General features: G+C 67.7%; 111 protein-coding genes and 1 pseudogene (2 of these 112 only partly in view). 58 read left to right on the plus strand and 54 right to left on the minus strand.

What is annotated here, in order from left to right; all coding sequences use genetic code 11:
- The 10 genes in view from nuoH to BLS74_RS01770 are tightly spaced (at most 39 nt apart) and all read left to right on the plus strand, a layout consistent with a single transcriptional unit that may run on beyond the window.
- Window positions 1–902 carry the 3' portion of an NADH-quinone oxidoreductase subunit NuoH gene (gene nuoH, locus BLS74_RS01725; RefSeq protein WP_093102432.1) on the plus strand. Its footprint begins 175 nt before the window's first position, so 902 of the gene's 1,077 nt are visible here — the last part of the coding sequence; the start codon falls outside the window, past its left edge; its stop codon occupies window positions 900–902.
- A gap of 11 nt (window positions 903–913) precedes the next feature.
- Complete coding sequence (nuoI, locus tag BLS74_RS01730) at window positions 914–1,432, plus strand: NADH-quinone oxidoreductase subunit NuoI (protein WP_093102433.1); 519 nt, start codon at window positions 914–916, stop codon at window positions 1,430–1,432.
- A 39-nt stretch (window positions 1,433–1,471) separates the two neighbouring features.
- Window positions 1,472–2,119, plus strand: a complete 648-nt coding sequence (locus tag BLS74_RS01735) for an NADH-quinone oxidoreductase subunit J (RefSeq protein ID WP_093102435.1) — start codon at window positions 1,472–1,474, stop codon at window positions 2,117–2,119.
- Window positions 2,116–2,424 (plus strand): NADH-quinone oxidoreductase subunit NuoK, encoded by a 309-nt coding sequence (gene nuoK, locus BLS74_RS01740; RefSeq protein WP_086922746.1) that lies wholly within the window; start codon window positions 2,116–2,118, stop codon window positions 2,422–2,424. The genes BLS74_RS01735 and nuoK overlap by 4 nt, the downstream gene beginning before the upstream one ends.
- A 9-nt stretch (window positions 2,425–2,433) precedes the next feature.
- Window positions 2,434–4,470, plus strand: a complete 2,037-nt coding sequence (nuoL, locus tag BLS74_RS01745; RefSeq protein ID WP_093102437.1) for an NADH-quinone oxidoreductase subunit L — start codon at window positions 2,434–2,436, stop codon at window positions 4,468–4,470.
- Between the two features lie 27 nt (window positions 4,471–4,497).
- A complete protein-coding gene (locus BLS74_RS01750) occupies window positions 4,498–5,973 on the plus strand; it encodes an NADH-quinone oxidoreductase subunit M (protein ID WP_093102438.1) in 1,476 nt (491 codons plus the stop codon).
- Between the two features lie 24 nt (window positions 5,974–5,997).
- Entirely contained in the window at window positions 5,998–7,485 is a 1,488-nt protein-coding gene (gene nuoN, locus BLS74_RS01755; RefSeq protein ID WP_093102440.1) for an NADH-quinone oxidoreductase subunit NuoN, read from the plus strand.
- Between the two features lie 15 nt (window positions 7,486–7,500).
- The gene (locus BLS74_RS01760; RefSeq protein WP_093102441.1) at window positions 7,501–7,806 is read left to right on the plus strand and encodes a DUF2818 family protein; all 306 of its coding nucleotides are present in this window, start codon (window positions 7,501–7,503) and stop codon (window positions 7,804–7,806) included.
- Window position 7,807: 1 nt separating this feature from the next.
- The gene (locus BLS74_RS01765) at window positions 7,808–8,398 is read left to right on the plus strand and encodes an NUDIX domain-containing protein (protein ID WP_093102443.1); all 591 of its coding nucleotides are present in this window, start codon (window positions 7,808–7,810) and stop codon (window positions 8,396–8,398) included.
- Between the two features lie 10 nt (window positions 8,399–8,408).
- Window positions 8,409–8,846 carry a DUF1178 family protein gene (locus BLS74_RS01770; protein ID WP_093102444.1) on the plus strand — a complete coding sequence of 146 codons (438 nt, stop codon included), beginning with the start codon at window positions 8,409–8,411 and terminating at the stop codon, window positions 8,844–8,846.
- A 132-nt stretch (window positions 8,847–8,978) separates the two neighbouring features.
- On the opposite strand, the gene BLS74_RS01775 is transcribed toward BLS74_RS01770, so the two are convergent.
- Entirely contained in the window at window positions 8,979–10,763 is a 1,785-nt protein-coding gene (locus tag BLS74_RS01775) for an ABC transporter transmembrane domain-containing protein (RefSeq protein ID WP_093102446.1), read from the minus strand.
- Window positions 10,764–10,839: 76 nt separating this feature from the next.
- Between BLS74_RS01775 and BLS74_RS01780 the strand changes: the two genes are divergently transcribed.
- The 10 genes from BLS74_RS01780 to BLS74_RS01825 all read left to right on the plus strand — a co-directional run bounded on the left by BLS74_RS01780 (window position 10,840) and on the right by BLS74_RS01825 (window position 21,464).
- Window positions 10,840–11,367 carry a MarR family winged helix-turn-helix transcriptional regulator gene (locus BLS74_RS01780; RefSeq protein ID WP_093102447.1) on the plus strand — a complete coding sequence of 176 codons (528 nt, stop codon included), beginning with the start codon at window positions 10,840–10,842 and terminating at the stop codon, window positions 11,365–11,367.
- The gene (locus tag BLS74_RS01785; RefSeq protein ID WP_093102449.1) at window positions 11,348–12,820 is read left to right on the plus strand and encodes an efflux transporter outer membrane subunit; all 1,473 of its coding nucleotides are present in this window, start codon (window positions 11,348–11,350) and stop codon (window positions 12,818–12,820) included. Before BLS74_RS01780 ends, BLS74_RS01785 begins: the two co-directional genes overlap by 20 nt.
- A 28-nt stretch (window positions 12,821–12,848) precedes the next feature.
- Window positions 12,849–14,168 (plus strand): HlyD/EmrA/EmrK family protein, encoded by a 1,320-nt coding sequence (locus tag BLS74_RS01790; protein WP_093102451.1) that lies wholly within the window; start codon window positions 12,849–12,851, stop codon window positions 14,166–14,168.
- Window positions 14,169–14,186: 18 nt separating this feature from the next.
- Window positions 14,187–15,749, plus strand: a complete 1,563-nt coding sequence (locus BLS74_RS01795; protein WP_093102453.1) for a DHA2 family efflux MFS transporter permease subunit — start codon at window positions 14,187–14,189, stop codon at window positions 15,747–15,749.
- Between the two features lie 167 nt (window positions 15,750–15,916).
- Complete coding sequence (locus BLS74_RS01800) at window positions 15,917–16,687, plus strand: ABC transporter ATP-binding protein (RefSeq protein ID WP_093102454.1); 771 nt, start codon at window positions 15,917–15,919, stop codon at window positions 16,685–16,687.
- Window positions 16,688–17,398 carry an ABC transporter ATP-binding protein gene (locus BLS74_RS01805; protein ID WP_093102456.1) on the plus strand — a complete coding sequence of 237 codons (711 nt, stop codon included), beginning with the start codon at window positions 16,688–16,690 and terminating at the stop codon, window positions 17,396–17,398. It begins immediately after the preceding gene.
- 22 nt (window positions 17,399–17,420) lie between these two features.
- Window positions 17,421–18,614 (plus strand): ABC transporter substrate-binding protein, encoded by a 1,194-nt coding sequence (locus BLS74_RS01810; protein ID WP_093102457.1) that lies wholly within the window; start codon window positions 17,421–17,423, stop codon window positions 18,612–18,614.
- A gap of 34 nt (window positions 18,615–18,648) precedes the next feature.
- Window positions 18,649–19,524 (plus strand): branched-chain amino acid ABC transporter permease, encoded by an 876-nt coding sequence (locus tag BLS74_RS01815; protein WP_093102459.1) that lies wholly within the window; start codon window positions 18,649–18,651, stop codon window positions 19,522–19,524.
- Window positions 19,525–19,536: 12 nt separating this feature from the next.
- Window positions 19,537–20,523, plus strand: coding sequence for a branched-chain amino acid ABC transporter permease (locus BLS74_RS01820; protein WP_093102461.1), 987 nt, complete (start codon window positions 19,537–19,539; stop codon window positions 20,521–20,523).
- 2 nt (window positions 20,524–20,525) lie between these two features.
- Entirely contained in the window at window positions 20,526–21,464 is a 939-nt protein-coding gene (locus BLS74_RS01825; RefSeq protein WP_093102462.1) for an SMP-30/gluconolactonase/LRE family protein, read from the plus strand.
- Window positions 21,465–21,479: 15 nt separating this feature from the next.
- Here the strand turns inward: BLS74_RS01825 and BLS74_RS01830 are convergent, their stop codons facing one another.
- Genes BLS74_RS01830 through BLS74_RS01850 form a run of 5 tightly spaced genes read right to left on the minus strand, consistent with a single transcriptional unit; the run spans window position 21,480 to window position 27,196 of the window.
- On the minus strand, window positions 21,480–22,523 hold the full coding sequence (locus BLS74_RS01830) for a lipocalin-like domain-containing protein (protein ID WP_093102464.1): 1,044 nt from the start codon (window positions 22,521–22,523) through the stop codon (window positions 21,480–21,482).
- Between the two features lie 2 nt (window positions 22,524–22,525).
- On the minus strand, window positions 22,526–23,596 hold the full coding sequence (locus BLS74_RS01835) for a PLP-dependent cysteine synthase family protein (protein WP_093102466.1): 1,071 nt from the start codon (window positions 23,594–23,596) through the stop codon (window positions 22,526–22,528).
- 27 nt (window positions 23,597–23,623) lie between these two features.
- Window positions 23,624–25,411 carry a cytochrome c biogenesis protein DipZ gene (locus BLS74_RS01840; RefSeq protein ID WP_093102467.1) on the minus strand — a complete coding sequence of 596 codons (1,788 nt, stop codon included), beginning with the start codon at window positions 25,409–25,411 and terminating at the stop codon, window positions 23,624–23,626.
- A gap of 25 nt (window positions 25,412–25,436) precedes the next feature.
- Window positions 25,437–26,753, minus strand: coding sequence for an ATP-binding protein (locus BLS74_RS01845; RefSeq protein WP_093102469.1), 1,317 nt, complete (start codon window positions 26,751–26,753; stop codon window positions 25,437–25,439).
- A 23-nt stretch (window positions 26,754–26,776) separates the two neighbouring features.
- Window positions 26,777–27,196 carry an organic hydroperoxide resistance protein gene (locus BLS74_RS01850; protein WP_093102470.1) on the minus strand — a complete coding sequence of 140 codons (420 nt, stop codon included), beginning with the start codon at window positions 27,194–27,196 and terminating at the stop codon, window positions 26,777–26,779.
- Window positions 27,197–27,384: 188 nt separating this feature from the next.
- Here BLS74_RS01850 and BLS74_RS01855 point away from each other — a divergent pair, with 188 nt between their 5' ends.
- Window positions 27,385–28,125: a response regulator gene (locus BLS74_RS01855; RefSeq protein WP_093102472.1), complete on the plus strand. Its 741-nt coding sequence runs from the start codon at window positions 27,385–27,387 to the stop codon at window positions 28,123–28,125.
- Between the two features lie 132 nt (window positions 28,126–28,257).
- Here the strand turns inward: BLS74_RS01855 and BLS74_RS01860 are convergent, their stop codons facing one another.
- Together BLS74_RS01860 and BLS74_RS01865 are read right to left on the minus strand one after the other, a co-directional pair.
- Window positions 28,258–28,818 carry a thioredoxin family protein gene (locus BLS74_RS01860; RefSeq protein WP_093102474.1) on the minus strand — a complete coding sequence of 187 codons (561 nt, stop codon included), beginning with the start codon at window positions 28,816–28,818 and terminating at the stop codon, window positions 28,258–28,260.
- A 23-nt stretch (window positions 28,819–28,841) separates the two neighbouring features.
- On the minus strand, window positions 28,842–29,219 hold the full coding sequence (locus BLS74_RS01865; RefSeq protein ID WP_093102476.1) for a hypothetical protein: 378 nt from the start codon (window positions 29,217–29,219) through the stop codon (window positions 28,842–28,844).
- 302 nt (window positions 29,220–29,521) lie between these two features.
- Here BLS74_RS01865 and BLS74_RS01870 point away from each other — a divergent pair, with 302 nt between their 5' ends.
- The gene (locus tag BLS74_RS01870; RefSeq protein WP_093102478.1) at window positions 29,522–30,535 is read left to right on the plus strand and encodes an alpha/beta fold hydrolase; all 1,014 of its coding nucleotides are present in this window, start codon (window positions 29,522–29,524) and stop codon (window positions 30,533–30,535) included.
- Window positions 30,536–30,554: 19 nt separating this feature from the next.
- On the opposite strand, the pseudogene BLS74_RS01875 reads toward BLS74_RS01870, so the two are convergent.
- Both BLS74_RS01875 and BLS74_RS01880 read right to left on the minus strand, forming a co-directional pair.
- A pseudogene (locus BLS74_RS01875) lies at window positions 30,555–30,887 on the minus strand (DUF2182 domain-containing protein); the annotation flags it as partial.
- 33 nt (window positions 30,888–30,920) lie between these two features.
- Entirely contained in the window at window positions 30,921–31,841 is a 921-nt protein-coding gene (locus tag BLS74_RS01880) for a LysR family transcriptional regulator (RefSeq protein ID WP_093102480.1), read from the minus strand.
- A gap of 134 nt (window positions 31,842–31,975) precedes the next feature.
- On the opposite strand from BLS74_RS01880, the gene BLS74_RS01885 reads away from it, so the two are divergent.
- On the plus strand, window positions 31,976–32,716 hold the full coding sequence (locus tag BLS74_RS01885) for an SDR family NAD(P)-dependent oxidoreductase (RefSeq protein ID WP_093102482.1): 741 nt from the start codon (window positions 31,976–31,978) through the stop codon (window positions 32,714–32,716).
- A 13-nt stretch (window positions 32,717–32,729) separates the two neighbouring features.
- Window positions 32,730–32,942, plus strand: coding sequence for a tautomerase family protein (locus tag BLS74_RS01890; RefSeq protein ID WP_093102484.1), 213 nt, complete (start codon window positions 32,730–32,732; stop codon window positions 32,940–32,942).
- Window positions 32,943–32,968: 26 nt separating this feature from the next.
- On the opposite strand, the gene BLS74_RS01895 is transcribed toward BLS74_RS01890, so the two are convergent.
- The 9 genes from BLS74_RS01895 to BLS74_RS01935 form a co-directional block, all read right to left on the minus strand.
- Entirely contained in the window at window positions 32,969–34,009 is a 1,041-nt protein-coding gene (locus BLS74_RS01895; RefSeq protein WP_093102486.1) for a MerR family transcriptional regulator, read from the minus strand.
- A gap of 102 nt (window positions 34,010–34,111) precedes the next feature.
- Window positions 34,112–34,888, minus strand: a complete 777-nt coding sequence (locus BLS74_RS01900) for a CPBP family intramembrane glutamic endopeptidase (RefSeq protein WP_244503707.1) — start codon at window positions 34,886–34,888, stop codon at window positions 34,112–34,114.
- Between the two features lie 272 nt (window positions 34,889–35,160).
- Window positions 35,161–35,910 carry an AAA family ATPase gene (locus BLS74_RS01905; RefSeq protein WP_093102684.1) on the minus strand — a complete coding sequence of 250 codons (750 nt, stop codon included), beginning with the start codon at window positions 35,908–35,910 and terminating at the stop codon, window positions 35,161–35,163.
- A 54-nt stretch (window positions 35,911–35,964) separates the two neighbouring features.
- Window positions 35,965–36,429, minus strand: coding sequence for a GNAT family N-acetyltransferase (locus BLS74_RS01910; RefSeq protein ID WP_093102686.1), 465 nt, complete (start codon window positions 36,427–36,429; stop codon window positions 35,965–35,967).
- A gap of 36 nt (window positions 36,430–36,465) precedes the next feature.
- Window positions 36,466–36,714, minus strand: a complete 249-nt coding sequence (locus BLS74_RS01915) for a DUF3297 family protein (RefSeq protein WP_093102490.1) — start codon at window positions 36,712–36,714, stop codon at window positions 36,466–36,468.
- Between the two features lie 114 nt (window positions 36,715–36,828).
- Window positions 36,829–39,363 (minus strand): ABC transporter permease, encoded by a 2,535-nt coding sequence (locus tag BLS74_RS01920; RefSeq protein WP_093102492.1) that lies wholly within the window; start codon window positions 39,361–39,363, stop codon window positions 36,829–36,831.
- Between the two features lie 25 nt (window positions 39,364–39,388).
- Window positions 39,389–40,633 carry an RNA polymerase sigma factor gene (locus BLS74_RS01925; RefSeq protein ID WP_244503708.1) on the minus strand — a complete coding sequence of 415 codons (1,245 nt, stop codon included), beginning with the start codon at window positions 40,631–40,633 and terminating at the stop codon, window positions 39,389–39,391.
- Window positions 40,630–40,986, minus strand: coding sequence for a YciI family protein (locus BLS74_RS01930; RefSeq protein ID WP_093102494.1), 357 nt, complete (start codon window positions 40,984–40,986; stop codon window positions 40,630–40,632). Before BLS74_RS01930 ends, BLS74_RS01925 begins: the two co-directional genes overlap by 4 nt.
- A 34-nt stretch (window positions 40,987–41,020) precedes the next feature.
- The gene (locus BLS74_RS01935; protein ID WP_093102496.1) at window positions 41,021–42,271 is read right to left on the minus strand and encodes an MFS transporter; all 1,251 of its coding nucleotides are present in this window, start codon (window positions 42,269–42,271) and stop codon (window positions 41,021–41,023) included.
- A 170-nt stretch (window positions 42,272–42,441) separates the two neighbouring features.
- On the opposite strand from BLS74_RS01935, the gene BLS74_RS01940 reads away from it, so the two are divergent.
- Entirely contained in the window at window positions 42,442–44,376 is a 1,935-nt protein-coding gene (locus BLS74_RS01940) for a PhoX family protein (protein WP_093102498.1), read from the plus strand.
- A gap of 1 nt (window position 44,377) precedes the next feature.
- Here the strand turns inward: BLS74_RS01940 and BLS74_RS01945 are convergent, their stop codons facing one another.
- The 9 genes from BLS74_RS01945 to mutL all read right to left on the minus strand — a co-directional run bounded on the left by BLS74_RS01945 (window position 44,378) and on the right by mutL (window position 54,688).
- Complete coding sequence (locus BLS74_RS01945; protein ID WP_093102500.1) at window positions 44,378–45,658, minus strand: amidase; 1,281 nt, start codon at window positions 45,656–45,658, stop codon at window positions 44,378–44,380.
- Complete coding sequence (locus tag BLS74_RS01950) at window positions 45,658–47,016, minus strand: NAD(P)H-dependent oxidoreductase (RefSeq protein WP_093102502.1); 1,359 nt, start codon at window positions 47,014–47,016, stop codon at window positions 45,658–45,660. The genes BLS74_RS01945 and BLS74_RS01950 overlap by 1 nt, the downstream gene beginning before the upstream one ends.
- Before the next feature lie 117 nt (window positions 47,017–47,133).
- Window positions 47,134–48,039 (minus strand): phytanoyl-CoA dioxygenase family protein, encoded by a 906-nt coding sequence (locus BLS74_RS01955; protein ID WP_093102504.1) that lies wholly within the window; start codon window positions 48,037–48,039, stop codon window positions 47,134–47,136.
- Window positions 48,036–48,731: a GntR family transcriptional regulator gene (locus tag BLS74_RS35490; RefSeq protein ID WP_093102505.1), complete on the minus strand. Its 696-nt coding sequence runs from the start codon at window positions 48,729–48,731 to the stop codon at window positions 48,036–48,038. The genes BLS74_RS01955 and BLS74_RS35490 overlap by 4 nt, the downstream gene beginning before the upstream one ends.
- 81 nt (window positions 48,732–48,812) lie before the next feature.
- Window positions 48,813–49,460 carry an ABC transporter ATP-binding protein gene (locus tag BLS74_RS01965; RefSeq protein ID WP_093102507.1) on the minus strand — a complete coding sequence of 216 codons (648 nt, stop codon included), beginning with the start codon at window positions 49,458–49,460 and terminating at the stop codon, window positions 48,813–48,815.
- Entirely contained in the window at window positions 49,457–50,425 is a 969-nt protein-coding gene (miaA, locus tag BLS74_RS01970; RefSeq protein WP_244503709.1) for a tRNA (adenosine(37)-N6)-dimethylallyltransferase MiaA, read from the minus strand. Before miaA ends, BLS74_RS01965 begins: the two co-directional genes overlap by 4 nt.
- 28 nt (window positions 50,426–50,453) lie before the next feature.
- Complete coding sequence (locus BLS74_RS01975; protein WP_212733606.1) at window positions 50,454–51,701, minus strand: multidrug effflux MFS transporter; 1,248 nt, start codon at window positions 51,699–51,701, stop codon at window positions 50,454–50,456.
- 43 nt (window positions 51,702–51,744) lie between these two features.
- On the minus strand, window positions 51,745–52,698 hold the full coding sequence (locus tag BLS74_RS01980) for an alpha/beta hydrolase (protein ID WP_093102511.1): 954 nt from the start codon (window positions 52,696–52,698) through the stop codon (window positions 51,745–51,747).
- Window positions 52,699–52,858: 160 nt separating this feature from the next.
- Complete coding sequence (mutL, locus tag BLS74_RS01985; RefSeq protein WP_093102513.1) at window positions 52,859–54,688, minus strand: DNA mismatch repair endonuclease MutL; 1,830 nt, start codon at window positions 54,686–54,688, stop codon at window positions 52,859–52,861.
- A gap of 50 nt (window positions 54,689–54,738) precedes the next feature.
- Here mutL and BLS74_RS01990 point away from each other — a divergent pair, with 50 nt between their 5' ends.
- Entirely contained in the window at window positions 54,739–55,389 is a 651-nt protein-coding gene (locus tag BLS74_RS01990) for a DedA family protein (protein ID WP_093102514.1), read from the plus strand.
- Window positions 55,390–55,444: 55 nt separating this feature from the next.
- Here the strand turns inward: BLS74_RS01990 and BLS74_RS01995 are convergent, their stop codons facing one another.
- A complete protein-coding gene (locus BLS74_RS01995; RefSeq protein ID WP_093102516.1) occupies window positions 55,445–55,723 on the minus strand; it encodes a glycine zipper domain-containing protein in 279 nt (92 codons plus the stop codon).
- A gap of 211 nt (window positions 55,724–55,934) precedes the next feature.
- Here BLS74_RS01995 and BLS74_RS02000 point away from each other — a divergent pair, with 211 nt between their 5' ends.
- Window positions 55,935–57,395 (plus strand): NCS1 family nucleobase:cation symporter-1, encoded by a 1,461-nt coding sequence (locus BLS74_RS02000; protein ID WP_093102517.1) that lies wholly within the window; start codon window positions 55,935–55,937, stop codon window positions 57,393–57,395.
- 15 nt (window positions 57,396–57,410) lie between these two features.
- On the opposite strand, the gene BLS74_RS02005 is transcribed toward BLS74_RS02000, so the two are convergent.
- Both BLS74_RS02005 and tsaE read right to left on the minus strand, forming a co-directional pair.
- The gene (locus tag BLS74_RS02005; RefSeq protein WP_093102519.1) at window positions 57,411–58,859 is read right to left on the minus strand and encodes an N-acetylmuramoyl-L-alanine amidase; all 1,449 of its coding nucleotides are present in this window, start codon (window positions 58,857–58,859) and stop codon (window positions 57,411–57,413) included.
- Window positions 58,856–59,356: a tRNA (adenosine(37)-N6)-threonylcarbamoyltransferase complex ATPase subunit type 1 TsaE gene (gene tsaE / locus BLS74_RS02010; RefSeq protein WP_093102521.1), complete on the minus strand. Its 501-nt coding sequence runs from the start codon at window positions 59,354–59,356 to the stop codon at window positions 58,856–58,858. Before tsaE ends, BLS74_RS02005 begins: the two co-directional genes overlap by 4 nt.
- Here tsaE and queG point away from each other — a divergent pair.
- The gene (queG, locus tag BLS74_RS02015) at window positions 59,342–60,412 is read left to right on the plus strand and encodes a tRNA epoxyqueuosine(34) reductase QueG (RefSeq protein WP_093102523.1); all 1,071 of its coding nucleotides are present in this window, start codon (window positions 59,342–59,344) and stop codon (window positions 60,410–60,412) included. The two genes, tsaE and queG, sit on opposite strands and share 15 nt — an antisense overlap.
- Here the strand turns inward: queG and BLS74_RS02020 are convergent.
- Window positions 60,399–60,827, minus strand: a complete 429-nt coding sequence (locus BLS74_RS02020; protein WP_139191612.1) for a hypothetical protein — start codon at window positions 60,825–60,827, stop codon at window positions 60,399–60,401. The two genes, queG and BLS74_RS02020, sit on opposite strands and share 14 nt — an antisense overlap.
- A gap of 30 nt (window positions 60,828–60,857) precedes the next feature.
- Window positions 60,858–61,763 (minus strand): AEC family transporter, encoded by a 906-nt coding sequence (locus BLS74_RS02025; RefSeq protein WP_093102526.1) that lies wholly within the window; start codon window positions 61,761–61,763, stop codon window positions 60,858–60,860.
- Between the two features lie 105 nt (window positions 61,764–61,868).
- On the opposite strand from BLS74_RS02025, the gene BLS74_RS02030 reads away from it, so the two are divergent.
- The 3 genes from BLS74_RS02030 to BLS74_RS02040 all read left to right on the plus strand — a co-directional run bounded on the left by BLS74_RS02030 (window position 61,869) and on the right by BLS74_RS02040 (window position 64,869).
- Window positions 61,869–62,843: a tripartite tricarboxylate transporter substrate binding protein BugE gene (locus tag BLS74_RS02030; RefSeq protein ID WP_093102528.1), complete on the plus strand. Its 975-nt coding sequence runs from the start codon at window positions 61,869–61,871 to the stop codon at window positions 62,841–62,843.
- 68 nt (window positions 62,844–62,911) lie between these two features.
- Window positions 62,912–63,814: a site-specific tyrosine recombinase XerD gene (gene xerD, locus BLS74_RS02035; RefSeq protein ID WP_093102530.1), complete on the plus strand. Its 903-nt coding sequence runs from the start codon at window positions 62,912–62,914 to the stop codon at window positions 63,812–63,814.
- 119 nt (window positions 63,815–63,933) lie between these two features.
- Complete coding sequence (locus tag BLS74_RS02040; RefSeq protein WP_244503710.1) at window positions 63,934–64,869, plus strand: Bug family tripartite tricarboxylate transporter substrate binding protein; 936 nt, start codon at window positions 63,934–63,936, stop codon at window positions 64,867–64,869.
- A gap of 42 nt (window positions 64,870–64,911) precedes the next feature.
- Here BLS74_RS02040 and BLS74_RS02045 read toward each other — a convergent pair whose 3' ends face one another.
- The 4 genes from BLS74_RS02045 to BLS74_RS02055 are packed head-to-tail and all read right to left on the minus strand — an operon-like array spanning window position 64,912 to window position 68,532.
- Entirely contained in the window at window positions 64,912–65,889 is a 978-nt protein-coding gene (locus BLS74_RS02045) for a Bug family tripartite tricarboxylate transporter substrate binding protein (protein ID WP_093102533.1), read from the minus strand.
- A 47-nt stretch (window positions 65,890–65,936) separates the two neighbouring features.
- Window positions 65,937–66,542 carry a peroxidase-related enzyme gene (locus BLS74_RS34920; protein WP_244503711.1) on the minus strand — a complete coding sequence of 202 codons (606 nt, stop codon included), beginning with the start codon at window positions 66,540–66,542 and terminating at the stop codon, window positions 65,937–65,939.
- Window positions 66,539–67,075: a CMD domain-containing protein gene (locus tag BLS74_RS34925; protein WP_244503712.1), complete on the minus strand. Its 537-nt coding sequence runs from the start codon at window positions 67,073–67,075 to the stop codon at window positions 66,539–66,541. Before BLS74_RS34925 ends, BLS74_RS34920 begins: the two co-directional genes overlap by 4 nt.
- Window positions 67,072–68,532, minus strand: coding sequence for a flavin-containing monooxygenase (locus BLS74_RS02055; protein ID WP_093102534.1), 1,461 nt, complete (start codon window positions 68,530–68,532; stop codon window positions 67,072–67,074). Before BLS74_RS02055 ends, BLS74_RS34925 begins: the two co-directional genes overlap by 4 nt.
- 80 nt (window positions 68,533–68,612) lie before the next feature.
- On the opposite strand from BLS74_RS02055, the gene BLS74_RS02060 reads away from it, so the two are divergent.
- The 3 genes from BLS74_RS02060 to BLS74_RS02070 all read left to right on the plus strand — a co-directional run bounded on the left by BLS74_RS02060 (window position 68,613) and on the right by BLS74_RS02070 (window position 70,907).
- A complete protein-coding gene (locus BLS74_RS02060) occupies window positions 68,613–69,191 on the plus strand; it encodes a TetR/AcrR family transcriptional regulator (protein ID WP_093102536.1) in 579 nt (192 codons plus the stop codon).
- 86 nt (window positions 69,192–69,277) lie between these two features.
- A complete protein-coding gene (locus tag BLS74_RS02065) occupies window positions 69,278–70,411 on the plus strand; it encodes a thiolase family protein (protein WP_093102538.1) in 1,134 nt (377 codons plus the stop codon).
- A gap of 43 nt (window positions 70,412–70,454) precedes the next feature.
- Entirely contained in the window at window positions 70,455–70,907 is a 453-nt protein-coding gene (locus BLS74_RS02070) for a MaoC family dehydratase (protein ID WP_244503713.1), read from the plus strand.
- Here the strand turns inward: BLS74_RS02070 and BLS74_RS02075 are convergent.
- Window positions 70,904–71,707, minus strand: coding sequence for a ferritin-like domain-containing protein (locus BLS74_RS02075; protein WP_093102541.1), 804 nt, complete (start codon window positions 71,705–71,707; stop codon window positions 70,904–70,906). The two genes, BLS74_RS02070 and BLS74_RS02075, sit on opposite strands and share 4 nt — an antisense overlap.
- Before the next feature lie 39 nt (window positions 71,708–71,746).
- Here BLS74_RS02075 and BLS74_RS02080 point away from each other — a divergent pair, with 39 nt between their 5' ends.
- Window positions 71,747–72,271: a gamma carbonic anhydrase family protein gene (locus tag BLS74_RS02080; RefSeq protein ID WP_093102543.1), complete on the plus strand. Its 525-nt coding sequence runs from the start codon at window positions 71,747–71,749 to the stop codon at window positions 72,269–72,271.
- A gap of 23 nt (window positions 72,272–72,294) precedes the next feature.
- Window positions 72,295–73,293, plus strand: coding sequence for an Hsp33 family molecular chaperone HslO (locus BLS74_RS02085; protein ID WP_093102545.1), 999 nt, complete (start codon window positions 72,295–72,297; stop codon window positions 73,291–73,293).
- On the opposite strand, the gene BLS74_RS02090 is transcribed toward BLS74_RS02085, so the two are convergent.
- The 7 genes from BLS74_RS02090 to BLS74_RS02120 are packed head-to-tail and all read right to left on the minus strand — an operon-like array spanning window position 73,247 to window position 79,137.
- A complete protein-coding gene (locus BLS74_RS02090) occupies window positions 73,247–74,242 on the minus strand; it encodes a hypothetical protein (protein WP_093102547.1) in 996 nt (331 codons plus the stop codon). The genes BLS74_RS02085 and BLS74_RS02090 overlap by 47 nt on opposite strands.
- Before the next feature lie 13 nt (window positions 74,243–74,255).
- Window positions 74,256–74,720, minus strand: a complete 465-nt coding sequence (locus BLS74_RS02095; RefSeq protein ID WP_093102549.1) for a beta/alpha barrel domain-containing protein — start codon at window positions 74,718–74,720, stop codon at window positions 74,256–74,258.
- Between the two features lie 5 nt (window positions 74,721–74,725).
- Window positions 74,726–75,001 carry a cell division protein FtsB gene (gene ftsB, locus BLS74_RS02100; protein WP_093102551.1) on the minus strand — a complete coding sequence of 92 codons (276 nt, stop codon included), beginning with the start codon at window positions 74,999–75,001 and terminating at the stop codon, window positions 74,726–74,728.
- Between the two features lie 18 nt (window positions 75,002–75,019).
- A complete protein-coding gene (gene eno / locus BLS74_RS02105; protein WP_093102552.1) occupies window positions 75,020–76,303 on the minus strand; it encodes a phosphopyruvate hydratase in 1,284 nt (427 codons plus the stop codon).
- 25 nt (window positions 76,304–76,328) lie between these two features.
- Complete coding sequence (locus BLS74_RS02110; RefSeq protein WP_093102554.1) at window positions 76,329–76,616, minus strand: DUF1330 domain-containing protein; 288 nt, start codon at window positions 76,614–76,616, stop codon at window positions 76,329–76,331.
- On the minus strand, window positions 76,613–77,470 hold the full coding sequence (kdsA, locus tag BLS74_RS02115; RefSeq protein WP_093102556.1) for a 3-deoxy-8-phosphooctulonate synthase: 858 nt from the start codon (window positions 77,468–77,470) through the stop codon (window positions 76,613–76,615). The genes BLS74_RS02110 and kdsA overlap by 4 nt, the downstream gene beginning before the upstream one ends.
- Window positions 77,467–79,137 (minus strand): CTP synthase, encoded by a 1,671-nt coding sequence (locus BLS74_RS02120; protein WP_093102558.1) that lies wholly within the window; start codon window positions 79,135–79,137, stop codon window positions 77,467–77,469. Before BLS74_RS02120 ends, kdsA begins: the two co-directional genes overlap by 4 nt.
- Window positions 79,138–79,238: 101 nt before the next feature.
- Between BLS74_RS02120 and coaBC the strand changes: the two genes are divergently transcribed.
- The 4 genes from coaBC to BLS74_RS02140 all read left to right on the plus strand — a co-directional run bounded on the left by coaBC (window position 79,239) and on the right by BLS74_RS02140 (window position 82,035).
- Window positions 79,239–80,459 carry a bifunctional phosphopantothenoylcysteine decarboxylase/phosphopantothenate--cysteine ligase CoaBC gene (gene coaBC, locus BLS74_RS02125; protein WP_093102560.1) on the plus strand — a complete coding sequence of 407 codons (1,221 nt, stop codon included), beginning with the start codon at window positions 79,239–79,241 and terminating at the stop codon, window positions 80,457–80,459.
- 2 nt (window positions 80,460–80,461) lie between these two features.
- Window positions 80,462–80,929, plus strand: coding sequence for a hypothetical protein (locus BLS74_RS02130; protein ID WP_093102562.1), 468 nt, complete (start codon window positions 80,462–80,464; stop codon window positions 80,927–80,929).
- Entirely contained in the window at window positions 80,930–81,376 is a 447-nt protein-coding gene (gene dut / locus BLS74_RS02135) for a dUTP diphosphatase (RefSeq protein ID WP_093102564.1), read from the plus strand.
- 167 nt (window positions 81,377–81,543) lie between these two features.
- Window positions 81,544–82,035: an outer membrane lipoprotein gene (locus tag BLS74_RS02140; protein ID WP_093102566.1), complete on the plus strand. Its 492-nt coding sequence runs from the start codon at window positions 81,544–81,546 to the stop codon at window positions 82,033–82,035.
- A gap of 65 nt (window positions 82,036–82,100) precedes the next feature.
- Here the strand turns inward: BLS74_RS02140 and BLS74_RS02145 are convergent, their stop codons facing one another.
- Window positions 82,101–82,625: an FKBP-type peptidyl-prolyl cis-trans isomerase gene (locus BLS74_RS02145; RefSeq protein WP_093102567.1), complete on the minus strand. Its 525-nt coding sequence runs from the start codon at window positions 82,623–82,625 to the stop codon at window positions 82,101–82,103.
- A gap of 14 nt (window positions 82,626–82,639) precedes the next feature.
- Between BLS74_RS02145 and BLS74_RS02150 the strand changes: the two genes are divergently transcribed.
- The 3 genes from BLS74_RS02150 (at window position 82,640) to BLS74_RS02160 (ending at window position 84,641) form a co-directional block, all read left to right on the plus strand.
- Window positions 82,640–83,779, plus strand: a complete 1,140-nt coding sequence (locus BLS74_RS02150; protein WP_093102569.1) for a cupin domain-containing protein — start codon at window positions 82,640–82,642, stop codon at window positions 83,777–83,779.
- Window positions 83,769–84,275, plus strand: a complete 507-nt coding sequence (locus BLS74_RS02155) for a hypothetical protein (protein WP_093102571.1) — start codon at window positions 83,769–83,771, stop codon at window positions 84,273–84,275. Before BLS74_RS02150 ends, BLS74_RS02155 begins: the two co-directional genes overlap by 11 nt.
- A 93-nt stretch (window positions 84,276–84,368) precedes the next feature.
- Complete coding sequence (locus BLS74_RS02160; protein WP_093102573.1) at window positions 84,369–84,641, plus strand: hypothetical protein; 273 nt, start codon at window positions 84,369–84,371, stop codon at window positions 84,639–84,641.
- A 51-nt stretch (window positions 84,642–84,692) separates the two neighbouring features.
- On the opposite strand, the gene BLS74_RS02165 is transcribed toward BLS74_RS02160, so the two are convergent.
- The 6 genes from BLS74_RS02165 to BLS74_RS02185 all read right to left on the minus strand — a co-directional run bounded on the left by BLS74_RS02165 (window position 84,693) and on the right by BLS74_RS02185 (window position 89,532).
- Window positions 84,693–85,469, minus strand: coding sequence for an MBL fold metallo-hydrolase (locus BLS74_RS02165; RefSeq protein ID WP_093102575.1), 777 nt, complete (start codon window positions 85,467–85,469; stop codon window positions 84,693–84,695).
- A 10-nt stretch (window positions 85,470–85,479) separates the two neighbouring features.
- Window positions 85,480–86,559: an outer membrane protein assembly factor BamC gene (gene bamC / locus BLS74_RS02170; protein WP_093102577.1), complete on the minus strand. Its 1,080-nt coding sequence runs from the start codon at window positions 86,557–86,559 to the stop codon at window positions 85,480–85,482.
- Window positions 86,560–86,674: 115 nt separating this feature from the next.
- The gene (gene dapA, locus BLS74_RS02175) at window positions 86,675–87,565 is read right to left on the minus strand and encodes a 4-hydroxy-tetrahydrodipicolinate synthase (protein WP_280142596.1); all 891 of its coding nucleotides are present in this window, start codon (window positions 87,563–87,565) and stop codon (window positions 86,675–86,677) included.
- A 40-nt stretch (window positions 87,566–87,605) separates the two neighbouring features.
- The gene (locus tag BLS74_RS02180; protein WP_244503714.1) at window positions 87,606–88,133 is read right to left on the minus strand and encodes a class I SAM-dependent methyltransferase; all 528 of its coding nucleotides are present in this window, start codon (window positions 88,131–88,133) and stop codon (window positions 87,606–87,608) included.
- Between the two features lie 29 nt (window positions 88,134–88,162).
- Window positions 88,163–88,303 carry a hypothetical protein gene (locus BLS74_RS34250; protein WP_170855468.1) on the minus strand — a complete coding sequence of 47 codons (141 nt, stop codon included), beginning with the start codon at window positions 88,301–88,303 and terminating at the stop codon, window positions 88,163–88,165.
- Between the two features lie 11 nt (window positions 88,304–88,314).
- Window positions 88,315–89,532, minus strand: coding sequence for an MFS transporter (locus BLS74_RS02185; protein ID WP_093102582.1), 1,218 nt, complete (start codon window positions 89,530–89,532; stop codon window positions 88,315–88,317).
- A gap of 154 nt (window positions 89,533–89,686) precedes the next feature.
- Between BLS74_RS02185 and BLS74_RS02190 the strand changes: the two genes are divergently transcribed.
- Genes BLS74_RS02190 through BLS74_RS02210 form a run of 5 tightly spaced genes read left to right on the plus strand, consistent with a single transcriptional unit; the run spans window position 89,687 to window position 96,333 of the window.
- Window positions 89,687–91,663, plus strand: coding sequence for a DNA topoisomerase IV subunit B (locus tag BLS74_RS02190; protein ID WP_093102584.1), 1,977 nt, complete (start codon window positions 89,687–89,689; stop codon window positions 91,661–91,663).
- A 48-nt stretch (window positions 91,664–91,711) separates the two neighbouring features.
- Complete coding sequence (locus tag BLS74_RS02195) at window positions 91,712–92,590, plus strand: lytic transglycosylase domain-containing protein (protein ID WP_093102586.1); 879 nt, start codon at window positions 91,712–91,714, stop codon at window positions 92,588–92,590.
- Window positions 92,591–92,596: 6 nt separating this feature from the next.
- Window positions 92,597–93,703 (plus strand): Kelch repeat-containing protein, encoded by a 1,107-nt coding sequence (locus BLS74_RS02200; RefSeq protein ID WP_093102588.1) that lies wholly within the window; start codon window positions 92,597–92,599, stop codon window positions 93,701–93,703.
- 51 nt (window positions 93,704–93,754) lie between these two features.
- Window positions 93,755–96,145: a DNA topoisomerase IV subunit A gene (parC, locus tag BLS74_RS02205; protein WP_093102589.1), complete on the plus strand. Its 2,391-nt coding sequence runs from the start codon at window positions 93,755–93,757 to the stop codon at window positions 96,143–96,145.
- Between the two features lie 2 nt (window positions 96,146–96,147).
- Complete coding sequence (locus BLS74_RS02210) at window positions 96,148–96,333, plus strand: hypothetical protein (RefSeq protein WP_093102591.1); 186 nt, start codon at window positions 96,148–96,150, stop codon at window positions 96,331–96,333.
- An 84-nt stretch (window positions 96,334–96,417) separates the two neighbouring features.
- On the opposite strand, the gene BLS74_RS02215 is transcribed toward BLS74_RS02210, so the two are convergent.
- The gene (locus tag BLS74_RS02215; RefSeq protein ID WP_093102593.1) at window positions 96,418–97,512 is read right to left on the minus strand and encodes an MBL fold metallo-hydrolase; all 1,095 of its coding nucleotides are present in this window, start codon (window positions 97,510–97,512) and stop codon (window positions 96,418–96,420) included.
- A 105-nt stretch (window positions 97,513–97,617) separates the two neighbouring features.
- Here BLS74_RS02215 and BLS74_RS02220 point away from each other — a divergent pair, with 105 nt between their 5' ends.
- The gene (locus BLS74_RS02220; protein ID WP_093102595.1) at window positions 97,618–101,172 is read left to right on the plus strand and encodes a patatin-like phospholipase family protein; all 3,555 of its coding nucleotides are present in this window, start codon (window positions 97,618–97,620) and stop codon (window positions 101,170–101,172) included.
- A 56-nt stretch (window positions 101,173–101,228) separates the two neighbouring features.
- On the opposite strand, the gene BLS74_RS02225 is transcribed toward BLS74_RS02220, so the two are convergent.
- A complete protein-coding gene (locus BLS74_RS02225; RefSeq protein WP_093102597.1) occupies window positions 101,229–102,932 on the minus strand; it encodes a hypothetical protein in 1,704 nt (567 codons plus the stop codon).
- 134 nt (window positions 102,933–103,066) lie between these two features.
- Here BLS74_RS02225 and BLS74_RS02230 point away from each other — a divergent pair, with 134 nt between their 5' ends.
- The 9 genes from BLS74_RS02230 to BLS74_RS02270 form a co-directional block, all read left to right on the plus strand.
- Window positions 103,067–103,738, plus strand: coding sequence for an amino acid ABC transporter permease (locus BLS74_RS02230; protein ID WP_093102689.1), 672 nt, complete (start codon window positions 103,067–103,069; stop codon window positions 103,736–103,738).
- Window positions 103,739–103,743: 5 nt separating this feature from the next.
- Window positions 103,744–104,397: an amino acid ABC transporter permease gene (locus BLS74_RS02235; protein WP_093102599.1), complete on the plus strand. Its 654-nt coding sequence runs from the start codon at window positions 103,744–103,746 to the stop codon at window positions 104,395–104,397.
- A 46-nt stretch (window positions 104,398–104,443) separates the two neighbouring features.
- Window positions 104,444–105,241, plus strand: coding sequence for a transporter substrate-binding domain-containing protein (locus BLS74_RS02240; RefSeq protein WP_093102600.1), 798 nt, complete (start codon window positions 104,444–104,446; stop codon window positions 105,239–105,241).
- A 5-nt stretch (window positions 105,242–105,246) separates the two neighbouring features.
- Window positions 105,247–106,026: an amino acid ABC transporter ATP-binding protein gene (locus BLS74_RS02245; protein ID WP_093102602.1), complete on the plus strand. Its 780-nt coding sequence runs from the start codon at window positions 105,247–105,249 to the stop codon at window positions 106,024–106,026.
- 3 nt (window positions 106,027–106,029) lie between these two features.
- Window positions 106,030–106,770 carry a sugar phosphate isomerase/epimerase family protein gene (locus BLS74_RS02250; RefSeq protein ID WP_093102603.1) on the plus strand — a complete coding sequence of 247 codons (741 nt, stop codon included), beginning with the start codon at window positions 106,030–106,032 and terminating at the stop codon, window positions 106,768–106,770.
- Entirely contained in the window at window positions 106,767–107,717 is a 951-nt protein-coding gene (locus BLS74_RS02255) for a sugar kinase (protein ID WP_093102605.1), read from the plus strand. The genes BLS74_RS02250 and BLS74_RS02255 overlap by 4 nt, the downstream gene beginning before the upstream one ends.
- Window positions 107,717–108,700, plus strand: coding sequence for a 2-hydroxyacid dehydrogenase (locus BLS74_RS02260; protein ID WP_093102606.1), 984 nt, complete (start codon window positions 107,717–107,719; stop codon window positions 108,698–108,700). The genes BLS74_RS02255 and BLS74_RS02260 overlap by 1 nt, the downstream gene beginning before the upstream one ends.
- Before the next feature lie 14 nt (window positions 108,701–108,714).
- Window positions 108,715–109,740 (plus strand): LacI family DNA-binding transcriptional regulator, encoded by a 1,026-nt coding sequence (locus BLS74_RS02265; RefSeq protein WP_093102608.1) that lies wholly within the window; start codon window positions 108,715–108,717, stop codon window positions 109,738–109,740.
- 143 nt (window positions 109,741–109,883) lie between these two features.
- Window positions 109,884–110,752 carry the 5' portion of an MFS transporter gene (locus BLS74_RS02270; RefSeq protein WP_093102609.1) on the plus strand. The gene runs 361 nt beyond the window's last position, so the window shows 869 of its 1,230 coding nt (coding positions 1–869); it begins with the start codon at window positions 109,884–109,886; the stop codon falls past the right edge of the window.

The raw sequence follows: 110,752 nt of genomic DNA on the forward strand, positions 1-110,752 counted from the left end.
TTCGCCTGGGCCCCAACCGCATCGGTCCGCTGGGCCTGCTGCAGCCCATTGCCGACGCGCTCAAGCTCCTGACCAAGGAAATCATCCTTCCCACGGTCGCGAACAAGGGCCTGTTCCTGCTCGGCCCGATCATGACCATCATGCCGGCGCTGGCCGCCTGGGTCGTGATTCCGTTCGGTCCCGACGTCGCGCTGGCCAACATCAATGCCGGCCTGCTGTTCGTCATGGCCATCACCTCGCTCGAGGTCTATGGCGTGATCATCGCGGGCTGGGCCTCGAACTCGAAGTACGCGTTTCTCGGTGCGCTGCGCGCCTCAGCGCAGATGGTCAGCTACGAAATCGCGATGGGCTTCTGCTTCGTCGTCGTGCTCATGGTCTCGGCCAGCCTCAACATGACCGACATCGTGATGGGGCAGGGCAAGGGGCATTTCGCCTCGATGGGCATCGGCTTCCTGTCGTGGAACTGGCTGTCGCTGCTGCCGATCTTCCTCGTCTACTTCATCTCGGGCCTGGCCGAAACCAACCGCCATCCCTTCGACGTGGTGGAAGGCGAATCGGAAATCGTCGCCGGCCACATGATCGAGTACTCGGGCATGAGCTTCGCGATGTTCTTCCTGGCCGAGTACGCCAACATGTGGCTGGTCTCGATCCTGTGCGCGGTCCTGTTCCTCGGCGGCTGGCTGCCTCCCTTCGACTTCCTCGGCTTCATCCCGGGCTGGATCTGGCTGGGCATCAAGACCTTCGTCGTGGTCACCATGTTCCTGTGGGTCCGCTCGACCTTCCCGCGCTTCCGCTACGACCAGATCATGCGGCTCGGCTGGAAGATCTTCATTCCGGTCACGCTGGTGTGGCTGGTGGTGGTCGGCGCCTGGATGCAGACCCCGTACAACATCTGGAAATAACTGGAATCGCCATGTCTGCGCACACCGCAACCTCGCCGGCGCCGTTTTCGCTCAAGGACTTCCTGTCCAGCTTCATGCTGGTCGAGTTGTTCAAGGGGCTCGCGCTGACCGGCAAGTACGCCTTCAGCCGCAAGATCACCGTGCAGTTTCCCGAAGAGAAGACGCCGCTGTCGCCGCGCTTCCGCGGCCTGCATGCACTGCGCCGCTACGAGAACGGCGAAGAGCGCTGCATCGCCTGCAAGCTCTGCGAGGCCGTCTGCCCGGCGCTCGCGATCACCATCGAATCGGATGTGCGCGACGACGGCTCGCGCCGCACCACGCGCTACGACATCGACCTGACCAAGTGCATCTTCTGCGGCTTCTGCGAAGAGAGCTGCCCGGTCGACTCCATCGTCGAAACCCACATCTTCGAATACCACGGCGAAAAGCGCGGCGACCTGTACTTCACCAAGGACATGCTGCTGGCCGTGGGCGACCGCTACGAAAAAGAAATCGCCGCCAACAAGGCGGCGGACGCCAAGTACCGCTGAAGCGGGACTGGCCCGAACTTCAAAAAACCAACCCGATCCATGGACGTCAAGACCGGCCTGTTCTACCTGTTTGCCGCGGTGCTGCTTTTCGCGGCCTTCCGCGTCATCACCGCGCGCAACCCCGTGTATGCCGCGCTCTATCTGGTGCTTGCGTTCTTCCAGGCATCGGCCATCTGGCTGCTGCTGCGCGCCGAGTTCCTGGCCATCTCGCTGGTGCTCGTCTACGTCGGCGCGGTGATGGTGCTGTTCCTGTTCGTCGTGATGATGCTCGACATCAACGTCGACGCGCTGCGCGAGGGCTTCTGGAAGCACTTCCCGCTCGCGGCCGGCGTCGGCGCGCTGATCGCGCTCGAAATGGCCGCGGTGCTGATGGGCGGCTTCCGCCTCGCCGAGCCGAAGACCGCCATGGCCTCCGGGCCGGGCACTTCCAATACGCTCGAACTCGGCAAGCTGCTCTACACGGAGTACCTCTACCCGCTGGAGATCGCTGCCGTCATCCTGCTGGTCGCCATCGTCGCGGCCATCGCGCTCACGCTGCGCACCCGCAAGGACAGCAAGTACGTGAATCCGTCCGACCAGGTGCGCGTGAAGGCGCGCGACCGCGTGCGCATCGTGCAGATGCCCGTCACGCGCGCGGCGCAGCCTGCCGCCGCAGAAACACCGGCAGCCGGGGAGACCAAGGCATGACGCTCACGCTCGGACACTTTCTCTCGCTGGGTGCGATGCTTTTCGCGCTGTCGGTGATCGGCATCTTCCTGAACCGCAAGAACCTGATCGTGCTCTTGATGTGCATCGAGCTGATGCTTCTTGCAGTCAACGTGAACTTCGTCGCCTTCTCGTACTTCCTCGGCGATATGCACGGCCAGATCTTCGTGTTCTTCATCCTGACCGTGGCCGCGGCCGAGTCGGCCATCGGGCTGGCGCTGCTGGTCCTCTTGTTCCGCAACAAGTCGAACATCAACGTCGACGAACTCAACGCGCTCAAGGGCTAGGACTGACATATGAGCGCAACTCTCTCCGCATCCGCACTGCTGGCCGTGCCGCTGGCGCCCCTGGTCGGCTCCGTGCTGGCCGGCCTGTTCGGCACCAAGTTCGGCGGCAACCACATCGGCCGCCGCATCACGCATTCGCTGACCATCCTCGGCGTCTTCATCGCTTTCGTGATCTCGGCCATGACGCTCAAGAGCGTGGTCGCCGACGGCGCCCGCTTCAACGCCACCATCTACGAATGGATGGTGGTCGGCGGCCTCAAGATGGAAGTCGGCTTCCTGGTCGACGGCCTCACCGCGATGATGATGTGCGTCGTGACCTTCGTGTCGCTGATGGTGCACATCTACACCATCGGCTACATGGAAGAAGACGAGGGCTACAACCGATTCTTCGCCTACATCTCGCTCTTCACCTTCTCGATGCTGATGCTCGTGATGAGCAACAACATGCTGCAGCTGTTCTTCGGCTGGGAGGCGGTGGGCCTGGTGTCCTATCTGCTGATCGGCTTCTGGTACAACAGGCCGAGCGCGATCTTCGCCAACCTCAAGGCCTTCCTGGTCAACCGCGTGGGCGACTTCGGCTTCATCCTCGGCATCGGGCTGATCGCCGCCTACGCCGGCACGCTGAACTACGCCGAGGCCTTCGCCAAGGCCGACGCGCTTGCCAAGCTGAGCTTCCCCGGCACCGAGTGGATGCTGATCACCGTGATCTGCATCTGCCTGTTCATCGGCGCGATGGGCAAGAGCGCGCAGTTCCCGCTGCACGTGTGGCTGCCCGATTCGATGGAAGGCCCGACCCCGATCTCGGCGCTGATCCACGCCGCGACCATGGTGACGGCCGGCATCTTCATGGTGGCGCGCATGTCGCCGCTGTTCGAGCTCAGCGACGCGGCGCTTTCCTTCGTGCTCGTGATCGGCGCCATCACCGCGCTCTTCATGGGCTTCCTGGGCATCATCCAGAACGACATCAAGCGCGTGGTCGCCTACTCGACGCTCTCGCAGCTCGGCTACATGACGGTGGCGCTCGGCGCTTCGGCGTATTCCGTCGCCGTGTTCCACCTGATGACGCACGCCTTCTTCAAGGCGCTGCTGTTCCTCGGCGCCGGCTCGGTGATCATCGGCATGCACCACAACCAGGACATCCGCTGGATGGGCGGCGTGCGCAAATACATGCCGATCACCTGGATCACCTCGCTCGTGGGTTCGCTGGCGCTGATCGGCACGCCTTTGTTCGCGGGCTTCTACTCGAAGGACAGCATCATCGAAGCCGTGCACGAAAGCCATCTCTGGGGCGCGGGCTTCGCGTACTGGGCGGTGCTGGCTGGCGTGTTCGTCACGGCCTTCTATTCGTTCCGCATGTACTTCCTGGTGTTCCATGGCAAGGAGCGCTACAACCAGAATCCCGAGAACAATCACCACGGCGACGATGCGGAACCGGATCCGCACGGTCATCACCACGATCACAGCGTGCCGCACGAGTCGCCCTGGGTGGTCTGGCTGCCGCTGGTGCTGCTGGCCATTCCCTCGGTCGTGATCGGCTACATGACCATCGATCCGATGCTCTTCGGCGGCTTCTTCAAGGACGCGATCATCATCGACGAGAGCAAGCACCACGCGATGAAGGAACTGGCCGAGGCCTTCCACGGCCCGATGGCGATGGCCCTGCACGGCCTCACTGCCGCGCCGTTCTGGCTCGCGCTGGCCGGCGTGGTGATGGCCTGGTACATGTACCTCGTCAATCCGGCGCTGCCGGCGGCGATCAAGCGCGCCTTCGGTCCCGTCCATCGGCTGCTCGAGAACAAGTACTACATGGACTGGATCAACGAGAACTTCATCGCGCGCGGAACGCGCGCGGTGGGCACCGGTCTCTGGAAAGGCGGGGACCAGGGGGTCATCGACGGCGCCATCGTCGACGGCTCGTGGCGGGCGATCGGCCGCGTCGCCGGCGTCGTGCGCTGGATGCAGTCCGGCTACATCTACCACTACGCGTTCGCGATGCTGATGGGCATCTTCCTCCTCATGACGTACTTCGTCTGGTTCAACAGGTAAGCGCAAAGCGCCGGAGATAAAACAAAAATGGGTTTGTTGAGCCTTGCCATCTGGGTGCCGATCGCGTTCGGCGCCGCGCTGCTGGCCTTCGGTAAAGACGAGCATGCGAACGGCGTGCGCTGGATCGCGCTGGTCGGTTCGATCGCGAGCTTCCTGGTCACCATTCCGCTGTACACGCGCTTCCAGACCGGAACCGCCGCAATGCAGTTCGTCGAGAAGGGAAGCTGGATCGAGCGCTTCAGCATCCACTACCACGTCGGCCTCGACGGCCTGTCGCTGTGGCTGGTGCTCTTGACCGCGTTCATCACGGTGATCGTGGTGATCTCCGCGTGGGAGGTGATCACCGAGCGCGTCAACCAGTACATGGGCGCCTTCCTGATCCTTTCGGGCCTCATGATCGGCTCCTTCTCGGCGCTCGACGGCATCCTGTTCTACGTGTTCTTCGAAGCCACGCTGATCCCGATGTACCTGATCATCGGAATCTGGGGCGGCCCAAACAAGATCTACGCGGCCTTCAAGTTCTTCATCTACACGCTGCTCGGCTCGCTCCTGATGCTGGTCGCGCTGATCTACATGTACAACAAGTCGGGCGGCAGCTTCGACATCCTGAGCTGGCACAAGCTGCCGCTCAGCGCGAGCGCGCAGACCTTCCTGTTCTTCGCCTTCTTCGCGGCCTTCGCGGTCAAGGTGCCGATGTGGCCGGTCCATACCTGGCTGCCCGACGTGCACGTCGAGGCGCCCACGGGCGGCTCGGCCGTGCTGGCCGCGATCATGCTGAAGCTCGGCGCCTACGGCTTCCTGCGTTTCTCGATGCCGATCGCGCCCGATGCTGCGCACGAATGGGCCTGGCTCATGATCGGGCTGTCGCTGATCGCGGTGATCTACGTCGGCCTGGTGGCGCTGGTGCAGCAGGACATGAAGAAGCTGGTGGCCTATTCGTCCGTGGCGCACATGGGCTTCGTGACGCTTGGTTTCTTCATCTTCAACGAGCTCGGCGTGTCGGGCGGCATCGTGCAGATGATCGCGCACGGCTTCGTCTCTGGCGCGATGTTCCTCTGCATCGGCGTGCTCTACGACCGCGTGCACTCGCGCCAGATCGCCGACTACGGCGGCGTGGTCAACACCATGCCCAAGTTCGCGGCCTTCGCGCTGCTGTTCGCCATGGCCAACTGCGGCCTGCCCGCCACCGCCGGCTTCGTCGGCGAATGGATGGTGATCCTCGGCGCGGTCAAGGCCAACTTCTGGCTCGGCCTGGGCGCCTCCACGGCGCTGATCTTTGGCGCCGCCTACACACTGTGGATGTACAAGCGCGTCTACCTCGGGCCGGTGGGCAACGACCATGTGAAGGAACTGAGCGACATCAATGCGCGCGAGTTCCTCATGCTGGGCTTGCTCGCGGCCGCGGTGCTGTGGATGGGCATCTATCCCAAGCCCTTCACCGATGTGACGAATGCCTCGGTGGCCGAGCTGCTGCGCCACGTAGCGACCTCGAAGATTCCATAAGTCCAAGCTGAACAAGAGAACGAGATGATTGACAAACTCAGCTGGATGACGATCTACCCCGAGGCGGTGCTGCTGGTCATGGCCTGCATCATCGCGCTGGTCGATCTGTCCACGACCAGCACGCACCGCACGCGCACCTACGTGCTGACGCTGCTCACGCTTGCCGTGGTGGCCTTTCTCACTGCGCTCCAGGCCACCGAGGGCAAGACCCACTACGGCTTCGCCGGCATGGTCGTGAGCGACCCGATGGGCAACTGGCTCAAGTGCTTCGCGACGCTGGCGCTGATGGTCACGCTGGTCTACGGCCGGCCCTATGCGGCCGACCGCGGCATGCTGAAGGGCGGCGAGATGTTCACGCTGAGCATGTTCGCCTTGCTCGGCATCTTCGTGATGATCTCGGGCAGCAATTTCCTCCTGATCTACCTCGGGCTCGAACTGCTCACGCTGTCGAGCTACGCGCTGGTCGCGCTGCGTCGCGACAACGCGGTGGCCAGCGAAGCCGCGATGAAGTACTTCGTGCTCGGCGCCATGGCCAGCGGCTTCCTGCTCTACGGCATGTCGATGATGTATGGCGCGACCGGTTCGCTCGACACCAACGAGGTGTTCAAGGCCATCGCGAGCCGCAAGGTCAACCACCAGGTGCTGGTTTTCGGGCTGGTGTTCATCGTCGCCGGCCTGGCCTTCAAGGTCGGCGCAGCGCCTTTCCACATGTGGGTGCCCGACGTCTACCAGGGCGCGCCGACCGCGGTCACGCTGATGATCGGCTCGGCGCCCGAGCTGGCGGCCTTCGCGATCATCATCCGCCTGCTGGTGGAAGGCCTGCTGCCGCTTGCGATCGACTGGCAGCAGATGCTCGCCTTGCTCGCCATCGCATCGCTTCTGGTCGGCAACCTGGCGGCCATCGCGCAGACCAACCTCAAGCGCATGCTGGCCTATTCGACCATCGCGCAGATGGGCTTCATGCTGCTGGGCCTGGTGGCGGGCGTGGTCAACAACAACACCTACAACGCGCAGTTCGCCTACAGCGCCTCGATGTTCTACATCGTGACCTACGTGCTGACCACGCTGGCGAGCTTCGGCATCATCCTGCTCTTGGCGCGCGAAGGCTTCGAGAGCGAGGAGATCACCGATCTCGCCGGCCTCAACCAGCGCAGCCCGCTCTATGCCGGCGTGATGGCGCTGGCCATGTTCTCGCTGGCCGGCATTCCGCCGCTGGTCGGCTTCTACGCCAAGCTGGCCGTGCTGCAGGCGCTGATCGCGTCGGGACAGGGCCTGTACATCGCGCTGGCGGTGTTCGCCGTCGTGATGTCGCTGATCGGCGCCTTCTATTACATCCGCGTGGTCAAGGTCATGTACTTCGATGCGCCGGTCACCGCGAGCACGGTGTCAGCGCCGCGCGACGTGCGCACGGTGCTGGCGATCAACGGCGCGCTGATCCTGATCCTCGGCATCGTGCCGGGGGGGCTCATGACGCTCTGCGCGCAGGCGATCGTGGCCACGCTGGCCAACTAGCAGGGCCCGCCCTAGGTGTCGCAGGGCGCATCGGTCTGGGTCGTGCTGCTGGTGGCGCTGGCGGCGGCCAATCTGCCCTTCGTCAACGAGCGGTTGTTCGGGCTGGTGCCGCTGTCGGCGCGCACCAAGTCGCTGGGCCTGCGACTGGCCGAACTCTTGCTTCTCTACTTCGTGGCCGGCGGCGTCGGCCTCCTGTTCGAACGCCGCGCGGGCCAGATCGCGCCGCAGGGTTGGGAGTTCTACGCCGTCACCGGCGCGCTTTTCGTCGTGCTGGCCTTTCCCGGCTTCACCTGGCGCTACCTGCTCAAGCATCGGAAATGACATGGACGACGCACATCTGAGGGAAGAGGGCACGAACAGCGAGCTGCTGTTCAAGGGCAATTTCCTGCACGCCAAGCGCGACACCGTGCGCCTGCCCGACGGCAAGAGCGCGACGCGCGAATACGTGATCCACCCGGGCGCGGTGGTGGTGGTGCCGCTGCTCGACGACGGCCGCGTCGTGCTCGAGCGGCAATACCGCTACCCGATCGGCCGCGTGATGACCGAATTCCCGGCCGGCAAGCTCGATGCCGGCGAAGACCCGCTTTTCTGCGGCCAGCGCGAGCTGATCGAGGAAACCGGCTACAGCGCGCGCGAATGGGCCCACGCCGGCGCCATGCACCTGGCGGTGGCGTACTCGACCGAGATCATCCACATCTACTTCGCGCGCGGCCTGTCGCTGGGCGACCGGCAGCTCGACCACGGCGAGTTCCTCGACGTCATCACCGCCACGCCGGACGAGCTGTTCGGCTGGTGCCGCGACGGCACCGTGTCCGACGCCAAGACGCTGACCTGCACGCTCTGGCTGCAAAACGTCCTGTCGGGCGCATGGGCGCTCGACTGGCAAACGCCCGCCGCACCCGCCGGCGCCTGATAATCCGCGCATGAAGGTCCTCAACCTCCAATGCGCCCACGGCCACGGCTTCGAGGGCTGGTTCGCGTCCAACGAGGCGTTCGAGACGCAGCTCGCCGGCGGCCTCGTGTCCTGCCCGATCTGTGCCGACACGGCCATCACCAAGCTGCTGGCCGCGCCGCGCCTGAACCTCGGCAGCCCCAAGCCGCCTGCCGAAGCGCCGAGCGCCCCTGCCGCCGAGAGCTCGCCTGAAGCACGCTGGATGCGTGCGGTGCGCGAGGTGATGGCCAAGACCGAAGACGTCGGCGAACGCTTCGCCGACGAGGCCCGCAAGATGCACTACGGCGAAGCCGAGGAGCGCGGCATCCGCGGTCAGGCCACGCGCGAGGAAGCGCAGACCCTGCTCGACGAAGGGATCGCGGTGTTTTCGCTGCCCATCCCGCCCGCCCTCAAAGAAACTCTGCAGTAAAGCTCTCCCCCAGGCTTGCCCACTTCGTGTGGCCGCCAACCCCCTCACCGGGGGCAACACCAGCGGCCCGGCAAAGCCGGTTCCGCGGTGTTCCTGGTATAGCGAATGCGAGTTGGCTGCCTGCCGGTGTGCCTACGAGGTGAACTGCAGCGCCGCGAGGCGCGCGTAGACGCCGTTCTGCGCGACCAGCGTCGCATGCGTTCCCTGTTCCACGATGCCGCCGTGGTCGAGCACCACGATGCGGTCGGCCTTCTGCACCGTCGCGAGCCGGTGGGCGATGACCAGCGTGGTGCGGCCCACCATCGCGGATTCGAGCGCGGCCTGCACCATGCGCTCGCTCTCGGCATCGAGCGCGCTGGTGGCTTCGTCGAGCAGGAGCAGCGGTGGGTTCTTGAGCATCGCGCGCGCGATCGCGATGCGCTGGCGCTGCCCGCCCGACAGGCGCACGCCGCGCTCGCCGAGGAAGGTGTCGTAGCCCTCGGGCAGCGCCTTCAGAAAACCGTCGGCAAAGGCGGCGCGCGCGGCGGCGTGGACTTCTTCGACGCTCGCATCGGGCCGGCCGTAGCGAATGTTTTCCAGCGCGCTGGCCGAGAAGATCACTGCGTCCTGCGGCACCAGCCCGATGCGCGTGCGCAGTTCGTCGAGTGACAGCTCTGCGAGCGAAGTGCCGTCGAGCGCGATGCGGCCCGATTGCGGGTCGTAGTAGCGCAAGAGCAGCTGGAACACCGTGCTCTTGCCCGCGCCGCTCGAGCCCACCAGCGCCACGGTTTCGCCCGGCGCCACCGCGAGGCTGAAGTCGCGCAGCGCCGGGGTGCCGGGCCGCGAGGGGTAGTGGAAGGTGACGCCCTCGAAGCTGACGGCGCTGCCGGCGGCGGGAACCACCGCCTTGGCCGGCTGGGCCGGCGAGACGATGACCGGCCTGGCGTGCAGCAGCTCCATCAGGCGCTCGGTGGCGCCGGCCGCGCGCAGCAGGTCGCCGTAGACCTCGCCCAGCACCGCGGCGGCACTGGCCAGGATGATCACGTAGACCACCGTCTGTCCGAGGTGGCCGGCCGTGATGTCGCCGCGCAGCACCGCCTGCGTGCCCTGGTACAAGCCCCACAGCAGCGCCGCCGAGGTCGCGATGATGATGAAGGCCACCAGCACCGAGCGCGCCTTCGTGCGGCGCACCGCGGTGCGGAAGGCGTTGTCGGTGGAGGCGTCGAAGCGGGCCGCTTCGCGCGCTTCGGCCGTGTAGCTCTGCACCACGGGAATCGCATTCAGCACCTCGGCCGCGATGGCGCTCGAATCGGCGACGCGGTCCTGGCTGGCCCGCGAAAGCCGGCGCACGCGGCGGCCGAACCACATGCTCGGCAGCACCACCAGCACCAGGATGCCGAGCACCTGCACCATCACATAGGGGTTGGTCCAGATCAGCATGGCCAGCGCGCCGCTGCCCATCACCGCGTTGCGCAATCCCATGCTGAGCGAGGAGCCGACGACGGTCTGCACCAGCGTCGTGTCGGCCGTCAGGCGCGACAGCACTTCGCCGGTCTGCGTGGTCTCGAAAAAGGCCGGGCTCTGGCGCAGCACATGGGCGTAGACCGCGTTGCGCAGGTCCGCCGTGACCCGCTCGCCGAGCCAGCTCACGGTGTAGAAGCGCGCCGCCGAGAAGATGCCGAGCGCCACGGCCACGGCGAACAGGGCAAGGAAATGCTCGCGCAGCGCCATGGCCTGGGCACCGCGGTCGGCGGCGATCAGGCCGCCATCGATCAGGCCGCGCAGGGCCAGCGGGAACACCAGCGTGGTCGCCGCCGCCAGGACCAGAAACACGGCAGCCAGCAGGATCTGGGTGCGGTAGGGGCGCAGAAAAGGGGTCAGCCCGGTCAGTGATTTGGGAGAGCCCTTGGCGAGCGAGGGCGAAGCGGGGGAAACCATGACTTCGATTCTAGCCAACGCTTGCCGCCTCAAAGGCAGCCTTGACAATAGTTGTCGCGACAACTAATATCGCGCCATGTCCGATTCCCCAAGCCCAGGAGCCGTACCGCCGGCCGCCGACTTCTACGAGCCGGAGAATTACCAAGCCGAGGAAAGCGTCGGCCACATGATGCGCCGCATCACGACCCTCGTGAGCCAGGCGGTCGCCAGCGACATGTGGGAACCGGGCGCGCCCACCTTTCCGCAATGGGCGCCGCTCTACAAGCTCCACCTGGGCCACGCCACCACCGTCGCGGAACTCGCGCGCGAGTGCCAGCTCGACACCGGTGCCATGACGCGCCTGCTCGACCGTCTCGAAGCCAAGGGCCTGTGCCGGCGCGTGCGCTCCGTTTCCGACCGGCGCGTGGTCAACATCGAACTGACCGACGAGGGCCGCGCCGCCGCCCGACAGGTACCCCATGTCCTATGCCGCGTGCAGAACGAGGCGCTTGCCGGCTTCACCCGTGAGGAGTGGGTGCAGCTCAAGGGCTATCTGCGCCGCATCCTCGACAACGCACAGGCCGTCGCGGCCCGTGGAGAAAAAGATGAATCCGCTTCTTCCTGAGTTCGCGCGCCGCCGCGCGATCGCCATGGCCGCTGCCTTGGCGGTCCTTGTTCTGGCCGGTTGCGCCGACATGGCGCACATCGATTCGCACGCGAAGCTGCGCGATGCCGATTCACTGGGGCTGGGGAGCGCGCAGGCCGCACCTGCCGTCGACAGCCAATGGTGGCTCGGCTTCGGCGATGCCCAGCTCAACGCCCTGGTCGGCCAGGCGCTGGAAGGCAATCCCAATCTGCAGGTCGCGCGTGCGCGCCTTGCCCGCGCACAGACCTCGACCGCCATCGCCGAGGCGGCCGGCAAACCGCAGATCGACGGCGAGCTCGATCTCACGCGGCAGAAGTTCAGCGGCAATTACATCTACCCGTCGCCGCTCGGCGGCTCGATCCAGGAGACCGGCACGCTGCAGCTCAATGCCAGCTGGGAGCTCGACTTCTTCGGCAAGAACCGCACCGCGATCGAGGCGGCCATCGGCAGCGCGAATGCCGCGGCCGCCGATGCCGACGCCGCCCGCGTCCTTTTGGCCAGCAACATCGCACGCGGCTATTTCCAGTGGGCCCGGCTGAACGACCAGCTGGCCGTGGCCAGGCGCACGCTGGCGCAGCGCGAAGAAACGCTGAAGCTGGTGCGCGACCGCGTCTCCGCCGGGCTCGACACGCGCCTCGAACTGCGCCAGAGCGAAGGCGGCCTGCCGCAGGCGCGCCAGCAGATCGAGTCCTTCCGCGAACAGATCGCGCTTGCGCAGCACGCGCTCGACGCGCTCGTCGCCAAGCCGAATGCGACGCAGGGCTTGGCCCCGCCTGCGCTCGGCGGCATCCGGCCGATCGCGCTGCAGCCCACGATCCCGGCCGACCTGCTGGGACGGCGCGCCGACATCGCGGCCGCGCGCTGGCGCGTCGAAGCCGCCACCAGCGATGTCGCGAACGCGAAGACGCAGTTCTATCCGAACATCAACCTCGTGGCCTTCGCCGGCTTCTCGAGCATCGGCTTCGACAACCTGGTCAAGTCCGGCAGCCAGCAGTGGGGCGTGGGCCCGGCCATCCGGCTGCCGATCTTCGAAGGCGGCCGGCTGCGCGCCAGCCTGCGCGGCAAGGCCGCCGATCTCGACGCCGCGATCGAGAGCTACAACGCCTCCGTGCTCGATGCGGTGCGCGACGTCGCCGACCAGGTCGCCAGCGCGCAATCGGTGACGCGCCAGCAGGCCGAGCAACGCGACGCGCAGAGCGCGGCCGAAGCCGCCTACGACATCGCCGTGCAGCGCTACGGCGCCGGCCTCGGCAACTACCTCAACGTGCTGACGGCAGAGACCTCCGTGCTCGCGCAGCGCCGCGAAGCGGTCGACCTCGCCGCGCGCGCCCTCGACACGCAGGTCGGCCTGGCCCGCGCGCTGGGCGGCGGCTGGCAGCCCGCCACTTCGACCACCGCTGCGGCCGGCACGACACCGACCCCGCATCCCTGAACACCGCGCGAAACCGAAAGACATTTCCATGGACAGCAAGGACAACACCGACACGACCGTCCCGGCCCAACCCGTCGCCGAGGCCGCGCCTTCCCGCAACAAGCGCCGCCGCGCGCTGACCGCACTCGCCTCGGTGGTGGTGCTGGCCGGCGCCGGCTGGGGCCTCTACGAATGGCTGGTCGCGAGCCACTATGAATCGACCGACAACGCCTACGTGCAGGGCAACGTGATCCAGATCACGCCGCAGATCGGCGGCACCGTGATGGCCATCATGGCCGACGACACCGACCTCGTGAAGGCCGGCCAGCCGCTGGTGCAGCTCGATCCGGCCGATGCGAAGGTCGCGCTCGACCAGGCCGAGGCCGCGCTCGCGCAGACGGTGCGCCAGGTGCGCACGCTGTACGCCAACAACGGCTCGCTGGCCGCGCAGGTCACGCTGCGCCAGTCCGACATCGTCAAGGCGCAGAGCGACATCGCGCGCGCCCAGGACGACCTGAAGCGCCGTCAGGCGCTCACGGGCAACGGCGCGGTGTCGAAGGAAGAACTCAACCACGCCGAGACGACGCTCGCCAACGCGAAGAGCGCGCTCGCGGCGGCGCAGGCCGGCGTGGTCTCAGCGCGCGAACAGCTCGCGAGCAACCAGTCGCTGACCGAAGGCACCAGCGTCGAGCAGCACCCGAGCGTGCTGGCCGCCGCCGCCAAGGTGCGCGAGGCCTATCTCGCGACACAGCGCGTCGCGATGCCGGCACCGGTCGAAGGCTACGTGGCCAAGCGCACCGTGCAGCTCGGCCAGCGCGTCGCGGCCGGCACGCCGATGATGTCGATCGTGCCGCTGAACCAGGTGTGGGTCGACGCCAATTTCAAGGAAGTGCAGCTGCGCAGCATCCGCCTCGACCAGCCGGTGAAGCTCACGGCCGACGTGTACGGCAAGAAGGTCGAATACACCGGCCGCGTCGCCGGCCTCGGCGTCGGCACCGGTGCCGCCTTCGCGCTGCTGCCGGCGCAGAACGCCACCGGCAACTGGATCAAGGTGGTGCAGCGGGTGCCGGTGCGCATCGCGCTCGACCCCGAGCAGCTCAAGGCCAATCCGCTGCGCGTGGGCCTCTCGATGGATGCCGAGATCGACGTCACGCAGAAGGGCGGCAAGATGCTCGCAGACGCGCCGCGCGCCAGCGCGCTGAGCCAGACACAGGTCTACAGCCGGCTCGACCAGGGCGCCGACGCCGAAGTGCAGCGCATCATCGCGGCCAACATGGGCCGCGGCGCAGCGCTCGCGAGCACGGCGCGGCCCGCGGGCAGTGCCGCCTCTGCGGCGGGTGCATCGCCCTCGCACGTCAACCCGATCTGATTCGACGGCTTGCGCACGATGGCGACCGCTTCGGCTCTTCCCGCACCCCTGCCGCCGCTCGAGGGCTCCGCCCGGCTGTGGGGCACGATCGCGCTCTCGGCCGCGACCTTCATGAACGTGCTCGACACCTCGATCGCCAACGTCTCGCTGCCGGCCATCTCCGGCGACCTCGGCGTCAGTTCGACGCAGGGCACCTGGGTCATCACCAGCTTCGCGGTGGCCAACGCCATCGCGGTGCCGCTCACCGGCTGGCTCACGCAGCGCTTCGGCCAGGTGCGCCTGTTCATGGCCAGCGTGCTGCTGTTCATCATCAGCTCCTGGCTCTGCGGGTTGGCGCCCAACATGACGACGCTGATCGCGTTCCGCGCGCTGCAGGGCTTCGTCGCCGGGCCGATGATCCCGCTGTCGCAGACGCTGCTGCTGTCGAGTTACCCGAAGGCCAAGGCCGGCCTCGCGATGGCGATGTGGTCGATGACCACGCTGGTCGCGCCCGTAATGGGGCCGCTGCTTGGCGGCTGGATCACCGACAACATCTCCTGGCCCTGGATCTTCTACATCAACATCCCGGTGGGCCTGCTTGCCGCCGGCATCACCTGGGGCATCTACCGCAAGCGCGAGAGCACTACGCGCAAGGTGCCGATCGACGCCATCGGCCTGGCGCTCCTCGTGCTGTGGGTGGGTTCGCTGCAGCTGATGCTTGACAAGGGCAAGGAACTGGACTGGTTCCATTCGGCCGAGATCGTGACGATGGCGGTGGTGGCGGTGGTCGGCTTCGCCTTCTTCCTGGTCTGGGAGCTGACCGACAAGCACCCGGTGGTCGACCTCTCGCTCTTCAAGCGCCGCAACTTCTGGTCGGGCGCGCTGGCGACGGCGGTGGCCTACGGCCTGTTCTTCGGCAACGTCGTGATCCTGCCGTTGTGGCTGCAGCAGTACATGGGCTACACGGCGACGCAGGCCGGCATGATCATGGCGCCGGTGGGCCTGCTCGCGATCGTGTTCTCGCCGATCGTCGGCCTCACGGTCAGCAAGATCGATCCGCGCCGCTACGCCACCTTCTCCTTCCTGGTGTTCGCGCTGGTGCTGTGGATGCGCTCCAACTTCAACACCCAGGCCGACTTCTGGACCATCATGATCCCGACCGTGATCCAGGGCGTGGCGATGGCCTTCTTCTTCATTCCGCTGGTGACGATCACGCTGTCGGGCCTCGCGCCCGATCGCATCGCGGCGGCTTCGGGGCTGTCGAACTTCGCGCGCATCACCGCGGGCGCCATGGGAACCTCCATCGCCACCACGGTGTGGGAGAACCGCGCCGCGCTGCATCACGCGCAGCTGGTCGAGTCGGTCAACCAGGGCAATGCGGCCGCGAGCAGCGCGATGGCCGGGCTCGGCAGCAGCGGCTTCAGCGCCGACCAGGTGCTGGCGCAGCTCAACCGCATCGTGGACCAGCAGTCCTTCATGCTGGCCGCGAATGATGTGTTCTATGCATCGGCCGTGCTGTTCCTGCTGCTGATTCCCTTCGTCTGGCTGGCGAAGCCGACGCGCGCTGCGGGTGCCTCCGATGCAGCCGCCGGCGCCCACTGACGCTCTCTTCCAACCAGCTGACGCTGGTTGCAGTGCAGCATAGGCATTTGCCCCAGTAGGCAAGTTTGGTTACCGCTGCAAACAATGCGGTCCGCGCAACCATGGTGGTGCGCTCAGATGGACCGCATGACTGATCTTTCCTGCCAGCACACGGGCGACCGCGCGAGATGAGCGACATCATTCTCGAAACACGCCAGCTCACCAAGGAATTCAAGGGCTTCACCGCGGTCAGCAAGGTCGATCTCTCGGTCGTACGCGGATCGATCCATGCCTTGATCGGCCCCAACGGCGCCGGCAAGACGACCTGCTTCAACCTGCTGACCAAGTTCCTCGAGCCCACTTCGGGAACCATCCTGTTCAACGGGATGGACATCACGAACGAGCGCCCGGCGCAGATTGCGCGGCGCGGCATCATCCGCTCGTTCCAGATCTCGGCGGTGTTCCCGCACCTGACCCTGCTCGAGAACGTGCGCCTGGGCCTGCAGCGCGCGCTCGGCACTTCCTACCACTTCTGGAAGAGCGAGAAATCGCTGAAGCCCCTCGATGAGCGCGCCCGCGCGCTCTTGGCCGAGGTGGGGCTGGAAGAACTCGCCGACGAGCAGACCGTGAACCTGCCCTACGGCCGCAAGCGCGCGCTCGAGATCGCGACCACGCTTGCGATGGAGCCCGAGCTGATGCTGCTCGACGAGCCCACGCAGGGCATGGGCCACGAAGATGTGCACCGCGTGGCCGAACTCATCAAGCGCGTGTCGGCCGGCCGCACCATCCTGATGGTGGAGCACAACATGAGCGTGGTCTCGACCATCGCCGACACCATCACGGTGCTGCAGCGCGGCGCCGTGCTGGCCGAGGGGCCGTATGCCGAAGTCTCGAAGAATCCGCAGGTGATGGAAGCCTATATGGGCACCACCGACGGCCAATTGCAAGGAGCGCATTGAATGGCCGTTCCTGCACTCGAAATCAAGGACCTCCACGCCTGGTACGGCGAGTCGCATGTGCTGCATGGCGTCGACATGGTGGTGCAGCCCGGCGAGGTGGTCACGCTCCTGGGCCGCAACGGTGCGGGGCGCACCACCACGATGCGGGCCGTTCTGGGCCTCACCGGCGCGCGCAAGGGCAGCATCAAGGTCGACGGCGTTGAAACCATCGGCATGCCCACGCACCGCATCGCGCACCACGGCATCGGCTACTGCCCGGAAGAGCGCGGCATCTTCGCAAGCCTGTCGGCCGAGGAAAACCTGCTGCTGCCGCCCGTGCTGAAGGGCGCAGGGCAGGGCATGTCGGTGGACGAGATCTACGCAATGTTCCCCAACCTGGCCGAGCGCCGCAACAGCCAGGGCACGCGCCTGTCGGGCGGCGAGCAGCAGATGCTGGCGGTCGCGCGTATCCTGCGTACCGGCGCCAAGCTGCTTCTGCTCGACGAGATATCCGAAGGCCTGGCGCCCGTGATCGTGCAGGCGCTGGCCCGCATGATCCACATGCTGCGCGGCAAGGGCTACACCGTGGTCATGGTGGAGCAGAACTTCCGCTTCGCGGCGCCGCTGGCCGACCGTTTCTACGTGATGGAGCACGGTCGCATCGTCGAGAAGTTCGGCGCAGCCGAACTCGAAGCCAAGATGCCGGTGCTCCATGAACTGCTCGGCGTCTGATCATTTTTCTGAAGGAGTCAACATGAAAACGCAACTCACCGCACTCGCGCTGGCCATCGGCGCACTGGCCCTTGCTTCCGGCGCACAGGCGCAGGACAAGGTCACGATCGGGTTCGTGACCGACATGTCGAGCCTGTACGCCGATCTGGAAGGCAAGGGGGGCGCCACGGCGATCCAGATGGCAATCGACGACTTCGGCGGCAAGGCGCTCGGGAAGCCGATCGAACTGCTCTCGGCCGACCATCAGAACAAGGCTGACATCGCCGCCTCCAAGGCGCGCGAGTGGATCGACACGGCCGGCGCCAGCATGATCTTCGGCGGCACCAATTCCGGCGCGATGCTTGCGATAGCCAAGGTGGCGCAGGAGAAGAAGCGCGTGTTCTTCACCAATGGCGCGGCCAGCTCGGCGCTCACCAACGAGCAGTGCACCCCGTACACCGTGCACTACGCCTACGACACCGTGGCGCTGGCCAGGGGCACTGGCGGCGCGGTGGTCGATACCGGCGGCAAGACTTGGTTCTTCCTGACCGCCGACTACGCCTTCGGCCATGCGCTCGAAGCCGACACCGCCAAGGTGGTGAAGGAAAAGGGCGGCACGGTGGTCGGCGCGGTGCGCCATCCAACCAACGCCTCGGACTTCTCGTCCTTCCTGCTGCAGGCGCAAAACTCCAAGGCGCAGATCCTGGGTCTGGCCAACGCCGGCGGCGACACCATCAACTCGATCAAGGCCGCCAAGGAATTCGGCATCGGCAAGACCATGAAGACGGCGGGCCTGCTGGTGTTCCTGACTGACATACACAGCCTTGGCGTGAAGAACACGGAAGGCCTGCTCCACACGACCAGCTGGTATTGGGACCTGAACGACGACACGCGCAAGTTCGCGGCCCGCTACTTCGAAAAGACCAAGCGCATGCCCACCGACATCCAGGCGGCCGACTACTCGGCTACCACGACCTACCTCAAGGCGGTCGAGGCAGCCAAGTCGACGGATGCCGACAAGGTGATGGAACAGCTCAAGAAGCTGCCCATCAACGACTTCTATGCCAAGGGCACCATCCGCGCCGATGGCCGCATGGTGCACGACATGTACCTGGTGGCGGTCAAGTCGCCGGCCGAGTCGAAGAAGCCCTGGGACTACTTGAAGGTGGTCAAGACGATGCCGGGCGACCAGGTCTTCACGACAAAAGCCGAGAGCAAGTGCTCCCTCTGGAAATAAGCTGACTCACTGATCTCGTTCATCGCCTTCCCGTATGCAAATTTCACTGCCTGCCCTGCTGAGCCAGCTCCTTCTCGGGTTGGTCAACGGATCGTTCTACGCGATCCTGAGCCTTGGGCTCGCAGTGATCTTCGGCCTGCTCAATGTGATCAACTTCGCGCACGGCGCGCTGTTCATGCTGGGCGCCGTGCTGACCTGGATGGCGATGAACTACTTCAACGTCAACTACTGGGTGATGCTGGTCGCGGCACCGATCATCGTCGGCCTGTTCGGCGTGCTGATCGAGCGGCTGCTGCTGCGCTGGATCTACAAGCTCGATCATCTCTACGGTCTCCTGCTCACGCTCGGCCTCACGCTGCTGATCGAAGGCGTGTTCCGCTCGGTCTACGGCGTCTCGGGCCTGGGCTACGACGCGCCCGATGCGCTGTCGAGCGCCACCGATCTCGGCTTCATGGTGCTGCCCAACTACCGTGCCTGGGTGGTGGCGGCCTCGCTCGTGGTCTGCTTCGCGACCTGGTTCGTGATCGAGAAGACGCGGCTGGGCGCCTACCTGCGCGCAGGCACCGAGAACCCGCGCCTGGTCGAGGCCTTCGGCGTCAACGTGCCGCTGATGATCACGCTGACCTATGGCTTTGGCGTCGCGCTCGCGGCCTTCGCGGGCGTGCTGGCGGCGCCGGTGATCCAGGTCTCGCCGCTGATGGGGCAGAACCTCATCATCGTGGTGTTCGCGGTGGTCGTGATCGGCGGCATGGGCTCGATCATGGGAGCCATCTTGACCGGGCTCGGCCTCGGCGTGATCGAGGGCCTGACCAAGGTCTTCTATCCCGAGGCATCCTCCACCGTCGTGTTCGTGATCATGGTCATCGTGCTGCTCATCCGGCCGGCCGGCCTGTTCGGAAAAGAAAAATAAGACGCGAGCCGCATGAAAAAGCTATCCCTCGTCATCTACCTGCTGCTGCTCGTCGCGCTGATCGTGGCGCCCTTCGCCGGCGCCTACCCGGTGTTCGTGATGAAGCTCATGTGCTTCGCACTGTTCGCCTCGGCTTTCAATCTGCTGCTCGGCTACACCGGGCTCCTGTCTTTCGGCCACGCGGCCTTCCTCGGCGGCTCGGCCTACGTGGCGGGGCAGGTGATGAAGGTCTGGGGCCTGACGCCCGAACTGGGCCTCATCGCCGGCACGCTCACTGGCGCCTTGCTGGGCTGGCTGTTCGGCGTGCTGGCGATCCGCCGTCAAGGAATCTACTTCGCGATGATCACGCTGGCGCTGGCGCAGATGATGTTCTTCGTCGCGCTGCAGGCCAAGTTCACCGGCGGCGAGGACGGCCTGCAGGGCGTGCCGCGCGGCCGGCTCTTCGGCCTGCTCGATCTGCAGAACGACCTCACCATGTACTACGTGGCCCTGGCGATCGTGGTCGCCGCCTTCCTGCTGATCGTGCGCACCATCCATTCGCCCTTCGGTCAGGTGCTGAAGGGCATCAAGGAAAACGAGGCACGCGCGCTCTCACTGGGCTACGACGTAAGCCGCTTCAAGCTGCTGGCCTTCGTGATCTCGGCGGCGCTCTCGGGCCTGGCCGGTTCGCTCAAGACCCTGGTGCTGGGCTTCGCCACCTTGTCCGACGTGCACTGGACCGCGTCGGGTCAAGTCATCCTGATGACGCTGGTGGGCGGCCTGGGCACGCTCTCCGGCCCGCTGGTCGGCTCGGCCGTGGTGGTGCTGCTCGAGAACAAGATCGGCGAGTTCGGCAACCTGCTCGCGCGCATCACCACCATCGACTGGTTCAACACCCTCGGCGAGTCGGTCACCATGGTCACCGGCCTGATCTTCGTGATCTGCGTGCTGGCCTTCCGGCGCGGCATCATGGGCGAGATCATCGCCTTCGTCGAGCGGCAGCGCGGGCCGCGCGCCTAGCCATGTGGCAGCCCGCTGAACGTTACCCCGACCCCGCCGTCGAAATCCTCGACCCGCGCTTCGCGAAGTACCGCATCACCAGCGCCGCCGTCGAGCGGCTGGCGACCGGCTTCCGCTGGGCCGAAGGACCGGTGTGGTTCGGCGACGGCCGCTACCTGCTGTGGAGCGACATTCCCAACAACCGCGTGATGCGCTGGGACGAGGAGACCGGTGCGGTCAGCGCGTTCCGCAAGCCCTCGAACTTCGCCAACGGCCACACGCGCGATCGCCAGGGGCGACTCGTCAGCTGCGAGCACGGCACGCGGCGCGTGACGCGCACCGAGTACGACGGCAGCATCACCGTGATCGTCGACCGCTTCGAGGGCAAGCGGCTCAATTCGCCCAACGACATCGTCGTCAAGTCGGACGATTCGATCTGGTTCACCGATCCGCCCTTCGGCATCCTCGGCCACTACGAAGGCCATGCGGCCGAGGCCGAGCTGCCCACCAACGTCTACCGCGTCGACGGCCGCACCGGCGAGGCCACGGTAGTTTGCGGCGACGTCAACCGGCCCAACGGCCTGTGCTTCTCGCCCGACGAGCGCCGGCTCTATGTGGTGGAGTCGGGCACCTTGCCGCGCCGCATCCGCGTGTTCGACTTGAGCGATGACGGCCGCCGGCTCCAGAACGACCGCGTGTTCCTGCAGACCGAGATGGAGGGCTCGCCCGATGGCTTCCGCTGCGACGTCGACGGCAACCTGTGGGCCGGCTGGGGCACCGGCGAGGGCCGCGACGGCGTGATGGTGTTCGCGCCCGACGCCACGCCGATCGGCCGCATCGCATTGCCCGAGCGCTGCGCCAACCTGTGCTTCGGCGGCATCGCGCGCAACCGGCTCTTCATGGCGGCGAGCCAGTCGCTCTATGCGCTCTACGTCAACACGCAGGGTGCGCGCGGCGGTTGAGGCGCCTCACATGCCTCACATGCGAAGGGCCTGCGCGTAGCCGGTCATCTCCAGATAGCCGCGGCCGACGCGCCGCCCGCCGTCGTCCTGCAGATCGCTCAGGCCTTCCCAGTAGACGGCGCCGGTCGAACCCCGGCTGTCGAGCTCCTGATCGTCGAGCAGTGCCTGCACCCTGAAGACGCCGGCCGGCGTCTGGATGCGCCATCGGGTCGGGTAGGCCGCGCGCGTGCGCGGGCTGGTCCAGGTGCTTTCGGCGTCGAAGCGCAGTTCGTCGTGGCCGAACACGCGCAGCGTTCCGTCGGCGCTGCGCAGCGACCCGCCGAACCACAGGGCTGTGCCGTCGCGCCGGCGTATGCGAAAGGCCATCAGTGCGCCGCCGTCGTCGAGGTTCATGCCGATCCAGTCCCAGCCGGCCGCATCGGGATGCAGGTAGGCTTCGCTCCACTCGTGATCGAGCCATGCCTTGCCCTGTACGTCGAAGCCGCGGCCTTGCAAGGTGAGGCGGCCCTGCGTCGCGAGCTGCGGCTCGCTGTAGTAGTAGCTGGCCTGCTCGGCATCGGGGCCCTTGCGCGAGAGGCCGTCCTTGCCTTGCAGCAGCACCGGCTGGGTGGCCGAAAAACGCAGGTCGAGCCCGAAGCCCTCGGCCGGCAACTTGGCCGTGTAGCCCTCGGCATCGCGCTTCAGCGTCCAGTTGCGCAGCCGGACGTCGGTGCCCTCTTCGGCGGCCGACGCCACGCCGAAGCCCGCACGCGCGATGCGCTCGTCGTGCCAGAGCTTGCGGCCTTCAAGATCGGTGAGTGCCGCATGCGCAAAGATCAGCTGACGCGCCGCGAAGTCCGAGCGCATCGCCTGCGTCGCAACGACCCGCGAGCGGAAGAAGGTGAGCTGGAAGCCGAAGTCGCGTGCCCCGGCCTGCGCATGGCCGGTGATGTACCACCACTCGGTGCGCAGATCCGAATGGCTGCCGAAGTCCCGTGGAAACTGCAGCATGCGCGGCGGCAGCGCCCATGCCGCCGGCGCCGCGAGTGCCGACAGAAGCACTGTACGGCGCGACAGCATGCTCAACTCGCCAGCAGTGCGTTGACGCGCTGCTGCGCCGCGCTGCAATCGCCGAAGGCATTCGCCACCCACGCCGCATCGTGGTAGCTCGGCAGGTAGCGCTCGCCCGCATCGCACAAGAGCGACAGGATCGAGCCTTGCCGCCTCGCCGCGCGCATCTCGCCGGCCAGCGCCAGCATGCCGATGAAGTTGGTGCCGGTCGACGGGCCGACCTTGCGGCCCAGCAGCGCCGAGAGCGCGCGCATCGCGGCGATCGAGTCGGTGTTCGGCACCTCGATCATGCGGTCCACCAGCGAAGGGATGAAGCTGGCTTCCACGCGCGGCCGTCCGATGCCCTCGATGCGCGAGCCCGGCGCCGTCAGCGTCGCGTCGCCGGTGCGGTGGTAGGCCGCGAACACCGAGCCCTCGGGATCGGCCACGCAGACCTGCGTGTCGTGGCAGCGGTAGCGCACATAGCGCCCGATGGTCGCGCTGGTGCCGCCGGTGCCGGCGCCGACCACGATCCAGGCCGGCACCGGGTGCCGCTCGTGCGCCATCTGCTGGAACATGCTCTCGGCGATGTTGTTGTTGCCGCGCCAGTCCGTCGCGCGTTCGGCGTAGGTGAACTGGTCCATGTAGTGGCCGCCCGCGCGCTCGGCAAGCGTTCGGGCTTCGTCGTAGACCTCGGCCGCGTGGTCGACGAAATGGCACTGGCCGCCGTAGAAGGCGATCTGTGCGATCTTCTCGGGCGAGGTGCTCTTCGGCATCACGGCGATGAAGGGCAGACCCAGCAGTCGTGCGAAGTAGGCCTCGCTCACCGCGGTCGACCCGCTCGAGGCCTCGACGACCGTGGTGCGCTCGCCGATCCAACCGTTGCACAGCGCGTAAAGGAAGAGCGAACGCGCCAGCCGGTGCTTGAGGCTGCCGGTCGGGTGCGTCGATTCGTCCTTGAGGTAGAGGTCGATGCCGTGCGCGGCGAAGGCCGGCAGCGGCAGGGGGATCAGGTGCGTGTCGGCGCTGCGCTGGTAGTCGGCCTCGATGCGGCGGATCGCGCTGCCGAGCCAGAGGCTGTCGGGAGGGGAGGCATGGGTCACGCCGACGAGTCTACAAGCCCTGTGCGCTCAACCGAAGGTGAACGCGTAGGCCTGCGCGCCGGCGTCGAGGAATTCGATCTCAAACAGGCGGTCGTTGCCGGGCGACGCCTGGCGGACGAGCTGGTAGAGCCGCTGCCCGTCGATCGTTCCGTTGCCCTGGGCGTCGATGTCGAAGCCGTGGTCCGTGAGCGGCGGCTTGCCGTCCACCAGCACCTTGAAGCGCACCGGTTTGCCGTCGGCCGAGGGACCGAGCACCAGGTGCAGGTCGCGCGCATGGAAGCGCAAGGCGATGCGGCCGTTGGCGCGGTTCGCGACTACGCGCTCGCGTCCCACCGTCCAGTCGCCGGAGAGCGCCCAATGGTTCGTTCGCAGCGAAGCGGCGGCCTGGTAGGCGTTCGCGCGATCATTCGCGATGCCTCCCGGCGAAGCGAAGCCGTGCGTGCGTTCGTAGCCCAGATAGGTTTCTCCGGACAACGCGGGTGAAGCGCCCGGCGCGGCCTGGACGCCTTCGCCCTGCGGCGCGACCAGCCCGGCCGGAACATGGCTTCGCCCAGCCTCGGCCAGCAGTTGCTGGATGATTCGTTCCAATTTCTCGTACCGGTTCTCTCCGAACTGGTGATGGCGGATGCGCCCCTCTGCATCGATGAAATAAAAGGCGGGCCAGGCCTGGTTGTCGAAGCCGCGCCAGATGGCGAAGTCGTTGTCGATGGCGACCGGAAAGTCGATGCGAAGGTCCTTCGCCGCCCGGCGCACGTTGCCCGGGCGCTTCTCGAACGCGAACTCGGGCGCATGCACGCCGATGACCACCAGGCCCGCATCCTTGTACTTCTCCGACCATGCGCGAAGGTAGGGCAGGGTGCGCAGGCAGTTGATGCACGAGTAGGTCCAGAAGTCGACCAGCACCACCTTGCCGCGCAGGTCTTCGGTCGTCAGCGGGGCGGAGTTGATCCACTCGGTCGCGCCAGCCAGTGAAGGAAAGACGCCCTCGATTCCGAGCGTTCGCGCGGGTGCCGGTTCGCGGGCGGCTGCCGTCGGGATCAGCCCGGTCTCCTCGGGACGGAGGCTCGTATCGGCGGGCTGCGGCTTCTGGCGCTCGATCTTCTCGACGAGCGCCTGCTCCAGTGCCGACGTGGTGCCGACCGAGAGCCGGGTGAGCAAGCCAGTGTCCAGGCCCAGTGCGATGGCGGTGACACCCACCAGAACTGCCGCACCGGCGCCACGCCGGATCCACTCGCCCGTGTGGAGCGATCCCTTCAAGGCCGCGAACACGCGCCCGCCGAACAGCAGCGCTGCCGCCAGCGAGGTGCACGCGCCGGCCGCATAGGCCAAAAGCAACAGCGAGGTGCCGACGCTGGCGCCATTGAGTGCTGCGCCTGTCAGGATCAAGCCGAGGATCGGACCCGCGCAGGGCGCCCAGAGCAGGCCCGTGCCCACGCCCAGCAGGAGCGGCGAAAAAACGGAAGGCCGCGCGGAAGTCCCATCCGCCTGGGAGTCGGACAGCCGGATGCCGAGCGCGACGAGCGGCCTGCTCAGACGGTCGGCCACGGTCGGGAACAGCAGCGTGACGCCGAACACCGCAAGCAGCGCGATCGCGGCGTAGCGCCCGTACTCGTTGAGCTCGACCACCCAGCCGCCGCCCACCGCGGCCAGCGTGGCGATGGCGGCAAAGGCCAGCGCCATGCCGAAGAGAAGGGGCAGGCCGTGCGATCGGAACGGCCGGTCGGCGCGCGCGAACACGAAAGGGAGCACCGGCAGGATGCACGGGCTCAGGATGGTGAGCACGCCGCCCAGGTAGGCCACGATCAGAACGAACATGATGTTTCTCGATGAGGTGCTGCGGTCAGGCCGCGCCGGGTTTGAACAGGGTCACGCGGGCTTCGAGCCCGCCTTCGCTGCGGTTGTGCAGGCTGAGCTCCGCGCCCATCGCCATCGCGAGCTGGTGCGCGATGGCGAGTCCCAGGCCCGTGCCGCCGGTGCTTCGGTTGCGCGAGCTTTCGACCCGGTAGAAGGGCTTGAGCACGGCCTCCAGCTCGTCGGGCGGGATGCCCGGTCCGTTGTCGAGCACCGCGACGACCAGCCGGTCCGCCTCGGCATGCACCCGCACGCGCACGTCGCTGCCGAACTTCAATGCGTTGTCGATCAGGTTCACGAGGATCCGGCGCAGGGCATTGGGGCGCGTCACGATCGGCGCGTCGATGCGTCCCTCCAGCTGCACGGCCTGGCCCGAATCCTCGTAGTCGGCGACCATGCTTTCGAGCAGCGCATCGGCATCGATGCGCAAGGGGGGTTCCGTCGCGCCATGCAGCGTGCGCGCATAGGTGACGCCTTCTCTCACCAGCGCGTTCATGGCATCGAGGTCCTGCCGGAATTTGAGCTGATCCTTCTCGTTGTCCATCAACTCGGTGCGCAGCCGCATCCGAGTGATCGGCGTCTGCAGATCGTGCGAGATCGCCGCCAGGATCTCCACGCGCTCGGCCATGTAGCCGGCGATGCGCCGCTGCATCGCATTGAAGGCGCGTGCCGCGTGCGCCACTTCGGTGGGGCCTTCTTCGCCGAGCGTCCGGGCCTTCAGGTCGGGCCCGAGATCGTCCGCCGCCGCGGCGAGCCGCGCCAGCGGCCGTGTGACCAGCCGCACCGCGAACCAGGCGCAGACGGCCAGCACCACGAGCTGGATCGCCAGCAGCCACATGACCCAGTTCGACACCGGCATGCCTACCCGTCTTGCATCGACGATCACCGGGCTGCCGTCCGCCAGCTTCACCTGGATCCGAAGGCCTTCGGTCGGTTCGGCGACCTGTGCCACCTTCACGACCTCGAACGGATGCAGCGCGTTGACGATGGCGGCGGCGAACTCCTGCACCAGCGGCGTCGCGGGCGCGGGGCCCGTGACGCTGCCGTCCAGCATGAAACGGTAGTTGCGCCGCTCCAGCCGGCCCAGCCAGCTCGCGCGCTCCGCGGCGGGCAGGCGATCCAGGATGGCGATCGAACTCGCGATGTCGCGCTCGATGCCGCTCATCATCAGCTCGCGCAGCGCCATGCTGCGCTCGTAGCGGATCGCTGCGAAGGTCAGCAACTGCGCGATCGCGAGGCCCACGACGATGATCAGCGTTACGCGGGAGAACAGCGAGCGGGGGATCAGCCGGCGCATGGTGGGCATGGATGGGTTATAGACCCCGCCGCTCAGACCAGGTTGATCTCGACGCCGATGTTGCCCCGCGTGGCTTTGGAATACGGGCAGGTCTGGTGTGCGGCATCGACGAGGGCTTGGGCGACTTCGCGCTCCACACCGGGCATGCTGACGTTGAGTCGTGCCTGCAGGAAGTAGGCGCCGTCCGTGGTGCCCAGGTCGACTTCGGCGTCGACGGCGAGGTCGGCCGGGAGCTTGACCTTCATCCCGGCCGCAGCGATCCCGATCGCGCCGATGAAACAGGCCGACCAGCCGGCGGCGAACAGTTGCTCGGGATTGGTGCCGCTGCCCACGGTGCCGGGAGACGAGAGCTTGATGTCCAGGCGGCCATCGGAACTGCGGGATTCGCCGTTGCGACCGCCCGAAGAGGTGCGGGTCTTGCCGGTGTAGATGACTTTCTCGATGCGTGTCATGGTGGATTCCTTGGTTGGTTGAAGAACTGACGGCACGATTGTTGGTGCGGATCCTCCGGAAGGAAGCGAGCTTCGTATTCCTGTGTATCCGGACCGTCTTTCTCAACAGTAAATTTCACAATCGTCGACCTCGGCGCGGGCGCGGACTACATTGCGCTTGCAACACCTGCGTTCGAAGCCACACTGCCATGACTCCCAAGACTTCCGACCACATCCTCATCGTCGACGACGACCGCGAGATCCGCGAACTGCTCACCACCTACCTGGTCAAGAATGGCCTGCGGGTGGTCGCCGTGCCCACTGGCCGGCACATGCGCGCCGCGCTGGAGGAATCGGGCCCCTTCGACCTGATCATTCTCGATCTGATGTTGCCGGGCGAGGACGGGCTGACGCTGTGCCGCGACCTGCGCACGGGCAAGTACAAGGCAATCCCCATCCTGATGCTGACGGCGCGCAGCGAAGAGGCCGACCGGATCCTCGGCCTCGAGATGGGCGCCGACGATTACCTGGCCAAGCCCTTCTCCGCCCGGGAACTGCTCGCGCGCATTCGCGCCGTGATGCGCCGCACCCGGATGCTGCCTCCCAACATGCGCTCGACGGAGGCGGCCCAGAAGCTGGCCTTCGGTGAATGGCAGGTGGACACCACCGCGCGGCACCTGCTCGATGCGAGCGGCACGATGGTCGCGCTGAGCGGCGCCGAGTACCGGCTGCTGCGCATCTTTCTCGATCACCCTCAGAAGGTGCTGAGCCGCGACCAGCTGCTGAGCCTGACGCAAGGCCGGGAGGCGGACCTCTTCGAGCGCTCGATCGACCTGCTCGTGAGCCGGCTGCGCCAGCGGCTGCGCGACGACGCGCGCGAGCCGCGCTACATCAAGACCGTGCGCAGCGAAGGCTACGTGTTCGCATCGGCGGTGGAAGCGCTCGACTGAGGCGGCCAGGTGCGGGCTCGCCTTTCCGGCCCCGTGCGTTGACGGGCCGTGATGCAATGGCAACTCGTCGGATTGCGGATCTCGTGCGAGATGCCGCCCGCCAGGAAGAGCAGGGCAAGCCAGATCTTCATCTCACGAGCCCGCGGGCCGCTGCTCTGCAAGAAGCGCCTGGATCTTCTTCTCCGTTTCGCCGTAGCGTCCCTCGCCGAAGTGCGAGTAGACGATCTTTCCCTCTTTGTCGATCAGGTAGACGGCAGGCCAGTACTGGTTGTTGAAGGCCTTCCAGGTCGCGTAGCTGTTGTCCTGCGCGACCGCGTGCTTGATCTGCAGTTTCTTGATGGCGTCCTGGACGTTCTTGGTGGATTTCTCGAATGCGAACTCCGGCGTGTGCACGCCCACCACGACCAGGCCCTGGTCCTTGTACTTCTCGTGCCACTCCTTGACGTAGGGCAGGTGGTTCAGGCAGTTGATGCAGGTGTAGGTCCAGAAGTCGATGAGGACCACCTTGCCGCGCAACTCTTCCATCTTCAGCGGCTGGGAGTTGAGCCAGGTGTCGATCTTCTGGAACTCCGGTGCCGACCGGGTCCCGCCGGCAGCGGTGTCGCCGCCGATCGGAGGCGCAGCGAAGGTGAGCGCGGCCACCGAGACGGCGGCGGCCACGGCGAGCGGAAGTGCGATGGATCGGATGTTCATGGCGATGACTTTCGATTTCGGATTCAGCGCAGCGTGGTGCCGCCTTCGACCCGCGTCAGGCGCGTCGAGGAAGCCCTGTCGATGTCGTAGTAGGCGGGCACGCGGCTGCCCGCGAAGGCTTCGATGCGCAGGTTCTGGTTGGGGGCGTGTGCGCGTGCGCGCGCTTCGGCCAGCACCGCGGCGCGGTCGCGCGGCGCTGTCGGCGCGGCAGCCACGACGGAAGAAGCTGCATCCGAATACGGGTTCGCGGCGTGCGCCGCTGCCACCGCCTGTGCGCGGACCTCGCTGCGGCTCTGCGTCGACTGGAACTGCAGGACGCCGTGGTATTCCTCGGCATAGGCCTGCGTGACGGCAAGCACGGCGAACGAGGCGGCGATGGCGATGCGGGAGAACTTCTTCATGGTGATTTCCTTCGGGTGAGTGATGAGGCTTGCTTGGAAGCGAACGGATTCTTGGTCACGTTCGTCCTCGCCGGCGCACATCGCGTATGCCTCTGTATCAGCGCGAGAAATCCACACATTACGTTTCGCAGTCGGGTGTTCAAGGCCGAGTCTGCGCTGTTTGCATCGACTCTTGTATGCCTGTGTATCTACAGGCGCCGAGGTACGCGCACATACAAGATCGCACTCGGCGTGACACATCACGCATACATGTCGCGAATCCAATGGAGCCAACGCCAATCACTGCATTCAAAGGAACGCACATGCCCGAAGCAATCAATCGTCAACGCCGCATTTTTCTGGGGAGTGCCGTCGCGAGCGTCGCAGCTGCAGAACTGGCATTCATGGGTGTCGCCAACGCTGCGATCAAGCTGCCGAAGCTCGAACCGATCAGGCAGATCCGGGCCGGCGAGCTGGATGTCGGCTATTACGAAACCGGGCCTGCCGACGGCATCCCGGTGCTGCTGCTGCACGGCTATCCCTATGACATCCACAGCTATGTCGATGTTGCGCCCCTGCTGGCCGCGCGCGGATGCCGCGTGATCGTGCCGCACCTGCGCGGACACGGCAGCACCCGCTTCCTCGACAGCGCGAACCCGCGCTCCGCCCAGCAGGCCGCCGTGGCACTGGACCAGATCGCATTGCTGGATGCCTTGAAGATCGACCGTGCCGTGATGGTCGGCTACGACTGGGGCGCGCGCACGGCCTGCATCATCTCGGCGCTCTGGCCGGAGCGCTGCCTCGGGCTTCTTTCGGTCAACGGCTACATCATGACCAACCTTCCGGGCAACAAGCTGCCCCTGCCGGCAAAGGCGGAGCACGGCTGGTGGTACCAGTACTACTTCGCCACCGAGCGCGGCCGTGCGGGCCTCGAGGCGAACCGGCGCGACATCGCACGCATCCTGTGGACGACGAACTCGCCGAAGTGGAAGTACGACGACGCCACCTTCGAACGCACGGCCGCGTCCTTCGACAACCCGGACTACGTGCAGATCGTGATCCACAACTACCGCTGGCGCCTGAGCCTCGCGGACGGCTTTCCGCAGTACGCCGAGCTGGAGAAGCGGCTTGCCGCGCTGCCTTCGATCAGCGTTCCCACCATCACCATGGACGGCGACTCCGACGGCGTCGTGCCGGCCACCGACGGCAAGGCCTATGCCTCGAAGTTCACGGGCCCGCGATCGCACCGGATCGTGAACGCGGGCCACAACGTGCCGCAGGAGGCGCCGCAGGCCTTTGCCGATGCCGTCTGGACGCTCGCGTCTGCGCGCGGCTGAGGCAGGCGCCGGCGATTTCCTAGCCAGAGCCTGCCATCAGATTGATGCCACCCAGGGCGATCAGCACCATGCCGAGCGCTGCAGCCAGACGGTCCCCGCGAGGCAGCAATTTCTCGAGCGCGACGGCGATCGAAAGCGCGGCGACCCAGGCGAGGTTCATGACCCCGCCGACGAACAGCAAGGCCATCAGCGCCCAACAACAGCCCACGCAGAACAGCCCGTGCCGCGCCCCCATGACGAAAGCACCATACACGCCAGGGCGCCATTCTCCGAGCAAGAAGCCCAGCGGCGTTCCACAGCGCGAAAGACACATGCGCTTGAGGCGCGAGAACTGGTAGACGCCGGCGATGGCTGCTGACGGAGATACGGAAGAACTTCTCGGTGTTCAGGGCGTAGGGAGTCGCAATTCAGCGATCAGAAAGTCGATGAAGGCCCGGACCCGCAGCGGCGTGTGACGGCGATCGGGATAGATCAGCGAGAAGGGGCGAGAGCGGCCTCCGGCTTCGGGCAGCAGCTCCTGGAGGCCGCCACGGCGAAGGTCCTCCTGCACGATGTAGCGGTAGGTCTGCAAGAGCCCGGCGCCATGGCGCGCCAAGGTCACCATGCCCATGTAGTCGTCGGCGCAGCGGTAGCTGGGCGGCGTCTCGAGTTCGATGTCCTGTCCGTCGCGCCTGAAGAGCCAGGGCACCGGTTGTCCGGTGCTGGGCAGCACGAACTGGATGCACTCGTGCGCCGCCAGCGCCTCGAGCGAATCCGGCCTGCCCGCGCGAGCCAGGTAGGAGGGCGCGGCCACCAGCACCAACTCGGCGTCTTCGAGCTTGCGCGCGATGAGGCCGGAGTCCGGCGGCGCGCGTCCCCGAATCGCGAGGTCGAAGCCTTCGCCGGTGAAGTCGATATTGCGGTTGCTCAGGTGAAGCTCGATCCGCACCTTTGGAAAGCGCTCGCTAAAGCGCGGCAGCAACGGCAGCACGCGGTAGTGGCCATAAGGTGAGGCGATGCTGAGACGCAGCACGCCAGCCGGGGCCTGCTGCTCGCCGGTGAGCTGGCTCTCGGCATCGCGCATCAGGCTCAGCGCCTGGCGGCACTGTTCGTAGTAGGCGCGGCCCCCGTCGGTCAGATGAATCTGGCGGGTGGTGCGCACGAACAGGCGAACACCCAGCCGTGCCTCGAGCCGTGCAATCGAGCGGCTCACGGCGGCGGGGCCGAGGCCGGCGGCCAGGGCCGCGGCGGTGAAGCTTTCCAACTCGGCGGCGAGACAGAACAGTTCCAGGCTGCCGAGCATCAGATCGTCGAATTGGCGGCTCATGCTTGTTCCATCGAGTAACTAATGAAGTGACAGTCTATGTCTTTATTCACCCCAGGTGCATCAATACCATTGACCCATGTTTTCAAACCCAGGTGCCGCCTCAAGCAGTGGACGCCCTTACCAGGAGAAACGAAATGACCCAACGCTCGCCTCAAACCGTGATCGTCACAGGTGCCTCCAGCGGCATCGGCCTTGCCATCGCGCGAGCCTTCCTGCGCCGCGGCGACAACGTCGTCGGGAACGCGCGCACGCTCGAGCGACTGCAGGCCGCTGATCTCGCGCAGGACTTTCCAGACCAGTTCCTCGCGGTTGCCGGGGACGTCGCCGATCCGGCGACTGCCAAGCGGATCTTTGCCGAAGCGGTCGCACGTTTCGGCCATGTCGACGTGCTGGTCAACAACGCGGGCATCTTCACCCCGAAAGCCTTCGCCGAGTACACGGCCGCGGATGTCGATGCGCTGGTCGGCACCAACCTCAAGGGCTTCTTCTACGTCTCGCAGGAAGCGGTGCGCCACATGACGCCGCGCAAGCAGGGCCATATCGTCAACATCACGGCCAGCCTCGCCTTGCAGCCGAATGCCAGCGTGCCCGCGCTGCTGCCGGTCCTGGTCAAGGGCGGTCTCAACGACGCGACCCGGGCGCTGGCGCTCGAACTCGCGCCGCACAACATCCAGGTAAATGCCGTCGCACCCGGGATCATCGACACGCCGCTCTACACGCCGGACATGCACGCCTTCCTGAACACGCTGCAGCCGGCAGGCCGGATCGGCGCGCCGGCGGACATCGTGGACGCGGTCCTGTACCTGAGCGATGCATCCTTCACCACGGGCGTCGTCCTGCCGGTGGATGGCGGTATGAGCACAGGCAAGTGGTGAGGGGAGGCCAGCCATGCCCTACGTCAACATTCAAGTGACTCGCGAAGGCGTGACCGCAGAGCACAAGGAGCAGCTCATCGCCGGTGTGACCGACCTGCTGGAGCAGGTGCTGAAGAAGCCGCCGGAACTGACCTTCGTCGTGATCGACGAAATCGACACCGACAACTGGGGTCATGGGGGTCGATCCGTGACCGCGCGGCGCCGCGAAGAGGCGAAAGCGAAATAGCGGCGTCGGAAAGAAGATGCCCAGGTTCAGCGATTGCGGGTCGGTTGTCGCCACGCGATAAGCCCTGCTGTTCTGGCCCGTACTTCAGGCGAAGCCAGACAGGTGGCGACAGCCTCATAGCCTGGAGCGCCGGGATATGGGGCGACCTGAGTCGGTGGACTGTGGTTCGCGGGGCAGAGGATGATTGCTTCGTCCGGACCGACAGCAGACAAGTCGAGGATTGCGCAGGAGCGAGTGAGCATGAAGATCGGCCGCGCGCCGGATCCACGGCGGCGCAGCCGGGCAATCAGAGCCTCTTGGGTGGCTTGGTCTAACCCTTGTTCGATCATGTCCACGACCAGGGCGTCCGGCCCGTCTGCTTCTAGCCCAGCGAGCAATGCAACCAAGGCATCCGACGGCGTAGCGCCATCCTCTGCAAGCCAGGCCAGGGCCTGATCGAGCCGAGACCTCAAATGGGGCGCGCCGTTCAGCCGTGATTTTGCTGCTGCACCGCCATCTGCAAGTCTCTCCAGGCCAAGCAAGGCGGCGTTGGGCAGCGCTTTGGCGAGGCATTGCGCCAGTCGGGTCTTGCCGCTGCCGAGCGGACCGATGATGTAGTTCAGAGGCCGGATCTCGCGAAGTTCGAATCGCTCCCCACCCCAAGGCCACGGCAGGTCGAATGCGACGCGGACCTCCGAGACGGGCGCCAGCAAGCCCGCCAGTTCGCCAATGGTCGGAGTCTGACCTTGCGCAACGTTGCTTCGCAAGCCACGGACCTTCTCGACAGTGTGTGCAAGTTGACGAAGTTGCACTTCCAGCGCTGTTTGGTGAGCGGCCAATGCTTGCTCCAGGCCTTGGGAATTGCCTTCCAGCACCCGTCCCACTTGGGCAAGACTGAAGCCGAGCGCGCGAAGAGCGACGATTTCGGCAGCGCGAGTCATCTCCCCTTGACCATAGGCGCGCCATCCCGCCGTGGTTCGGCCAGGGTCCACCAGGCCGCGCTGCTCATAGAGCCGTAGAGCCTTGGCCGAAACGCCGAGCCGCCTCGCGGCTTCGGACGGACTCAGATACTGGGCGGGAGATCGCATGAAACGTTCCTTTCGATTGATCTTCCCTTTCTAAAGGGTGCCCCTGGGGTCGGGTCAACAGTTGGCCTGACGGGCCAGGTCTGACGCGTGCAGGGCTTGCGCCTAAGGGCTGCGCTGCTCGGGCAATTGCTGGCCACTGCGATTCGTGAGCATGCGCCGCAACGCAATAGCACCACAAGCGGCGGCCGCCAGAGACGCGGTCCACATCGAAAGAATAGCTTCAATGGACAGCTCGCCGTTCGTGCTTTGCGCCAAGCCAGTCAGCACGATGGTTCCACTGTTGTACGCGCCATGAAGCGCGATGCACGGGATGAGAGACCGGGTCCGCTCATAGAGCCAGCCCAGAATTGTTCCAGCGACGAGACCGACCAGGAACTGGTACATGTTCAGATGAACGGCCCCGAAGAGCACGGCCGATCCGAAGATTGCCGTTGAGCGCGAGTACCGTTCGAGAAAGCCTCTCAGCACGATTCCCCGAAAAAGCATCTCTTCAAGCACCGGCGCAAGCACGCAAACCGCCAGCACCGTGGCGATGTCGTTGGTGCCAACGCGTTGAAAGAACTGCTCTTCCCAAGCAGAAAGCGGCGCAATGCGAACCAGGAGTTCCTGCACGTATCCCATGAACAGCAGCAGCGCGGGCACGAGCAGCAGCACCGGCGGGACTATCAGCGCCAGCGTCGCCTTCGCCGACGACGGAGAGTCGTGAAACAAGCTGCGATAGGTGATGTTCCGGAAGTGCATCACGAGGGCAAAGACACACCCGTTGCCAAGGAGCACCGTCAAGGCCTGGTGCTGCTCCAGCGATAGCCCAAGCATTCCATTGGCGTCGCGAAGCGCAGATGAGACAACGACCTCGCAAAGCACCAGCGCCAAGTACAAGAGAAATGCTTGGTAGGCCGTCGGAAATGGCTCCAACCCATTTCGCATCAGGCGGTACTCGTGAGATGCCGAGCGGCAGCAGGCACATTGCCATTTCTCGACGCAAGTAAAGCCAGCTCGATGCCGGAACCCCAAAACTTCATCTCGATGCGCTTCCTGTTGTTGCTTGACCCGGGGCTTACCCAGGAGGCAGAGATGATACGAAATGTTTCGCTCACCCTGAGGCGCGCATATTGGCCGTCCGCTGACTCTGTCTCAACAGCTTCGATGAACTAACGTTCCAAAAGAATGCGAAGCATGCGCTCCGGGTTGGCGAGGAAGTCGCGGGTGACCTGGAAATGCTCGGTGTCCTCATAGGCAACCTTCGCAACTCCTTCCTTGCTGCATTGATAGATGCATGCATCGGGATAGGCCATGAGGATCGGCGAGTGAGTCGCGATGATGAACTGGGACGCGTCCAGGACGAGGTCATGCATGCGCGACAACACGGCAAGCTGCCGTTGGGGCGAGAGAGCGGCCTCCGGTTCGTCGAGGATGTAGATGCCTTGCCCGCCGAAGCGTTCCATCATGAGCGCCATGAAGGATTCGCCATGTGACTGTTCATGCAACGAGCGGCCGCCGTAGGAGTCGATGGCAGGTGGTCCGAACGAGGGCTCGGCATCGAGATTCTCGATCTCGGTGGCGACGTTGAAGAAGCTTTCTGCCCGCAGGAAGAACCCGTCGCGAGGCCGTTTGATGCCCTTGGCAACGCGAAGGTATTCGTGCAGCTCCGAATGCGATTGCCGGGTTCCGAAGCGGAAGTTCTTGCTGCCGCCCTCGGCATTGAAGCCCAGCGAGACTGCAATGGCTTCGAGGAGCGTCGACTTGCCGGACCCGTTCTCCCCCACGAAGAACGTGACCTTCGGATGAAGGTCGATGTGTTCGAAGGAGCGAATCGCCGGCAGGCAGAACGGGTACCGCTCGAACGACTCGACCTTGTTGCGCAGCAGGGCGACGCGACTGACGTACTGGGTTGAGATCATGAAATCCAAGCGCGCGAGCGTAGGGAAAACTGCCTTGCGTCGAGCGAGACCGCCCTACAGATCCAGCGCCAGAAACTTGGTGCCTGGAATCGGGTTGAAGACGTAGGGCTCGATCGATCTGAACCCTAGCGACTGGTAGAGGCCTTGAGCGGCGCCCATTGTGGGCAGCGTATCGAGACAGATGCGGGCGTACCCTGCTTCACGCGCCTCCTGACAGACGCGTTCCGTGAGTCGTCGCCCGAGCTGCTCGCCGCGTGCCTGGGGCCGGACGTAAAGGCGCTTCATCTCGCCCGTGCTGGCGTCGATGGGGCGAAGCGCGATGCACCCGAGCGCGTCCGTACCTCTCCATGCAAGCAATATGCGGCCGGCAGGCGGCTCGTACTTGCCGGGCAATGCGGCCACTTCAGCTTCGAAGCCCTGGAATTCCAGGTCGATGCCCAAGCTTTCGGCGTACTCGCGAAAGAGGACGCGCACCGTGTCCAGGTCGCGCGGCAGCTCGGCAGCTTTGATCTCAATCATCGTCATCGAATCGTGCCATGACTGCCGATGTTCGCTCTATCGGTAGAACGCCTCGACCTTGCCCTTCAGCTTGATCAGCAGCGGTTTGCCCTTGCGATCCAGCGTCTTGCCTGCGGGCACCTTGATCCAGCCTTCGCTGATGCAGTACTCCTCCACATCGGCGCGCTCCTTGTCGTTGAATCGGATGCCGATGTCGTGCTCGAAGACGGCAGCGACGTGATGGGGGCTGCGCGGATCGATGGATAGATGATCGGGAAGAGGTGGGGTTGGCGTGGCTTCGGTCATGGATGTGGGTTCCTCGTTCGACACCGGCCCGCAGCCGACTTCACGGCGAGACCAAGACCGATGACGGTGCGTGATGATATGGCCGCGTTTGGCCGCACCGCCGGCGCCATGCCCTCACCAGTCTTCCTTGACCGCCAGCACCGCATCGCGCGCGGCCGCTGCGCGCCCAGCCAGCCAGGCGGTGACGGTGCCGGCCACCACCACCGCGGCGCACAGCGCGGCCAGGCGCGCCCACGGCACCAGCAGGTCCATGGTCCAGTGGAAGCTCTGCGGATTGACCACGTGCACCAGCACCACCGACACCGCGAGCCCGAGCGCCAGGCCGGCGAGGGCGCCGATGGCGGTCCAGGCCGCACCTTCGCCGGCCACCACCGCGAGCACCTGGGTGCGCGTGAAGCCCAGATGCGCGAGCAGCCCGAACTCCTTGCGCCGCGCCAGCACCTGCGCGCTGAAGCTGGCCGCGATGCCGAACAGGCCGATGCCGATTGCCACCGCCTGCAGCCAGTAGGTGACGGCGAAGCTGCGGTCGAAGATGCGCAGCGAGGTCGCGCGCAGCTGGCCGACGGAGGCGATCTCGATCGGCTCGGCGGCGGCGGCCTCGCGCACCGCTTGCTGCACCTGCGCTTCCGACGCACCCGGCGCAAGCCACAGCGAGATGTCGCTCACGCTGCGGTCGCCGGTCAGGCGCTCGAAGTCGCGCGCATCCATGGTGATGGCGCCGAACTGCCGCACGTAGTCGCGCCACACGCCGGCGACGAAGAAGCGCTTGCCGCCGCCGAAGGCCTTGTTGAGCGCTTCGAACTCCGTGCCCGGCTTCGCGCCGTAGAGCTCGACCATCGCCTCGCTCACGTAGATGCCCACCCGGCCCGCGGGTACCGGAAGTGCTGCACCCAGGAGCGGCAGCGAACGCGACGCCTCATCGTCCAGGCTGCGCGAGATCAGCGTGACAGCCGGCCGCGCCGGATCGAGCAGCAGAGCCCGCGTGCGCAGCGTGCCGGTGCGCGCCACGCCGGGCAGTTGCGCGAGCGCCTGCACGAAGGCCGGCGTGAAGGCGGCCTGCTCGCTTTGGCTGGAACTGCCGGCGGTGGCGCTGCGCACATAGAGATCGGCCGGCAGCACCACGTCGAGCCAGCGCGTCACCGACTCGCGAAAGCTCGCGACCATCACGGTGAGCGCGACCGCGAGGCTCAGGCTCGCGACCACGCCGCTGACGGCCACCGCCGCCGTGCCGCGCATGCGCCGCGCGCGCTCGATCGCGAGCATCGGCAACACGCGGTGCGCGGCGAGCGGTGCGAGCCGGCCGTAGAGCAAGGCAATCAGCCAGGGCAGGGCGGCGATGCCGCCGACCAGCAGGAAGCCCACCGAGAGATACGCCGCGATCGGGATGCCGAAAACCGCCGGCGCCGTTGCCAGCGCCGCACCGGCCGCGATCAGCAGCAGGGCCAGCTTGTATGCGCCGCCCTGCGCGGGCGCGGCGCCCAGGCCCTTGAGCGTCTGCGCTTCGGGCAGCGCCTGGGCCGCACGCGCGGGCCACCAGCCGCCGACCCCCGCGGCGAGCACGCCGAGGCCGCCATAAAGCAGCGCCGTGCCCGAGCTCCAGCGCAGGGTCGGCGCAACGCCGTCGAAGTAGCCGCCGCCAAGGTCGCCGCCCAGCACCCGCAGCGCGACGGCGGCGAGCGCGGTGCCGAGCGCGATGCCGGCGACGCTGCCGAAGAGGCCCAGCACCAGCGATTCGGCGAGCACCAGCCGCAGCCGCTCGCGCGGCGTGAGGCCCAACACGCCGAGCAATGCGAACTGTTGCGCGCGCTTGGCGACGCTCAAGGCCAGCACCGAGAACACCAGGAAGGCGCCGGTGAACAAGGCCACCAGCGCGAGCACCGTGAGGTTCACGCGGTAGGCGCGCGAGAGATTGCTCACGCGCTCGGCCGCATCGCCCGGTTCGGCGATCTGGATGCTTGCGGGCCAGCCCGGCGACTCCTGCAGCGAACGGATGAAAGCCGCGCGGTCGATGCCGGGCGCGAGCCGCAGGTCGATGCGCGTGAGCTGGCCTCCGCGGCCGAAGAGATCCTGCGCCGCGCCGATGTCCATCACCGCCAGCGCGCTGCCGCCGGCCGCCACCTGGCCGGCCACGCGCAGTGCGTGTTGCTGCGTGCCGATGCGCAGCTGCACCGTGGCGGCGGCTTCGCCGAGCGCGGTGCGCGCGGCGGCATTGAGGAACAGCGTGTCCGGCGCGAACAGCGCAAAGCGGTCAGCGTCCTTCGCCGGCTGCGGCATCAGCGCAGGCGCGATCGTGGGCAGCACCAGTGCATCGACGCCGATCACGCGTAGCGCGATGCGGCGCTCGCTGCCCGCGACGAGCGCCACCGCCTGCGATTCCAGCACCGGGCTGGCGAGCGTCACCTGCGGATGCTGCGCCACGCGCGCGAACACGGCCTCGTCGAAGCCGCCTTGCGCGGCGCGCAGTTCCAGGTCCGGCTGGCCGTTGACCGAGCGCACGGCGCTCGCGAACTCGTCGAGCGCCGATGCGTTGATGAGCTGCACCGAGAAGGCCAGCGCCACGCCGAGCATCACTGCCAGCACCGCGGCCGCATTGCGCCAGGGATGGTGGCGGAGTTCCTGCCAGGAGAAGGTACGAAGAAGCGCTCGCATGGAGCTGGCGATTCTGCGCGCTCGCTCAAAGCCGTTCGGCTTGCACGGCCAGGTAGGCGCGCACCGCCGGGCTGGTGCTGAGGCCGGCCGCGCGCGCATAGGCCTCGCGGGCTGCGGCGGGCTCGCCGGTGCCGCCGAGCAGGTGGGCGCGCGCGGCCCAGTAGGGCTGATAGCTCGCGACTTCTGCGATGGCGATGGCATCGAGCGCCTGCAGGCCCGCGGCCGATCCTTCGGCGATCGCCACCGCGCAGGCGCGGCTCACGCGGGCCCCGATGCTCGGGCGCCATGCGAGCAGCCCGTCATAGAGCGCAACCAGCGCATCGGGCGGAACCTGCGCACCCAGCCGGCGCGCGCAGTGGGCTGACTGGATCGCGGCTTCCATCTGGTAGGCGCCGAGCGACTTCAGAGCCGCGGCGTGCTGCAGCACTCGTTCGGCCTCTTCGCGCATCGCATGGTTCCAGCGCGCGGTGTCCTGCAAGTCGAGCGGCACATAGTCGCCGGCCGCGCCGCGCCGGGCGGCGGCACGGCTCTCGCAGAACAGCATCAGCGCGAGCAGGCCCAGCGGCTCGGGCTCATCGGGCATCAGGCCGCACAGGATGCGGCACAGGTCGATGGCTTCGCCGGTGAGGCCGCGTTGCGCAGCGTCGGCGCCGTCGACGTCGTCCCAGCCGGTGCCATAGGCCGCGTAGATGCCATCGAGCACGTCCTGCAGCCGGTGCGGAAGATCGCGGGTTTGCGGAAATTCGAAAGGAATGCCGGCCGCGCGAACGCGCGCCTTGGCCCGCACCAGGCGCTGGCCGAGCGTGGACGGTGCGACCAGGAAGGCGCCCGCCATGCGCGCCGCGTCGAGCCCGAGCACGGTCTGCAGCATCAGCGGCGCGCGCGCCGCGGCATCGATCGCCGGGTGCGCGCACACGAAGAAGAGGCGCAGCCGCTCGTCCGGCACGGCCTCGCCGCCGGCGGTGTCGGCTGTGAACTCGTCGGCCAGCAGAAGCAGGGTCTGCGTGGCCTCGTCCTGCACGCGGCTGTGGCGCCATGCATCGAGCGTGCGGTTGCGCGCCACGCTGAGCAGCCAGGCCTCGGGCTGATCGGGAATGCCTTCCTGCGGCCAGCGCTCGAGCGCGCGCGCGAAGGCATCGGCCAGCGCATCTTCCGACGCGGCGATGTCGCGCGTGCGCGCCGAGAGGATCGCGACCAGCCGGCCGTAGGACTGGCGCGCGGCCTTCTCGGCGGCCTCGTGCGCTGCGTGGATTGCAGCAGACCCCGTCACATCTCGGGTGCGGTGAATACCGGGCGCACCTCGACGCCGCCCGTGGTGGCACAGGGCGCGCGCGCGGCCCACTCGAGCGCGGCGTCGAGGTCCGGCACCTCGATCACGAAGTAGCCGCCGAGCTGTTCCTTGGTGTCGGCAAAGGGGCCGTCCTGCACTTGCCGCTTGTCGCTGCGCACGCGCAGCGTGGTGCCGGTCATCGGCGGATGCAGGCCGTGGCCGTTCTGCACGATGCCCGACTGGCGCACCGCGCCCACATAGTCCATCCAGCTGGCGCGGTGGGCCTGCGCGGCGGCATCGTCGCGCTGGTCGAACTCGGATTGGGGTTGATAGAACAACAGCATGTATTGCATGGGAACTCCGAAAAGGAACATCGAGCAGGATCGCTCAACCCAATGACGGCTGGCAAGCGGGCATTTCGACAGCCGGTGTCGGCAATTGCCGCAGTGCCCGAACCGGCGAGCGAAGGATCAGCCAGGCCTGCAGCACGAAGCCCGCCAGGGCCAGCAGCAGGCAGGCCGGCTCGCCCCACGTCGCGCCGACGATGCCGCCCAGGGCCGCGCCGACCGGACGGGCGCCGGCATTGACCGTGAGGAACACGGCCGAGACCCGGCCCAGCATCGCGTTGGGTGTCACCGTCTGCCGCAAGGTGGTGGATGTGATGACCCAGACGATCGGCCCCACGCCGAACAGGAACAGCGAGATCGCCGCGAGCGCGCCGCTGGGCACCACCAGCGTGGCCGTCATCAGCAGCGCCGCGAGCACCGAAGACACAGGCCCGAACTGGATCGCCCGGCCCAGCGGCATCGCGCCGACCATGCGCGAAGCCAGCAGCGCGCCGGTCACCATGCCGGCGCCGCAGATGCCCAGGCTAAGGCCGACCGCGCCGGCGCCCAGTCCCAGCGTGCGCACCGCATAGGGCACGTAGGCAGCCTGGAGCACGAACCAAGAGGTGTTCCAGGCCGCGGCCGTCAGCAGGATGGGCCGCAGCAGCTCGTGCCGCCACACGAGGCGCGCTCCATCCTGCAGTTCGAGCAGCGGATGGCGTGCACTCGGGCGTGTGCGCTGCGGCTCGGCAATGCGCAGCAGCAGCACGACGGCCGATACCGACAACATCGCGGCCAGCACGAAAGCCGCAGGCGCGCCGAGCCACGCCACCAGCGCGCCGGCCAGCGCCGGCCCGGCGGCGAAGGCGGCGCTGCGCGCGAGTTCGAGCCGCCCGTTGGCGCGGGCCAGCGCTTCGCGCGGGACGAGCGCCGGCACCAACGCCGGCGCCGCGATGTTGAAGCCCACGGTGCCGACGGCGCCAATGAAGCCGAGGAGCGCCAGCCATTCGATCGACGGGCGGGCCGTCGCCACGACCGCGAGCAGGCCCAGCAAGGCCAGCGCCCGCAGCGCTTCCGCCCACAGCATCAGGCGCTGCCGCGAGGTCCTGTCGGCGATCAGGCCCAGGGGGATCGACAGCAGCAGGAAGGGCAGGGTCTGCACCGTGGCCAGCATGCCGATCTCGCCCGGGCCGGCGCCAAGCGCGAGCACCGCCACCAGCGGCACGGCGGCCAGGCTCAGCTGCTCGGCCGACTGGGCTGCCAGGTTGGACCAGGCCAGCTTGACGAAGGGGCGGGGGAGTTTCGGATCCATGCGCTTCCTGCAAGAAATGAAGTCGCGATCATCGACCGTAGGCCGCTTCGACGCTGGCCGTATGCGGACCTGTGAATGCGAGCCTCCGAAGCCCTCGCGTCCTGCGCTCGTCACAGAGTTTTCATGCGAAGCGCGGAGCATCGGCCGGTTACCCACACCACAGCAAAACAATGGCCAAAGACTTCGACCGCATGGAGGACTCCAACCGGAGTGCCAATCCCACTATTCACGAGGTCTCCGACCCGGCACGCCGCATCTTCGTGCGCGGCGGCCTGGCGGCAGCAGCCAGCGGCTTGTTCGCACCGTTCACGCTCGGCACGCTGGCCGGCTGCGCCGCGACCGGCGGCGCCGGCAACCCGGCTGCCCTCGGCCGCGGTATCGGCTTCAAGAGCGTGCCGATGGCTGCCATCGATCGCGTTGCGGTGCCCGAGGGCTACACCGCGCAGGTGCTGTACCGCTGGGGCGACCCGGTGGGGATCGCCGGCCAGATGCCGGCCTTCAAGCCCGACGGCTCGAACAGCGCGGCCGAGCAGGCGCTGCAGGCCGGCATGCACCACGACGGCATGGCCTTCTTCCCCGTCGAGGGCTCCTCGCAGCGCGGCCTGCTGGTGATGAACCACGAGTACGTGGACGACGGCCTGCTGCACGCCGACGGCATGAAGACCTGGACGGCAGAGAAGGTGCGCAAATCCATGCACGCGCACGGCGTCTCGGTGATCGAGATCCAGCGCGAGGGCAGCGCGTGGAAGCAGGTGATGCCTTCGAAGTTCGCGCGCCGCATCACCGCCCTGACGCCGATGACCATCACCGGCCCGGCCGCCGGCCACCCGATGCTCAGAACCGCCGCCGATCCGAGCGGCACGCGCGTGCTGGGCACCTACAACAACTGCGCCAACGGCCAGACGCCCTGGGGCACCTATCTGACCTGCGAAGAGAACTTCGCCGACTACTTCGAGGGCGTCGACAATCCCGACGCGCACCAGCGCCGCTGGGGCATCCGCAAGGGCAACGGCTCCAAGTACCGCTGGCACGAGCACGAACAGCGCTTCAACGTCGCGCGGCATCCGAATGAATCCAACCGCTACGGCTGGGTGGTCGAGATCGATCCGCAGGACCCGAGCTCCACGCCCGTCAAGCGCAGCGCGCTCGGCCGCGCCGCGCACGAAGGCGCGGCCACAGCGCTGACGGCCGACGGCCGCGCGGTGGTCTACATGGGCGAGGACTCGCGCTTCGAATACATCTACAAGTTCGTCAGCCGCGACCGCGTCAAGCCCGGCGGCTTCGCGGCCAACCGCGAGCTGCTGGACCACGGCACGCTGTACGTCGCGCGCTTCGACGTCGACGGCACCGGCGAATGGCTGCCGCTGGTGCAAGGCCAGGGGCCGTTGACCGCCGACAAGGGCTTTGCGAACCAGGGCGACGTGCTGATCAAGTCGCGCCAGGCCAGCGACGCGCTGGGAGCCACCAAGATGGACCGGCCCGAATGGACCACGGTGGACCCGATCACCAAGGAGGTCTACTGCACGCTGACCAACAACAGCAACCGCGGCGCCGCCGGCCAGCCCTTCATGGACGCGGCCAACCCGCGTTCCAACAACACCATGGGCCAGATCATCCGCTGGAAGGAAGGCGGCGATCTCGATGCCAGCAAGTTCGCCTGGAACCACCTGGTGCTGGCCGGAGACCCGAAGCAGGGCCGCTCGGAAGCGCAGGGCAGCGTCAAGGGCGACACCTTCGGCAGCCCCGACGGCCTGATGGTCGATGCGCGCGGCGTGCTGTGGATCCAGACCGATGCGTCGACCTCGACGCTGGGCAAGGGCGACTACAGCAGCCTGTCCAACAACCAGATGCTGGCCTGCGATCCCACCAAGGGCGAGATCCGCCGCTTCCTGGTCGGCCCGTCGGGCTGTGAAGTCACCGGGCTCACGGCCACGCCCGATCTCAAGACGTTGTTCATCAACATCCAGCATCCGGGCGAGCCTGCCAACGAGCGCAGCGATCCGGAGCGTCCGCTGGCCGTGTCGAAGTGGCCCGACGGCGCCGGCCGGCCGCGCTCGGCGACGGTCGTCATCACCAAGAACGACGGCGGCGTGATCGGTACCTGAGTCAGCCGGCTGGTTGTGTCAGGACGCGGTGCAGGCTGCCGGCCACGGCCAGCAGCTCGCGCTCGCGCTGCGCATGGCCGACCAGCTGCATGCCGATCGGCAAGCCTTGCGGCCCCAGCAGGCCGGGCACGGCGACGCAGGGCGCGCCGAGCAGGGTCCAGATGCGGTTGAAGACCGGGTCGCCGGTGGCGGCCAGGCCCGCCGGCGCCTCGCCGGGTGCGGCGGGCACCAGCAGTGCATCGACATCGCGCATCAGCTCGGGTAGCAGGCGGCGGGCGATGGTGGCTTGCGCCAGCGCCTGTGCGTAGGTCTCGTCGGTGCAGTCGCGGCCGCCTTGCAGCAATGCGCTGAGTGCCGCGCTGAGCTGTTCAGGATGCCGGCGCCATTCGGTGTCGAGCTGGCGCGCGGCCTCGAAGGCCATCACGGTTTTCTGCGCCTCCACCAGCCCGGCCAATGCGCTGGGCAGGACGATGTCGCCCAGCGTGACGCCGGCCGCACCGGCCAGCTTCAGCGCCTGCTCGAAGGCCGCGGCGCCGCCGGCATCGATGGCCGGCCATTCGTGCGTGCGGCAAACACCGAGGCGCAGCGCGCGCGGCGCAGGCGTTGGCAGCGGCGCGAAGGCCATCCCGTTCATCGCACCGCGCATCAGCTCCAGGTCGTCGGCGCTGCGCGCCAGCCAGCCCAGGGTGTCCAGCGAGGGCGAGAAGGGCTTGATGCCTTCGAGGCTCAGCGCGCCGAAGCTCGGCTTGAGCGCGAACACGCCGCAGAAGGAGGCGGGGCGAATCAGCGATCCCGCCGTCTGCGTGCCGAAGGCGATCGGCACCATGCCGTCGGCCACCGCGGCGGCCGAGCCGCTGGACGAGCCGCCGGGCGTATGGGCCGGGTTGTGCGGGTTGGCCGTGGGTCCGGGCGAGAAGTAGGCGAACTCGGTGGTCACGGTCTTGCCCATCACGAGCGCGCCGGCCGCGCGTGCGAGCGCCACGCAGGCGGCATCGGCCGCGGGGCGGAAGCCCTCGTAGATCGGCGAGCCGTAGCGCGTGGGCATATCGGCGGTGGCGATGAGATCCTTGACGCCGATCGGCACGCCGCCCAGCAGACCGGGCCGGCCGCGCGCGTCCAGCGCGCGGGCTGCGGCGATGGCGCCCTCGGTGTCGAGGTGCTGCCAGGCATGGATCAGCGGCTCGCGTTCGGCGATGCGCTCGAGGGCGTCGCGGGCTGCTGCTTCGGCCGTCATCGTGCCTGCGGCCATGGCCTGGCGCAGGGCGACTGCGGTCAACCCCATCAGGCGGCCTTGGCTTGCGCCGGCGCGAACATCGACTCCATCTCGTGGCGGATCTTGTAGGCGTGGGTCGTGGTGTCCATCGCGACGTCGGCCCAGCAGAGGCTCTGACCCTTCTTCACCGGGCGCACCAGCTTGATGTTGTGCGCGAGGCCCAGCGGCAGGCCGCCGATGCGCGTCGAGCGTTCGGCCGGCAGCAGCTTGCCCCACACGGTGTAGCCGCCTTCGCCGTCGAGCGTCTCGCCCGCCGCGAGGTCGCGCTTGGCGGTGGCCACCACGTCGGCGTTCCAGCAGCTGGCGACGCCGGTCGCCTCGCCGCGCAGCGCCACGCTCGCGACCGAGACGCCGACCTCCAGCCCGATCAGGTGCCAGCGCTTGTAGAGCGTGAAGTAGCGCCCGCTCGGATCGGTATGCGCGTTGTATTCGTCGAAGCAGTTCTTGATGTACTCGGTCTCGGCCTCGACCGTGACCCACACGCCCATGCGGATGTCGTAGGGGATCTTGCGGCCGTCGGCCTCGAGCGAGGACACCACTTCGACCATGCCCTTGCGTTCGAGCACGCCGCCTTCGTTCTTCGGCCGCGTGACGAAGGGAATGTCTTCCACGCTTGCCGGCGGATAGAGCAGGCCGTCGGAGGGCACGCCGAGGCCGGTGGCGTTGGCCACCGCAGCGCTTTCGATCGAAGGCTTGGAACCGTCGAGGAAGCTGTTGAACATCTTCGGGTTGAGCCCGCCGCGCAGCGCCTGCTCGGGCGTGAGACCGTAGTTGCCCCACACGGTCTCGGGCGTCGATTCACTGAAGTGCGGCAGCCACTTGTGGCCGCGCCCCGCGGCCACCACGGGAAAGCCGCAGGTGCGAGCCCAGTCGACCAGGTCGCAGATCAGCGCCGGCTGATCGCCGAAGGCGAGCGAATACACCACGCCCGCCTGCTGTGCGCGGCGCGCCAGCAGCGGGCCACAGAAGGCATCGGCCTCGACCGTGACGTTGACCACGTGCTTGCCGTGCGCGAAGGCATCGAGGCAGTGGTCGACCGCGGCCACCGGATTGCCGGTGCACTCGACCACGATGTCGATCGAAGGCTCGCGCGTCACGGCCTGCCAGTCTTCGGTGATCCAGGTGCTGCCGGTTTGCAGCGCTTCCTGCACCGAGCGGGCGGCCGCGCGCTCGGGCTTCCAGCCGACGCGTTCGAGGTTGGCGCGCGCCGCGGCGGGCGAGAGGTCGGCGATGGCGACCAGCTGCACGCCGGGCGTGCGCGGAATCTGCGCCAGGTACATCGAGCCGAACTTGCCGGCGCCGATCAGGCCGATGCGCACCGGCTTGCCGTCGGCCGCGCGTTGTTGGAGTCGGGTGTAAAGGCTCATGTGCTTCCTAGTAACCGTTCGCACTGAGCTTGTCGAAGTGCTGCGTCGATCGCCTGCGGCTTCGACCCTTCGACCGGCTCAGGGCAGGCCGAGCTCAGCCCGAACGGATGGTGGTGTTCAGGCGGCGGCGAATTCCAGTTCATCCAGTGAAGTGCGCAGCGCGCTCTCGGGCAGGCCGTTCTTCCACGGCACCTCGACCGGGTAGGGCTTCAGCAGGCAGTCGTCCGGCAGCATCTCGATCGGCGTGAAGTCGCGGTGCGCGATGTACTCGGGCCGCTTGAAGCGCCGGATGTGGTTGCTGACCGCGCATAGGCTCAGGTACACGGCCACGCGGTCGAAGGGCGAGAGGTTGCTGCCCGAGGCATGCACGAGGCAGCTGTGGAACAGGATCATCGAGCCGGCGGGGCCCTTGGGCGAGACGATGCCACCCCCGACGTGGCGGCCCGCCGCGTCGTAGTGCCCTTTGCCACCCGCGCGATCCACCAACTGGCGGATCAGGTCGTTGTCGACCGTCCACAACGGATAGCTCGTCGTCGTGAGATCGTGCTTGGCTTCGACCACGCCCTTCACATGGCTGCCGGGAATGAACATCAGCGGGCCGTTGTGCTCGTTCACGTCGTCGAGAAAGATCGCGACGTTCATCGCGCGCTCGGTGGGCATCAGGTCGTCGTTGAGCCAGGTGCCGTAGTCCTGGTGCCATTGCCAGACGTCGCCCTCGAAGGCCATCTTGCCGTTGATCTTGAACTGGTGCATGTAGACCTGTTCCTCGAACAGATCGCTCACCGGGCCCACCATGCGCGGATGGCGCGCAAGGCGCGCGAAGGGCTCGCTGATCAGGTGCGCGGCGAAATTGGTGCGCACGGCGTCCGAGCCTTTCTCGCGCACGTTGAAGGCCTCGCGCCGGCTATAGAGCTCGGGCACTGCGTCCGTGAGCACCTTGGTCTCTTCGGCAGAGAAGTGGCCGGGGAAGAAGAGGTAGCCGTCGCGCTCGAACTGCGCGCGCTGCTCGGGGCTGAGTCTCATGCGGTATCTCCTGCTTGGGTGGGGGTGTGGGCGGAAAGACGTTCGGCCAGCCGCATGCCGAGGGTTCGACTGGCCTGCGCGCCGTGCTCCTCGCTGAGGCGTGCGGCGGTATCGGCATCGCCGGCCGCGATGGCGCGGGCGATCGCCTCGTGCTCGTCCCACAGCGACTCGCGCTGCGGCACGGACTGCAGCACCGCGCCCATGGCACGGCGCAGGTGGCGCCAGTGCTGGTCGGCGCTTTGCGCGATCAGCGGGTTACCGGATGCGACGTAGATGGCATGGTGAAAAGCCATGTCGGCATCGATCATGGCTTCGACGCTGCGGCCGCGCGCGGCACGGCGGCCGCGCTCGATCAGCTTGGGATCGATCTTGAAGCGCTGCTCGGCCGCGAGCCGCGCCGCCAGCACGTCGAGCGCGCCGCGCACCTGGTAGACCTTGGCGGTCCATTCGGCATCGAGCGGCGCGACCAAGAGGCCGCGGCCCGGCGCGTCGAGCACGAAGCCGTCTTTCTTCAAGAGGCGCAGCGCCTGCAGCACCGGCTGGCGCGAGACGGCCAGGCGCCTGGCCAGGTCTTCCTGCGTGATGCGCTCGCCGGGCGCCAGCGAACCGCCGCTGATGGCGTCGAGCAACGCGCGGTAGACCTGGTCGACGAGGTCGGGGGCGGCGGCGATCTGGACGAGCTGGGCGGGCATCGGCGGGGTCGTTCTGAACTCTGTATACAGAATACGACGAGCGGCGACGGCTGCGACCTGGGGCTTACCCCAGGCCGGGGATCAGGCCCGGATGCCGCCCGCGCTCAGATGCAGCACGCGGCCCGCACGCGCCGCGGCCGCCTCGGAATGCGTCACCAGCACCAGCGAAGCGCCGTGCTCGCGCGTCTGCGCCAGCAGCACGTCCATCACCTTCGCGGCGGTCTTCGGATCGAGATTGCCGGTCGGCTCGTCGGCCAGGAGCAGCGCCGGTCGATGCACCAGTGCGCGCGCGATGGCCACGCGCTGCAGCTGGCCGCCGCTCAGCTGCTGGGGCAAGCGCTCGCCGAGACCGCCCAGCCCGACCGCGTCGAGCATGTGCGCCACGCGCGCTGCGTCGGGTTGCGCGAGCAGCATCAGCGGCAGCGCGACGTTCTGCGCCACGTCCAGGTGCGGCAGCACATGGAAGGCCTGGAACACGAAGCCGACGTGTTTGCGGCGCCACAGCGCGCGCGCCTCGGCATCGAGCGCGCCGATGTCGATGCCGTCGTGCACGACGCTGCCGGCGTCCCAGCTGTCGAGCCCGGCCATGCAGTTGAGCAGGGTGGACTTGCCGACACCCGATTCGCCGACGACGGCGACGAACTCGCCCGGCGCGACTTCGAGCGACACCTGCTCGAACACGGTCGCGTCGCCGTAGCGCTTGGCCAGCTCGCTGATCCGCAGCGTCATGCGATCTCGCACACCTGCTGCACGATGCGCTCTATCGCATCGGGCGCCTCGGCCGCGATCACGCGGCGTTCGGGCATGCTGCGCAGCCAGGTGATCTGGCGCTTGGCCAGTTGGCGCGTCGCAGCGATGCCGCGTTCCCGCAGTTCGGCCATGGGAAAGAGGCCGTCCAGCGCCTCCCAGGCCTGGCGATAGCCGACGCTGCGCATCGAGGGCAGCTCGGGCGCGAGATCGCCGCGCGCGCGCAGGGCCCGCACCTCGTCGAGGAAGCCGCCCGCGAGCATCGCGTCGAAGCGTTCGGCGATGCGATGGTGCAGCCAGGCGCGCTCGGTGGGTTCGAGCGAGAAGAGCGCGATCGGCGGCATTCCGCCCGCTCCTTGCTCGGCGTGGAAGCTGGCCATGGTGCGGCCGCTTGTCAGCCACACCTCCAGCGCGCGTTGGATGCGCTGGCTGTCGTTGGGCGCGAGCCGCGCGGCGGTGACGGCATCGACTTCGGCCAGCCTGGCATGCATTGCAGGCCAGCCCAGCGCGGTGGCTTCGGATTCGAGCTGCCGGCGCACGGCAGGGTCGGCCGCGGGCATGGCATCGATGCCGTCGGCGAGCGCCTTGAAGTAGAGCATGGTGCCGCCCACCAGCAGCGGCAACCGGCCGCGCGCGCGGATCTCGGCGATGAGCCGCGTGGCGTCGGCCACGAAGGCGGCCGCGCTGTAGGGCTCGCGCGGATCGCGGATGTCGATCAGGTGGTGCGGCGCTTCCGCGCGCTCGGCGGGCGTGGGCTTGGCGGTGCCGATGTCCATGCCGCGGTAGACCAGGGCCGAATCGACGCTGACGATCTCGACCGGCCGCACGCGCGCGATCGCGAGTGCGGCCGCGGTCTTGCCCGATGCAGTCGGGCCCGCCAGCGCGACGTAACTTGCCCCCACGCTCGGCACTGGCGTGTCCTCGTTGCCCCCAAAGGGGGCGCTCACGCCTTGGGGCGGCCCAGCGGCGCTCGGCTCAATGCCCATGCGCCTCGCCGTACTTGCGCACCAGCGTCCAGGCGATCAGCGCGATGCACACGCTCCAGAACCACATGCCGAGCGCGAGCGGCATCACGGTGCCGTCCATGTGCGCGCCGAGCCAGCCGCCGATGCCGAAGGCCGCCAGCATCATCAAAAAGCCATTGAGCGCCGAGGCCGCGCCGGCAGCCTGCGGAAAGGGGCCGACCGCACCGGTCTGGCCGCAGGGCTGGTGCACGCCGTGCGCCAGCATGATCAGCGTGAGCGGTGCCACGATGGCGGCGACCGAGTGCACGCCGGCCAGCGCCAGCAGGCCCATCGCGCTGCCGCCGGTCAGCGTCAGCAGCGACGCGCGCGCCACGCTGCCGCGCACGCCGTAGCGCGGCAGCCAGCGCCGGCAGACGAAGGTGCCCGCGATGTAGGCGAGCGAGCTCCACAGCATCACCAGGCCGTACTGCGTCTTCGTGAGGCCGAGCACCTGGATGAAAACAAAGGACGAGGCGGCGAGAAAGGTGAAGAGCAGGCCATAGGCCGCCGTCGTCAGCGCCGAGAAGGCGAGGAAGGTCGGGTTGCGCAGCACCATTGCCCAGGTGGAGAAGAGCGTGGCCAGGCGCAGCGCATCGGGGTTGGGGCGCACCAGCGTTTCGCCGAAGCGCAGCGCGATCAGCGCGAGCGTGACGGCACCGAAGAGTGCCGGCGCCAGCAGCGCGATGCGCCAGCCGAACAGGTCGGACACCAGGCCGCCCACCGGTGCGCACAGGCAGGCGATCAGGCCGAGGCCGGTGAGCGCACGCGACATGACGCGTGCGCCGTCGGCCGGTTGGTAGAGATCGCGCACGATCGCGCGCGCTGCCATCACCGCGGCACCCATGGCCGCGCCCTGCAGCGTGCGCCAGACGATCAGCAGCTCGATCGACGGCGCGACGGCGCCGCCGAGGCTCGCCACCACATAGCCGCCCAGGCCCCACAGCAGCACGGGCCGGCGTCCGAAGCGGTCGGACAGCGGGCCGAACACGAGCTGCGCGCAGCCGAAAGCCAAGAGCAGCGCGCTCAGCGTGAGCTGCGCCTGCGACATGCGCGCGCCGAAGCCGCTGGTCAGGGCAGGGAGCGCGGGCAGGTAGAGATCGGTGGTGACGGGCTGGATGCCCAGCAGCAAGGCCAGCGTGAGCACGACCAGCGCGGGCGACATGGCCGTTGCACTCGGCGCTGATTGCGAGAGGGCCGGTGCGTCGGGAGGGGGCGGCATGCGCCCAAGGGTAACAAAGCCGGCGCGGCGGGCGCCGGCGGCCCTAAATCGCCTGGCCGGACGACTGGGCTTGCTGCTGCAGGACGGTCGCGGGCCCGGCCGGGGCCGGTGCGCTGCTGCTGCCGTCGCCGGCGGCCATCTCGGTCGGCGGCTCCTTCATGCGAAACAGCTGCGACAGGGCGGCGCGGTACTGCGCCTGGCCCACCGAACCGGTGCTGTGGTGCGAGCCGCCCTCGACCAGCACGAACTGCTTGGGCACCGTGGCCGCCTCGTAGAGCTTGCGGCCCAGGGTCGGGTTGATCAGGCTGTCGGCAGCGCCATGCACCACCAGCAGCGGGGCGCCGATGTTCTTGACCTTGCTGACCGCCTCGAAGCGCTGGGTGATGAAGGGACCGAAGGGCAGCCAGCCCCATTTGAAGCTGCTCACCACGTCGGCGATGGAAGTGAAGGTGCTCTCGACGATGGTGCCGCTCTCGTCGTTCACCCGCGAGGCCAGGTCGATGCCGATCGCGCCGCCCAGCGAGTGGCCGAAGATGTAGCGCGGCTGCTGGGGATGCCGTGCCGCGAGCCAGATCCATGCGGCGCGCGCGTCTTCGCGGGCCGAGTCTTCCGAGGGCAGCGCCTTGCTGCTCTTGCCGAAGCCGCGGTAGTCGATGGCCAGCACCGAGAAGCCCAGCTCGTGCATGCGCCGCATGCGCGGTGCCGAGCCCGCCACGTTGTAGCGCGCGCCGTGCAGGTAGAGCAGCACGGGCGTGTTGGCCGACTCAGGCGCGCCGCCGAGCCAGAGGCCGTGCAGGCGGGCCGGTCGGCCCGTGACGGAGGACTGGAAGTCGATCCAGACATGGTCCATGCCCTCGGTCATGGATTCGGAATTGCCCCAGCTGCGGTCGCTCGGCTGGAAGATCCATTCGCGCTGCCGCTCGTCGAGGGTGGAGCAGCCGGCCGCCAGCAAGGCGACCAGCGCTGTAGCGGATGCGAAGAGGGACCAGGATTTCATGGGCAAGGCTGAAAGACAGGTGCTCGGCCGGAAAGTTCAACAAAAGACTGCATGCAACGTGCGTGCCCGGTTTGTCGATGACCCCTGAAAACCCTCGGTTACGTGACCAACAGATGCCAAATGTGAGGAATTTGGCAGCTTTTCCCCGGCGCTCGCGGGTTCAGCGCCCGCGCATGAACAGCGAATCGAGCTCGCGGATCGAGACCTGGCGCCAGGTCGGCCGGCCGTGGTTGCACTGGTCCGAGCGCTCGGTGGCTTCCATCTGGCGCAACAGGCCGTTCATCTCGTCGATGGTCAGCCGGCGGTTGGCGCGCACCGCGCCGTGGCAGGCCATGGTCGACAGCAGCTCGTTCTGGGCCCGCTGCACCACGGTGCTGGCGTCGTGGTGGGCCAGCTCGGCCAGCACGCTGCGGGCGAGCTCCACCGGGTCGCCGTCGGCCAGGGTGCCGGGCACCGCGCGCACCGCCAGCGTGCGCGGCGAGAAGGGCGTGATCTCCAGGCCCAGTGAGGGCAGCACGGCGGCGCAGGCCTCGGCGGTCGCCACTTCCTGCGGCGTGGCAGCGAAGGTGGCCGGGATCAGGAGCGGCTGGCTCGCGATCGCGGCGCCGTCGAGCTGGGTCTTCAGCCGCTCGTAGACGATGCGCTCGTGCGCGGCATGCATGTCGACGATCACCAGGCCCTGGCTGTTCTCGGCCAGGATGTAGATGCCCTGCAGTTGGGCGAGCGCGCGGCCCAGTGGCCAGGCCTGATCGTCGTCGGTGGCCGGCGTGGGCTTGACGGGTGCTGCCGGAAGCGTGAAAGCCGTGGCCGGCGTCGCGGCGCTGTCGCTGCGCTCGCTGGGCCACATTGCGGCCGCGTCGCCCAGACCCCGTTCCGCGGCGAAATGGATCGCCGGCTGCGTCCACGAAGGCTCGGGCTGGGGCGAAAGCGGCTTGAAGAAGGGCTCGGCGGCCACCGCTGCCGCTTCGCCGGCCCGCGGCGCAGCCAGCGCATTCTCGATCGCGTGGCGCACCGCCTGGTGCACCTCGCGCCCGTCGCGGAAGCGCACTTCAATCTTGGTGGGATGCACGTTGACGTCGACGCGTGCCGGATCGATCTCGAGATAGAGCGCGTAGACCGGCTGGCGCTGGCCGTGCAGCACGTCTTCGTAGGCGCTGCGCACCGCGTGCGCCAGCACCTTGTCGCGCACGAAGCGGCCGTTGACGTAGAAGAACTGCTGGTCGGCGCGCGAACGTGCCGCATCGGGAATGCCGGCGCGGCCTGCCACGCGCACCGGGCCCGCGGCGTGCTCGACCGCCACGCTCTGGGCGACGAAGCCCTCGCCGAGCGTATCGGCCAGGCGCCGGTCGCGCGCATCGGCGGCGCGCCACTGCTCGACCAGCCGGCCTTCGTGCCAGACCGAGAAGCCCACATCGGGCCGCGCCAGCGCATGGCGCCGCACCGCCTCGATGCAGTGCGCGAGCTCGGTGGCATCGGTCTTCAGGAACTTGCGCCGGGCGGGCGTGGCGAAGAACAGCTCGCGCACCTCGACCGTGGTGCCGGCCGCGCGCGCCACCGGCCGCAGCTCGCCAGTGCGGCCGTCGAGCGCGAAGGCGCTGTCGGCCGCGTGGAAGCGCGACTGCAGGCTGAGCTCGGCGATGGCGTTGATGGCGGCCAGCGCCTCGCCGCGAAAGCCCATCGTGCCTACCGTCTCCAGGTCGTTCAAGCTGGCGATCTTGCTGGTCGCGTGGCGGCGCAGGGCCAGCGGCAGCTCGTCGCGCGGCAGGCCCTGGCCGTCGTCCTCGACCGAGATCAGCCGCACGCCGCCGGCCGAGAGTCGCACCGTGACCTGCCGCGCGCCGGCGTCGAGCGCGTTGTCGAGCAGTTCGCGCACCACCGAGGCGGGCCGCTCCACCACTTCGCCGGCCGCGATCTGGCTGATCAGTTCGTCGGGAAGTTCGCGGATCGGACGGCGCGCGGCCGGGGCGAGGGAGGAGGGGAGAGCGCTCACCGGGGCATTCTAGAAGGGGGCTCGCGAAGCTGCCCGGATAATGCGCGTCCATGGAAATCATCAGCTTCTTCATCGACTTCATCCTGCATGTCGACAAACATCTCGAGGCCTTCGTCGTCGCCTACGGGCCCTGGGTGTATGCGCTGCTGTTCCTGATCGTGTTCGTCGAGACGGGGCTCGTGGTGATGCCCTTCCTGCCGGGCGACTCGCTGCTCTTCATCGTCGGCGCGCTGTGCGGCGCGGGGCTGATGAGCTATTCGATCGCGGTGCCGATCCTCATCGTGGCCGCGATTCTGGGCGACCAGTGCAACTACAGCATCGGGCGCTATTTCGGGCCCAAGGTTTTCCAGTGGGAGAGCTCGCGCTTCTTCAACCGCAAGGCCTTCGACCAGGCGCATGCCTTCTACGAGCGCTACGGCGGCGTCACCATCATCCTCGCGCGCTTCATGCCCTTCATCCGTACCTTCGCGCCCTTCGTCGCGGGCGTGGCCGACATGACGCGCACCAAGTTCACGCTCTACAACATCGTCGGCGCGCTGTTGTGGGTGCTGGGCTTGTGCACGGCGGGCTACCTGTTCGGCAACATGCCCTTCGTCAAGGAACACCTCGACAAGATCATCTGGGCGCTGATCTTCGTGCCGGGCCTGATCGCGGTCTTCGGCGCCTGGCGCGCGGGCCGCACGCCTTCCTCGGTGCGTTGAAAACAAAAAAAGGCGCGTCCTCGGACGCGCCTTCGATCATGCAAGAGCCACGAGCTCAGTAGTTCGGGCCGTTGTAGGGGTAGTAGCCGCCACTGCGTTGTCCGCGGTAGTAGTTGCGCTCGTCGGCGCGGCGACCCACCTGGTTACCGATCAAGCCGCCGATGGCGGCACCACCCACGGTGCTGGCGGTATTGCCGCCGATCGCATTGCCGATCACCGCGCCGCCCACGGCACCACCGGCCGTGCCCCACTGCTCGTTCGGTCCCGCTGCGCAACCCGCCAGGGTCATGACGGTCGTGGCCGCTGCAGCCGTGATCCAGAGACGTGTCTTCATGGTGTCCACCTTTCAAACAGTGATGAAGACATTCTGTAAAAGCCCTGCGCCACGGGTGTAGGAGTCCGCCGCACCCCCTTGCCCGAGAGCATGCGCTGCATTCGTGCAACAAAGAGCGCGCGTTCCGCAGGCGGCGACGCATGGCAGGCGATTGCGAGGGCCGGCCAAGAAAGCTAGTCTGCGCGCATCGACGCATTCCCAGGAGGCAGCCATGGAGATCCGCAATCCTTCCCCCGGCCTCTACAACGAGGATCTCGCACCCGCCAAGGTGCGCAACTGGGGCGCCTTCAGCATCTTCAACGTGTGGACCTCGGACGTGCACAGCCTGTGGGGCTATTACCTGGCGGCCAGCCTGTTCCTGCTGTGCGGCAGCTTCACCAACTTCCTGCTTGCGATCGGGCTCGGTTCGCTGCTGATCTTCTTCCTCATGAACCTGATCGGCTACGCCGGCGAAAAGACCGGGGTGCCGTACCCGGTGCTGGCACGTGCGTCCTTCGGCGTGTGGGGCGCGAACCTGGCGGCGCTGGTGCGGGCCGTGGTGGCTTGCTTCTGGTACGGCGCGCAGACGGCGGCCGCGTCGGGCGCCGTGGTCGCCTTGCTGATCCGCAACGACAGCATGCTCGAGTTTCACAAGAGTACGCAGATCCTCGGCCATTCGGGCCTGGAGGTGGTCTGCTACGTGGTGATCTGGGCGCTGCAACTGCTCATCATCCAGAAAGGCATGGAGACGGTGCGCAGGTTCCAGGATTGGGCCGGCCCCGCGGTATGGATTGCGATGCTGATCCTGGCCATCGGCCTGTGCGTCAAGGCGGGCGGCTTCTCCTTCGACCACGGCATTCCGCAGGACGTGCTGCTGGCAAAGACCAAGGACGCCGGCGTGAGCGGCGAGCCGGGCTCCTTCTGGGCCTTGATGGCGGTGGCTGCGACCTGGATCACCTACTTCGCCGCGCTGTACCTCAACTTCTGCGATTTCTCGCGCTACGCCAAGAACAAGGACGCGGTGAAAAAAGGCAACCTTTGGGGCCTGCCGGTCAACCTGGTCGCCTTCTCGCTGGTCGCCGGCATCACGACCATCGCGGCCTTCAAGGTCTACGGTGAAGTACTGCTGCACCCGGAGCAGATCTCCGCCAAGTTCGACAGCTGGGTGCTGGCGCTGATCGCCGCCATCACCTTCGCGGTGGCCACGCTGGGCATCAACGTCGTCGCGAACTTCGTCTCCGCCGCCTTCGACATTTCGAACGTGTTCCCCCGGCAGATCAGCTTCAAGAAGGGCGGCTACATCGCGGCGGCGATTGCGCTGGTGCTCTATCCCTTCGCGCCCTGGGAGGGCAATGCCGCGAATTTCGTCAACGCCATCGGCGCCACGATGGGGCCGCTCTTGGGCGTCATCCTGGTCGACTACTACCTGGTCGCGAAAGGCAACATCAATGTCGCGGCGCTCTACGACGAGAACGGCGAGTATCGCTACGAGGGCGGCTGGAACGTCAACGCGCTCGTGGCCGCGGGCGTCGGCAGCGTGTTCTCGACCCTTCTTCCGAATTTCACCAGCCTGCTGCCGGCGTGGTGGAACACCTGCGGCTGGTTCTTCGGCGTGCTGATCGGCGGCGGCGTGTACCTGCTGATGGCGACCCTGCGGCCGCGCACCGCGGTCGCCGCAAGTGCAAAGGCCTGACCGCGGCAACGCGCGCTACAGCTGACGGCTGCGCGCCAGCGGCGGGTTCTGCGCAAAGTAGCGCTGGATGCCGCGCATCAGCGCGTCCGCGAGGTTTTCCTGGTACTCGACGCTCCGCAGCTTGGCTTCTTCTTCCGGGTTGCTGATGAAGGCGGTCTCCACCAGCACGCTCGGGATGTCGGGCGCCTTGAGCACCGCGAAGCCGGCCTGCTCGACCTGCGGCTTGTGCAGGCGCGCGCCGATGCCGCGGATCTCGCCGAGCATCGCGCCGCCGAGCTTGAGGCTGTCGTTGATCTGCGCCGTGGTGCTCATGTCGAGCAGGGCGCGCTGCACCTGGACCTCGTGCGTGCCCACGTTCACGCCGCCGACCTTGTCGGCCTGGTTCTCCTTGTTGGCGAGCCAGCGCGCTGCGCTGCTCGAGGCGCCGGTCTGGCTCAGCGCGAACACGCTGGCGCCGCGCGCTTCGGGCGTGGTGAAGGCATCGGCATGGATGCTCACGAACAGGTCGGCCTGCACGCGGCGCGCCTTCTGCACGCGCGTGCCCAGCGGCACGAAGAAGTCGGCATCGCGCGTGAGAAAGGCGCGCATCGGATTGCCGTTGACGCTGCTCCCATTGATGCGGTCGCGCAGCCGGTGCGCGACCTGCAGCACGATGTCCTTTTCGCGCGTGCCGTTGGGGCCGATCGCACCCGGGTCTTCGCCGCCGTGGCCCGGATCGAGCGCGACGATGATGATGCGGTCGGTGCCGCTCGCGGTCGCGCCGCCGTTGCGCGCGGTGGCGGAAGAGGGCGGCGAGAGGGGTGTCACCGGCGTCGTTCCCACCACGGGCGGCAGCGGCGCCGGAACGACCAGCGCCTGTGCGGGCGGCGAGGAAGGCGAGGGGCGCATCGACTGCTGCGCCATCAATTCGCCCAGCGGATCGACCGCCGGGGGCGCGGGAGTGCGCGGCGCGATGCCCGCGACGGTGCCGTCGCGGCCGGGGGCCTTGGGCGCATCGCGCAGCCGCTCGGCGATCAGGGCTTCCAGCGGATCGAGCGCCTGCTGCGGATAGAGGTCCAGCACCAGCCGGTGCTGGTAAGCGGCCACCGGCGCCAGCGAGAAGACCTGAGGGGCCACCGACTGCTTGAGGTCGAACACGATGCGCACCACGCTGGGCGCGAACTGACCGACGCGCAGGCCGTTGATGAAGGGGTCGTCGGGCTTGATCTTGCCGACCAGCTCGCGTAGCGCGGGATTGAGATCGATCCCGTCGATGTCGACTGCGAGACGCGGCGGACTGCCGACCACGAGCTGTTGCGAATGCAGGCGGCCGTCGGATTCGATGGTGACGCGCGTGTAGTCGGCCGCCGGCCAGACGCGCACCGCCACGATGGTGGCGCCGCGCGCGATCTCGTGCACGCCGAGCAGGAGGGCGATGCTGCCGCCCTGCAGCAGTACGCGTCGTTTCAGTTGGCCGGCTTTCATGCGCTGGCGGCGGCGAGCAACCGACTGCCGCGCGGCGTGTTCGCGTGCAGGGTCACGGTGCGGGTGTCGTCGATCATTGCTTCGATTTTAATAGCAAGGTCTGCAAGCGGAATGCGCCCTGCAGCGTTTTCGGGCCATTCCGCGAGTTTGAGGCCCGAACCCGCGAAGATGTCACGGAAGCCGGCATCGTCCCATTCGTGCGGATCGCTGAAACGGTAGAAATCGAAGTGGAAGATGGCCAGGCCGCCGGGCGCCTCGTGCGGCTCGACGACCGCGTAGGTCGGGCTCTTGATGCGCGAGCCGATGCCGAGCGCGCGCAACAGGTGGCGCACGAAGGTGGTCTTGCCGGCGCCGAGGTCTCCATGCAATGCAATGAACGCGTCAGCCAGGTCGGGCGATGACGCGAGTGCGCGCGCCAGCGCGTCGCAATCGTCTTCGCTGCGCCAGCGTTGCACGAGGCTTTGCGTTTCTACAATTGGCAGGTGATCGGCAGCCATCAACTCGTGAATCGGATTCAGGCCTTGGCCCGGGAGCTCGGATTCTCCCAAATCGGGATTGCGGGCGTCGATCTGTCGAGCGCGGAAGAGGGCCTCATGCGATGGCTGGCCGAAGGCTTCCATGGCGAGATGCACTACATGGCCGCACATGGCACGCGGCGCGCGCGGCCGGCCGAGCTGGTGCCGGGCACGGTGTCGGTGATCACCGCGCGCATGGATTACCTGCCGCGCAGCACGCCCGAGGATTGGCAGGCGGTGGAGTTCGACCGGCTGCGGCGGCCGGCGGAGGGCATCGTGTCAGTCTATGCGCGCGGCCGCGACTATCACAAGGTCATGCGCTCGCGCCTCGCGAAGCTGGCCGAGCGCATCGCCGACGAAGTGGGCCCCTTCGGCCACCGCGCCTTCACCGATTCGGCGCCGGTGCTGGAAGCCGAGCTGGCATCGCGCAGCGGCCAGGGCTGGCGCGGCAAGCACACGCTGGTGCTGGACCGCGACGCGGGCTCGATGTTCTTCCTGGGCGAGATCTATGTCGACATGGCGCTGCCGCCGAGCGCGCCGGTCACGGCGCACTGCGGCAGCTGCAGCGCCTGCATCGAGGTGTGCCCGACGCGCGCCATCATCGCGCCGTACCGGCTCGACGCGCGGCGCTGCATCTCCTACCTCACCATCGAGCACGCGGGGCCGATCCCGCTCGAACTGCGGCCGCTGATCGGCAACCGCATCTACGGCTGCGACGACTGCCAGCTCATCTGTCCTTGGAACAAGTTCGCCAAGAAGAGCGCGCTGCCGGACTTCGATGCGCGCGACGGGCTCACCGGCCGCCAGTTGGGCGAGCTCTTCGCGTGGACCGAGGAGGACTTCCTGCGCTACACCGAAGGCAGCCCGATCCGCCGCATCGGCCATGAACGCTGGCTGCGCAATGTGGCGGTGGCGCTGGGCAATGCCTTGCGTGCGGGCGACGAGGGGGCGCGCGAGATCCTCGCGACGCGGCGCTCGCATCCCAGTGCGCTGGTGCGCGAGCACGTCGAATGGGCGTTGGACTTCAGCGCCGCATGATCGCCGAGACCTGCGCCGTTCCCGCGTCGAGCGAACGCATCGAGTTCAGCCGCAGCGAGGCGTATTTGAGGACCGGATTGTTGATCAGCTTGCCGCTGAAATACCCGTTGAAGCGCGTGTCCTTGCAGTCGCTGATCGTGAGGTCGAGCGAGGCGTTGGCCGGCGAAACGAAGTCGACGCTCGAGCCCGTCATCGTGCATGCGGCGCCCGGTACCTGGCCGCGCACCGTGCCGTCGGGATCGATCTGCATCGCGCCCGCGTGGACCTCCGGCGGACCCTGTGCGCCGGTGTCCTGCTGGACCACGTAGAAAAGAAAAGGCCCGCTCCACGCACCGTGGTAGCGGGTGTGCTCCTGCGCCTGCGCCTGCACCGCCCCCGCGAGCAATGCTGCGACAACGGCCGGTAGGTAGCGCATCGTGCGATGGTAGCGACTGATGATGACGGTTCAGCGCGAGAGTGCCAGGGCGAAGGGCAGGCTTGCCACACCGAGCAGCGTCGACAGCGTCACGAGGCCCGCCACGTAGGCGCCGTTGTAGCCCATGCGCGCGGCCAGCACGTAGGCGCTCGACGCAGTCGGCACCGCGGAAAAAGTCATCAGCACCGCGGCCTGCGCGCCGCCGAGCTGCAGTGCGCCGGCCAGGCCCCAGGCGATCAGCGGCAGCACGAGATGCCGGATCGATAGCACCGACACCGCCAGCACCTTGCCGCGCGCGAGCGTCGCGAACTGCATGCCGGCGCCGGCCGCCATCAGGCCGAGCGCGAGCGATGCGGCACCGATGCGCGTGAGCGTCGGCTCGAGCCAGTTCGGCACGCTGAAGCCGAGCAGGTTGGCGACCAGGCCGCTGAGCGTCGCGATGATCAGCGGGTTGCGGATCAGCTGCCGCGCCAGGCCGGTCTGCGCATGCCGCGCCATCGGCCACACGGCGGCGATGTTGAAGAGCGGCACGCACACGCCGATCAGCACCGCGATCATCAGGAGCCCCGCGGGGCCCGCCATGCGGTCGGCCAGCGCGAGGCAGATGAAGGAGTTGAAGCGGAAGGCGACCTGCGCGCTGGCCGCGTGATCGCTGCGGTCGATGTGCGTGCCGATACCGGGCAGGAAGGGCAGCATGTAGGCGAGCGCGATGCCGGCCAGCCCGACGCCGACACCGGCCGTCAGCAAGTGCGAGGTGGCGCCGAAGTCGAGCGGGCTGCGCACGATCGAGTGGAACAGCAGCACCGGAAAAAGAAAGTAGTAGACCAGGCTCTCGACCTGGTCCCAGACGCGGCGGTCCAGCGGGGTGTAGCGGCAGAGCAGCCAGCCGCAGGCGATGAGGGAGAAGTCGGGGAAGAGCAGTTGGGCATAGTTCACCGGTCGAGGATAAACGGCCGATTTCCATGGGTTATCCACGAACTGGGGTGGTCACAGACCCGTTAGCATCCTGGCTTCGCTTTTTCGACCTCCAGGAGCTCTTCAATGCAACGTCGTCAATGGAATGCACTCGCCGGCGCCGCCGCGCTGGCGCTGATCGCCGGCCCCAGCTGGGCGCAGGGCTACCCGAACAAGCCCATCGAGCTGCAAGTACCCTTTGCGCCGGGCGGCACCACCGACATCGTGGCGCGCGTGATCTCCGAGCCGCTGGGCAAGGCGCTGGGCCAGAGCGTGGTGGTGATCAACAAGGCGGGCGGCGGCGGCATCGTCGGCGCGGCGGAGACCGCGCGGGTCGCGCCGGACGGCTACAAGCTCGGCGTGGCAACCGTGTCGAGCACGGCCGCCAACCCGGCGATCAACCCCAAGGTGCCCTACGACCCGATCAACGACTTCACGCCGATCATCAACATCGCGGCGACGCCGAACATCATCGCGGTGCACCCGAGCTTCCCGGCCAAGAACTACGCCGAGTTCGTGGCCGAGATCAAGAAGAATCCGGGCAAGTATTCGTACGCCTCCTCGGGCACCGGCGGCATCGGCCATCTGCTGATGGAGCTCTACAAGAACCTGACCAGCACCTTCATCACCCACATTCCCTACCGCGGCGCTGGTCCGGCGCTGAACGACGTGGTGGCCGGCCAGGTCCCGATCATGTTCGACAACATCCCGTCGGCGCTGCCCTTCATCAAGTCCGGCAAGCTGGTGCCGATCGTGGTCTCGGCGCCGCAGCGGCTGAAGGACCTGCCCAACGTGCCGACCTTCAAGGAAGTCGGGCTCGAGCCGGTCAACCGCATGGCGTACTACGGCATCCTCGGGCCCAAGGGCCTGCCGAAGGAAGTGGTCGACAAGATCAACGCCGGCGTGAAGAAGTCGCTCGAAGACCCGGCGGTGCGCAAGCGCATCGAGGACACCGGCTCGCTGATCGTGGGCAACACGCCGGAGCAGTTCGCCGCGCAGATCAAGGCCGAATACGAGGTCTACAAGCAGGTGGTCGCCAAGCAGAAGCTCACGCTCGACTAGGCCGACTTTCCTCGATCCAGAGCCGCCCGCGCCCCGGGCGGCTTTTTTCTTTTGCTATCTTGCACGGCATGACCGCGGCCATCGACACGCCCGAAATCGACGACTTCATCGACGCGCTGTGGCTCGAGGACGGCCTGTCGAAGAACACGCTGGCGGCCTACCGGCGCGACCTCGCGCTGTTCGCGCAGTGGCTCCAGGCCCAGCGCGGCAGCGCGCTGGACGCCGCGCGCGAAAGCGACCTGCAGGCCTACATGGGCGCGAAGCTCTCCGACAAGGGCAAGGCCACGTCGGCCAACCGCCGGCTCACGGTGTTCAAGCGCTATTTCCGCTGGGCCCTGCGCGAGCAGCGCATCGCCGCCGATCCGAGCCTGCGGCTGGCGCCGGCCAGGCAGATGCCGCGCGCGATCAAGACCCTGTCGGAAAAGCAGGTCGACGACCTGCTCGCGGCGCCCGAGGTCGACACGCCGCTCGGCCTGCGCGACCGCGCCATGCTCGAACTGATGTACGCGAGCGGACTGCGCGTGAGCGAGTTGGTTTCGCTCAAGGTGTTCGAGCTGAGCCTCAACGACGGCGTGCTGCGCGTGCTCGGCAAGGGCAGCAAGGAGCGGCTGGTGCCCTTCGGCGGCGAGGCGCGGCGATGGATCGAGCGCTATCTGCACGAGTCGCGCCCCGCCATCCTGGACGGGCAGCAGACCGCCGACCTGTTCGTCACCGCGCGCGGCGCGGGCATGACGCGCGTGATGTTCTGGATCATCGTCAAGAAGCACGCGCTGGCGGCCGGCATCCACGTGCCGCTGTCGCCGCACACGCTGCGCCATGCCTTCGCCACGCACCTGCTCAACCACGGCGCCGACTTGCGGGCGGTGCAGTTGCTGCTCGGCCATGCGGACATCTCGACCACCACGATCTACACCCACGTCGCGCGCGAGCGTCTCAAGCAGCTCCACGCGCAGCATCATCCGCGCGGCTGAGGTGCAGGGATTTGCTGCATATCGGAATGCCCTGACGCTCAGCGACATGATTGCGGCGGCATCAAAATGAATGCTCGCAAGGAGACGCAGCAATGAGTTGCAGGAAAGCATGGGCCGCCATGGTTCTCTTCGCGGCGGCTTCGGTGGCGCAGGCGCAGGCCGTGCCGAAGACCATCCGCATGGTCGTCGCCTATCCGACCGGCGGCGTCAGCGACATCGTCGCCCGCGCGCTGGCCGACAAGCTCGGCGCGCAGCTGGGCAGCACCGTGGTGGTCGAGAACAAGGCAGGCGCCAGCGGCACGATCGGCATGGACGCGGTTGCCAAGGCGGCACCGGACGGCGCGACGCTGGGCTTCTCGGCCATCAGCCCGCTGGTGCTGAATCCGCATCTGGGCAAGTCGCCCTTCGATCCGCAGAAGGACATCGCACCGGTGGCGAGCGTCATGTACTCGCCGGTGCTGCTGCTGGCCACGGAAGCGACCGGCACCCGCAACTTCCGCACCCTGATCGACGATGCGCGCGCCCGGCCCGGCGCGGTGCGCTGGGCTACTTCGGGCCTGGCCTCGCTCGGCCACATCGTGCTCGAGGAATTGCGTGCGACCGCGAAGGTGGACATCACCCATGTGCCCTACAAGGGCGGGGCGCAGCAGATGAACGATGCGCTGGGCGCGCAGTTCGAGATTCTTTCGATCAATGCCGGGCCCGCCGTCGCACCGCACATCCGTTCCGGCAAGCTGCGCCCGCTGGCCGTGGGGGCGCCGGCGCGGCTCGAAAGCCTTCCGAAGGTGCCGACGCTGGGCGAGCTGGGCTATCCGGAGGCCAACCTCACCTCGTTGTTCGGCGTGTTCGCCCCGGCCGCCACGCCACCGATCCTGATCGCCAAGTACAACGCGGAGATCAACAAGGCGCTCGCCAGCCCCGAGCTGCGCGCCAAGTTGACGGCCACCGACAACGTGCCGACCGGTGGCGGTGCCGAGGCCTTTGCCGACGAGATCGCGGCCGAGTACGAGAACAATGCGCGCATCGTGAAGGCGGCCGGTATCAAGGTGGACTGAGGCGACCTTTGCCGGCACGCGAGCCGGGCCTGCGTCCCGGGCTCATTCGGTCTTGATGCCGCCTTGGCGGATCACGCGCTCCCAGCGCTGGAAGTCGTCGGTCACCACGCGGTCCAGTTCCTTCGGCCCCCCACAGGCGGGAACGGCCCCCAGGCCCTTGAAGCGTTCCTGTGTCTCCGGGAGCAGGCAGACGGCCGTCATCTCGCTGGCCAGCTTGTCGATCAGCGCGGCCGGGGTCTTGGCCGGCGCCAGCAGCCCGACCCAGACCGGCACCTCCAGCCCTTGAACGCCGGTGGCCTCCGCCATCGTCGGCGCTCCATGCATGGCGCTCATGCGTGCTTTCGTGAAGGTGGCCAGAACGCGTGCCTTCTTGTCTTCCACCATCGGGTCGATCGAAGAGGTGCTGGTCACGATCGCCGCCACCTGTCCACCCAGCAGGTCGGTGATGGCGGGACTGCCGCCGCGGTAGGGTACATGGAGAAGCTTCACGCCCATGGACTGCGCGAACAGCTCGCCGGTCAGATGCGAGACCGAGCCGTTGCCGCTCGATCCGAAGCTGACCTCGCCGGGATGGGCCTTGGCATCGCGCACCAGGTCGGCCACGCTGGTGTAGGGGCTCTGCGCGCGCACCGACAACGTCATCGGCGTATCGGCCACCAACGCGACCGAAACGAGGTCGCGCCGGGGGTCATAGGGCAGCTTGGCATTGAGGTGCGGCGCGATCGAGATGGCACCGCCGGTGGCGAGCAGCACCGTGCTGCCATCGGGCGTGGCCTTGGCAACGGTGTCGGCGCCGATCACGCCGCCGGCACCGGCCTTGTTGTCCACGACGACCGGATAGCCCAGCCGTTCGGCAAGCTTGGTGCTCAGGTAGCGGGCCATCGCGTCCTGTGCGCCGCCGGCTGCAAACGGCACGACGATGCGCATCGTCCTGGCACCGGGGGCGGTCTGCGCCTGGGCCGAAACGCATGCCAGCGCCACCACCGTGGCGACGACACCAGGAACAAGACGAAGCTTCATCGGGCACTCCAGGGAATGGGAAGAAAAATGAATGGGCCGGGCCGGCGTCAGGGCGCGACGGGTTGTTGCTGGGGGAACACCGGTTCGCCCAGGTTCAGCATCAAGCGGTTGGCCCACGCGAAGATGGCGACCGAGTGAATCAGGTCCAGGATCTCCGTCTCGTCGAGGCCGGCGTCTTTCAGTGCGCGCATGCTGTCGGTCGACACCTGATCGGGCGCAGCGGTCAAGGCGATGGAGAAGCGCGCGATCGCCTGCTCGCGCGGTGTGGTGCCGGCCGTGTGCGGGTCGTCGAAGACCTGCGTGATCACGTCGTTGCGCTTGGCCAGCTGCTCGAAGCGTTGCGCATGCACCGATGCACAGTAGACGCAGCCGTTGATGCGCGACACCACCGTGGCGCCGAGCTCGCGTTCAGCGCGCGACATGCCGCCGGGCGCGTACATGATGGCGTTGAACGCGGTCGAGCGTTGACGCAGGATTTCAGGCTGGTGCACCAGAAAGAGGTAGTAGTCGGAGACCTTGGCCTTGGGATGGCTTTCTTCCAGTACCGCGATCTGCTCGGGCGTGGCCTGGTCCAGCGTCACGACGTCGAGCCAGGCGCTCCAGCCCAGCGTTTCGTTGGTGAAGCCGTGCGATCGGATGATGCCGTTGCTCATGCGCCGGCCTCCAGGCTCTTCATCGCCTTCAGACCTGCCGCCAGCCGCGTCTGGTACGAGAGGAACGCGATCAGTTGCGACAGGGCCACCACGGCCGGCGTGGCTACGCCGGCGGCCGGCAGCGCCTGCACGGCCACACGGTCGCCTTCGACCGGACGCTCGATCAGCGTACGGGTGAACGTGAGCAGTGCTTGCAGGCGCGCATCGCCTGCGCCTTGGGCCGTGCCGCCTGCCACCGCCTCGATCAGCCCGGCTTCGGTGCCTTCCGCCTGCAGCCGCTCGCGGTAATGCGCGGCCAGTTCGGGGGCCGGCGTCAGGCGGCATGCATACAACGCCACCAGCAAACGCTCGCGCAGCGAGAGGCCCGGCAGCGCAGGGTCGAACAGCGCGTCGTAGCTGCCCTGGGTCGCGGCTGCCACCTTGTCGCGCTGGTGGCGCAGCGCATGGGTGGCGCTGCCTTGCCCTGCGGCGTCGAGGCCGACGATGCGGTCGACCAGGTCCTCGGCCGGGTTGTAGGAGGTGGATGAGCTCATGTGCGTTGTCCTTCTTCGATGGCGGGGGAATCGGCCGGTGTCCATTCGTTGCCCAGCAGCTCGGGCTCGTCGTAGGCTTGCAGGCGGGTGTAGTGCATCTCGATGTCTTCGCGGTAGAGCAGGCTGGCAATGCCTTGCGCCAGCCGCTTCGCGCCATCGCTGATGGCGGGGATGTCGCCGGAGACGGTGCCATGCGTCAGCGCGGCGGGGTAGCAGAAGCAGTGCACGCGCGAGAGGCCGGGGCAGGTGCCCGGCCGCCTTTCCTGCAGCTCGAACGCGGCGCCCAGGTCGGGCGAATCCGCGAGTTCGGCGTCTTCCTCGCCGGCCGGCGGGGTGTAGCGGTCTTTCCATGCGCGGATGTGCGGCGCCAGCGCTGCAAACTCGGGCCGCGCATGCCAATCGATGCGGAAACCGGTCGACAGGATCAGGAAGTCCAGCGTGAACAGGCCCTTGGAGGTGTACGCCTTCAACAGCCCGTCGGTCCACTGCACATCGAGAATCGCGCAGCCGAGGTTGAAGCGCGCATTCGGATGTTGCGACACGCGCAAGGTGCTGCCCTGCGGCGGCGGGGTCTGCTGCACGTTGATGTAGTGGCGGATGCGCCATTTCCATGCGTCGGGCAGGTCCAGAAAGCCGTGCGTCATGCCGGCGTTGCCCGCGCCCTTGCCCTTGTTGACGCGCGGGATGTCGGGGCGGCGGATCAGCAGGTCCACGCTGGCCGCGCCGGCTTCCAGCGCGGTTGCCGCGCTGTCCATTGCCGAGGCACCGGCGCCGATCACGCCGACCCGCATGCCGGCCAGCGTTCGGTAGTCCATGGCATCGGACGAATGGGCCCAGCGTTCGGGCGGCAGGAGGCGTGCGAAGGCCGGGACCCAGGCGCCGCCCAGGCCGTCGCGGCCGGTGGCCAGCACTACGCGCCGGGCCAGGACCGTGCCGCGCCCGTCGGGCGATTCGATATCCAGGGCCACCAGACCATCGGCGCGCGGCAGCACGGCGTGAACGCGGTGCTGGTTGCGGACGTCCAGTTCCAGTACGCGGCGGTACCAGCGCAGGTAATCCATCCATTGCAGGCGGGGGATCTTGTCGAGCGCCTCCCAGGCAGGCAGGCCGAACTGGGCCTCGAACCAGGCGCGGAAAGTCAACGACGGCAAGCCCAGCGCCGGGCCGGTCAGTTGCTTGGGCGAGCGCAGCGTCTCCATTCGGGCCGTGGTCGCCCATGGGCCTTCGAAGCCTTCGGGGGACTGGTCGAAGATCGGCGCCTTGATGCCCAGTTGCAGGAGCGCCGCAGAGGCCGCCATGCCTGCCATGCCGCCGCCGATGATCGCTACCGGCAGCACATCGCTGCCCTGGTGCGGAAGGGCGATCACCCAATCCTTGGACGGCAGATCCAGCCAGGCCAGGTCCTGGCGCACGCGTGCTTCCAGAGCGGCCAAGCCGGGAGTGAGGGGTTGTGTCATGAAGGAATCTTAGAGGGGATGAATTTCGCAATGAGGGGCATGCGCTTGTCTTTCGAAATTACCTACCTTATAGTAGGTAGATGAATGCGACTTCGACCGACTTGGCCGGCGCCTCCACGCGGGAGCAGATCCTGCGCGTGGCGCGCGAGCTGATCCAGACGCGCTCCTATCTGGGCTTCAGCTTCCAGGACGTGGCCAACGCGATCGGCATCCGCAAGCCCAGCCTGTATCACCACTTCCCGACCAAGGAAGCGCTCGGCATCGAGGTGCTGCGCGAAGCCATGCAGGCTTTCAAGGACTGGACGGTCGCCAAGGAGCGCTCGCCGCAGGCCGCGCTGGATGCCTACTTCCGCATGTACCGCAACGGCCTGCATGCCGGCGAGGGCGTTTGCCCCGCGGGGGCGCTCGCGCCCGGCTGGGATTGCATCAACGACGAGCTGCGGCAGGCGGTGCGCGACTTGCGCAGCGCGCAGGTGCTTTGGCTCACCGGCGTGCTCGGGGCGCTGGCCTCGGGCCGCAAGCCGTCGGCACCGGTCGGCGAGTTGGCCTCCTATGTATTTGCCGTCTGCCAGGGCGCGCTGCTGGCCGCGCGCATGACCGGCCGCGTGGACGATTTCGATGAAAGCATTGCCCAGTTGAAGCGCTCGCTCGCGAGCTGACACCGTTGTCGAGGCACGTTCAAGCGTGCCTTATTTTTGTCTCGAAGGGCTACCGATTGGTAGGTAGTTATGCAAAGGAGAAACCCATGAAAGCCGTCGTCGCCGGGTACGCCCGCTCCCCCTTCCATTTCGCCAGGAAGGGCGCCCTGGCCGAGGTGCGGCCCGACACGCTGGCCGCAGAAGTGGTCAAGGGCCTGTTGCGGCGCACCGACCTCGACCCCTCGCTGCTCGAAGACATCATCCTCGGCTGCGCCTATCCGGAAGCCGCGCAGGGCAACAACCTGGCGCGCATCGTCGGGCTGCTCGCCGGGCTGCCGCACGAGGTCGGTGGCATGACGGTCAACCGCTTCTGCGGCTCCTCGATGCAGGCGGTGCACATGGCGGCGGCGCAGATCGAGTCCGGCATGGGCGACGCCTTCCTGTGCGTGGGCGTGGAGTCGATGACGATGGTGCCGCAGGGCGGCTTCAACTTCTCGCCCAACCCCGAGCTGAAGGCGAACACCGATGCCTACATCTCGATGGGCGAAACGGCCGAGAACGTGGCCGAGCGCTGGCATGTGAGCCGGGCCGACCAGGAGGCGCTGGCCGTGCAGTCGCACCGGAAGGCGGCCGCCGCGCGCGATGAGGGGCGGCTCGCCGGCGAGATCGTTCCGATCGCCGCAGTTTCGGGTGAATTGATCAGCGCCGACGGCTGCATCCGTCCGGCCACCTCGCTCGAAGCGCTGGCCGGACTGAAGCCGGCGTTCCGGTCCGACGGCGTGGTCACGGCCGGCACCTCCTCGCCGCTCACCGACGGCGCGGCCGCGGTGCTGGTCGTGAGCGATGCCTTCGCCGCCAGGCACGGGCTGCAGGCGCTGGCGCGCATCAAGTCCTTTGCCACGGTCGGCGTCGACCCGGCCGTGATGGGCATCGGCCCGATCCCGGCCACGCGCAAGGCACTGGCACGTGCCGGCCTCACGGTGGTTGATCTCGACGTGGTCGAGATCAACGAGGCTTTCTCTTCGCAGGCGCTGGCCTGCATCCGCGAGCTGGGATTGAACCCAGCCACCGTCAACCTCGATGGCGGCGGGCTCGCGATCGGCCATCCGCTGGGCGCCACCGGTGCGCGCATCACGGGCAAGGCGGCTTCGCTGCTGGTGCGCGAGAAGGGCCGCTATGCGCTGGCCACGCAGTGCATCGGCGGCGGGCAGGGCATCGCCACGGTGCTCGAGCGCGTTTGAGCGCCGCGTGACAAGATTCCCCGCCCACACCCGAGGAGACCCCGTGGCCGGAACCCTGTACCTGGAAGACCTGTCGCCGGGCGCTCGCTTCACGAGCGGCGAACAGGCGCTGGACGCGGCGCAGATCGTCGATTTCGCGCAGCGCTTCGATCCGCAACCCTTCCACCTGGATGTGGAGGCAGCGAAAAGCACCTTCTTCCAGGGCCTCGCGGCCAGCGGCTGGCACACGGCCTCGATCACGATGCGGCTCTTGGTTCAAAGCGGTCTGCCGCTGGCCGACGGCATCATCGGTTCGGGCGGCGAGATCCAGTGGCCCAAGCCGACCCGTCCGGGCGACGTGCTGCATGTCGAGAGCGAGGTGCTGGAAGTGATCCCCTCGCGCTCGCGGCCCGAGCGCGGCATGGTGGTGGTGCGCAGCGAGACGCTCAACCAGCATGGCGATGTTTGCCAGCGGCTCACGACCAAGCTGGTGGTGTCGCGGCGGCCTGCCGGCTAGTCCTGCTGCAGGTTCTGTAGTTCCTCGTCGGTGAACCCGGCCCGCGCGCGGGCCTCGAGGTTGAAGGGCGCCCGCAGGCGCGGCGCCTCGTGCCGCCGATACAGCACGCGGTAGTGCGCGATCGGATCAAGCCCTTCTCGCTCGCACAGCCAGCGGTACCAGCGGTTGCCGATGGCCACATGGCCGACCTCGTCGCGCAGGATGATGTCGAGGATCTCGCAGGCCCTGAGCGCATCGGGCGTGTTCACGCGCCGGAGCTTGGCCTGGATCAGCGGTGTCGCATCCAGCCCGCGCGCCTCCAGCGTGCGCGGCACCAGCGCCATGCGCGCGAGCACATCGTCCTTGGTCTTCTCGCACATGCTCCACAGGCCGTCATGGCCGGTGAAGTCGCCATAGCTGCAGCCCATGCCGCGCAGATGCTCGTGAAGCAGCGTGAAGTGCTGCGCCTCCTCGTCGGCCACGCGCAGCCAGTCGCGGTAGTAGGCCTCGGGCATGCCGTCGAAGCGCCAGGCGGCGTCGAGCGCGAGATTGATCGCGTTGAACTCGATGTGGCAGATCGAATGGACCAGCGCCGCGCGGCCCTCGGGCGTGAAGGGCGAGCGCTTCTCGACCGCGGTGGCGGCCACGCGCAGCGGGCGATCGGGGCGGCCCGGGACGCCGGCCTCGTCGCCGGCTGCGCGGACGGGCTCCGGCGCCATCGGATGCAGCGCGGCCTGCGCCGCCGTGGCGCGCGTCGCCGCGACCTTGCGGTCGGGATCTGTCAGGCGCAGCGCGGCCAGGGCGCCGAGGCGGGGGTGCATCCCTACAATTCTAGTTTTCCCCCCTTCAGGAGCACGGCGATGGCCCTCTACGAAATCGACGGCGTCGCGCCGCAGCTTGGACCGGGCGCCTATGTCGCAGACAGCGCACAGGTCATCGGCCGCGTCGTCATGGGCGAGAATGCGAGCATCTGGTTCGGCGTGGTGGCGCGTGGCGACAGCGACACCCTGACCATCGGCCGCAACAGCAACATCCAGGACCTTTCGATGCTGCATGCCGATGCCGGCGTGCCGCTGACCATCGGCGAGAACGTGACGGTGGGCCATCAGGTCGTGCTCCACGGCTGCACCGTGGGCGACAACTCGCTGATCGGTATCGGGGCAGTGGTCTTGAATAACGCCAGGATCGGCCGCAACTCGATCGTTGGCGCCGGCAGCGTCGTGACCGAAGGCAAGGAGTTTCCCGACAACTCGCTGATCATCGGCTCGCCGGCCAAGGTGGTGCGCACGCTCGACGATGCCGCCGCCGCCCGTCTTCGGCAGAATGCCGACCACTATGTGAAAAACGCCCGTCGCTTCGCGAAGGGCCTGAAGAAGATCGGCTGAAGAAGCCGCTCGGAGAGATTGCCTTGAGCGAGTTGCACAAGTTCCTGTTCGACGGCATGCCGGTGCGCGGCATGATCGTTCGCCTGACGGAAGCCTGGCAGGAAATCCTGGCGCGGCGCGCCTCCAACACGAGTACCGGCGCCTATCCGACCCCGGTGGCCGAACTGCTCGGCGAGATGACGGCGGCGGCCACGCTGATGCAGGCCAACATCAAGTTCAACGGTGCGCTGATCCTGCAGATCTTTGGCGACGGCCCGGTCAAGGTCGCTGTCGCCGAGGTCAAACCCGACCTGAGCCTGCGCGCCACCGCCAAGGTGGTGGGCGAGCTCGCGTCCGATGCGCATCTGCCCGAGATGGTCAATGTCAGCAACAAGGGCCGTTGCGCGATCACGCTCGACCCCAAGGACAAGCTGCCGGGCCAGCAGCCCTATCAGGGCGTGGTGCCGCTTCACGGCGACAGCGGCGAGAAGCTCGGCCGCCTGAGCGAGGTTCTGCAGCACTACATGCTGCAAAGCGAACAGCTCGACACCACGCTGGTGCTCGCGGCCGACGACAAGGTGGCGGCCGGCCTCCTGATCCAGCGCCTGCCGGTGAAGGGCGAGGCCAACCTCGAAGGTACGGCCGCCGGCGATCGCAACCAAGCCAACGAGGACCAGATCGGCCACAACGAGGACTACAACCGCATCTCGATCCTCGCCTCCACCTTGACGCGCGACGAGCTGCTCACGCTCGACGTCGAGACCATCCTGCGCCGCCTCTTCTGGGAAGAGAAGCTGCTGCGCTTCGAGCCGCAGAGCGGCATGTTGGGGCCGCATTTCGCATGCACCTGCGGCCGCGAGCGCGTGGCCCAGATGATCCGCGGGCTGGGTGTGGAGGAGGCCGAGGGCATCCTCGTCGAGCGCGGCGATATCGAGGTCGGCTGCGACTTCTGCGGCAAGCAGTACCGCTTCGATGCGGTCGATGTCGCGCAGCTGTTCACCGCGCCGGGCGACCAGCTGCCGGCGAGCCCGGTGATGCAGTAGATCGCTCGAAGCCGCTGAAGCGGATGTCCGGCGCGCTCGTGTTGTGGCGCGAAGGGAGGCTGCGGCCGAAGCGCACTTCCGCCGCCTGCAGCGTGGACACTTCCGGCAGCGGCTTGGTCTCGGTGGCGGCTTGCGGTGTGGTTCGCCACGACACCTCGCTCATGTCGGCGTTGTCGGGCGCGACGTACATCGAGCGCAGGACCGCGAATCGGGGACCGTGCCGGCGCCCCGGCTTCATGGCGACGCCGAGCGCGGTGCGCGACGCGCTGATCTCCTGGACATCAACAGTCGCTGAGCCACCGTTCGCGAACTTCAGCTTGAACCGGAGCGGCTGCGTGTCGATGGCAATGTCGGTGATGTTCGCGACCGGACGCCCGGCCTGCTCGACCGGCCCCATCACGAAGGACGAACCGTAGACACCGTCGCCGAAGCGCGGTGCCGGCAGCGGCTTGATGCGCCAGTAGCCGTCGGCGGGGTACATCACCAGCGCTTCGAGCGGCTTGGCGCCGGTCTTCGCGAAGACCTGGATCATGTGGAACCCGCCTGCGGTCTTGCGTCCGTCGACGCGCACCGGCACGCGGTGCGGCCGCCAGAAGCTGGGCAGCGTCATGCCGACGACCATCCAGCGCGGCCCGTCGTGCAGCACTTCGCGGCGCTCCTTGAAGGTGTGGCGCGGGTCCGTGGGATGCGTGCTGCCATCGAAGTTGCAGCCCGAAAAATCCGGCGCAGTGATGTCTTTGTCGATGGATGCCAGGTACACGGGTGGCAGCGCCTCGACGCGGAATATGCGGATGTTCTTTCCGCTCAGGTTCAGCGAAACGTTGTCTTCTTCGGCGCAGGCGGTCGCGTGGGTCTCGTTGTCGATCGTCGCCTGGATTGGCGCGGCCGAAACTGCCGCGGAAGACAGCAGGGCCCACAGCAGGGCGGCCGCACGGAGTCTGAGATGCATTCGTTCGGTTCCTTTACGAGCGCTTCGCAACGAGATCGCTGAACAGCCGGTGTTCGCACGCGGGGTCGGAGCACTTGTCGCAGGCCCAGGACCATGCAGCTGCCGCTCCCCGCGCGGCACTTCGGCGGGCGTCGGGATCTGCGGCGGCGTTGATCGCATTCCATGCGTTGGCCAGTTGCTCCGCGCCTTCGCCGTGCACCACCGCAAAGCTCAGGTTCGCGTCCATCAGCGCCTTGCGCAGCATCTCGTCGATCGGCGTCGGCGAGGCCGGGGCGATGAGCAGGATGAGGGCATGGCCGCGATACGCCTCGAGCGCGGTTGCATCGAACGCGTGTTCGGGCAAGGGGTCGGCCACGAGCGTGGCGGCGATGCCGCGCTGCGCAAGCCGTTGCGCGAGCGCCTCGGCGAGCTGGGTATTGCCGCCGTCATCAGCGCCCAGCAGCGCGATCACGCAGCCGGCCGGCAGCGCAGGCGTCATGGCATTCAGCGCGTGATCTGCACGAACACTTCGTTGGGCTTGACCATGCCGAGCTCCTGCCGCGCGCGCTCCTCGACCATCTCGAGCCCTTCCTTCAAGTCGTTGACCTCGGAGTTGAGCCGGTCGTTGGTCACGGCCGCTCGCGCATTGGACTCCTTCTGCTCGGCCAGCTTGTCCTTGAGCTGGACCACGTCGCGCACGCTCCCGCGCCCGGTCCAGAGCTGCCACTGGAGGATCAGCAGCAACAGGACCAGGATGATCGGGACGATGCGTGAACGCATGGCGTCTCGGTCGCAGGGCTAGCGCAGGTTGTAGAAGGCGCCGCGGCCGGGGTAGCTGGCGACGTCGCCGAGGTCTTCCTCGATGCGCAGCAGCTGGTTGTACTTGGCGATGCGGTCCGAACGCGACAGCGAGCCGGTCTTGATCTGGCCGGCGTTGGTGCCGACCGCGATGTCTGCGATGGTCGAGTCTTCGGTTTCGCCCGAGCGGTGGCTGATCACGGCGGTGTAGCCGGCGCGCTTGGCCATCTCGATCGCGGCGAAGGTCTCGGTCAGGGTGCCGATCTGGTTGATCTTGATCAGGATCGAGTTGGCGATGCCCTTGTCGATGCCTTCCTGCAGGATCTTGGTGTTGGTCACGAACAGGTCGTCACCCACCAGCTGCACGCGCTTGCCGAGGCGTTCGGTCAGCATCTTCCAGCCGTCCCAGTCGCCTTCGTGCATGCCGTCTTCGATGCTGATGATCGGGTACTTGTCGACCCAGGTCGCGAGCATGTCGATCCAGTTGCCGGCCGACAGCGTGAGGTTCTCGCCGGAGAGAACGTAGTGGCCGTCCTTGTAGAACTCGCTGGCCGCGCAGTCCAGGCCCAGTGCGATCTGCGTGCCTGCCGTGTAGCCGGCCTTGTCGATCGCCTCCAGGATCAGCTGGATCGCGGCTTCATGGTTTTCGACGCTCGGCGCGAAACCGCCTTCGTCGCCCACGGCGGTGCTGATACCGCGGTCGCCCAGGATCTTCTTGAGCGCATGGAACACCTCGGCGCCGTAGCGCACCGCTTCGCGGAAGCTGGTCGCGCCCACGGGGATGATCATGAACTCCTGCAGGTCCAGGCTGTTGTTGGCGTGCGCGCCGCCGTTGATGACGTTCATCATCGGCACCGGCAGCTGCATGCCGCCCATGCCGCCGAAGTAGCGGTACAGCGGCAGGCCCGATTCTTCGGCCGCGGCGCGGGCCACGGCCATCGACACGGCCAGGGTCGCGTTGGCGCCCAGGCGGGCCTTGTTGTCGGTGCCGTCGAGGTCGTTCAGCGTGCGGTCCAGGAAGGCCTGTTCGCTCGCGTCCAGGCCCAGCACGGCCTCGGAGATCTCGGTGTTGATGTTCTCCACCGCCTTGAGCACGCCCTTGCCCAGGTAGCGGCTCTTGTCGCCGTCGCGCAGCTCGATCGCCTCGCGCGAGCCGGTCGAAGCACCGGAGGGAACCGCCGCGCGGCCCATGGTGCCCGATTCGAGCAGCACGTCGCATTCGACGGTGGGGTTGCCGCGGCTGTCGAGAATTTCGCGCCCGACGATGTCAACGATTGCACTCATCTTTTCTCTTTCTCAAAAATTCGAATCACAGACCTTCGACAACGATCATTCGCATGACCGCCGCACCTTGGCGAGACGCGCGAGCTTCTCCGTATTCAGGCGACTCGCTGAACTTCTTCGCGGCCTCGACGCTCGGGAACTTGAGCACGACGAGGCGTTGCGGATTCCAATCGCCCTCGAGCACTTCGACCTTGCCGCCGCGCACGCAGACTTCTGCGCCGTAGACCTGCATGGCTTTGGAGGACAGCTTCTTGTACTCCTCATATTGCGTCGGATTCGTGACCTCGACATTCGCAATGATGTATGCGCTCATGACTGAAATGTGTTCTCCAGGAATGCGTTTTTCTTGGTAACGCCGTCGAGCGCCAGCAGCGTCTCGAGCAGCGCCTTCATGTGCTTGAGCGGCACGGCATTCGGCCCGTCGCTCAGTGCCTTGGCAGGATCGGGGTGCGTCTCCATGAAGAGGCCGGCCACGCCCACGGCGACCGCGGCGCGCGACAGCACCGGCACCATCTCGCGCTGGCCGCCCGAGCTCGTGCCCTGGCCGCCGGGCAGCTGCACCGAGTGCGTGGCATCGAACACCACCGGCGCGCCGGTCTCGCGCATGATCGCGAGCGAGCGCATGTCTGACACCAGGTTGTTGTAGCCGAAGCTGGCGCCGCGCTCGCAGGCCATGAAACTGTCTTCGGGCAGCCCCTTTTCCTTGGCCGCCGCGCGCGCCTTGTCGATCACGTTCTTCATGTCGTGCGGCGCGAGGAACTGGCCCTTCTTGATGTTGACCGGCTTGCCCGACTGCGCCGCGGCGCGGATGAAGTCGGTCTGGCGGCACAGGAAGGCGGGCGTCTGCAGCACGTCGACCACCTGTGCAGCGGCCGCGATGTCTTCTTCGGTGTGCACGTCGGTCAAGACCGGCAGGCCCAGCTCGCGCTTGACCTTGGCCAGGATCTCCAGGCCCTTGTCGCGGCCCGGGCCGCGGAAGCTGGTGCCCGAGGAGCGGTTGGCCTTGTCGAAGCTGCTCTTGAAGATGAAGGGGATGCCGAGCGCGGAGGTGATTTCCTTCAGCGTGCCGGCAGTGTCCATCTGCAATTGCTCGGACTCGACGACACAGGGGCCGGCGATCAGGAAGAAGGGCTTGTCGAGCCCGATGTCGAATCCGCAGAGTTTCATGCCACGACCTTCAGTGCTTTCTTGTCCGCGCCCTGGTGTTCCAGCGCCGCCTTGATGAAGGCGTTGAACAAGGGATGGCCGCTCCACGGCGTGGACTTGAATTCGGGGTGGAACTGCACGCCCATGAACCACGGGTGCACGTCCTGCGGCAGCTCGACGATCTCGGTCAGATGCTCGCGCTGGGTGAGCGCCGAGATCACCAGGCCGGCGCGGCGCAGCTCGTCGAGGTAGTTGACGTTGGCCTCGTAGCGGTGGCGGTGGCGCTCGGTCACCACGTCGCCGTAGATGCTGTGGGCCAGCGTGCCCGCGGCCACGTCGGAGCTTTGGGCGCCCAGGCGCATGGTGCCGCCGAGGTCGGACTTCTCGTCGCGCAGCTTGATAGTGCCGTCGTTGTCCTTCCACTCGGTGATCAGCGCGATCACGGGGCAGGAGGTTTCGGGATCGAACTCGGTGCTGTTGGCGTTCTTGAGCCCGGCGACGTTGCGGGCGTACTCGATGGTCGCGACCTGCATGCCCAGGCAGATGCCGAGGTACGGCACCTTCGTTTCGCGGGCAAAACGCGCCGCCGAGATTTTGCCCTCGACGCCGCGCTGGCCGAAGCCGCCCGGCACCAGGATCGCGTCGTACTTGGCGAGCCGGGCCACGTCCTGCGGGGAGATGGTTTCCGAGTCGACGTAGTCGATCTTCACGCGCGCATGATTCTTCATGCCGGCATGGCGCAGCGCTTCGTTGAGCGACTTGTAGCTGTCGGAGAGGTCGACGTACTTGCCGACCATCGCGATCGTCACTTCCTTCTGCGGATGCTCGACCTCGTAGACCAGGTCGTCCCAGCGCTTGAGCTTGGCCGGCGGCGTGTTGATGCGCAGCTTGTCGCAGATCAGCCCGTCCAGGCCTTGTTCGTGCAGCATGCGCGGCACCTTGTAGATGGTGTCCACGTCCCACATCGAGATCACGCCCCATTCGGGCACGTTGGAGAACAGCGAGATCTTGGCGCGTTCGTCGTCCGGAATGGGCCGGTCGGCGCGGCACAGCAGGGCATCGGCCTGGATGCCGATGGCGCGCAGTTCCTTGGCGGTGTGCTGGGTGGGCTTGGTCTTGAGTTCGCCGGCGGCGGCGATCCAGGGCACGTAGCTCAGGTGCACGAAGGCCGAGTTGTTGGGGCCCATGCGCAGGCTCATCTGGCGCACCGCTTCGAGGAAGGGCAGCGATTCGATGTCGCCGACGGTGCCGCCGATCTCGACGATCGCCACGTCCACCTCGTGCGGCGTGCCGAGGCCGGCGCCGCGCTTGATGTATTCCTGGATCTCGTTGGTGATGTGCGGAATCACCTGCACCGTCTTGCCGAGATAGTCGCCGCGGCGCTCCTTCTCGAGCACCGACTTGTAGATCTGGCCGGTGGTGAAGTTGTTGGCCTTGCGCATGCGCGTGGTGACGAAGCGCTCGTAGTGGCCGAGATCGAGGTCGGTTTCGGCGCCGTCGTCGGTGACGAAGACCTCGCCGTGCTGGAAGGGCGACATCGTGCCGGGGTCGACGTTGATGTAGGGGTCCAGCTTGATGAGGGTGACTTTGAGGCCGCGCGATTCGAGGATCGCGGCGAGCGAGGCGGAGGCGATTCCCTTGCCCAGGGAAGACACCACACCACCGGTGACGAAGACGAATTTGGTCATGCCAGTTCCGAACTTGCAGGTCCGGGCAGTGGGAAATGGGGATTATAGGTGGGGCCTCTTGCCCTGGCCGCCGTAGGGCCGCCACAGATACACTGCCGGCCATGCAAGACCTCGCAGGAAAACACATCGTTCTGGGCCTGACCGGTGGCATCGCCTGCTACAAGTCGGCCGAACTTTGCAGGCTGCTCGTCAAGGCCGGCGCCACCGTGCAGGTGGTGATGACCGAGGCTGCCACGCAGTTCATCACCCCGGTGACCATGCAGGCGCTGTCCGGCCGGCCGGTCTACACCTCGCAGTGGGACGGGCGCGAGGCCAACAACATGCCGCACATCAACCTGAGCCGCGAGGCCGATGCGATCGTGCTGGCGCCTGCGAGTGCCGATTTCATTGCCCGCCTGGTGCAGGGGCGTTCCGACGAACTGCTGAGCCTGCTCTGCCTCGCGCGTCCGGCCGAGCGCGTGCCGCTCCTGATCGCGCCGGCCATGAATCGCGAGATGTGGGTTCATCCGGCCACGCAGCGCAACTTGCGCCAGGTCGACGCCGACGGCGCTCGGGTGCTGGGTGTCGGCAACGGCTGGCAGGCCTGCGGCGAGACCGGCGACGGCCGCATGCTCGAGGCCGAGCAACTTCTCGAGGAGATCGTGGCGCAGTTCCAGCCCAAGGTGCTGGCCGGCCGGCGCGTGGTCGTCACGGCCGGCCCGACCTTCGAGGCGCTCGATCCGATCCGCGGCATCACCAACCACTCGTCGGGCAAGATGGGCTTTGCCATCGCGCGCGCGGCGCGCGAGGCGGGCGCCGAAGTCACCCTGGTGGCCGGCCCGGTGCACCTGCCCACGCCGCGCGGCGTCGGCCGCGTCGACGTGATCTCGGCCAAGGAGATGCTCGACGCGACCCTGCGTGCCACGCAGGATGCGGCGGTCTTCGTCGCAACGGCCGCGGTGGCCGATTGGCGGCCGGCATCCCACAGCAAGCACAAGATCAAGAAAGACGGCAGCGGCCAGCCGCCGGCGCTCCATTTCGTCGAGAACGACGACATCCTGCTCACCGTCGCGCAAGGCGAGCGCGCCAAGGCCGGCCGGCTGTTCTGCGTGGGTTTCGCGGCCGAAAGCGAAAACCTGGCCGAGCACGCGAAGGCCAAGCGCGAACGCAAGGGTATTCCGCTCCTGGTCGGCAATATCGGCCCGCTGACCTTCGGGCAGGACCACAACAGCCTGCTGCTGGTCGACGCCAAGGGCGTGCGCGAGTTGCCGCGTGCGCCCAAGCTCGCGCTGGCGCGCGACCTGGTGGCCGAAATCGCGGCACGCCTGCCGGCAAGGAGCTAGCGATGAATCCCCAATGGAACACGCCGCCTGATGGCGACTTCGCGAGCTACGTGGAGCGGCTGACCGCGCAGGCGGCATTGCCCAGAAGCGAGAACCAGAACGGCGAGCACGGTCTGGACGTCGGCATGACGCCGTCCTCCGAGCCGCACAACGCGATCGCGGATGCGGCCTCTGCCGCGCGGCGCAGCGCCCAGTCGAATGGCGAGGTGCGCCCGGCGGCGGGCAGCGGCGACGTGGTGCGCAAGATGATCAAGGTGCTGGGCATCGTCTGGGTCCTGATCCTGCTCGTGCTGTTGTCGCTCGACGTGCCCTTGGGCGTGGTCGCGGTGGTGTTTGCGATTGGCCTCTGGCTGGCGCACAAGCTGCGGCGCCTGGCGCTCCCTCCCGGCATGGAGAACTGGAAGCAATGGGTCGAGGCAGCGGCCAGGAAACAGCAAGAACATCAGCAGCAAAAAAGGCGTGGCAAGTAAGTGAAAGTCGACCTTCGAATCCTCGATCCCCGCATGCAGGACCAGTTGCCTGCCTATGCAACCTCCGGCAGCGCCGGGCTGGACCTGCGCGCCTGCCTCGACGCGCCCATCACGCTGGAACCGAACGCCTGGCAACTGGTGGGCACCGGCATTGCGGTCCACCTGGCCGATCCCGGCTACGCCGCGCTGATCCTGCCGCGCTCGGGCCTGGGCCACAAGCATGGCATCGTGCTCGGCAATCTCGTCGGGCTGATCGACAGCGACTACCAAGGCGAGCTGAAGGTCAGCGCCTGGAACCGCAGCGACACCGCCTTCGTGCTGCAGCCGATGGAACGGCTGGCCCAACTGGTGATCGTGCCGGTGGTGCAGGCGCAGTTCCGGGTGGTGTCGGAATTCCCGCCCAGCGAGCGCGGCGAAGGCGGCTACGGCTCGACCGGCAAGCATTGAGGCGAGAGGCTGTAGGCTCGCTCCCACAGGTAAAGAATGGAACCGGGGATGCGGTTTTGGCATCGAAGGTTTCAACATGTGTGCACGGTCATCGCGCAAGAGCGCGATGCGTTAGGACACATGCGGAGCGCGCATCGCGCCAGACCTGTTTCGAGGAGCACTACACCATGAAGATTTCAATCCGCCTTGTTTCCGTCACTGCATCCGTTCTTGCGCTCGCAACCCTGACCGCCTGCGTGGCGCCGGCGCCGGTCTATCAGACCTCGCGCTATCCGTACCAGCCGGTTCAGCCGGTGGCCCAGTCGCCCTATGTGGAATATGGCCATGTGGCCAATATCGAGGTGCTGCGCAGCCAGACCGCAGGCACCGGCACCACCGGCGGCGGTGCGGTGGCCGGCGGCGTCCTCGGCGGCGTGGTCGGCAATCAGTTCGGTCATGGCAGCGGCCGCGCGGCGGCGACTGCGCTGGGCGTGGTCGGCGGTGCGCTGCTGGGCAACAGCATCGAAGCCAACCGCAACGCGCCGCGCGTCTACGAAAGCTACCGCGTCTCGATCCAGACCGACAACGGTGCCTACCGTTCCTTCGATGTGCCGAGCCCGGGCGACCTGCGCGTCGGCGACCGCGTGCGCATCGACGGCGGCCAGATCTCGCGCTTCTGAGCGCGCAGTGCACAAAAGAAAAAGCCGGGCATGCCCGGCTTTTTTTGTCCTTGTGTCCCTTGTTGTTAGTGCAGCAGGTCGTTGCCCGGCGCCATCGGCGGCACCTTGAAGAAACCTGTGCCCGCCGTGCCCCGGCCGATTTCTTCTTCGGTGGCTTCGCGCACCGACTTCACCGTGATGTCGAGCCGGATCGCGATACCTGCGAGCGGATGGTTGCCGTCGAGCACCAGGTGCTCGGGGTAGATCTCGCTCACGGTGTAGATCGCGTTCTTGGGCATGTCATGATTCACGCCCGCGGGCAAGGCGGCGCCGTCGAAGGTCATGCCTTCTTCCGTGCCTTCAGGAAAGAGGGCGCGCGGCTCGAGGAAGAGCAGCTGGTCGTTGAAGTCGCCGAAGGCCTGTTCAGGTTCGAGCTGGAGCAGCACCCGAGCGCCGGGCCCGTGGCCGAGCAGGGCGGCCTCGATCGCATCGAAAAGATCGTCGCCACCGACCAGGAATTCGACCGGATCGTCGAGCACGTCGAGCACCTCGCCCAGGGTGTCTTTCAGCGTCCAGGTCAGGCCGACCACGCATTGTTCAGAGATTTCCATTGCAGAATTCTCCCATGGAGATTCATCGATCGTTGCCTTTGCTCGGCGGCCTCAGCGCTTCGCAATTCATGCGCCGTCACTGGCAGAAGAAACCGCTGCTCGTGCGCCAGGCCGTGCCCGCCATGGAGCCACCGATCGAGCGCCAGGCGCTGTTCGCGCTGGCCGAACGCGAGGAGGTCGAGACGCGGCTCATTCGCCACGGCAAGGCCGGCTGGACCCTGCGGCATGGCCCCTTGCCGCGCAGGGCGCTGCCATCGCTGAAGCAGCCTGACTGGACACTGCTGGTGCAGGGCGTCGATCTGCATCACCAGGGCGTTCATGCATTGTTGCAGCAGTTCCGTTTCGTTCCCGACGCGCGGCTCGATGACCTGATGATCAGCTATGCGAGCGACGGTGGCGGCGTCGGCGCGCATTTCGACAGCTACGACGTGTTCTTGCTGCAGGCCCAGGGACAGCGCCGCTGGTCCATCGGCAAGCAGCGCGATCTGCGCCTGCAGCCCGAGGTGCCGCTCAAGATCCTGGCGCAGTTCGAGCCCGAGCAGAGCTTCGTGCTCGAAGCCGGCGACATGCTCTATCTGCCGCCGCGCTACGCGCACGAGGGTGTCGCGGTCGGCGGCGACTGCATGACCTATTCGATCGGACTGCGCGCGCCGGCCGCCGCCCCGCTCGGCGTCGACCTGCTCGCGCGCATCGCGGAGGCGCAGGCCGAGGCGCTGGAGGATGCGCCGACGAAGACGGCGCTTCATTACCGCGATCCCACGCAGCCTGCGGTGGAGGCGCCGGCGGCGATACCGCCCGCCCTGCAAGCCTTTGCGCGCGATGCGGTGTTGGCCGCCTTGCGCAACCCCGACGCGATCGATCGTGCGCTGGGCGAATCGATGACCGAGCCCAAGCCCACAGTCTGGTTCGACCAGGGCGAGTTGCCGTCGGCGCTCGCCGGCGTTGCGCTCGACCGCCGCACGCGTATGCTCTACGACGCGCGGCATCTCTACATCAACGGCGAAAGCTTTCGCGCCTCGGGCCGCGATGCGAAGTTGATGCGCCTTTTGGCCGATCAGCGCGCGCTCGGTCCGCGCGATCTCCGAGGCGCGAGCGAAGGTGCGCTGGCGCTCCTGGGCGACTGGTGCGAAGCGGGGTGGCTGCATGCCGAATGAAGAAGTCGACACCACGTCCTTGCCCGAGGGGCCCTTCGATGGCCGTCATGCCTTTCAGGCCCATCTGCATGCGGCGCTCGCTGCTGCTGTGCAACAGAACTGGCGCGAGATCGTCCTCTCCGACCCCGGCTTCGGCGATTGGCCGCTGGGCGAGCGCGCCATCGCCGATGCGCTGCAGGCCTGGTCGGCCAACGGGCGCAGCTTCGTGCTGCTGGCGCAGCGCTTCGACGTGTTCGAGCGCGAGCATGCACGCTTCGTGCACTGGCGCCGCATGTGGAGCCACATTGTCGACTGCCGGGCCTGCGAGGGGCCGGGCCTGCCGCAGGTGCCGAGCGGCATCTGGACGCCGTCCTGGTGTCTGAACCGCATCGATGTCGAGCGCAGCCGCGGTGTCTGCGGCCGCGAGCCCGCGGGCCGGCGCGCCTTGCGCGAAAGAATCGACGAGTGCCTGCGGCATGCGCGACCGGCCTTTCCGGCTTCCACGCTGGGCTTGTAAGCCAATGCCGCGAATCGCGGCGCCAGACATCTTCCTGCGAAGGTGCAGGTCTAGAATTTTTCTTTCGAGACCTTCATCCAAAGGAGTCATGTAATGAGAAAGTCCGTCCTGCTCGCCTCGCTGATCGCCGCTGCTGCATTGACTGCTTGCGGCAAGAAGCAGGAATCCGCGCCGGCCGTCGTCACCCCGCCGCCTGCCTCCGTCACGCCGGCACCCGCACCTCCGCCTCCACCGGCAGCAGCACCTGCTGCGCCCGATACGTCGGCCACGACGCCTGCACCGTCGCCCGGCTCGCAGTCGGCACTCGATGCGGCCAATGCCGCCACCGAAGCGGCCAAGAAGAAAGAGGAAGCACCCAAGCAGTAAGGCTGCAGCACAGATGCTCAAAGGCCGCCTTCGGGCGGCCTTTTTCATTGCCTAGAGATCGAGCCAGGGCGAGCCCTCTGCGGCGTTCGCCGTCAGCATCTCGTCCTCGCCGGCGCCGAGTGCCTCGGCCATCGCGCGCCGCACGATCTCGGGCCGGTTGTTCTGTTCGCTGAGGTGGGCTGCCAGCACGTGGCGCAGTCCGCCGTGATGCACGGCACGCGCAATGGCCGCCGCGGCGGCGTTGGACAAGTGGCCGTAGTTGCCGCCGACGCGCAGCTTCAGGAAGGGCGGATAGGCCGAGCCGGCCAGCATGTCGCTGTCGTGATTGAACTCGATCAGCAGCGCGTCGAGCCCCATCAAGCGGGCCAGCACGTGCGGTGTCGCGTGCCCGAGGTCGGTCAGCACGCCGAGGCTGCGTGCGCCATCGGTGCAGCGCAGCTGCAGCGGCTCACGGGCATCGTGCGGAACGGTGAAGGGCTGGACCACGATGTCGCCGACTTCGATGTCAGCGCCGTCGCGCGCCAGACCCAGGCGGCCTTCGAAATCGCGCCCGCCGGTGGCGAGCCAGGTGCCCTCGCTCATCCAGACCTGCAGCCGCTCGCGGCGCGACAGCGCGTGTGCGCAGCCGATGTGGTCGCCATGCTCGTGCGTGACGAAGACCGCGTCGATGTCGCAGGCCGCGAGGCCTGCGCGTGCCAGCCGCGCGTCGAGCTGCCGCAGCCCGAAGCCGCAGTCGATCAGGAGCCTCGATGTGCGGCCGCCGCTCGTCGCCTCGACCAGCGTGGCATTGCCCGTGCTGCCGCTGCCCAGACTGCGGAAGCGCAGCATTCGAGAAGACCTACTTCAGGTCGTCCGCGATGACCTGCACGATGCGTTGTGCATTCGCCGAGGTTTCGGGCGCGCCGCTTTCGTTGAGTACCGCCACCGTGCTGGCATCGCCCTGGCCCTTGACCATGATGCGGTACTTGAGCGGCGCCTCGGCCTTGCCCGAGCTGCTGAACAGCTTGCCGAAGAAGCCGGGCTCCTTCTTGTCCGGGTTGGGCGCCACGTAGCGCACGAAGTAGGTGCCGGCGCTGCGGTCGCGGTCTTCGACCGTGAAGCCGGTGCGGTCCAGCGCGAGGCCGACTCGGCGCCATGCCCGCTCGAAGTTCTCGTTGATCTGCACCACCGGCTGGCCACCGACGTTGGCGACGCTGGCGGTGCGCGCGGGTGCGCTGGTCGCGGCGAGCAGCTTCGACTGCTCCTGCGAAACGCCCAGCTTCACCATCAGGCGGCGCAGGAATTCGGTTTCGAGCTCGGGGTCGGTGGCGCGCGGCTGCCAGACCGTCTGGTCCTTGCGCGCGGTGTTGTAGACCTCTTCCATGCCGCGGTGGCTCACGAAGATCTCGGTGCCGTTGGGCGTGCGCTCGAGGCGGGTGCGGAAGCGATCGAGTTCGCCGGTGGAATAGACCGAATCGACCAGCTTGCCGAGCGTGCCGCGGATGACGTCCTGCGGCAGCTTGGCACGGTTCTCGGCCCAGTCGGTCTCCATGATGCCGAGGTTGCGCTGATCGGTGGTGAGCAGGAAGCCGTTCTCCTGCCAGAAGTCGCGCACCGGCTCCCAGAGCTGGTCGGGCGAGCGGTTGACGACGATCCAGCGCTGCGAACCCGAGCGCTCCATGCGAACGTCGCCGATGTTGCCGACGGCCGTCGGGATGCTGGGCGCGTTGGCAATGCCGGCCTGGTAGCCGCTGGCCGTCACCGCGCCGCCGGGCACCGCGTAGCGGTTCTCGCGCGAGAGCTGCGTGAGATCGGGCGGCACTTCGAGCGTGGGTGCCTTGCCGGCGCTCTTGTAATCGATCTTGTCGCTCTCGAGGACCGAGCAGGCGGCGAGGCTGGCGATCAGGGCCAGCAGTGCGAATCGCGAAATGGTTTTCAACGTCGTCTTCCTTGTGGAATGTTTAGCTCAATCGATGGGCAGCAGCGTCCCGCTGTGTCAGAGCGCCGGCTGCGCAAAAGGTTGCCGGCGTTCGCGAAGGGCGGTGCGGATGGAATCAGTCCTTGAGCAAGCCGCTGGCGCGCAGCGCGGACTCGACCACCGGACGGCTCGCTTCGGCGAGCTCGGTGAGCGGCAGGCGCAGTGCACCGCCGCACAGGCCGAGCCGGGCCATGGCCCACTTGACCGGGATCGGATTCGGTTCGACGAACAGATGGCGATGCAGCGGCATCAGCTCGAACTGGATCTGCATCGCGCGCCGGGTGTCGCCGGCGATCGCGGCCATGCAAAGCTCGTGCATCTTGCGCGGCGCCACGTTGGCCGTGACGCTGATGTTGCCCTGGCCGCCGCACAGCATCAGCGCGACGGCGGTCGGATCGTCGCCCGAATAGACCGCGAAATTCTTCGGCAGATCGCGGATCAGCCACTGCGCGCGTTCGATGTTGCCGGTGGCTTCCTTGATGCCGACGATGCCGGGCACCTGCGCCAGGCGCAGCACGGTGTCGTGCGCTATATCGGCCACCGTGCGGCCGGGCACGTTGTAGAGCACGATGGGCAGATCGCCCACGGCCTCGGCGATCGCCTTGAAGTGCAGGTACTGGCCTTCCTGCGTCGGCTTGTTGTAGTAGGGCACCACCTGCAATTGCGAGTCGGCGCCCACGCCCTTGGCGAACCTGGCGAGTTCGATCGCTTCCTTGGTGGAATTGGCGCCGCAGCCGGCCATCACGGGAACGCGGCCCTTGGCCTGTTCGACCGCGACGCGGATGATCTCGCAATGCTCCTCGACGTCGACCGTCGGCGACTCGCCGGTGGTGCCGACCACGCCGAGGCAATCGGTGCCTTCGTCGATGTGCCAGTCGATCAGCCGGCGCAGGGCGGGATAGTCGACACTGCCGTCGTCATGCATCGGCGTGACGAGCGCGACGATGCTGCCTGTCAGTTGCTCCAAGGGGGTCTCTTTTGTCGGTGGACGAAAAGCAGACATTCTACTAACTGGCGGCGGGTCCTCGGAGCGGGTGGCGCGGCGGCGTTCCGGGCGAGTGGATGGCGGGCCGGACGGCCGCGATCCGCTGCATGAAGCGCTCCGGCTGTGCCAGGAAGCCATCCTCGTAAGCCACGACCCGCAGGCCCGCGCAGGCGCCGAGCAGTTCGCCCGGCTGCAGCAGGAAATCGGGCCGCGAGGGCTTGCCCACGGTCTCGTTGCCCGCGGCGAAGGTTTCGTAGAGCAGCACGCCGCCGGGCGCGACCGCGGCGACGATGTCGGGCAGGCGCGGCCGCCAGAGGTAGTTGGTGACGATCACCGCCCCGAATACCCGGCCGCCAAGGGGCCAGGGCCCGGACTCGATGTCGGCCAGCACAGCCTGCCCGAACTCGGCCGCCGAAGCGATGGCTTCCGGCGACCGGTCCACGCCCGTCACCGGATGCCCGCGCTCGGCGAACCAGCGCATGTGCCGCCCCGCGCCGCAGGCCACGTCGAGCACGGCGGCGCCGGGCGCCAGCAGGTGCGACCAGCGCACGATCCAGGGGGAGGGCGGGAGGTCGTGGCTCAGAAGCAGGCCCAGATCTGGTCCACCAGCGTCACGAGGAAGCCGGGGCGCGTGTAAAGCGCGAACACGCCCAGCAGCGCCAGCACCGCCGCGCCCAGCCAGCCGGCTTGCACGAGGTGATGGCGTGTGTTGGGGCGCATGGCGAAGGATCTCAGGCCGGCTGCGGAACCGGGCGCGCGATCGCGCCTTCCTTGACCGGCAGGTTGACCAGCGCCGCGAACACGCCGAGCGCGATTGCGAGGTACCAGACGATGTCGTAGCTGCCGGTGCTGTCGTAGAGATAGCCGCCGAGCCAGACGCCGAGGAAGGAGCCGACCTGGTGGCTCAGGAACACGAAGCCGCCCAGCATCGACAGGTGCGCCACGCCGAAGATCTGGGCCACGATGCCGCTGGTCAGCGGCACGGTCGACAACCACAGGAAGCCCATCACGCTCGCGAACACGTACACCGTGAGCGGCGTGATCGGCGTCAGCAGGAAGATCGCGATCGCCGCCGCACGGCTGAAGTAGATGGCGGCCAGCAGCTTGCGCTTGGCCAGCCGGGCCCCGAGCGAGCCTGCGACGTAGGTGCCGAAGACATTGAACAGGCCGACCAGCGCCAGCGCATAGCTCGCCACCTCGGGCGACAGCCCCTTGTCGCGCAGGTAGCTCGGCATGTGCACGCCGACGAACGCCAACTGGAAGCCGCAGACGAAATAGCCCGCCATCAGCAGCACGAAGCTCTGGTACTTGAAGGCCTCGTGCACCGCCTGCAGGATGGTCTGGTCGCGGTGCGCGACGGCTGCGTGGCCGACACGCGGCTCGCGCAGGCCGAAAGCGAGCGGCACGATCAGGAGCACCATGAGCGCCAGCACCAGCAGGGCCGTGTGCCAGCCGAAGCCCGCGATCAGGTGGCCCTCGACCGGCACCATGAGGAACTGCCCGAAGGAGCCGGCCGCGGCGGCCACCCCCATGGCCCAGGAGCGCCGCTCCACCGGAATCTGGCGGCCGATCACGCCGTAGATCACGGCGTAGGTGGTGCCAGCCTGCGCGGCGCCGATCAGCACGCCGGCCGTCAGCGCGAAGAGCAGCGGCGTGGGCGAGAGCGCCATGCCCGCGAGGCCCAGGGCGTAGAACACCGCGCCCATCACCAGCACGCGAAAGGCGCCCAGCTTGTCGGCCAGCATGCCGGCGAAGACGCCGATGACGCCCCAGGACAGGTTCTGGATCGCGATCGCGAGCGAGAAGCCTTGGCGCGACCAGCCCTGTTCCTGCGTGATCGGCTGCAGCCAGAGGCCGAAGCCGTGGCGGATGCCCATGGAGAGGGTGACGATCATGGCGCCGCAAAACAGGACTTGCTTGAGCGACAGCGGCTTGAGGGTGGAATTCATTCCAGGCAATGTATCCAAAGCCGGAGCAGCCGCATGGCACGGCGGCGACGGGGATTGTTGATATTTTCGGGCCGCGCTGATGCGGCGGCGGCATCAGAGGGCTTCTGTATGTCCATACAGGGTTTTCGCCGGGCCACGCATACAATCCGCCCCCATGGCGACCCTAAGCAAGACTCCCCCGGCCTATTCGGAAGGCTCGATCCGCGTTCTCAAGGGCCTCGAGCCCGTCAAGCAGCGACCGGGCATGTACACCCGCACGGACAACCCGCTGCACATCATCCAGGAAGTGCTGGACAACGCCGCCGACGAGGCGCTCGCGGGCTACGGCAAGAAGATCAAGGTCACGCTGCACGCGGACGGCTCGGTCAGCGTCGAGGACGATGGCCGCGGCATCCCCTTCGGCCTGCATCCTGAAGAAAAGGCGCCGGTGGTCGAACTGGTGTTCACCCGGCTGCACGCGGGCGGCAAGTTCGACAAGGGCTCGGGCGGTGCCTACAGCTTCTCGGGCGGCCTGCACGGCGTGGGCGTGTCGGTGACCAATGCGCTGTCGAAGCGGCTCGAGGTCCAGTCCTTTCGCGAAGGCAAGGCAGCGCAGCTCGCGTTCTCCGGCGGCGACGTGATCGAGCCGCTGGTGGTGCGCGCCAACGACGGCGGCGACCGCAAGCAGGGCACCACGGTGCGCGCCTGGCCGGACGCCAAGTACTTCGAATCGCCCCAGCTTCCGATCCATGAGCTGACCCATCTGCTGCGCAGCAAGGCCGTGCTGATGCCGGGCGTCACCGTCACGCTGGTGGTCGAGAAGACCAAGGAAACGCAGCAGTGGCTCTACAAGGGCGGTCTGCGCGACTACCTGATGCAGGAGCTCAACGGCGACCCGGTGATCCCGCTGTTCGAAGGCGCGGGCCATGCCGACAAGAACGCCGACAACTTCGCCGAGGGCGAGGGCGCCGAGTGGTGCGTCGCCTTCACCGAGGAAGGCCAGCCGGTGCGTGAGAGCTACGTCAACCTCATTCCCACCAGCGCCGGCGGCACGCATGAGAGCGGTCTGCGCGACGGCCTGTTCAACGCGGTCAAGAGCTTCATCGAACTGCATTCGCTGCTGCCCAAGGGCGTGAAGCTGCTGCCGGAGGACGTGTTCGCGCGCGCCTCGTACGTGCTCTCGGCCAAAGTGCTCGATCCGCAGTTCCAGGGCCAGATCAAGGAGCGGCTCAATTCGCGCGACGCCGTGCGGCTGGTGTCCAGCTTCGTGCGGCCGGCGCTGGAGCTGTGGCTCAACCAGCACGTCGATTACGGCAGGAAGCTCGCCGAGCTGGCCATCAAGGCCGCGCAGACACGCCAGAAGGCCGGCCAGAAGGTCGAGAAGCGCAAGGGTTCGGGCGTGGCCGTGCTGCCCGGCAAGCTGACCGACTGCGAGAGCAAGGACATCGCCCACAACGAGGTGTTCCTGGTCGAGGGCGATTCGGCCGGCGGCAGCGCCAAGATGGGTCGCGACAAGGAAAGCCAGGCCATCCTGCCGCTGCGCGGCAAGGTGCTCAACACCTGGGAAGTGGAGCGCGACCGCCTCTTCGCCAACACCGAAATCCATGACATCTCGGTCGCGATCGGCATCGATCCGCACGGCCCCGAGGACACGCCCGACATGTCGGGCCTGCGCTACGGCAAGGTCTGCATCCTGAGCGATGCCGACGTCGACGGCTCGCACATCCAGGTGCTGCTCCTGACGCTGTTCTTCCGCCATTTCCCGAAACTGATCGAAACCGGTCACGTGTATGTCGCCAAGCCGCCGCTCTTCCGCGTCGACGCGCCGGCGCGCGGCAAGAAGCCGGCCTCGAAGGTCTACGCGCTCGACGAGGGCGAACTGGTGGCCATCCTCGACAAGCTGCGCAAGGACGGCGTGCGCGAAGGCGCCTGGAGCATCAGCCGCTTCAAGGGCCTGGGCGAAATGAGCGCCGAGCAGCTGTGGGAGACGACCCTCAACCCCGACACGCGGCGACTGCTGCAGGTGCGCCTGGGCCGCTTCGACGTCTCGGGCACGCAGGGCGAGATCACCAAGCTGATGGGCAAGGGCGAGGCCGCGGCGCGACGCGAGTTGATGGAGCTGCGGGCCGACGATGTCGAGGTCGATGTTTGAGCGCGTGACGCAGTAGGCGTTCGCGCCGAAAATGCGTCTCTGACCCCCATGCGCACCCTTGGCCGTTTCCTCCCATTGCTGCTGGCCCTGCTGCTGTCGATGACGCAGCCGCTCGCGCACGCGGCCGACATCTTTGGCTACGTCGACGAGCGGGGCGTCGCGCATTTCGCGCCCGAAAAGCTCGACGAGCGCTACCAGCTGTTCTTCCGCGGCGGCCAGAGCTTCGACACGGCGGACGGCATCGGTCCGCTTTTGCGCGGACGCGCCGGCAAGGTCGACGGCAAGGTGCCGCGCGCCTCGCAGACCCTGCTCGCGCTGTTCGAGGCCTCGCCCAGCTACAAGCCCGCGCAGGGAGCGTTGCGCGAAGCCGCCAGGCGCCATGCGATCGACTACGAACTGCTGCAGGCCCTGATCGCCACCGAGTCGGGCTTCGATGCGCAGGCCGTGTCGCCCAAGGGCGCGCTCGGCCTCATGCAATTGATGCCGGCCACCGCGCAGCGCTACGGCGTGCAGGCCGACAAGCGCGGCTCGCTCGAGAAGAAGCTGTTCGACCCGCGCATCAACATCGCTGCCGGCTCGCGCTACCTGAGCGACCTGATCGAGATGTTCCCCGGCGACATCGAGCTCGCGCTTGCGGCCTACAACGCGGGCGAGGGCGCGGTGCAGCGCGCCGGCAACAAGATACCGAACTACCGCGAGACACAGAACTACGTGAAAACGGTGCTGCAGCTCTACGCCTATCTCAAGCCTTCGGCGGCCGCAGGCCGCGGCGGCAAGGCGCCGGGGCGCGTGCGCATGGAACTTGCGCCGCCGCGCGGCGGTGCGCTGGGCCGCGGCAACATGCCGCCGGATTCGCGGGGCGTGCCCGCGATGCCTTCGCTGCCCGAGCCGCCGCAGGGGCTGCGGCTCGATCCCGCCCTGTCCTGAAGCTCGATGCAGCGCCGAAACTTCGTTCTCGCCACCGCGCTGGCCGCCACGACCGGTGCGGCGCGCGCGCAGCACCATCTGCCCGTGGCCCCGTCCTCGGCCGAACCCTACGCCAGGCTGCAGGGCGGCGTGCCGCACCACATGACGCCGGAGCAAGAGGCACAGCGCGTCACCGACAGCCCGGCGCCGGCCGGCGCGCCGGGCCGCTGGGTGCCGCGCGCGGCCCTGCCGATCCCGCGCAGCGAGATGGCCTGGGCCACGGCCGCGCAAGGCCGCATGCACGTGGTCGGGGGCTACGGCGAAGGCGCGGTCAACCGCGACTACCACCACATCTACGATCCGGCCGCCGACCGCTGGCTCGACGGCGCGCCGCTGCCGCGCGGCGCCAACCACGTCGCGGTGGCGGCCGAGGGCGGGCGCGTCTATGCCCTCGGGGGCTTCGTCGAGCAGAACCGGAGCTCGGACGCCAACGCCTACGTCTATGAGATCGCGGCCAACCGCTGGACCGCCATCGCGCCGCTGCCGCGCCCGCGAGGCGCCGCGGCCGCTGTGGTGCAGGGTGGCGCCATCCACCTGATCGGCGGCGCGTCCGAGCCCGCGGCCGAACGCGCCAGCGTGGGCTGGCACGAGGTCTACGACCCCCAGGCCGACCGCTGGTCCTCGCGCAAACCGCTGCCCGGCGCGCGCGACCATGTGGGCTGCATTGCGCACAACGGCCAGATCCACGTGATCGGCGGGCGCTTCAACACCTTCGAATACAACACCGAACTGCACCACGTCTACCTGCCGGCGCGCGACACCTGGGAGTTGCGCGCGCCGCTGCCCACCGCGCGCTCGGGCCATGGCCTGGTGGTCTATCGCGGCCGCCTCTATGCCATGGGCGGCGAGGGCGGCTTCCTGGCCGGCGGCGTGCCGCGCCTGGCCAGGGTCTTCGGCCAGATGGAAAGCTACGATCCGGTGGCCGACAGCTGGCAGCGCCATGCGCCCATGCCCACGCCGCGCCATGCGGTGGGCGCGGCCGTGATCGGCGACTGGATCTACGTCGCGGGCGGCGGCGCGGTGCTGGGCGGCAGCGTGCAATCGGCGGTGCACGAGGCATTCACACTGGGCTGAGCGCGCTCGCGCGCGACGGCCTGCAACTCTTTTTTCTTCTCTCTTTTCTTCATGGACTCCCAACCCCCGCTCGATCTCCTAGGCCCTGCCGACGAAGGCGACAACGCCCTCACGCTGGCCGACTACGCGCAGACCGCCTACCTCGAATACGCGCTCAGCGTGGTCAAGGGCCGCGCGCTGCCCGACGTCAGCGACGGCCAGAAGCCGGTGCAGCGGCGCATTCTTTATTCGATGTCGCGCATGGGCCTGGGCTTCGGCGGCGCCAACGGCACTGTCGGTGCCAAGCCGGTCAAGAGCGCGCGCGTGGTCGGCGACGTGCTGGGCCGCTTCCATCCGCACAGCGACCAGGCCGCCTACGACGCGCTGGTGCGCATGGCGCAGGATTTCTCGCAGCGCTATCCGCTGGTCGACGGCCAGGGCAACTTCGGCAGCCGCGACGGCGACGGCGCCGCGGCGATGCGCTACACGGAGGCGCGGCTGGCGCGCATCACCAGCCTGCTGCTCGACGAGATCGACGAGGGCACGGTCGATTTCATCCCCAACTACGACGGCTCGACCGAGGAGCCGCGCCTGCTGCCCGCGCGGCTGCCCTTCACGCTGCTCAACGGCGCGAGCGGCATCGCGGTCGGCCTGGCCACCGAGATCCCGAGCCACAACCTGCGCGAGATCGCAGACGCCTGCGTGGCGCTGATCAAGTCGAACGGCAAGCTCAGCGAGGAAGAGCTGTTCGCGCTGGTGCCCGGCCCCGACTATCCGGGCGGCGCGCAGATCATCAGCGGCGCGGCCGACATCGCCGAGGCCTATCGCACCGGCCGCGGCTCGCTCAAGGTGCGCGCGCGCTGGAAGATCGAGGAGCTCGCACGCGGCCAGTGGCAGCTGGTGGTCAACGAGTTGCCGCCGGGCGTGAGTACGCAGAAGGTGCTGGAAGAGATCGAGGAGCTCACCAATCCCAAGATCCGTGCCGGCAAGAAGGCGCTCACGGCCGAGCAGACGCAGCTGAAGGCGGCCGTGCTCTCGGTGCTCGACGTGGTGCGCGACGAGTCGAGCAAGGATGCGGCCGTGCGCCTGGTGTTCGAGCCCAAGACCTCGCGCATCAGCCAGGAGGAGTTCATCACCACGCTGCTGGCGCAGACCTCGCTCGAAAGCTCCTCGCCGATCAATCTCACGATGGTCGGCATCGACGGCAAGCCGACGCAGAAGTCGCTGCGCCAGATGCTCAACGAGTGGATCGCCTTCCGCGAGATCACGGTCGAGAAGCGCTCGCGCCATCGCCTGGGCAAGGTGCAGGACCGCATCCACATCCTCGAAGGCCGGCAGCTGGTGCTGCTCAACATCGACGAGGTGATCGCGATCATCCGTGCGGCCGAGGATCCGAAAGCGGCGCTGATCGCGCGCTTCGATTTGAGCGAGCGGCAGGCCGAGGACATCCTCGAGATCCGCCTGCGCCAATTGGCGCGGCTGGAGGCCATCAAGATCGAGCAGGAGCTCAAGGGCCTGCGCGAGGAGCAGAAGAAGCTCGAGGACATCCTCGCGAGCCCGGCGGCGCTGCGCCGCCTGCTGGTGAAGGAGATCGAGCAGGACGCGAAGAGCTTCGAGGACCCGCGCCGCACGCTGATCCAGGCCGAGAAGCGCGCCGTCGCCGAAGTGCGCGTGGTCGACGAGCCGGTGACGGTGATCGTCTCTCAGAAGGGCTGGGTCCGCACGCAGAAGGGCTGGGCCAGCGAGCGCGCCGCGGGTGCGGCCGCACCCGAGTACAGCTTCAAGTCCGGCGATGCGCTCTACGGCGCCTTCGAGTGCCGTTCGGTCGACACCTTGCTGGTCTTCGGCACCGCCAAGGACAAGACCGTGCGCGTCTACACCGTGCCCGTGGCCTCGCTGCCGGGCGGGCGCGGCGACGGCCAGCCGGTCACGACGCTGATCGATCTCGACAGCGGCACGCACGTGGCGCACTACTTCGCGGGACCGCCCGGGGCGGCGCTGCTGCTCGCCAACACGGGCGGCTACGGCTTCATCGCCTCGGTCGAGAACATGATGTCGCGCCAGCGCGGCGGCAAGGCCTTCGTCGACGTGGGCGAGGGCGAGCAGCTCACCCGGCCCTCGCTGGTCGGCGGCGCGAGCGGTGCCGAGCCGATGCCGCCGGCGACGCACGTGGCCTGCGCCTCGACGGGCGGACGCATCCTGACCTTCGAGATCCTCGAGATGAAGGCGCTGCCCAAGGGCGGCCGCGGGCTCATGCTGATCGACCTCGACGCCAAGGACACGCTCGCCGGCGCCGCGGCCTACACGCGCAGCGTGAAGATCGAAGGTATCGGCCGCGGCGGCAAGGAACGCGAGGAGACGCTGGAGATCCGCACGCTCAACAACGCTCGCGCCAGCCGCGCGCGCAAGGGCAAGGCGGCCGATCTCGGCTTCAAGCCGACGAGCATCGTGCGGGTGCTCTGAGCATGGAATTCGGCGCCCTCGGCATCTTCGTTCTCGTCATCAGCTGCGCCTGCAGCTTCCTGCTCGCGCGCTGGCTCGGCAAGCGCCGGCGCGATGCGCGCCGGGAGCGGGAGCGGCGCGCGGCGGAGGCGGGCCAGAGCCGGCAGGTGCGGCGCGCGAGAGAGCGGGCCAACAACCGTTCGGGCTGAGCTTGTCGATGCCTGGTACCGGCTTCGACCTTCGACCGGCTCAGGACAGGCCGAGCTCAAAGCACGAACGGTTTGGGATGGGGCCTACCTCAGGCTTTCCCACCAGCGCACGTTCGTGCGCGGCCGTCCCACCGTCAGCACCTCGCCGATCTCCGGCGTCGCAAGCTCGATCTTCTTCGCCTGCGAGAGGTCGGCAATGCGGTCCAGCGGGTCGCGCCAGGTGTGGAAGGCCAGGTCGAAGGTGCTGTTGTGCACCACGTAGAGCATCTTGCCGCGCAGGTCCTGGAAGGCCTGCACGCTCTGTTCGGGCGTCATGTGCACCGAAGGCCAGTAGCTGTCGTAGGCGCCGTTTTCCATCAAGGCCAGGTCGAAGCCGCCGAAGCGCTCGCCGATCTGCCTGAAGCCGGGGAAGTAGCCCGAGTCGCCGCTGTAGAAGATGCGCTCGCCGCCGCTCTGGATGACCCAGGAGGCCCACAGCGTCTTGTTGCGGTCGTTCAGCGTGCGGCCCGAGAAATGCTGCGCCGGCGTCGCCGTGAGGCCGACGCCGTCGTGCTCCGCGGCCTGCCACCAGTCGAACTCGGCCACGCGCTCGGCCGGCACGCCCATCTCGATCACGCGAGCGCGCACGCCCAGTGGCACGAAATAGCGCTGCACGCGCTGCGCCAGGTACTCGATGGTCGCCACGTCGAGGTGGTCGTAGTGGTCGTGCGAGAGGATCAGCCCCTCGATCGGCGGCAGCTGCTCGAGCGTGAGCGGCGGCTGGTGGAAGCGCCGGGGCCCGATCCACTGGAAGGGCGAACTGCGCTCGCTGAACACCGGGTCGATCAGCCAGTACTTGCCGCGCAGCTTGAGCAGGTGGGAGGAGTGGCCGAGGCGGATCACATGTGTGCCCTGCGGATCCAGGGCGTCGAGTTGCGCGGTGGTGACGGCGCGCACGGGAATCGGGTCGACCGGCACGGTGCCGTTCTTGGTGCCCGCGATGAAGCGCGACCAGATCTTCCAGGGGCTCGCGGAGGGCAGGGCCTGCGGATTCGGCGGATTCTGAAAGCTGCAGCCATTGAACTGCGGCGATGCCGCATAGGGCGTTTCGCAGGCGCCGGTGGAGGTGCTGGCGCAAGCGGCCATGAGGCCGCAGGCCGCGGCCAGGAGAAGGCTTCTGCAGAGGGTGTCGGCTGTCATCGCCGCGAGCTTAACCAAATGACTTGCATTCCGGCATAGACCATTTGCGGCATTGATACCCCTCGCCAAGCGTGAAATATTCCACGCGGAACGACGAGGAGCCGCATGGACGACACCATCCAAGAGCTGGTGGCAACGCGCCGCAAGGCGCTGGCGGGCGTCGACGACGGCCGCAGGCCCTGGGGCCTGGCCCTGTCGGGCGGCGGCATCCGCAGCGCCACCTTCTGCCTGGGACTGATGAAGGCGCTGGCCGCGCGCCGGCAACTGCTCAAGTTCGACCTGGTCTCGACCGTCTCGGGCGGCGGCTACATCGGCGCCACCCTGGGCCGGCTCTGTACCGAAGCGAAATCGGCCGACGAGGTGCGCGACATCGAGCGCGCGCTCGGCGACGTCGATCGCGCGCGCTTCGGCTGGTGGCTGCGCAGCAACGGCCGCTACCTCATTCCGGGCGGGCTGCGCGACACGCTGTTCGCCAGCGCGCTCTACCTGCGCAACCTGCTGGGCACGCATATCGAGATCGCGATCGCCGCGGGCCTGATCGGCATGGTGCTGGCCGCCATCAACCTGCTGCTGTGGGACACGGTGTTCCGTGCCGTGGACCTCAACAGCCTGCCCTCGGACGCGCAGGCCGGCGTGACCGATCTCGCAAGCGTGCAGTCGGTGCGCCTGCTGGTGCAATGGTCGACGCAGTGGCCCACGCTGTGGTTCACGCTGGTCGGTCCCTTCATCGCATCGGTGGTGCTGGCCTGCGCCTACTGGTCGGTGCGCGACAAGCCGTCCACCTCGTCGGTGCTGCTGCAGGTGGCGATGTGGTGCGCGCTCGGCGCCGGCGCCTGCTGGATCGGGCCGCGGCTGGTGCGGCACTACAGCGGGCCGCTCTGGCTCGCGCCCACCTTCGTGGCCTTCGCGCTGTGCTGGGTGGTCGCGCTGCTGTGGGTGCTGTGGCGCAGCAGCAAGCGCACGCCGGCGCAGCTGCGCAACGAACTGACGGAGGGGCTCGCCGCGGTGATCAACTCGGCATTGCTGATCGTGATGCTGGGCCTGCTCGACCGCAGCGCCTGGTGGCTCGCGGCCGAAACCCAGCGGGAGCGTGCTTCCTACGGCGCGGCGCTGCTGATCGTGGCAGCGGCGCTGCGCGGCGTGCTGCCGATGCTGTTGTCGCAGAAGCGCCAGGCGCCCGGCATCGGCAAGACGCTGATGCTGACGCTCGCCAGCCTGTTCGGCCTGCTGCTGGCCTTCTGCCTCGCGGCCTGGTGGGTCGGCGTGGTCTATTCGGTGGTGCTGCTGCCGGTGTTCACGCCCGAGGGGCTGGACTTCTCGCGCGGCTGGGTCTGGCTCGGCACCATCGCCGTGATCGTCGGCAGCTATGCGCTGGTCACCGGACGCAACTTCGGCTTTCTCAACGTCTCCTCGCTGCACATGTTCTACAAGGCGCGCATCGTGCGCGGCTACCTCGGTGCCGCCAACGCCAAGCGCCTGGGCGCCAGCCCGACGGACGCGGTCTCGGGCCTCGAGCCGCCGCGGGTGCCGGTCGGCGAGGTCGATGCGCGCGACGACATCTCGCAGCTTCGCTATGCGCCGCACCTGCATGGCGGACCGGTGCACCTGGCCAACGTCTGCATCAACCAGACGCACGACCCCAAGCAGCGCCTGTTCAACCGCGACCGCAAGAGCCAGCCGCTCACGATCGGCCCGCTGGGCTGGATGCAGGCCGGCGGCGCCAACTGGGCGCAGGCGCATGGCGACGGCGCGCTCACGCTTGGCGCATGGACGGCGATCTCGGGCGCGGCCTTCGCGCCCGGGCTCGGCCGGCTCACCAAGCGCGGCATCGCGGCGCTGTCGGTGTTCGCGGGCCTCAGGCTCGGCTACTGGTGGAACAGCGCCGAAGCCGGCATCGTGCAGCGCGGCGCCGCCGTGCATGCCAGCCCGCTCCTGATGAAGACGCGCTTCATGCTGCTCGAATGCTTCGGCGCCTTTCCCGGCAGCAGCTCGGCCAACTGGTACCTGAGCGACGGCGGCCATTTCGAGAACACTGGCGCCTACGCGCTGCTGCGGCAGCAGGCCTCGCTGATCGTGATCGCGGATTGCGGCGCCGATCCGGAGTACCGCTTCTGCGACCTCGAGATCCTGATTCGGCGCGCCCGCATCGACCTCAACGCCGAGATCACCTTCATGAAGCCGCGGCCCGGCGCCGACTGGGCGCACCTGGGCGCCTTCGGCTCGCTCAACGATCTTGCCTCGCCCCACAGCCAGGCCTGCCTGGCGCTGGCGCAGGTGCGCTATGCGAGCGGCGCGACGGGGCAGATCGTGCTGGTCAAGCCCAACGTCTCGGCGGCGCTGCCGGTCGACCTGGTGAATTTCAAGGCTGCCAATCCGCTCTTTCCGCAGCAGCCGACCACCGACCAGTTCTTCGACGAGGCCCAATGGGAGAGCTACTTCCGGCTCGGCGCCGAGATCGGCTCGCGCCTCGAAGGCGAGATGCTCGACCAGGTGGCGATGGGCGCGCCCGGGCTCTTCGTGCCCGACGACGGCCAGGCGCAGCCGGCGGCGCGTGCGGCTGACGCCGACAGCGACGACAAGGACGGCGCCGCCGCACCCACGGCCGGCGCGATGAGCCGGCTGCAGGCCCGCGTGATGAAGGCCGGCGCCGTGACCGCATCGGTCGGGCTCGGCACGGCCGCCACCTTCGGCGTCGCGGCCTGGCAGGGCATCGACAGCTGGCGCGTGCAGCGTGCCGAGACGCAGAAGGCCGAGAACAGCGCGTTCAAGGACCTCACCGAACTCTGGGCCCGCCTGCGCGCCGGCGCCGCCACGACCAGCGAAGCGCCGGCGCTGCTGGCCGCCGAGCTGCTGCGCACCGGCGATCTGCTGTGCCGCGACGGCAGCGAGAACTTCATGGCGAAGTTCCGGCTCTCGGTGCGCATCGTCGACGATGCCAAACAGGCCTGCACCAACGAAGCGCCCGAGCAGCGCACGCCGGCCTGCGCGCGTCTGCTCGACCCCGGCAACGGCATCGACTGCCTGCAGCCGACGCAGGCGCCGGCGTGCGCGCCGCGCTACTGGGCGCGCGACTACTCCGGGCAGACGGGTTCCAAGCAGAACTGCAGCGGCACCTTGCCTGAGCCCTGGCCGGTGGTGGTGTGGCTGCGCGATCGGCTCACCGGGCCGCCCGACGTGCAGGTCGCCGCCGCGCCGCCGCCAGTCGTGCAGGGGGCGCAGCCGCCCTACATGCCGCAGCCAGCCCAGAACGGCGAAGCGCCGGCGAACGGCACGCCTCCCGCGCCCGCCGCAGTCGCGCCGCCGCCGGCCGGCGTGTGCAACGACACCGTGGTCTACATCCAGACCTACGGCTCCGCGCTGCGCGACAAGGCCCGCGCGTGGCGCGGACCCTGGCGCGCGCTGGGCGCTTCGGTGCCGCCGATGGAGGACGTGCTCAGCACCTCGCGCCGGGCCGGACGCTCGCCGCCCACTGGCCATCCCGAGCCCAGCGTGATCATCCGCGACGAGACGGCGCGCGCCTGCGCGCAGGCCCTGGTCCAGACCGCCGCCTCGCCGACCGGCCAGCCCTGGGTCATCAAGCTGCTGCCGCGCTCGATCAAGGCGGCGCCCGGCGCGATCGAGGTGTGGCTGCCGCGGAGCAAGGACGCGTCGGCGGGCTGATGAAACCCGTCGTGCAGCGGAACATTCGCTCCGAGCTTAGGGCCCGTTAACAGGCCCTAGTCCGACCCCGGCCGCCAGACCCGCATCAGCACCGCCAGCTTGGTGCGGAAGGTATGGCGCTCGTCCGAGAGCGCATCCAGAAAGTCCGACAGCCGCTTCGACTTGACCATGGTGTAGACCGTGAGGCAGGTGGTCAGCACGCCCACCACGGCAAACCACACCAGCTTGCGCGCCAGCGGCGCCTCGGCCTCGGCCAGCAGGTTCATGCCGAGGAAGCCGGTGGTGATGGTGCCGATCAGGCCGAACAGCGTGACCACCGTGAGCCGCACCACCGTGTTGGCCTGGCGGCGCAGGCTGTCGGCGTCGAGATACGTGTTCATGTCGGCGATGCGCACCTTGACCTCCTCGTAGAGCGGATCGAGCCCGAGGTGCGTGGTGCACAGGTGCGACAGCGCGCGCACCTGCGCCTGTTCCGAGATCTCGTGGAACCAGTAGCGGTGCGTGAAGCGAAGAAAGCCCTCGAAGCTTGTGCGGATCGCGCGCTTGAAACGCTTGACGCTGGCCACGTCGTGTATGTTGAGCATGCGCAGCGCCTCGACCAGGCGATCGGAGAACATCAGCAGCGCGGCCTTCTGGAAATGCGCGATCAGGAACAGCAGGAAGTGCTGGTGCCGGAACTGCGCCAGCACGCCGCGGTCGCGGCAGCAGAAGAATTCGGAGTGCGCGTCGCCGACCACGATGAGCGCGCGGCCGTTGCACATGTAGCGCGTGTTGGGCGCGGCCCCGGCATCGACCCAGAAGCGGTCGTAGCAGTATTTCTGCTCGAAGTCGGCCACGTGCTCTTCGGCATAAGGCAGGGGGCCGGAGCCGCCGACCGCAGGCTCGGCCGCGCCCGTGACCAGGGCCAGGCGGACGAAGTCGTTGCGCGAGAGCCGGCGCGGGTCGTCGAGCGAGAGGTAGGCCATCACCGGCATGCGGTAGTACTCGAGCTGGCGGAAGCGCAGCTCGCCCGGCTGCTCCGAATGGTCGCTCACCAGCGGCTGCATCAGCCAGGCCCAGTGCGCAGCAATGCGCGGCGCGCGGTGCTCGGCCACGTGCGAGAGAAAGGCCTCGCGGTTCTGCACGTCGGAACTCGAAAGCACGCTGCCGTCGCTGCCCAGCCACTCGACGCTATGCATGCAATGCAGCGCAGCGCCCTGGGCATCCCAGCCGCCGGGATAGGCGCGGCCGAAGCGGTAGAGGATTTCCTGCGCCAGCGGCAGGCTCAGGTCGTCGGCGCCGACCTCCATGTTGAGCAGCACCACGTCGACGTCGTAGAAGAAGTACAGGTCGACATGCACCACCTGCAGCACGACGGGCGCATCGCCGGGCCGGGCCACCACGCGCACGGCGGCGATGTCGCGCCGGCGGAAAATGCGCATCGGCGAGTCGCCGCCGTCGGGGCCCCCGGACTGGCGCCGCGCGCGGCCTTCGCCGTAGAGGAAGCGCTGCACGTAGGGCAGGAAGCTCACGAACTCGTTGTAGTGGCGCTCGTGGAAGCGCTCGCTGTCGCCCGTGTACTCGTCGATCTCCTCGCGCCAGGGAGAAGCGTCGCCGAGCTCGTGCAGCACGTCCCAGGGGCTGCGGTGCGCGTGGCGGGGCTGCGTCGTCGGCATCAGCCGCAGGGGCCACAACAGGGCCTGGCGCAGATGGCGCACGGTGGGCGCGGCGCCCGCACTTTCGCCCTGTGTCGCGGTGTCCGGCAGGGTGGTGGTCAGCATCGTGCGAGTGTAGGCAGAAGGCCGACTAGGGGAAATCCCTGATGTGGTGCTGAAACCGGTTTCATACACTTCGTTCCCTCGTATCGAAGTCTTGTCTCCAGAGCGGGATGCACCATCCCGAACTTGCCTCCCCCGTGAACTACCAATTCCAGTTCGACGCTGTCTTTGCCGCGTGGCCGCTGCTCTTGAAAGGCACCTGGATCACCATCCAGCTCTCGCTCGTCGCCACGCTGCTGGGCCTGGTGGTGGCCATCTTCTGCGCCTGGGGCAAGACCTCGGGGCCGGGCTGGCTGCGCTTCATCGTGAACGCGTACATCGAGGTGATCCGCAACACGCCCTTCCTGGTGCAGCTGTTCTTCTTTTTCTTCGCGCTGCCGGCCATCGGGCTGCGCTGGTCGCCCTACACGGCCGCGCTCACCGCGATGGTGGTCAACCTCGGCGCCTATGCGGCCGAGATCGTCCGCGCCGGCATCGAGTCGATTCCCAAGGGCCAGATCGAGGCGGGCAGGGCGCTCAACCTCAAGCCCTGGGAAATCTTCCGCTTCGTCATCATCAAGCCGGCGCTCAAGGCCATCTACCCTGCGCTCACCAGCCAGTTCATTTTGCTGATGCTGAGCTCGGCGGTGGTGTCGGTGATCTCGGCCGACGACCTGACCTCGGTCGCCGCCAACCTGCAGTCGCAGACCTTCCGCAGCTTCGAGATCTACATCGTGGTCGCCGCCATCTACCTGGCGCTGGCGCTCGCGTTCTCGGCGCTGTTCAAGCTGATTTACCGGCGCACCCTCAACTATCCGGATCGGCGCTGACCACCATGCGTACCTTCGGTTATCCAGAGTTCCTGTTCATCCTTGAAGCGGCCAAGTGGACGCTGGCGCTGTCGCTGATCGCCTTCGTAGGCGGCGCCATCCTCGGGCTCGTGATCGCGCTGGCCCGCACCTCGGACAGCAAGACCGCGCGTCTTCTTTCCACCGGCTTCATCCAGATCTTCCAGGGCACGCCGCTGTTGCTGCAGCTCTTCCTGATCTTCTTCGGCGCGCCGGTGCTCGGCTTCGATATCAACCCGTGGATCGCGGCCGGCGTGGCGCTCGTCCTCAACAGCGCGGCCTTCCTCGGCGAGATCTGGCGCGGCTGCATCGAGGCCATTCCGCGCGGCCAGTGGGAGGCAGCACAGGCGCTCAACCTCGGCTACGCGAGCCGCATGCGCGACGTGGTGCTGCCGCAGGCCTTCAAGATCGCGTTGCCGCCGACCGTGGGCTACGTGGTGCAGATCATCAAGGGCACTTCGCTGGCCGCGATCATCGGCTTCACCGAGATCACGCGCGCCGGCCAGATCATCAACAACGCGACCTTCCAGCCGCTCTACGTGTTCACGACAGTGGCGGCGATCTACTTCGTCATCTGCTGGCCGCTGTCGCTGGCGGCCGCGCGCATGGAACGCCGGCGCGCCCGGGCGCTCGCGCGCTGAGCTTGTTTCTCTTTTCGTTTCTGTCCTCAACCCAGGAGACTTCGACATGACCTTCTTCACCACCCGCCGTGCGGCCGTCGCAGCGCTCGGCCTCGGCGCCGCACTGACCGCCTTCGCACCCTTCGCATCGGCCCAGACCATGGCCGACATCAAGAAGAAGGGCGAGATCACGATCGGCATGCTGGTCGACTTCCCGCCCTACGGCACGACCAATGCCAAGAACGAGCCCGACGGCTACGACGCCGACGTCACCAAGCTGCTGGCCAAAGACTGGGGCGTGAAAGCCAACATCGTGCCGGTCACCGGCCCGAACCGCATTCCCTTCCTGCTCACCAACAAGGTCGACCTGCTGGTCGCCTCGCTGGCCGTGACGCCCGAACGTGCCAAGCAGGTGCAGTTCTCGCAGCCCTACGCGGCCGCGACCATCGTGCTCTACGGCAAGACCGGCGCCAACATCAAGAGCGCGGCCGACCTGAAGGGCCAGCGCGTGGGCGTGGCCCGCGCCAGCACGCAGGACGTGGCGGTGACCAAGGCCGCGCCCGAAGGCACCGAGATCCGCCGCTTCGACGACGACGCCTCGGCCATGCAGGCGCTGATGTCGGGCCAGGTCGATGCGATCGGCTGCTCCGTCACGGTGGCGGCGCAGATCGCCAAGCGGGTGCCGCCCAAGACCTTCGAAAACAAGTTCACGCTGGTGCAGCAGGCCATGGCGGTGGCGATGCGCCCGGGCCAGGACGACCTGCTGAAGAACGTGAACGAGTTCGTGCAGAAGAACACGGCCAACGGCGAGCTCAACAAGCTTTACAACAAGTGGCTCCAGACCGATCTGCCGAAATTGAACTAAGCCCCATGACGGACGCAGTCACGACCCACGCCGGCACGGAATCGATCATCCGGCTCGAGGCGGTGAACAAGTGGTACGGCACTTTCCAGGTGCTGACCGACATCGATCTCTCGGTGCGCACCGGCGAACGCATCGTGATCTGCGGGCCCTCGGGTTCGGGCAAGTCGACGTTGATCCGCTGCATCAACCGGCTAGAGACGGTGCAGAAGGGCGAGATCGTGGTCGACGGCATCGAGCTCACCGCCGGCGGCAAGAACGTCGACGCGGTGCGCGCCGAGGTCGGCATGGTGTTCCAGCAGTTCAACCTGTTCCCGCACCTCACGATCCTGCAGAACTGCACGCTGGCGCCGATGCGCTCGCGCGGCATGAGCAAGGAAGAGGCCGAGGAGGTGGCGATGAAGTACCTCACGCGCGTGCGCATTCCCGAGCAGGCGCACAAGTACCCGAGCCAGCTGTCCGGCGGCCAGCAGCAGCGCGTGGCGATCGCGCGTGCGCTGTGCATGTCGCCCAAGATCATGCTGTTCGACGAGCCCACTTCGGCGCTGGATCCCGAGATGGTCAAGGAGGTGCTCGACACCATGATCGGCCTGGCCGAGGACGGCATGACCATGCTGTGCGTCACGCACGAGATGGGCTTTGCGCGCAGCGTGGCCGACCGCGTGATCTTCATGGCCGACGGCAAGATCGTCGAACAGGCGCCGCCGGGCGAGTTCTTCGGCAGCCCGAAGCACGAGAAGACGCGCCAATTCCTCGGCCAAATTCTCAGCTCGCATCAAGCACACTGAGCGATGCCTCAAGTACTGATCTCTCTGTCGTCCTTCGGCGCGGCCGAGGTGGGGCGGCACGGCCAGCTGTGGTGTGCGCAACTGGCCATGGCGGCCGGCGCCGACAGCGTCGAGGTGCGCGGCGAATTGCTGCGCGATCCTGCGGCCGAACTGCCTGCGCTCGCGGGCCTTGCTTCGGTCTACTCCAGTCCCGAAGGTCTCTGGGCCGAGGGTGGCTTGCTCGACAGCGCTGCACTCGCGCGCGGCCTCGCCGCCGCGACCATGCTGGGCGCGCGCCGGCTCAAGATGGCCATCGGCGACTTTCGCGCGTCCTCGCACGGCGCGCTGGCCGGCCTGCGCTCGCGGCTTGCCGAGACGCCGATCGAACTCGTGATCGAGAACGACCAGACCGTGTCGGCCGGCACGCTGCCCGCGCTGCAAAGCTTCTTCGATGCGGCCGACCATGCCGGGCTCGATCTCGGCATGACCTTCGACATGGGCAACTGGCACTGGATCGGCGAATGCCCGCTGCAGGCGGCCCAGGCGCTGGCCCCGCGCGTGCGCTACGTGCATTGCAAGGGGGTTCAGCGCCTGCCGGCCAAATGGGTCGCGGTGCCGCTGGCCGAATCCGCCGCGCCCTGGCGCGCCGTGCTGCGCGCCTTGCCGGCCGAGGTGCCGCACGCAATCGAATACCCTCTGATCGGCGACGATTTGCTCGCCATCACGCGCGACCAGATTGCGCATATCCGAGCATTGCGAACATGACAAACCCTGCCTTCGACGTCGCGCTCTTCGGCGAGGCCATGCTCTTGCTGGTGGCCGACCAGCCTGGCCCGATCGAGAACGCCACCGCCTTCCACAAGCGCACGGCCGGTGCCGAAACCAATGTCGCGATCGGCCTCGCGCGTTTGGGCCTCAAGGTCGGCTGGGCCAGCCGGCTCGGCACCGATTCGATGGGCCGCACGCTGCTCGCCACCATGCAGGGCGAAGGCATCGATTGCTCGCACGTGATCAGCGACCCGACGCAGCGCACCGGCTTCCAGTTCAAGGGCCGCGTGACCGACGGCAGCGACCCGCCGGTGGAATACCACCGCAAGGGTTCGGCCGCGAGCCACATGGGCCCGGCCGATGTTGACGAGGCCTGGCTGCGCTCCGCGCGGCACCTGCATGCGACCGGCGTGTTCGCGGCCATCTCCGACACCAGCCTGCAGGCCGCGATCAAGAGCATGGAGGTGATGCGCGCGGCCGGCCGCACGATCTCCTTCGATCCCAACCTGCGGCCCACGCTGTGGGCGTCGACCGAGGTGATGCGGCGTTCGATCAACGACCTCGCGGCCCGCGCCGACTGGGTGCTGCCCGGCGTTGAAGAGGGCCTGCTGCTCACCGGCGAGACGACGCCCGAGGGCGTGGCGCATTTCTATCGCGGGCTCGGCGCGAAGCTGGTGGTGGTCAAGCTCGGCGCCGAGGGCGCCTACTATGACGGCGATGTGGCCGGCACCGGGCGTATCGACGGTTTCCCGGTGGCGCAGGTGATCGATACCGTGGGCGCCGGCGACGGCTTCGCGGTCGGCGTGGTCAGCGCGCTGCTGGAAGGCAGGACGGTGCCCGAGGCGGTGCGCCGCGCTGCCTGGATCGGCGCCCGCGCCGTGCAGGTGCTGGGCGATACCGAAGGCCTGCCGACGCGGGCGCAATTGAACGAAGCGAGGCTGTGATGCGCAAGAAGGTGTTGGTCTTTCGCGAACTGCCTGACGACCAGCTCGCCCGCCTGCAGGCGGTGCACGAGGTCATGGTCGCCAATCCGCGCATCGCGGCCGAGCGCGAGGCCTTCGAGGCCGCGCTGCCGCTGGCCCAGGGGCTGATCGGTTCGAGCTATCCGGTGGACGATGCGCTGCTCGAACGCGCGCCCAAGCTCGAAGTGATCTCCAGCGTTTCGGTCGGCGTCGACAACTACGCGCTGGCTGCCCTGCATGCGCGCGGCATCATGCTGTGCCACACGCCCGGCGTGCTCGACGAGACGGTGGCCGACACCGTGTTCGCGCTGCTGATGGCAACCAGCCGCCGCGTGGTCGAGCTCTCCAACCTCGTGCGCGAGGGCCGCTGGACCGGGAACATCGGCGAGGATCTGTTCGGCTTCGACGTGCACGGCAAGACGCTGGGCCTGCTGGGCTTCGGCCGCATCGGGCAGGCCATCGCGCGCCGTGCCGCTTTGGGCTTCGGCATGCCGGTGCTCTACCACGCGAGGCGCCCGGTCGATCTGGCTGCTCAGTCGCCGGAGCTGCTGGGGCGCGCGATGCACACGCCGCTCGACGATCTGCTGGCGCGCGCCGACTTCGTGGTCGCGATGCTGCCGCTGTCGGACAGCACGCGCGGCATGATCGACGAGCGCGTGTTCGCTCTCATGAAGCCGGGCGCCATCTTCATCAACGGCGGCCGCGGCGCCACCGTGCAGGAACACGCGCTGCTCGCCGCGCTCGACCAGGGCAGCTTGCGCGCCGCCGGCCTCGACGTGTTCGCGACCGAGCCGCTGCCCGTGGATTCGCCGCTCGCCACCCATCCGCGCGTGACGCCGCTGCCGCACATCGGCTCCGCCACGCACGAGACGCGGCATGCGATGGCCGAACTGGCCACCACCTACCTGCTGCAAGCGCTCGCGGGCGAGCGGCCGGCGGCGGTCTACGACACGGCCTTCGCTTGAACGCGCGACCGCCCATGCAGCGCCCGGCCAAAGCAACGATTGCAGACGTCGCCAAGGCGGCGGGCGTCTCCAAGGCCACCGTCTCGCGCTTTCTCAACCACCGCGAGCGCCTGCTGAGCCCCGACATCGCGGCACGCGTCGAGGCCGCGGTGGCCCAGCTGGCTTACACGCCGAGCCCGATGGCGCAGGCCCTGAGCCACGGCCGCTCGCGCCTGATCGGCCTGATCGTGGCTGACATCACCAACCCCTATTCGGTCGCGGTGCTGCGCGGCGCCGAGAAGGTCTGCCAGGACGCCGGCTACCTGGTCATGCTGTTCAACCTCGGCAACGACATCGACCGCGAGCGCGAGGCCATCGATGCGCTCGCGGGCTACCAGGTGGACGGCTTCATCCTCAACACGCTGGGCCGCGGCGCAGGGCTGATCGATGCCGACGCGCTGCATGGCAAGCCCGCGGTGCTGGTGGATCGCCGCCATGCCGGCATGCACACCGACTTCGTGTCGCTGGACAACCCCGCCGCAATGCAGGCCGCCTGCGGCCACCTCGTCGAGGGCGGGTACCGCGAGCTGCTCTACATCACCGAGCCGCTGAAGGGCGTGAGCTCGCGGCGCGAGCGCACCGCCGCTTTTGGCGACTGCATCGCGGCCCACGAGCCGCGCGTCGCGGGCCAGGTGTTCGAGAGCACCGGCGACGACGGCGATGCGCTCGATGCCGCGCTGCGCGCCCTGCACAAGCGAGCCAAGCGCGGGCGGCGTGCGGCGGTGCTGGCCGGCAATGCGGTCGTGACCTTGCGTGTGGCCTCGGCCATGGCGCGCCTGGGCTGGCGCTTCGGCGAGGAACTCGGCTTCGTGGGCTTCGACGATCCAGAATGGGCGCCCTTGATCGGACCGGGCCTCAGCGCCATCGCGCAACCCACCGACGCCATCGGCCGCGCCGCGGCGACCTGCCTGATCGAACGCCTGCGCGGCCTCGAAGGGCCACCGCGGCAGCTGCTGCTGCCTGGCGAGCTGGTTGTGCGAGGTTCGTCGGGTTCGGCCTGACGTTTTCGATTGTTGGCAAAGGGGAAACGGAGAACTTCCCCTGGGGGCCTTTGACGCCGTCGATGCGGCTTCAAACTCGCCACCTCGCACTGCAACAAGCCTCGACGCACCGCGCCGCGGCTCCTTCCAAGGCTTCCCCATCCATGAATGCACCCTGCACCTCATGCGCCGATGCGCTGCCCTCCGTCTCTGAAACCACCGAAACCCCCCGTTCCGCCTGGCTCGCGGTCGGCTCCATCGCCGTCGGCACCTTCTCGATGGTCACGACGGAATTCCTGCCGATCGGCTTGCTGACGGACATCGCCGCCGGCATGAACGTCACCGACGGCACGGCCGGCCTTATGGTCACGATGCCGGGCGTGCTGGCCGCCTTCGCCGGGCCGGCGCTGATCGTCGCCTCGGGCCGTCTCGACCGGCGGACCGTGATGATTGCGCTCTCCGCGCTGCTGGTGGCATCCAACCTGCTGGCCGCCTTCGCGCCGAACTTCGCGACCATGCTGGTCGCGCGTTTCCTGCTCGGCCTTTGCATCGGCGGCTTCTGGACCTTTGCGCCGGGCGCCGCCACGCAGTTGGTGCCGGATGTTTCGAAGGCGCGCGCCATGTCGCTCGTGCTGGCAGGCGTTTCGGCGGCCACCGTGTTCGGCGTGCCGGCCGGCGCCTTCATCAGCAACTTCGCTGGCTGGCGTGCGGCCTTCGCGGTGACGGGGCTGCTCGCGGCGGTCGTGCTGGCAGCGCAGATCTGGCTGCTGCCGGCGATGCCGCCGGCGCGCGCCATTCGCCCGCGCGACCTGCTGACGCCGCTCACGCGCCGCATGGCGCAGGTCGGATTGCTGGCGGTGCTGTTCCTGATCGCCGGGCATTTCGCGGCCTACACTTACCTCACGCCGCTGCTGCAGCAGACCTTCGGGCTGGCGCCGGGCGCGGTGACGGCGCTGCTGCTGGTCTATGGCGCGACCGGCTTCATCGGCACCTTCGTCGGCGGCAGCCTGGTGGCGCGCAGCGTGCGCGGCAC

The sequence above is a fragment of the Variovorax sp. CF079 genome (assembly GCF_900101545.1).
Taxonomy (GTDB): domain Bacteria; phylum Pseudomonadota; class Gammaproteobacteria; order Burkholderiales; family Burkholderiaceae_C; genus Variovorax.

Coding starts and splice junctions, on each gene's coding strand:
- BLS74_RS01820 (WP_093102461.1), top strand. CDS start 19,537: ATGAAAAAGCTATCCCTCGTCATCTACCTGCTGCTGCTCGTCGCGCTG.
- BLS74_RS02195 (WP_093102586.1), top strand. CDS start 91,712: ATGCGCACCCTTGGCCGTTTCCTCCCATTGCTGCTGGCCCTGCTGCTG.
- nuoN (WP_093102440.1), top strand. CDS start 5,998: ATGATTGACAAACTCAGCTGGATGACGATCTACCCCGAGGCGGTGCTG.
- BLS74_RS01945 (WP_093102500.1), bottom strand. CDS start 45,658: ATGGGGTTGACCGCAGTCGCCCTGCGCCAGGCCATGGCCGCAGGCACG.
- BLS74_RS01845 (WP_093102469.1), bottom strand. CDS start 26,753: ATGCCCACCATGCGCCGGCTGATCCCCCGCTCGCTGTTCTCCCGCGTA.
- BLS74_RS01980 (WP_093102511.1), bottom strand. CDS start 52,698: ATGAAATCCTGGTCCCTCTTCGCATCCGCTACAGCGCTGGTCGCCTTG.
- BLS74_RS02075 (WP_093102541.1), bottom strand. CDS start 71,707: ATGCACCCCCGCCTCGGCGCCCTGGCCGCGCTGCGCCTGACAGATCCC.
- BLS74_RS02255 (WP_093102605.1), top strand. CDS start 106,767: ATGACAAACCCTGCCTTCGACGTCGCGCTCTTCGGCGAGGCCATGCTC.
- BLS74_RS01930 (WP_093102494.1), bottom strand. CDS start 40,986: ATGCAATACATGCTGTTGTTCTATCAACCCCAATCCGAGTTCGACCAG.
- BLS74_RS02240 (WP_093102600.1), top strand. CDS start 104,444: ATGACCTTCTTCACCACCCGCCGTGCGGCCGTCGCAGCGCTCGGCCTC.
- BLS74_RS01830 (WP_093102464.1), bottom strand. CDS start 22,523: ATGCTGTCGCGCCGTACAGTGCTTCTGTCGGCACTCGCGGCGCCGGCG.
- BLS74_RS02005 (WP_093102519.1), bottom strand. CDS start 58,859: ATGAAAGCCGGCCAACTGAAACGACGCGTACTGCTGCAGGGCGGCAGC.
- BLS74_RS02020 (WP_139191612.1), bottom strand. CDS start 60,827: ATGCGCTACCTACCGGCCGTTGTCGCAGCATTGCTCGCGGGGGCGGTG.
- tsaE (WP_093102521.1), bottom strand. CDS start 59,356: ATGGCTGCCGATCACCTGCCAATTGTAGAAACGCAAAGCCTCGTGCAA.
- BLS74_RS02160 (WP_093102573.1), top strand. CDS start 84,369: ATGAGAAAGTCCGTCCTGCTCGCCTCGCTGATCGCCGCTGCTGCATTG.
- BLS74_RS01775 (WP_093102446.1), bottom strand. CDS start 10,763: ATGGTTTCCCCCGCTTCGCCCTCGCTCGCCAAGGGCTCTCCCAAATCA.
- coaBC (WP_093102560.1), top strand. CDS start 79,239: ATGCAAGACCTCGCAGGAAAACACATCGTTCTGGGCCTGACCGGTGGC.
- BLS74_RS01815 (WP_093102459.1), top strand. CDS start 18,649: ATGCAAATTTCACTGCCTGCCCTGCTGAGCCAGCTCCTTCTCGGGTTG.
- BLS74_RS02215 (WP_093102593.1), bottom strand. CDS start 97,512: ATGACAGCCGACACCCTCTGCAGAAGCCTTCTCCTGGCCGCGGCCTGC.
- BLS74_RS01805 (WP_093102456.1), top strand. CDS start 16,688: ATGGCCGTTCCTGCACTCGAAATCAAGGACCTCCACGCCTGGTACGGC.
- BLS74_RS02190 (WP_093102584.1), top strand. CDS start 89,687: ATGGCGACCCTAAGCAAGACTCCCCCGGCCTATTCGGAAGGCTCGATC.
- BLS74_RS02145 (WP_093102567.1), bottom strand. CDS start 82,625: ATGGAAATCTCTGAACAATGCGTGGTCGGCCTGACCTGGACGCTGAAA.
- BLS74_RS01905 (WP_093102684.1), bottom strand. CDS start 35,910: ATGATCTCAACCCAGTACGTCAGTCGCGTCGCCCTGCTGCGCAACAAG.
- BLS74_RS01795 (WP_093102453.1), top strand. CDS start 14,187: ATGGCGACCGCTTCGGCTCTTCCCGCACCCCTGCCGCCGCTCGAGGGC.
- BLS74_RS01910 (WP_093102686.1), bottom strand. CDS start 36,429: ATGATTGAGATCAAAGCTGCCGAGCTGCCGCGCGACCTGGACACGGTG.
- kdsA (WP_093102556.1), bottom strand. CDS start 77,470: ATGAAACTCTGCGGATTCGACATCGGGCTCGACAAGCCCTTCTTCCTG.
- BLS74_RS01860 (WP_093102474.1), bottom strand. CDS start 28,818: ATGAACATCCGATCCATCGCACTTCCGCTCGCCGTGGCCGCCGCCGTC.
- BLS74_RS02260 (WP_093102606.1), top strand. CDS start 107,717: ATGCGCAAGAAGGTGTTGGTCTTTCGCGAACTGCCTGACGACCAGCTC.
- BLS74_RS01785 (WP_093102449.1), top strand. CDS start 11,348: ATGAATCCGCTTCTTCCTGAGTTCGCGCGCCGCCGCGCGATCGCCATG.
- BLS74_RS01880 (WP_093102480.1), bottom strand. CDS start 31,841: ATGAGCCGCCAATTCGACGATCTGATGCTCGGCAGCCTGGAACTGTTC.
- eno (WP_093102552.1), bottom strand. CDS start 76,303: ATGAGTGCAATCGTTGACATCGTCGGGCGCGAAATTCTCGACAGCCGC.
- nuoL (WP_093102437.1), top strand. CDS start 2,434: ATGAGCGCAACTCTCTCCGCATCCGCACTGCTGGCCGTGCCGCTGGCG.
- BLS74_RS02080 (WP_093102543.1), top strand. CDS start 71,747: ATGGCCCTCTACGAAATCGACGGCGTCGCGCCGCAGCTTGGACCGGGC.
- BLS74_RS02065 (WP_093102538.1), top strand. CDS start 69,278: ATGAAAGCCGTCGTCGCCGGGTACGCCCGCTCCCCCTTCCATTTCGCC.
- BLS74_RS35490 (WP_093102505.1), bottom strand. CDS start 48,731: ATGCCCGCCCAGCTCGTCCAGATCGCCGCCGCCCCCGACCTCGTCGAC.
- BLS74_RS01885 (WP_093102482.1), top strand. CDS start 31,976: ATGACCCAACGCTCGCCTCAAACCGTGATCGTCACAGGTGCCTCCAGC.
- BLS74_RS02090 (WP_093102547.1), bottom strand. CDS start 74,242: ATGCATCTCAGACTCCGTGCGGCCGCCCTGCTGTGGGCCCTGCTGTCT.
- BLS74_RS01965 (WP_093102507.1), bottom strand. CDS start 49,460: ATGACGCTGCGGATCAGCGAGCTGGCCAAGCGCTACGGCGACGCGACC.
- BLS74_RS02165 (WP_093102575.1), bottom strand. CDS start 85,469: ATGCTGCGCTTCCGCAGTCTGGGCAGCGGCAGCACGGGCAATGCCACG.
- BLS74_RS01790 (WP_093102451.1), top strand. CDS start 12,849: ATGGACAGCAAGGACAACACCGACACGACCGTCCCGGCCCAACCCGTC.
- BLS74_RS01780 (WP_093102447.1), top strand. CDS start 10,840: ATGTCCGATTCCCCAAGCCCAGGAGCCGTACCGCCGGCCGCCGACTTC.
- BLS74_RS01955 (WP_093102504.1), bottom strand. CDS start 48,039: ATGAGACTCAGCCCCGAGCAGCGCGCGCAGTTCGAGCGCGACGGCTAC.
- parC (WP_093102589.1), top strand. CDS start 93,755: ATGGACTCCCAACCCCCGCTCGATCTCCTAGGCCCTGCCGACGAAGGC.
- BLS74_RS02040 (WP_244503710.1), top strand. CDS start 63,934: ATGGTTCTCTTCGCGGCGGCTTCGGTGGCGCAGGCGCAGGCCGTGCCG.
- BLS74_RS01735 (WP_093102435.1), top strand. CDS start 1,472: ATGGACGTCAAGACCGGCCTGTTCTACCTGTTTGCCGCGGTGCTGCTT.
- BLS74_RS02055 (WP_093102534.1), bottom strand. CDS start 68,532: ATGACACAACCCCTCACTCCCGGCTTGGCCGCTCTGGAAGCACGCGTG.
- ftsB (WP_093102551.1), bottom strand. CDS start 75,001: ATGCGTTCACGCATCGTCCCGATCATCCTGGTCCTGTTGCTGCTGATC.
- BLS74_RS01840 (WP_093102467.1), bottom strand. CDS start 25,411: ATGTTCGTTCTGATCGTGGCCTACCTGGGCGGCGTGCTCACCATCCTG.
- BLS74_RS02110 (WP_093102554.1), bottom strand. CDS start 76,616: ATGAGCGCATACATCATTGCGAATGTCGAGGTCACGAATCCGACGCAA.
- BLS74_RS01990 (WP_093102514.1), top strand. CDS start 54,739: ATGGAAATCATCAGCTTCTTCATCGACTTCATCCTGCATGTCGACAAA.
- BLS74_RS02220 (WP_093102595.1), top strand. CDS start 97,618: ATGGACGACACCATCCAAGAGCTGGTGGCAACGCGCCGCAAGGCGCTG.
- BLS74_RS01915 (WP_093102490.1), bottom strand. CDS start 36,714: ATGACCGAAGCCACGCCAACCCCACCTCTTCCCGATCATCTATCCATC.
- nuoK (WP_086922746.1), top strand. CDS start 2,116: ATGACGCTCACGCTCGGACACTTTCTCTCGCTGGGTGCGATGCTTTTC.
- BLS74_RS01995 (WP_093102516.1), bottom strand. CDS start 55,723: ATGAAGACACGTCTCTGGATCACGGCTGCAGCGGCCACGACCGTCATG.
- BLS74_RS02095 (WP_093102549.1), bottom strand. CDS start 74,720: ATGACGCCTGCGCTGCCGGCCGGCTGCGTGATCGCGCTGCTGGGCGCT.
- BLS74_RS34925 (WP_244503712.1), bottom strand. CDS start 67,075: ATGAGCTCATCCACCTCCTACAACCCGGCCGAGGACCTGGTCGACCGC.
- BLS74_RS01855 (WP_093102472.1), top strand. CDS start 27,385: ATGACTCCCAAGACTTCCGACCACATCCTCATCGTCGACGACGACCGC.
- BLS74_RS02140 (WP_093102566.1), top strand. CDS start 81,544: ATGAAGATTTCAATCCGCCTTGTTTCCGTCACTGCATCCGTTCTTGCG.
- BLS74_RS01750 (WP_093102438.1), top strand. CDS start 4,498: ATGGGTTTGTTGAGCCTTGCCATCTGGGTGCCGATCGCGTTCGGCGCC.
- BLS74_RS02265 (WP_093102608.1), top strand. CDS start 108,715: ATGCAGCGCCCGGCCAAAGCAACGATTGCAGACGTCGCCAAGGCGGCG.
- BLS74_RS34920 (WP_244503711.1), bottom strand. CDS start 66,542: ATGAGCAACGGCATCATCCGATCGCACGGCTTCACCAACGAAACGCTG.
- BLS74_RS02000 (WP_093102517.1), top strand. CDS start 55,935: ATGGAGATCCGCAATCCTTCCCCCGGCCTCTACAACGAGGATCTCGCA.
- BLS74_RS02200 (WP_093102588.1), top strand. CDS start 92,597: ATGCAGCGCCGAAACTTCGTTCTCGCCACCGCGCTGGCCGCCACGACC.
- BLS74_RS02150 (WP_093102569.1), top strand. CDS start 82,640: ATGGAGATTCATCGATCGTTGCCTTTGCTCGGCGGCCTCAGCGCTTCG.
- BLS74_RS34250 (WP_170855468.1), bottom strand. CDS start 88,303: ATGCGCCCCAACACACGCCATCACCTCGTGCAAGCCGGCTGGCTGGGC.
- xerD (WP_093102530.1), top strand. CDS start 62,912: ATGACCGCGGCCATCGACACGCCCGAAATCGACGACTTCATCGACGCG.
- BLS74_RS01920 (WP_093102492.1), bottom strand. CDS start 39,363: ATGCGAGCGCTTCTTCGTACCTTCTCCTGGCAGGAACTCCGCCACCAT.
- BLS74_RS02185 (WP_093102582.1), bottom strand. CDS start 89,532: ATGAATTCCACCCTCAAGCCGCTGTCGCTCAAGCAAGTCCTGTTTTGC.
- BLS74_RS01975 (WP_212733606.1), bottom strand. CDS start 51,701: ATGCCGCCCCCTCCCGACGCACCGGCCCTCTCGCAATCAGCGCCGAGT.
- BLS74_RS02130 (WP_093102562.1), top strand. CDS start 80,462: ATGAATCCCCAATGGAACACGCCGCCTGATGGCGACTTCGCGAGCTAC.
- BLS74_RS01895 (WP_093102486.1), bottom strand. CDS start 34,009: ATGCGATCTCCCGCCCAGTATCTGAGTCCGTCCGAAGCCGCGAGGCGG.
- BLS74_RS01935 (WP_093102496.1), bottom strand. CDS start 42,271: ATGGATCCGAAACTCCCCCGCCCCTTCGTCAAGCTGGCCTGGTCCAAC.
- BLS74_RS02250 (WP_093102603.1), top strand. CDS start 106,030: ATGCCTCAAGTACTGATCTCTCTGTCGTCCTTCGGCGCGGCCGAGGTG.
- BLS74_RS02155 (WP_093102571.1), top strand. CDS start 83,769: ATGCCGAATGAAGAAGTCGACACCACGTCCTTGCCCGAGGGGCCCTTC.
- BLS74_RS01800 (WP_093102454.1), top strand. CDS start 15,917: ATGAGCGACATCATTCTCGAAACACGCCAGCTCACCAAGGAATTCAAG.
- BLS74_RS01950 (WP_093102502.1), bottom strand. CDS start 47,016: ATGAGCCTTTACACCCGACTCCAACAACGCGCGGCCGACGGCAAGCCG.
- BLS74_RS02235 (WP_093102599.1), top strand. CDS start 103,744: ATGCGTACCTTCGGTTATCCAGAGTTCCTGTTCATCCTTGAAGCGGCC.
- BLS74_RS01865 (WP_093102476.1), bottom strand. CDS start 29,219: ATGAAGAAGTTCTCCCGCATCGCCATCGCCGCCTCGTTCGCCGTGCTT.
- BLS74_RS02030 (WP_093102528.1), top strand. CDS start 61,869: ATGCAACGTCGTCAATGGAATGCACTCGCCGGCGCCGCCGCGCTGGCG.
- BLS74_RS01765 (WP_093102443.1), top strand. CDS start 7,808: ATGGACGACGCACATCTGAGGGAAGAGGGCACGAACAGCGAGCTGCTG.
- nuoI (WP_093102433.1), top strand. CDS start 914: ATGTCTGCGCACACCGCAACCTCGCCGGCGCCGTTTTCGCTCAAGGAC.
- BLS74_RS02045 (WP_093102533.1), bottom strand. CDS start 65,889: ATGAAGCTTCGTCTTGTTCCTGGTGTCGTCGCCACGGTGGTGGCGCTG.
- BLS74_RS02120 (WP_093102558.1), bottom strand. CDS start 79,137: ATGACCAAATTCGTCTTCGTCACCGGTGGTGTGGTGTCTTCCCTGGGC.
- BLS74_RS01850 (WP_093102470.1), bottom strand. CDS start 27,196: ATGACACGCATCGAGAAAGTCATCTACACCGGCAAGACCCGCACCTCT.
- BLS74_RS01770 (WP_093102444.1), top strand. CDS start 8,409: ATGAAGGTCCTCAACCTCCAATGCGCCCACGGCCACGGCTTCGAGGGC.
- BLS74_RS01810 (WP_093102457.1), top strand. CDS start 17,421: ATGAAAACGCAACTCACCGCACTCGCGCTGGCCATCGGCGCACTGGCC.
- BLS74_RS02210 (WP_093102591.1), top strand. CDS start 96,148: ATGGAATTCGGCGCCCTCGGCATCTTCGTTCTCGTCATCAGCTGCGCC.
- BLS74_RS02245 (WP_093102602.1), top strand. CDS start 105,247: ATGACGGACGCAGTCACGACCCACGCCGGCACGGAATCGATCATCCGG.
- BLS74_RS01890 (WP_093102484.1), top strand. CDS start 32,730: ATGCCCTACGTCAACATTCAAGTGACTCGCGAAGGCGTGACCGCAGAG.
- BLS74_RS01940 (WP_093102498.1), top strand. CDS start 42,442: ATGGCCAAAGACTTCGACCGCATGGAGGACTCCAACCGGAGTGCCAAT.
- BLS74_RS01870 (WP_093102478.1), top strand. CDS start 29,522: ATGCCCGAAGCAATCAATCGTCAACGCCGCATTTTTCTGGGGAGTGCC.
- BLS74_RS01825 (WP_093102462.1), top strand. CDS start 20,526: ATGTGGCAGCCCGCTGAACGTTACCCCGACCCCGCCGTCGAAATCCTC.
- BLS74_RS02060 (WP_093102536.1), top strand. CDS start 68,613: ATGAATGCGACTTCGACCGACTTGGCCGGCGCCTCCACGCGGGAGCAG.
- BLS74_RS02225 (WP_093102597.1), bottom strand. CDS start 102,932: ATGCTGACCACCACCCTGCCGGACACCGCGACACAGGGCGAAAGTGCG.